The organism is Kitasatospora sp. NPDC058063, assembly GCF_042885395.1.
GTDB classification, from domain to species: domain Bacteria; phylum Actinomycetota; class Actinomycetes; order Streptomycetales; family Streptomycetaceae; genus Kitasatospora; species Kitasatospora lactacystinica.
In genome coordinates this window covers 1-114,291 of sequence record NZ_JBHVSD010000003.1, presented here as the reverse complement: position 1 = coordinate 114,291, position 114,291 = coordinate 1, and the positions used below count along the sequence as shown (strand labels likewise).

Annotated in this window: 98 protein-coding genes, 2 rRNA genes, 2 pseudogenes and 2 riboswitches (1 of these 104 only partly in view); of the genes and pseudogenes, 53 read left to right on the top strand and 49 right to left on the bottom strand. The window is 73.9% G+C overall.

Annotation, left to right across the window (positions count from 1 at the left end):
* The 11 genes and pseudogenes from ACFVUY_RS07110 to ACFVUY_RS07060 all read left to right on the top strand — a co-directional run.
* Positions 1–1,037, top strand: partial view of a hypothetical protein gene (locus ACFVUY_RS07110; protein ID WP_387727952.1) — the 3' portion only. The gene continues 277 nt to the left of window position 1, outside the view; only the last 1,037 of its 1,314 coding nucleotides appear in the window; its start codon lies beyond the left edge, outside the window; its stop codon occupies positions 1,035–1,037.
* 359 nt (positions 1,038–1,396) lie between these two features.
* Positions 1,397–2,449 (top strand): hypothetical protein, encoded by a 1,053-nt coding sequence (locus ACFVUY_RS07105; RefSeq protein ID WP_387727950.1) that lies wholly within the window; start codon positions 1,397–1,399, stop codon positions 2,447–2,449.
* 135 nt (positions 2,450–2,584) lie between these two features.
* A pseudogene (locus ACFVUY_RS07100) lies at positions 2,585–4,195 on the top strand (AMP-binding protein); the annotation flags it as partial.
* A gap of 33 nt (positions 4,196–4,228) precedes the next feature.
* A complete protein-coding gene (locus ACFVUY_RS07095) occupies positions 4,229–4,612 on the top strand; it encodes an acyl-CoA thioesterase (protein ID WP_387728216.1) in 384 nt (127 codons plus the stop codon).
* 88 nt (positions 4,613–4,700) lie between these two features.
* Positions 4,701–7,076 (top strand): FAD-dependent monooxygenase, encoded by a 2,376-nt coding sequence (locus ACFVUY_RS07090; RefSeq protein ID WP_387727948.1) that lies wholly within the window; start codon positions 4,701–4,703, stop codon positions 7,074–7,076.
* A 9-nt stretch (positions 7,077–7,085) separates the two neighbouring features.
* Complete coding sequence (locus ACFVUY_RS07085; RefSeq protein WP_387727946.1) at positions 7,086–8,057, top strand: carbon-nitrogen hydrolase family protein; 972 nt, start codon at positions 7,086–7,088, stop codon at positions 8,055–8,057.
* Positions 8,054–9,193 (top strand): cupin domain-containing protein, encoded by a 1,140-nt coding sequence (locus tag ACFVUY_RS07080; RefSeq protein WP_387727944.1) that lies wholly within the window; start codon positions 8,054–8,056, stop codon positions 9,191–9,193. The genes ACFVUY_RS07085 and ACFVUY_RS07080 overlap by 4 nt, the downstream gene beginning before the upstream one ends.
* A gap of 17 nt (positions 9,194–9,210) precedes the next feature.
* The gene (locus ACFVUY_RS07075; RefSeq protein ID WP_387727942.1) at positions 9,211–10,134 is read left to right on the top strand and encodes a fumarylacetoacetate hydrolase family protein; all 924 of its coding nucleotides are present in this window, start codon (positions 9,211–9,213) and stop codon (positions 10,132–10,134) included.
* A 32-nt stretch (positions 10,135–10,166) separates the two neighbouring features.
* Positions 10,167–10,919, top strand: coding sequence for an Asp/Glu racemase (locus ACFVUY_RS07070; protein WP_387727940.1), 753 nt, complete (start codon positions 10,167–10,169; stop codon positions 10,917–10,919).
* A gap of 92 nt (positions 10,920–11,011) precedes the next feature.
* Entirely contained in the window at positions 11,012–11,854 is an 843-nt protein-coding gene (locus ACFVUY_RS07065; protein ID WP_387727938.1) for a PaaX family transcriptional regulator C-terminal domain-containing protein, read from the top strand.
* Positions 11,851–13,527 carry an amidohydrolase gene (locus tag ACFVUY_RS07060; protein ID WP_387727936.1) on the top strand — a complete coding sequence of 559 codons (1,677 nt, stop codon included), beginning with the start codon at positions 11,851–11,853 and terminating at the stop codon, positions 13,525–13,527. Before ACFVUY_RS07065 ends, ACFVUY_RS07060 begins: the two co-directional genes overlap by 4 nt.
* 7 nt (positions 13,528–13,534) lie before the next feature.
* Here the strand turns inward: ACFVUY_RS07060 and ACFVUY_RS07055 are convergent, their stop codons facing one another.
* From ACFVUY_RS07055 to ACFVUY_RS07045, 3 genes are all read right to left on the bottom strand, one after another.
* Entirely contained in the window at positions 13,535–14,053 is a 519-nt protein-coding gene (locus tag ACFVUY_RS07055; RefSeq protein ID WP_387727934.1) for a universal stress protein, read from the bottom strand.
* A 94-nt stretch (positions 14,054–14,147) separates the two neighbouring features.
* Entirely contained in the window at positions 14,148–14,765 is a 618-nt protein-coding gene (locus ACFVUY_RS07050) for a hypothetical protein (protein WP_387727932.1), read from the bottom strand.
* A gap of 102 nt (positions 14,766–14,867) precedes the next feature.
* On the bottom strand, positions 14,868–15,305 hold the full coding sequence (locus tag ACFVUY_RS07045; RefSeq protein WP_387727930.1) for a hypothetical protein: 438 nt from the start codon (positions 15,303–15,305) through the stop codon (positions 14,868–14,870).
* A 708-nt stretch (positions 15,306–16,013) separates the two neighbouring features.
* On the opposite strand from ACFVUY_RS07045, the gene ACFVUY_RS07040 reads away from it, so the two are divergent.
* The 4 genes from ACFVUY_RS07040 (at position 16,014) to ACFVUY_RS07025 (ending at position 19,348) form a co-directional block, all read left to right on the top strand.
* Complete coding sequence (locus tag ACFVUY_RS07040; RefSeq protein WP_387727928.1) at positions 16,014–16,721, top strand: DUF1062 domain-containing protein; 708 nt, start codon at positions 16,014–16,016, stop codon at positions 16,719–16,721.
* Between the two features lie 328 nt (positions 16,722–17,049).
* Positions 17,050–17,691, top strand: a complete 642-nt coding sequence (locus ACFVUY_RS07035; RefSeq protein ID WP_387727926.1) for an alpha-ketoglutarate-dependent dioxygenase AlkB — start codon at positions 17,050–17,052, stop codon at positions 17,689–17,691.
* Positions 17,692–17,798: 107 nt separating this feature from the next.
* Positions 17,799–18,557, top strand: coding sequence for a VOC family protein (locus tag ACFVUY_RS07030; RefSeq protein WP_387727924.1), 759 nt, complete (start codon positions 17,799–17,801; stop codon positions 18,555–18,557).
* 179 nt (positions 18,558–18,736) lie between these two features.
* Positions 18,737–19,348 (top strand): hypothetical protein, encoded by a 612-nt coding sequence (locus ACFVUY_RS07025; protein WP_387727922.1) that lies wholly within the window; start codon positions 18,737–18,739, stop codon positions 19,346–19,348.
* A gap of 116 nt (positions 19,349–19,464) precedes the next feature.
* Here the strand turns inward: ACFVUY_RS07025 and ACFVUY_RS07020 are convergent, their stop codons facing one another.
* The 3 genes from ACFVUY_RS07020 to ACFVUY_RS07010 all read right to left on the bottom strand — a co-directional run bounded on the left by ACFVUY_RS07020 (position 19,465) and on the right by ACFVUY_RS07010 (position 22,831).
* Entirely contained in the window at positions 19,465–20,355 is an 891-nt protein-coding gene (locus ACFVUY_RS07020; protein WP_387728214.1) for a carbohydrate ABC transporter permease, read from the bottom strand.
* A 41-nt stretch (positions 20,356–20,396) separates the two neighbouring features.
* Positions 20,397–21,374 (bottom strand): sugar ABC transporter permease, encoded by a 978-nt coding sequence (locus tag ACFVUY_RS07015; protein ID WP_359907564.1) that lies wholly within the window; start codon positions 21,372–21,374, stop codon positions 20,397–20,399.
* 146 nt (positions 21,375–21,520) lie between these two features.
* On the bottom strand, positions 21,521–22,831 hold the full coding sequence (locus ACFVUY_RS07010; RefSeq protein ID WP_387688161.1) for an extracellular solute-binding protein: 1,311 nt from the start codon (positions 22,829–22,831) through the stop codon (positions 21,521–21,523).
* 326 nt (positions 22,832–23,157) lie between these two features.
* Between ACFVUY_RS07010 and ACFVUY_RS07005 the strand changes: the two genes are divergently transcribed.
* Together ACFVUY_RS07005 and ACFVUY_RS07000 are read left to right on the top strand one after the other, a co-directional pair.
* A complete protein-coding gene (locus tag ACFVUY_RS07005; RefSeq protein WP_359907558.1) occupies positions 23,158–23,964 on the top strand; it encodes an IclR family transcriptional regulator in 807 nt (268 codons plus the stop codon).
* 266 nt (positions 23,965–24,230) lie between these two features.
* Positions 24,231–24,953, top strand: coding sequence for an alpha/beta hydrolase family protein (locus ACFVUY_RS07000; protein WP_387727920.1), 723 nt, complete (start codon positions 24,231–24,233; stop codon positions 24,951–24,953).
* A 39-nt stretch (positions 24,954–24,992) separates the two neighbouring features.
* On the opposite strand, the gene ACFVUY_RS06995 is transcribed toward ACFVUY_RS07000, so the two are convergent.
* Together ACFVUY_RS06995 and ACFVUY_RS06990 are read right to left on the bottom strand one after the other, a co-directional pair.
* Positions 24,993–25,520, bottom strand: coding sequence for a universal stress protein (locus ACFVUY_RS06995; RefSeq protein ID WP_387727918.1), 528 nt, complete (start codon positions 25,518–25,520; stop codon positions 24,993–24,995).
* A gap of 249 nt (positions 25,521–25,769) precedes the next feature.
* Complete coding sequence (locus ACFVUY_RS06990; protein ID WP_387727916.1) at positions 25,770–26,507, bottom strand: TetR/AcrR family transcriptional regulator; 738 nt, start codon at positions 26,505–26,507, stop codon at positions 25,770–25,772.
* Between the two features lie 144 nt (positions 26,508–26,651).
* On the opposite strand from ACFVUY_RS06990, the gene ACFVUY_RS06985 reads away from it, so the two are divergent.
* The gene (locus tag ACFVUY_RS06985; protein WP_387727914.1) at positions 26,652–27,482 is read left to right on the top strand and encodes an MOSC domain-containing protein; all 831 of its coding nucleotides are present in this window, start codon (positions 26,652–26,654) and stop codon (positions 27,480–27,482) included.
* Between the two features lie 96 nt (positions 27,483–27,578).
* On the opposite strand, the gene ACFVUY_RS06980 is transcribed toward ACFVUY_RS06985, so the two are convergent.
* Positions 27,579–27,971, bottom strand: a complete 393-nt coding sequence (locus tag ACFVUY_RS06980; protein WP_380356563.1) for a ribonuclease — start codon at positions 27,969–27,971, stop codon at positions 27,579–27,581.
* 280 nt (positions 27,972–28,251) lie between these two features.
* On the opposite strand from ACFVUY_RS06980, the gene ACFVUY_RS06975 reads away from it, so the two are divergent.
* Entirely contained in the window at positions 28,252–29,814 is a 1,563-nt protein-coding gene (locus ACFVUY_RS06975) for a carboxyl transferase domain-containing protein (RefSeq protein WP_387727912.1), read from the top strand.
* Between the two features lie 566 nt (positions 29,815–30,380).
* Positions 30,381–30,755 (top strand): transglycosylase SLT domain-containing protein, encoded by a 375-nt coding sequence (locus ACFVUY_RS06970; protein WP_387688174.1) that lies wholly within the window; start codon positions 30,381–30,383, stop codon positions 30,753–30,755.
* A gap of 236 nt (positions 30,756–30,991) precedes the next feature.
* Here the strand turns inward: ACFVUY_RS06970 and ACFVUY_RS06965 are convergent, their stop codons facing one another.
* A complete protein-coding gene (locus ACFVUY_RS06965; protein ID WP_387727910.1) occupies positions 30,992–31,450 on the bottom strand; it encodes an HD domain-containing protein in 459 nt (152 codons plus the stop codon).
* Positions 31,451–31,736: 286 nt separating this feature from the next.
* Between ACFVUY_RS06965 and ACFVUY_RS06960 the strand changes: the two genes are divergently transcribed.
* Positions 31,737–32,663 (top strand): AEC family transporter, encoded by a 927-nt coding sequence (locus ACFVUY_RS06960; protein ID WP_359907535.1) that lies wholly within the window; start codon positions 31,737–31,739, stop codon positions 32,661–32,663.
* Positions 32,664–32,673: 10 nt separating this feature from the next.
* Here the strand turns inward: ACFVUY_RS06960 and ACFVUY_RS06955 are convergent, their stop codons facing one another.
* Positions 32,674–33,108 (bottom strand): MarR family winged helix-turn-helix transcriptional regulator, encoded by a 435-nt coding sequence (locus tag ACFVUY_RS06955; RefSeq protein ID WP_387728212.1) that lies wholly within the window; start codon positions 33,106–33,108, stop codon positions 32,674–32,676.
* Positions 33,109–33,293: 185 nt separating this feature from the next.
* Between ACFVUY_RS06955 and ACFVUY_RS06950 the strand changes: the two genes are divergently transcribed.
* From ACFVUY_RS06950 to ACFVUY_RS06940, 3 genes and pseudogenes are all read left to right on the top strand, one after another.
* Positions 33,294–34,163: an alpha/beta fold hydrolase gene (locus ACFVUY_RS06950; RefSeq protein ID WP_387727908.1), complete on the top strand. Its 870-nt coding sequence runs from the start codon at positions 33,294–33,296 to the stop codon at positions 34,161–34,163.
* A gap of 166 nt (positions 34,164–34,329) precedes the next feature.
* Positions 34,330–35,134, top strand: a pseudogene (locus ACFVUY_RS06945) (IS5 family transposase).
* A gap of 277 nt (positions 35,135–35,411) precedes the next feature.
* A complete protein-coding gene (locus ACFVUY_RS06940; protein WP_387727906.1) occupies positions 35,412–36,185 on the top strand; it encodes a hypothetical protein in 774 nt (257 codons plus the stop codon).
* A 350-nt stretch (positions 36,186–36,535) separates the two neighbouring features.
* On the opposite strand, the gene ACFVUY_RS06935 is transcribed toward ACFVUY_RS06940, so the two are convergent.
* Positions 36,536–36,799, bottom strand: coding sequence for a dsRBD fold-containing protein (locus ACFVUY_RS06935; protein WP_380546048.1), 264 nt, complete (start codon positions 36,797–36,799; stop codon positions 36,536–36,538).
* Positions 36,800–37,066: 267 nt separating this feature from the next.
* Between ACFVUY_RS06935 and ACFVUY_RS06930 the strand changes: the two genes are divergently transcribed.
* Complete coding sequence (locus ACFVUY_RS06930) at positions 37,067–38,086, top strand: DMT family transporter (protein ID WP_387727904.1); 1,020 nt, start codon at positions 37,067–37,069, stop codon at positions 38,084–38,086.
* Between the two features lie 6 nt (positions 38,087–38,092).
* On the top strand, positions 38,093–38,764 hold the full coding sequence (locus tag ACFVUY_RS06925) for a DUF6629 family protein (protein ID WP_387727902.1): 672 nt from the start codon (positions 38,093–38,095) through the stop codon (positions 38,762–38,764).
* Between the two features lie 182 nt (positions 38,765–38,946).
* Here ACFVUY_RS06925 and ACFVUY_RS06920 read toward each other — a convergent pair whose 3' ends face one another.
* Together ACFVUY_RS06920 and ACFVUY_RS06915 are read right to left on the bottom strand one after the other, a co-directional pair.
* Positions 38,947–40,314, bottom strand: coding sequence for an MFS transporter (locus tag ACFVUY_RS06920; protein WP_387727900.1), 1,368 nt, complete (start codon positions 40,312–40,314; stop codon positions 38,947–38,949).
* Positions 40,311–40,928 carry a helix-turn-helix domain-containing protein gene (locus ACFVUY_RS06915; protein WP_387688190.1) on the bottom strand — a complete coding sequence of 206 codons (618 nt, stop codon included), beginning with the start codon at positions 40,926–40,928 and terminating at the stop codon, positions 40,311–40,313. The genes ACFVUY_RS06920 and ACFVUY_RS06915 overlap by 4 nt, the downstream gene beginning before the upstream one ends.
* A gap of 279 nt (positions 40,929–41,207) precedes the next feature.
* Between ACFVUY_RS06915 and ACFVUY_RS06910 the strand changes: the two genes are divergently transcribed.
* Complete coding sequence (locus ACFVUY_RS06910; protein ID WP_387727898.1) at positions 41,208–41,933, top strand: sensor histidine kinase; 726 nt, start codon at positions 41,208–41,210, stop codon at positions 41,931–41,933.
* 76 nt (positions 41,934–42,009) lie between these two features.
* A complete protein-coding gene (gene polX / locus ACFVUY_RS06905) occupies positions 42,010–43,740 on the top strand; it encodes a DNA polymerase/3'-5' exonuclease PolX (protein WP_387727896.1) in 1,731 nt (576 codons plus the stop codon).
* Between the two features lie 9 nt (positions 43,741–43,749).
* On the opposite strand, the gene ACFVUY_RS06900 is transcribed toward polX, so the two are convergent.
* Together ACFVUY_RS06900 and ACFVUY_RS06895 are read right to left on the bottom strand one after the other, a co-directional pair.
* Positions 43,750–44,628: a carbohydrate kinase family protein gene (locus ACFVUY_RS06900; RefSeq protein WP_387688196.1), complete on the bottom strand. Its 879-nt coding sequence runs from the start codon at positions 44,626–44,628 to the stop codon at positions 43,750–43,752.
* A gap of 3 nt (positions 44,629–44,631) precedes the next feature.
* On the bottom strand, positions 44,632–45,693 hold the full coding sequence (locus ACFVUY_RS06895; protein ID WP_387727894.1) for a pseudouridine-5'-phosphate glycosidase: 1,062 nt from the start codon (positions 45,691–45,693) through the stop codon (positions 44,632–44,634).
* Between the two features lie 138 nt (positions 45,694–45,831).
* Here ACFVUY_RS06895 and ACFVUY_RS06890 point away from each other — a divergent pair, with 138 nt between their 5' ends.
* Together ACFVUY_RS06890 and ACFVUY_RS06885 are read left to right on the top strand one after the other, a co-directional pair.
* Complete coding sequence (locus tag ACFVUY_RS06890) at positions 45,832–46,734, top strand: LysR family transcriptional regulator (RefSeq protein ID WP_387727892.1); 903 nt, start codon at positions 45,832–45,834, stop codon at positions 46,732–46,734.
* A 157-nt stretch (positions 46,735–46,891) separates the two neighbouring features.
* A complete protein-coding gene (locus ACFVUY_RS06885) occupies positions 46,892–48,556 on the top strand; it encodes a peptide-N4-asparagine amidase (protein ID WP_387727890.1) in 1,665 nt (554 codons plus the stop codon).
* A 344-nt stretch (positions 48,557–48,900) separates the two neighbouring features.
* Here the strand turns inward: ACFVUY_RS06885 and ACFVUY_RS06880 are convergent, their stop codons facing one another.
* Complete coding sequence (locus ACFVUY_RS06880) at positions 48,901–49,590, bottom strand: response regulator (protein WP_387688203.1); 690 nt, start codon at positions 49,588–49,590, stop codon at positions 48,901–48,903.
* 88 nt (positions 49,591–49,678) lie between these two features.
* Here ACFVUY_RS06880 and ACFVUY_RS06875 point away from each other — a divergent pair, with 88 nt between their 5' ends.
* A complete protein-coding gene (locus ACFVUY_RS06875; RefSeq protein ID WP_387727888.1) occupies positions 49,679–51,262 on the top strand; it encodes a purple acid phosphatase family protein in 1,584 nt (527 codons plus the stop codon).
* A gap of 223 nt (positions 51,263–51,485) precedes the next feature.
* On the opposite strand, the gene ACFVUY_RS06870 is transcribed toward ACFVUY_RS06875, so the two are convergent.
* Positions 51,486–52,748 carry a sensor histidine kinase gene (locus tag ACFVUY_RS06870; RefSeq protein ID WP_387727886.1) on the bottom strand — a complete coding sequence of 421 codons (1,263 nt, stop codon included), beginning with the start codon at positions 52,746–52,748 and terminating at the stop codon, positions 51,486–51,488.
* A 279-nt stretch (positions 52,749–53,027) separates the two neighbouring features.
* Here ACFVUY_RS06870 and ACFVUY_RS06865 point away from each other — a divergent pair, with 279 nt between their 5' ends.
* Together ACFVUY_RS06865 and ACFVUY_RS06860 are read left to right on the top strand one after the other, a co-directional pair.
* Positions 53,028–53,609 (top strand): hypothetical protein, encoded by a 582-nt coding sequence (locus ACFVUY_RS06865; RefSeq protein ID WP_387727884.1) that lies wholly within the window; start codon positions 53,028–53,030, stop codon positions 53,607–53,609.
* 207 nt (positions 53,610–53,816) lie between these two features.
* Positions 53,817–54,539, top strand: a complete 723-nt coding sequence (locus tag ACFVUY_RS06860; protein ID WP_387727882.1) for a (2Fe-2S)-binding protein — start codon at positions 53,817–53,819, stop codon at positions 54,537–54,539.
* Positions 54,540–54,606: 67 nt separating this feature from the next.
* Here the strand turns inward: ACFVUY_RS06860 and ACFVUY_RS06855 are convergent, their stop codons facing one another.
* Together ACFVUY_RS06855 and ACFVUY_RS06850 are read right to left on the bottom strand one after the other, a co-directional pair.
* Positions 54,607–55,413: a hypothetical protein gene (locus ACFVUY_RS06855; RefSeq protein WP_387727880.1), complete on the bottom strand. Its 807-nt coding sequence runs from the start codon at positions 55,411–55,413 to the stop codon at positions 54,607–54,609.
* Between the two features lie 51 nt (positions 55,414–55,464).
* On the bottom strand, positions 55,465–56,217 hold the full coding sequence (locus ACFVUY_RS06850) for a FadR/GntR family transcriptional regulator (protein WP_387727878.1): 753 nt from the start codon (positions 56,215–56,217) through the stop codon (positions 55,465–55,467).
* Positions 56,218–56,460: 243 nt separating this feature from the next.
* Between ACFVUY_RS06850 and ACFVUY_RS06845 the strand changes: the two genes are divergently transcribed.
* Genes ACFVUY_RS06845 through ACFVUY_RS06835 form a run of 3 tightly spaced genes read left to right on the top strand, consistent with a single transcriptional unit; the run spans position 56,461 to position 60,433 of the window.
* Complete coding sequence (locus ACFVUY_RS06845; RefSeq protein ID WP_387688216.1) at positions 56,461–57,984, top strand: APC family permease; 1,524 nt, start codon at positions 56,461–56,463, stop codon at positions 57,982–57,984.
* Positions 57,981–59,246: a CoA transferase gene (locus ACFVUY_RS06840; RefSeq protein WP_387727876.1), complete on the top strand. Its 1,266-nt coding sequence runs from the start codon at positions 57,981–57,983 to the stop codon at positions 59,244–59,246. Before ACFVUY_RS06845 ends, ACFVUY_RS06840 begins: the two co-directional genes overlap by 4 nt.
* A 26-nt stretch (positions 59,247–59,272) precedes the next feature.
* Positions 59,273–60,433, top strand: coding sequence for an acyl-CoA dehydrogenase family protein (locus ACFVUY_RS06835; protein ID WP_387728210.1), 1,161 nt, complete (start codon positions 59,273–59,275; stop codon positions 60,431–60,433).
* Between the two features lie 124 nt (positions 60,434–60,557).
* Here ACFVUY_RS06835 and ACFVUY_RS06830 read toward each other — a convergent pair whose 3' ends face one another.
* From ACFVUY_RS06830 to ACFVUY_RS06810, 5 genes are all read right to left on the bottom strand, one after another.
* A complete protein-coding gene (locus ACFVUY_RS06830) occupies positions 60,558–61,628 on the bottom strand; it encodes a hypothetical protein (RefSeq protein ID WP_387727874.1) in 1,071 nt (356 codons plus the stop codon).
* 224 nt (positions 61,629–61,852) lie between these two features.
* A complete protein-coding gene (locus ACFVUY_RS06825; RefSeq protein WP_387727872.1) occupies positions 61,853–63,457 on the bottom strand; it encodes an alpha-amylase family glycosyl hydrolase in 1,605 nt (534 codons plus the stop codon).
* Positions 63,458–63,691: 234 nt separating this feature from the next.
* Positions 63,692–64,450, bottom strand: coding sequence for a bifunctional 4-hydroxy-2-oxoglutarate aldolase/2-dehydro-3-deoxy-phosphogluconate aldolase (locus ACFVUY_RS06820; protein WP_387727870.1), 759 nt, complete (start codon positions 64,448–64,450; stop codon positions 63,692–63,694).
* Complete coding sequence (locus tag ACFVUY_RS06815; RefSeq protein ID WP_387688228.1) at positions 64,447–66,093, bottom strand: amidohydrolase family protein; 1,647 nt, start codon at positions 66,091–66,093, stop codon at positions 64,447–64,449. The genes ACFVUY_RS06820 and ACFVUY_RS06815 overlap by 4 nt, the downstream gene beginning before the upstream one ends.
* The gene (locus ACFVUY_RS06810) at positions 66,093–67,394 is read right to left on the bottom strand and encodes an amino acid deaminase (protein ID WP_387727868.1); all 1,302 of its coding nucleotides are present in this window, start codon (positions 67,392–67,394) and stop codon (positions 66,093–66,095) included. Before ACFVUY_RS06810 ends, ACFVUY_RS06815 begins: the two co-directional genes overlap by 1 nt.
* Before the next feature lie 230 nt (positions 67,395–67,624).
* On the opposite strand from ACFVUY_RS06810, the gene ACFVUY_RS06805 reads away from it, so the two are divergent.
* The 4 genes from ACFVUY_RS06805 to ACFVUY_RS06790 all read left to right on the top strand — a co-directional run bounded on the left by ACFVUY_RS06805 (position 67,625) and on the right by ACFVUY_RS06790 (position 70,864).
* Positions 67,625–68,764 carry a sugar kinase gene (locus ACFVUY_RS06805; RefSeq protein WP_387727866.1) on the top strand — a complete coding sequence of 380 codons (1,140 nt, stop codon included), beginning with the start codon at positions 67,625–67,627 and terminating at the stop codon, positions 68,762–68,764.
* A 31-nt stretch (positions 68,765–68,795) separates the two neighbouring features.
* Entirely contained in the window at positions 68,796–69,545 is a 750-nt protein-coding gene (locus tag ACFVUY_RS06800) for an IclR family transcriptional regulator (RefSeq protein ID WP_359907796.1), read from the top strand.
* A 34-nt stretch (positions 69,546–69,579) separates the two neighbouring features.
* Positions 69,580–70,008 (top strand): RidA family protein, encoded by a 429-nt coding sequence (locus tag ACFVUY_RS06795; protein ID WP_387727864.1) that lies wholly within the window; start codon positions 69,580–69,582, stop codon positions 70,006–70,008.
* A 136-nt stretch (positions 70,009–70,144) separates the two neighbouring features.
* The gene (locus tag ACFVUY_RS06790) at positions 70,145–70,864 is read left to right on the top strand and encodes a DUF2470 domain-containing protein (RefSeq protein WP_387688236.1); all 720 of its coding nucleotides are present in this window, start codon (positions 70,145–70,147) and stop codon (positions 70,862–70,864) included.
* A gap of 64 nt (positions 70,865–70,928) precedes the next feature.
* Here ACFVUY_RS06790 and ACFVUY_RS06785 read toward each other — a convergent pair whose 3' ends face one another.
* Together ACFVUY_RS06785 and ACFVUY_RS06780 are read right to left on the bottom strand one after the other, a co-directional pair.
* Positions 70,929–72,257 carry an APC family permease gene (locus ACFVUY_RS06785; protein ID WP_387727862.1) on the bottom strand — a complete coding sequence of 443 codons (1,329 nt, stop codon included), beginning with the start codon at positions 72,255–72,257 and terminating at the stop codon, positions 70,929–70,931.
* Between the two features lie 394 nt (positions 72,258–72,651).
* On the bottom strand, positions 72,652–73,644 hold the full coding sequence (locus ACFVUY_RS06780) for a peptidoglycan DD-metalloendopeptidase family protein (protein ID WP_387727860.1): 993 nt from the start codon (positions 73,642–73,644) through the stop codon (positions 72,652–72,654).
* Positions 73,645–73,646: 2 nt separating this feature from the next.
* Positions 73,647–73,847, bottom strand: a riboswitch (cyclic di-AMP (ydaO/yuaA leader).
* A gap of 290 nt (positions 73,848–74,137) precedes the next feature.
* Here ACFVUY_RS06780 and ACFVUY_RS06775 point away from each other — a divergent pair.
* On the top strand, positions 74,138–75,679 hold the full coding sequence (locus ACFVUY_RS06775) for an MFS transporter (protein WP_387727858.1): 1,542 nt from the start codon (positions 74,138–74,140) through the stop codon (positions 75,677–75,679).
* Positions 75,680–75,686: 7 nt separating this feature from the next.
* Here the strand turns inward: ACFVUY_RS06775 and purB are convergent, their stop codons facing one another.
* The gene (gene purB / locus ACFVUY_RS06770) at positions 75,687–77,126 is read right to left on the bottom strand and encodes an adenylosuccinate lyase (protein WP_359907812.1); all 1,440 of its coding nucleotides are present in this window, start codon (positions 77,124–77,126) and stop codon (positions 75,687–75,689) included.
* Between the two features lie 109 nt (positions 77,127–77,235).
* Here purB and ACFVUY_RS06765 point away from each other — a divergent pair, with 109 nt between their 5' ends.
* On the top strand, positions 77,236–79,377 hold the full coding sequence (locus tag ACFVUY_RS06765; RefSeq protein ID WP_387727856.1) for a HelD family protein: 2,142 nt from the start codon (positions 77,236–77,238) through the stop codon (positions 79,375–79,377).
* A 67-nt stretch (positions 79,378–79,444) separates the two neighbouring features.
* Here the strand turns inward: ACFVUY_RS06765 and ACFVUY_RS06760 are convergent, their stop codons facing one another.
* The 3 genes from ACFVUY_RS06760 to ACFVUY_RS06750 all read right to left on the bottom strand — a co-directional run bounded on the left by ACFVUY_RS06760 (position 79,445) and on the right by ACFVUY_RS06750 (position 81,150).
* Positions 79,445–79,900, bottom strand: a complete 456-nt coding sequence (locus ACFVUY_RS06760; RefSeq protein ID WP_359907818.1) for a MarR family transcriptional regulator — start codon at positions 79,898–79,900, stop codon at positions 79,445–79,447.
* 81 nt (positions 79,901–79,981) lie between these two features.
* The gene (locus ACFVUY_RS06755) at positions 79,982–80,398 is read right to left on the bottom strand and encodes a DUF3037 domain-containing protein (RefSeq protein WP_359907821.1); all 417 of its coding nucleotides are present in this window, start codon (positions 80,396–80,398) and stop codon (positions 79,982–79,984) included.
* On the bottom strand, positions 80,395–81,150 hold the full coding sequence (locus ACFVUY_RS06750) for a HipA family kinase (RefSeq protein WP_387688247.1): 756 nt from the start codon (positions 81,148–81,150) through the stop codon (positions 80,395–80,397). Before ACFVUY_RS06750 ends, ACFVUY_RS06755 begins: the two co-directional genes overlap by 4 nt.
* A gap of 180 nt (positions 81,151–81,330) precedes the next feature.
* On the opposite strand from ACFVUY_RS06750, the gene ACFVUY_RS06745 reads away from it, so the two are divergent.
* On the top strand, positions 81,331–82,689 hold the full coding sequence (locus tag ACFVUY_RS06745; protein WP_387688249.1) for an NAD(P)/FAD-dependent oxidoreductase: 1,359 nt from the start codon (positions 81,331–81,333) through the stop codon (positions 82,687–82,689).
* Between the two features lie 79 nt (positions 82,690–82,768).
* On the opposite strand, the gene ACFVUY_RS06740 is transcribed toward ACFVUY_RS06745, so the two are convergent.
* Together ACFVUY_RS06740 and ACFVUY_RS06735 are read right to left on the bottom strand one after the other, a co-directional pair.
* Positions 82,769–83,959 (bottom strand): GDSL-type esterase/lipase family protein, encoded by a 1,191-nt coding sequence (locus ACFVUY_RS06740; protein WP_387727854.1) that lies wholly within the window; start codon positions 83,957–83,959, stop codon positions 82,769–82,771.
* Positions 83,960–84,322: 363 nt separating this feature from the next.
* Entirely contained in the window at positions 84,323–85,660 is a 1,338-nt protein-coding gene (locus ACFVUY_RS06735) for an aminotransferase class I/II-fold pyridoxal phosphate-dependent enzyme (RefSeq protein ID WP_387727852.1), read from the bottom strand.
* A gap of 34 nt (positions 85,661–85,694) precedes the next feature.
* Here ACFVUY_RS06735 and ACFVUY_RS06730 point away from each other — a divergent pair, with 34 nt between their 5' ends.
* The 6 genes from ACFVUY_RS06730 (at position 85,695) to ACFVUY_RS06705 (ending at position 91,456) form a co-directional block, all read left to right on the top strand.
* Entirely contained in the window at positions 85,695–86,366 is a 672-nt protein-coding gene (locus ACFVUY_RS06730) for a pyridoxamine 5'-phosphate oxidase family protein (RefSeq protein ID WP_387688255.1), read from the top strand.
* Between the two features lie 14 nt (positions 86,367–86,380).
* Positions 86,381–87,130, top strand: a complete 750-nt coding sequence (locus ACFVUY_RS06725) for an FMN-binding negative transcriptional regulator (RefSeq protein WP_387727850.1) — start codon at positions 86,381–86,383, stop codon at positions 87,128–87,130.
* A 117-nt stretch (positions 87,131–87,247) separates the two neighbouring features.
* The gene (locus tag ACFVUY_RS06720; RefSeq protein WP_387688259.1) at positions 87,248–88,660 is read left to right on the top strand and encodes a sugar porter family MFS transporter; all 1,413 of its coding nucleotides are present in this window, start codon (positions 87,248–87,250) and stop codon (positions 88,658–88,660) included.
* Between the two features lie 57 nt (positions 88,661–88,717).
* Complete coding sequence (locus tag ACFVUY_RS06715) at positions 88,718–89,419, top strand: dienelactone hydrolase family protein (RefSeq protein ID WP_387688261.1); 702 nt, start codon at positions 88,718–88,720, stop codon at positions 89,417–89,419.
* Positions 89,420–89,559: 140 nt separating this feature from the next.
* A complete protein-coding gene (locus ACFVUY_RS06710; protein WP_387688263.1) occupies positions 89,560–90,828 on the top strand; it encodes an MFS transporter in 1,269 nt (422 codons plus the stop codon).
* 100 nt (positions 90,829–90,928) lie between these two features.
* A complete protein-coding gene (locus tag ACFVUY_RS06705; protein WP_387688265.1) occupies positions 90,929–91,456 on the top strand; it encodes an HAD domain-containing protein in 528 nt (175 codons plus the stop codon).
* Here the strand turns inward: ACFVUY_RS06705 and ACFVUY_RS06700 are convergent.
* Together ACFVUY_RS06700 and ACFVUY_RS06695 are read right to left on the bottom strand one after the other, a co-directional pair.
* A complete protein-coding gene (locus tag ACFVUY_RS06700; protein WP_387727848.1) occupies positions 91,434–92,222 on the bottom strand; it encodes a CPBP family intramembrane glutamic endopeptidase in 789 nt (262 codons plus the stop codon). The genes ACFVUY_RS06705 and ACFVUY_RS06700 overlap by 23 nt on opposite strands.
* 107 nt (positions 92,223–92,329) lie before the next feature.
* Positions 92,330–93,835, bottom strand: a complete 1,506-nt coding sequence (locus ACFVUY_RS06695) for a glutamate--cysteine ligase (protein ID WP_359907854.1) — start codon at positions 93,833–93,835, stop codon at positions 92,330–92,332.
* A 379-nt stretch (positions 93,836–94,214) separates the two neighbouring features.
* Between ACFVUY_RS06695 and ACFVUY_RS06690 the strand changes: the two genes are divergently transcribed.
* Complete coding sequence (locus ACFVUY_RS06690) at positions 94,215–94,787, top strand: hypothetical protein (protein ID WP_387727846.1); 573 nt, start codon at positions 94,215–94,217, stop codon at positions 94,785–94,787.
* A gap of 456 nt (positions 94,788–95,243) precedes the next feature.
* Positions 95,244–95,435, top strand: a complete 192-nt coding sequence (locus ACFVUY_RS06685; protein WP_188300053.1) for a DUF5999 family protein — start codon at positions 95,244–95,246, stop codon at positions 95,433–95,435.
* A gap of 120 nt (positions 95,436–95,555) precedes the next feature.
* Here ACFVUY_RS06685 and gcvP read toward each other — a convergent pair whose 3' ends face one another.
* Positions 95,556–98,456 (bottom strand): aminomethyl-transferring glycine dehydrogenase, encoded by a 2,901-nt coding sequence (gene gcvP / locus ACFVUY_RS06680; RefSeq protein ID WP_387688271.1) that lies wholly within the window; start codon positions 98,454–98,456, stop codon positions 95,556–95,558.
* A 237-nt stretch (positions 98,457–98,693) separates the two neighbouring features.
* Positions 98,694–98,797: riboswitch (glycine riboswitch) on the bottom strand.
* A gap of 226 nt (positions 98,798–99,023) precedes the next feature.
* Here gcvP and ACFVUY_RS06675 point away from each other — a divergent pair.
* Positions 99,024–100,274 (top strand): PRC and DUF2382 domain-containing protein, encoded by a 1,251-nt coding sequence (locus ACFVUY_RS06675; protein ID WP_387727844.1) that lies wholly within the window; start codon positions 99,024–99,026, stop codon positions 100,272–100,274.
* A 190-nt stretch (positions 100,275–100,464) separates the two neighbouring features.
* Entirely contained in the window at positions 100,465–101,961 is a 1,497-nt protein-coding gene (locus ACFVUY_RS06670) for an MFS transporter (protein WP_387727842.1), read from the top strand.
* Between the two features lie 141 nt (positions 101,962–102,102).
* Here the strand turns inward: ACFVUY_RS06670 and ACFVUY_RS06665 are convergent, their stop codons facing one another.
* From ACFVUY_RS06665 to ACFVUY_RS06605, 13 genes are all read right to left on the bottom strand, one after another.
* Positions 102,103–103,518: a DNA polymerase IV gene (locus ACFVUY_RS06665; RefSeq protein ID WP_380548855.1), complete on the bottom strand. Its 1,416-nt coding sequence runs from the start codon at positions 103,516–103,518 to the stop codon at positions 102,103–102,105.
* 66 nt (positions 103,519–103,584) lie between these two features.
* The gene (locus ACFVUY_RS06660) at positions 103,585–104,307 is read right to left on the bottom strand and encodes a vancomycin high temperature exclusion protein (protein ID WP_387727839.1); all 723 of its coding nucleotides are present in this window, start codon (positions 104,305–104,307) and stop codon (positions 103,585–103,587) included.
* 94 nt (positions 104,308–104,401) lie between these two features.
* Positions 104,402–105,046: a MerR family transcriptional regulator gene (locus ACFVUY_RS06655; protein ID WP_359915012.1), complete on the bottom strand. Its 645-nt coding sequence runs from the start codon at positions 105,044–105,046 to the stop codon at positions 104,402–104,404.
* A 223-nt stretch (positions 105,047–105,269) separates the two neighbouring features.
* Positions 105,270–105,746 (bottom strand): bifunctional nuclease family protein, encoded by a 477-nt coding sequence (locus ACFVUY_RS06650; protein ID WP_224276619.1) that lies wholly within the window; start codon positions 105,744–105,746, stop codon positions 105,270–105,272.
* Positions 105,747–105,843: 97 nt separating this feature from the next.
* Positions 105,844–106,539, bottom strand: coding sequence for a MerR family transcriptional regulator (locus ACFVUY_RS06645; RefSeq protein WP_359915026.1), 696 nt, complete (start codon positions 106,537–106,539; stop codon positions 105,844–105,846).
* A gap of 179 nt (positions 106,540–106,718) precedes the next feature.
* Positions 106,719–107,600, bottom strand: coding sequence for an FHA domain-containing protein (locus ACFVUY_RS06640; RefSeq protein WP_359915009.1), 882 nt, complete (start codon positions 107,598–107,600; stop codon positions 106,719–106,721).
* A 229-nt stretch (positions 107,601–107,829) separates the two neighbouring features.
* On the bottom strand, positions 107,830–108,723 hold the full coding sequence (locus ACFVUY_RS06635; RefSeq protein WP_387728208.1) for a DUF881 domain-containing protein: 894 nt from the start codon (positions 108,721–108,723) through the stop codon (positions 107,830–107,832).
* A gap of 328 nt (positions 108,724–109,051) precedes the next feature.
* A complete protein-coding gene (locus ACFVUY_RS06630; RefSeq protein WP_030062488.1) occupies positions 109,052–109,384 on the bottom strand; it encodes a small basic family protein in 333 nt (110 codons plus the stop codon).
* Complete coding sequence (locus ACFVUY_RS06625) at positions 109,381–110,469, bottom strand: DUF881 domain-containing protein (RefSeq protein WP_387727837.1); 1,089 nt, start codon at positions 110,467–110,469, stop codon at positions 109,381–109,383. Before ACFVUY_RS06625 ends, ACFVUY_RS06630 begins: the two co-directional genes overlap by 4 nt.
* A 191-nt stretch (positions 110,470–110,660) precedes the next feature.
* Positions 110,661–113,156 (bottom strand): sugar phosphate nucleotidyltransferase, encoded by a 2,496-nt coding sequence (locus tag ACFVUY_RS06620; RefSeq protein ID WP_387688284.1) that lies wholly within the window; start codon positions 113,154–113,156, stop codon positions 110,661–110,663.
* Positions 113,157–113,280: 124 nt separating this feature from the next.
* The gene (locus ACFVUY_RS06615) at positions 113,281–113,901 is read right to left on the bottom strand and encodes a CDP-alcohol phosphatidyltransferase family protein (RefSeq protein WP_359915003.1); all 621 of its coding nucleotides are present in this window, start codon (positions 113,899–113,901) and stop codon (positions 113,281–113,283) included.
* A gap of 99 nt (positions 113,902–114,000) precedes the next feature.
* Positions 114,001–114,117: ribosomal RNA gene (rrf, locus tag ACFVUY_RS06610) — 5S ribosomal RNA — on the bottom strand.
* An 81-nt stretch (positions 114,118–114,198) separates the two neighbouring features.
* Positions 114,199–114,291 (bottom strand): 23S ribosomal RNA (locus ACFVUY_RS06605); the annotation flags it as partial.

The following is a 114,291-nucleotide window of genomic DNA, read 5'->3' as shown; positions in this document are numbered from 1 at the left end:
CGTGGGCCCGGCAACTGGCCCGGGACCCGGACCCGTACGTCCGGATGCGGCTCTGCTCCTGCCCCGGGCTGCCGGACGAGGCCGCCGAGCTCCTCGCGACGGACGAGGACACCGCCGTGCTGGCCGAACTCGGCCTCCACACCCGCCGGTCGGACCTGTTGGCCCGGCTCGCCGCCCACCCCGAGGCCGAGGTCCGGCGATGGGTCGCGGCGAACGAGGCCGCTCCACCCCGGCTGCTGACGGCGCTCCTGGCCGACGAGGACGTCCGGACCCGCGGCCAGGCGGCGGGCAACCCCACGACCCCGGGTGCGGCGGCCGCCCGGCGTATCGACGACCACCCGCTGGTCCGGCAGCGGCTCTCCGAACACCCCGCGCTGCCCGTGGAGAGCTACCACCGGCTCGCCGAGGACCCGGCCCTGCGGGTCCGGGGCAGCCTCGCCGAGAACCCCGGGATCGATCTGCCGCTGATGCACCGGCTCCTCGACGACGAGGACCCCGACGTCCGACGCCGGCTCGCCCGCCACCCGCACCTCCCGCTCGACCTCCTCCAACGGCTCGCCGTCGCCGTCCGGATCGGCGCCGCCCTGCTCCCCCGGATCGCCCGCGCCGCCCCGGACGAACTCACCGCGCTCGCGGGCTCCTCGGAACCCCGGGTGCGGATGCTCGTCGCAGAGCACCGCGACCTGCCCGCCGCCGTACGGGACCGGCTCGCCGCCGACCCGGACGCCGCCGTCGCGAAGGCGGTCGCCCCGCACCCCGGCCTCACGTCCGCGCAACTCACCGCCGTGCTCGACCGGTTCGGCACCAAGGTGGCCACCGCCCTGGCCGCCAACCCAGACGCCCCGGCCGCCCTGCTCGACCGGATCGCCGCCACCGAGCCCGTCCCCATCAAGGCCCTGCGGGCCATCGCCGCCCACCGCCACGCCACCCCCGGCGCCCTCGCCCACTGCCTCGCCTCCCCCGACCCCCGCACGGCCGAGGCCGCGGCGGCCAACCCGGCCCTGCCCCCGGACGTGCTGAGGGCGCTGGTCGGCTGACGCGCGCCGTTCGGACCTGTCCGGATCAGGCCGCGACACCGGTGTGCGCGCAGCACGAGGCGCAGGTGGCCCCCTACCGACCCGGGACCGGGGCAGGGCCACCGCGGCCGGGGCCCGCGCGGCCGCCGGGCCGGGAGCCGGAGGCGGGCGACGGCGGGCGACGGCGGGTGAAGGCAGGCGAAGGCAGGTGAAGGCAACGCCCGGGCACGCTCCCGGCAGTCACCACCGGCCACGCCACGGCGCCCCGGTTCGTCCGGGTGGCGTTGCAGTTGCGTCTCCGTTCCGTTCGGCGTGGGTACGAAGTGGCCGGCGGTCCGGGATCGTGGGGGGCAACCACTCGTGCGGCAGGGGGAGTTGCCATGGGGGACGGCCGGGGGCCGGCACCGGATGCGGTGGCGGCGGCACTGCTGGGCGACGGGCCGCACCAGGCGGTGGCCGATGTCGTGCGGGCGCGGCTGCGGATGGTGCCGGAGGGCGCCGGGGCGCTCGCGGCGGCGCAGGCGAGCCCGGGGGACGCGCAGGCGCGGGCGCTGCTGGCCGCCGCCGTCGCGCACCTGCTGGCCACGGACCCGGCGTTCGCGCAGTACCTGGCCACCACCGCGCTCGGGAAGCCGGGCGATCCACCGACCGTCCAACTGCGGAGCGAGCCCGGCACCGTGCAGTTGCGGGTCGGCCCGCCGTCCGCACCGCCGCCGAAGGGCCCGAGTACCGTTCAGCTGCGGACCGGCCCCGCGGCCGCCCGTGCCCGGGCGCTCGCCGCCCGGCGGAGCAGTGCCGGGATCGTGGCGGCGCTCGTCCTGGTGCTGATCGCCGCGCTGGTCGCGCTCGGCGTCCACCTGGGCTCGCGCCCGCTGCTGAAGCCGGGCGGGCCCGGGCTGGCGCACGCCGCGCAGCCGCTGGGCGACCCGGTGCTGGTCCGGGGCGTGCTGCCCGACGAGGGGGCGATGCCGCGCGGGTGGCGGGTGCAGCGGGGGCCGGAGTCGGGGACGGGCCCGACCGACGCGGTGCCGTGCCTGCTGCCGGACGCCTGCGACCGGCAACTCGCCTCGGCCAGCGTGACGTTCGGCGCCGCTTCGGTGCAGACCGTGGAGTTCGACGTGGTCGCCTTCGCCTCCCCCGAGGCGGCCGCCAAGGCCTTCGACAGCGCACTCGAACGCACCGGCGGCGTGGAGTCGACGGCGGTGGCGATCCTGCGGATCGGCGACCGGAGCGCCACCCGGACCGTCGGTTCCTCGTCGGCGGTGGCGCTGGTCCAGGTCGGCGGCGTGCTGCTCCTGGTGCGGGACGACGGGCCGGGCGCCGCCCTGACCGCGCCCGGGCTGACGGTGTTCGCCCGGCTGCTCGCCGACCGCGCCCAGCAGGCCCAGGAGGGCCGCACTCCCGACGCCTCCGCCCGGGGGGCGACGAGCTGACGGTCGGCGCCCCCCGGCGCCCGGAGCGGGCGGGGAGCCGGGTCGTCGCCCGAATGCATGTATCGCTCCCTTGACTGGCGTCACGGACGCGCCATACTGGCCTCACTCCCCGCTCGCACAACGAGGTGCCCGCCCATGGAGCTCTCACCCTCCGCGCACGTGGACACGTTCTGCCGAGACCACCTCCCGCCCTTCGAGCAATGGCCCGAACTCCTATTCGAAATCCCGGAGTTGGCCTATCCCGATCGCCTGAACTGCGCAGCCGCCCTGCTCGACGACACCATCGAGCGCCTCGGCCCCGACCGGCCCTGCCTGCTCACCCCCACCGAACGGTGGTCCTACGGCGAACTGCGCGACCACGCCGACCGGATCGCCCGCCTGCTGACCGAGGACCTCGGCCTCGTCACCGGCAACCGGGTCCTGCTCCGCGGACCCAACACCCCCTGGCTGGCGGCCTGTTGGCTCGGCGTGCTGAAGGCCGGCGGGGTCGCCGTCACCACCATGCCGCTGCTGCGCGCCGCCGAACTGACCGAACTGCACGGCATCGCCCGGCCCGTCCTCGCCCTGTGCGACCACCGCTTCCTCGACGAGCTGCACCGGGCACGGACCCCCGGACTGCGCGTCCTCGGCTACGGCGGCCCCGGCCCCGAGGACCTCACCGCCCGCTGCGCCGCCAAGGCCGCCCGTTTCCCGGCCGTCCCGACCGCCGCCGACGACGTCGCGCTGATCGCCTTCACCTCCGGCACCACCGGCCACCCCAAGGCCACCCTGCACTTCCACCGCGACGTGCTCGCCATCGCCGACACCTTCTCCCGCCACCTGCTCCGCCCCACCCCCGAGGACCTCTTCGCCGGAACCCCGCCGCTCGGCTTCACCTTCGGCCTCGGCGGCCTGCTGGTCTTCCCACTGCGGGCGGGCGCCGCCGGCCTGCTGCTGGAGCACGCCACCCCGGAGCAGCTCGCCGAGCAGGTGCGCCGGCACCGGGTGAGCGTGCTGTTCACCGCGCCGACCGCCTACCGGGCCATCCTGGCCGCCGGGCTGGCGGACCGGCTCTCCGGGGTGCGGCACTGCGTCTCGGCGGGCGAGCCGCTGCCCGCCGCCGTCTGGCGGGCCTTCCACGAGGCCACCGGACAGCGGTTGATCGACGGCATCGGCGCCACCGAAATGCTGCACGTGTTCGTCTCGGCCGCCGGCGGGGACATCCGGCCCGGTTCCACCGGCCGGCCCGTCCCCGGCTTCCGGGCCGCGGTCCTGGACGGGCAGGGCCGTCCGGTGCCGGACGGCGAACCCGGGATGCTGGCGGTCAAGGGCCCGACCGGCTGCCGCTACCTGGACGACGAGCGCCAGCTGGACTACGTCCGCGGCGGCTGGAACCTCACCGGCGACACCTACGTCCGGGACGGCGACGGCTACTTCTGGTTCCGGGCCCGCAACGACGACATGATCGTCTCGGCCGGCTACAACATCGCCGGGCCCGAGGTCGAGCAGGCGCTCGCCACCCACCCCGACGTGGCCGACTGCGCGGTGGTCGGCGCGCCGGACGAGCGGCGCGGCACGGTGGTCAAGGCGTACGTGGTGCTGCGCCCGGGCGTCCCGGAGGGGCCGGAGACGGCGCGCGGGCTCCAGGAGCACGTCAAGCGCACCATCGCACCGTACAAGTACCCGCGGGCGGTCGAGTTCGTACCCGGGCTGCCGCGCACCGCGACCGGCAAGCTGCACCGCGCCGAGCTGCGTCGACGGGCCGCACCGACCCCGGCCAGCGTCACCGTCGAGCGCCGGGTGGAGTGGTTCGACACCGACGCCGCCGGGCACTACCACTTCTCCGCCGTGCAGCGCTGGGCCGAGGCGGCGGAGGCGGCCCTGCTGCGCAGGCTCGGACTGGCCGACCTGTTCGGGCGGATCCCCCGGGTGCACTTCGAGGCCGACTACCGCGAACGGCTCTGGTTCGGCGACCTGGTCCGCACCGAGCTGCGGGTGGTCCGGGTCGGCGGCTCCTCGCTGCACTACGCCTTCGAGGTGCACGGCCCGCACGGGCTGGCCGCGAAGGGGCGGATGTCGGTGGTGCACTCCGGACCGCACGACGGGGGCGCCGAGCCGTGGCCCTCACAGGTCCGCCGCACGCTGGCGGAGGCCGGGCCGCAGCGCCCGGAGGTGGCCGCATGAGCCCCGGGACGGCCGCCGGCGCCGGGGCGGCCGTCGACCCCGGACCGTCCGTCGGTCCCGGGGCGATCACCGCCCCCGAGGCGGCCGCATGAGCACCGCACGGGACCGTACCCGGATCGCCGTGATCGGCGGCGGCCCCGGCGGGCTCTACTTCGCCGCCCTGGCCAAGCAGCTGGCGCCCGACCGGGAGCTCACCGTCTTCGAACGGAACGGCCGGGACGACGAGTTCGGCTTCGGCGTGGTCTTCTCCGACGAGACCCTGGACGGCATCGCGAACGCCGACCCGCACGTCTTCGCCGCGATCAGCGCCGAGTTCGCCCGCTGGAGCGACATCGACATCCGCTTCGCGGGCGAGGTGCGCACCAGCGGCGGCCACGGCTTCGCCGCCCTGGACCGCAACCGGCTGCGCGCCGTCCTGCAACGGCGCTGCGCCGAGCTGGCGGTGGACGTGCGCTACCGGACCCCCGCCCCGCCCGTGGACCGGCTGGCCGCCGAGTACGACCTGGTGGTGGCCGCCGACGGCATCCGCTCCGGCACCCGGGCCGCCTTCCCGGAGAGCTTCCGTCCCGATCTGGACGAGCGCCACTGCCGCTACATGTGGCTCGCCACGGACAAGGTCTTCGAGGCCTTCACCTTCATCGTCGAGCGGTTCGACTTCGGCGTCCTCCAGGTGCACGCCTACCCGTACAGCGCCACCCGCTCGACCTTCATCGTCGAGGCGGCCGCGGACGCCTGGCGCCGCGCGGGCTTCGAGGCCCTCGCCGCACGGGAACCGGCGCGCGGCGAGAGCGATCTGGCGAGCGTGCGTCGCTGCGCGGAGCTGCTAGCCGGGCACCTGGACGGCCACCGGCTGATCCCCAACGCCTCCCGCTGGATCCGCTTCACCACGGTGCGCAACGCGAGCTGGCGCCACCGCAACGTGGTCCTGCTCGGCGACGCCGCGCACTCCGCGCACTTCTCGATCGGCTCGGGCACCAAGCTCGCCCTGGAGGACGCCCTCGCCCTGGCCGCCGCGCTGAGCGAACAGCCCACCCTGGACGAGGCGTTGGCCGGTTACGAGGCCGAGCGGCGCCCGGTGGTGGAGTCCACCCAGCGTGCCGCGCAGGCGAGTCTGGAGTGGTTCGAGACCATCGGGCGGCGGACCGGGCAGGACGCCGACCGGTTCGCCTTCAACCTGCTCACCCGCAGCCGGCGGGTCACTTACGGCAATCTGCGGGCCCGCGACCCCGCCTTCGTGGACGCCGTGGACACCGCCTTCGGCGGCTCTCCCGGGGTGCCGCCGATGTTCCGGCCGCTGAAGCTGGGCGCACTTGAGCTGCGCAACCGTGTCGTGGTGCCGCCGCTCGCCACCTTCACCTCCCCCGACGCGCTGCCCAGCGGCTTCGACCGGGCCCAGCTGACCGGGCACGCGCTCGGCGGCGCGGGGCTGGTGCTCGCCGGGATGACCGCGGTCGGCCCCGAGGGCCGGGCCACCGACCGCTGCCCGGGCCTGTGGACCGATCACCAGGAGGCCGCCTGGCACCGACTCGTCGGCGCTGTCAGAGCGGTGAGCGACACCCCGCTCGGCATCCAGCTGACCCACGCCGGCCGCCGGGGCGCGACCACCGCCCCCGGGCCGGACGGCATCGGCCGCCCGCTCACCGAAGGCTGGCCGCTGATCGCCCCCTCGGCCCTTCCCTGGGACGCCGACAGCCCCGTTCCGCACGAGGCGAACGACATCCAACTGGACGCCGTCACCGCGGACTTCGCAGCCTCCGCCGAGCGGGCCGCCCGGGCCGGCTTCGACGTGCTGGAGCTCCAGTTCGGCCACGGCCACCTGCTCTCCTCCTTCCTCTCCCCGCTCACCAACCGCCGCACCGACCGCTACGGCGGCCCGCTGGCCCACCGGCTGCGGCTGCCCCTGGAGGTACTGACGGCGGTACGGGCCGTCTGGCCGGCCGGCCGCCCGCTGCTGGTGCGGATCTCGGCGAGCGACTGGGCGCCCGGCGGCACCACCGAGGAGGAGGCGGTGGCGATCTGCCGCGCGCTCGCCGGGGCCGGGGCGGACGCGCTGGACGTCTCCACCGGCGAGGTGGTGGCGCACCAGCGGCCGCCGTACGGGCGCGGCTACCAGACGCCCTTCGCCGAGCTGGTCCGCGCCGCCACCGGCCTGCCGACCATCGCGGTCGGCGCGATCTCCGGGTTCGACGACGCCGACTCCGTGCTGCTGGCCGGGCGGGCCGACCTGGTCGCGGTCGGCCGCGCCCAGCTGTACGACCCGCTCTGGACCCTGCACGCCGCCGCCGAGCGGGGCCACACCGGGCCGGGCGCCCGCTGGCCCCGGCCGTGGGCGGCGGGCAGCCGCAGGCCGCCGGGCCCGAACGCCGACCGGGTCGCCCCGCGCCTGCACCTACTGCGCGAGCCGCCCGCACCCGTCCACCGCCGCTGGTCACCGCCCCTTCCTTCCGACACCGCCGAGGAGTGACGAGGAGCCATGCCCCACCTGCCCCGCTTCACCGCCGCCGCCGTCCAGGCCGCCCCGGTCTACCTGGACCCGGCCGCCACCGTCGACAAGGCCGTCGCGCTGATCCACGAGGCGGCCGGGCACGGCGCCGAACTGGTGGTCTTCCCCGAGGTCTTCGTGCCCGGCTACCCGTACTGGAACTGGACGATGAATCCGGTGCAGGGCTCGCCCTGGTTCGAGCGCCTGTACCGGGCCGCCGTCGACGTCCCCGGCCCGTACGTCGACACCCTGCGGGCCGCCGCCCGGCAGGCCGGCGTGGTGCTGGTGATCGGGATCAACGAACGCGGCGGGCCCGGCCTCGGACTGTTGTACAACACCCTGCTGATCATCGACGCGGACGGCGAACTCCTTAGCGTCCACCGCAAGTTGATGCCGACCTGGGCCGAAAAACTGACCTGGGGCCAGGGCGACGGGAGCACCCTCACGGTGCACCCCACCGCCGTCGGCCCGCTCGGCGCGCTGGCCTGCGGCGAGAACACCAATCCGCTGGCCCGCTTCACCCTGCTGGCCCAGGGCGAACTGGTCCACGCCGCCTGCTACATCGCGCTGCCGGTGGGCCCGGAGGACTACGACATGGCGGACTCGATCGCGCTGCGCACCGCCGCGCACTGCTTCGAGGGCAAGGTGTTCTCCGTCGTCTCCTGTTCCACCCTCTCGCCCGGGATGGTGGACCTGATCGCCGGCGACGACCCGCAGGTCCGCAAGCAGCTCGCCCGCCCGCACAGCGCCCTGTCCGGGATCTTCGGCCCGGACGGCCGCCCCGTCACCGAACCGCTGGTGGACGAGGAGGGCATCGTCTACGCCGAGATCGACCTCGGCCGCTGCATCCAGCCCAAGCAGATGCACGACATCGTCGGGCACTACAACCGCTTCGACGTCTTCCGGCTGCACGTGGACAACCGCCCGCTGCGGCCGCTGACGCTCCCCGAGGAGGAGGCATGACCAGCCCCGAGACCACCCCCGGCCACCACGCTCACGACGACGACCGGATCGGCCGGGCCCGGGTCACCGACAGCCCCGAACTGCTGACCTACTACAAGGAGTTGGCCGAGCACGAGGCGGGCGCCCTGTGGACGGTCGCGAACGAGATCGAACCCTGGTACCCGCAGCCGAGGTCCGTCCCGGTGCTCTGGCGCTACGCCGACCTCCGCCCGCTGGTGCGCAAGGCGCTGCCGCTGGTGAAGGCCGACGACGCCGGCCGCCGGGTGGTGATGCTGGTGAACCCCGGCCGCCGCGAACTGAGCGCCGCCGTCGGCCTGTTGTACACCGGCCTGCAGATCATGGGGCCCGGCGAGGCGATGACGGCGCACCGCCACCAGGCCTCCGCGCTGCGCTTCGTCCACGAGGGCACCGGCGCCTGGACCGTCGTGGACGGACAGAAGCTGAAGGTCGGCCCGCGCGACTTCGCGATCACCCCGAACAACACCTGGCACGAGCACGGCAACGAGGCCGACGACGCCCCGGTGATCTGGCAGGACGGCCTGGACATCCCGCTGGTCAACACCCTCGACGCCAACTTCTACGAGGTCCACCCGGAGCTGCACCAGCGACCGGGGCCGGTCACCGGCTCCTCGCTGCTCAGCTACGGCGGCAACCTGCTGCCGTACGGCGCCGAGAAGTGGACCCGGCCGTACTCCCCGCTGCTCGGCTGGCCCTGGGAGCCCAGCTACCACGCGCTGCGCCGGCTCGCCCGCGCCACCGAGGGATCGCCCTACGACGGCGTGATCATGGAGTACACCAACCCGGTCACCGGCGGCCCGGTGATGCCGACCATGTCCGCCCACCTGCAACTGCTGCGCCCGGGCCAGGCCACCCGCGCCCACCGGCACACCGGCTCGGTGGTGTACACCGCGGCCAAGGGACGCGGCGCCTCGGTGATCGCCGGACAGCGCTTCGCATGGCAGCAGGGCGACATCTTCGTCGTCCCGTCCTGGGCGTGGCACGAGCACGAGAACCTCGACCGGAGCGAGGACGCCTGCCTGTTCTCCTTCAACGACTTCCCGGTGATGCACGCGCTCGGCCTCCACCGCGAGGAGGCCCACCCGGACGGGCAGCAGCCCACCGTCACCACCGCCTGACCAGGAGCCCCACCACCATGCACCTGCTGACCTTCCACACCCACGACGACGCCGGCCGCGCCGGGGACGACGGCCATGACGACACCCCGCGCCTCGGCGCCCGGATCGACGGCGACCGGGTCGTCGACCTGACCGCCCTCGCCACCGCCGCCGGGGTCCGACTGCCCCCCGACCTCCTCGGGTTGATCCGCGCCGGAGAACCGGCCCTGGCCACCGTCCGCGACCTGCTGGCCGGGGCCCCGGCCGGCCGGCCGCTCGCCGAGGTCTCGCTGTGCGCGCCGCTGCGCCCCGGCAAGATCGTCGGCGTCGGCCTCAACTACGTGGAGCACGTGGCCGAGTCGCACCGCACCCTGGACACCGACCGCGAACTGCCCGACCGGCCGGTGCTGTTCGGCAAGCCCTCGACCGCCGTCACCGGCCCGGGCGGCCCGATCCTGCACAACGCCGACCTCACCAAGCAGCTCGACTGGGAGTGCGAACTCGCCGTGGTGATCGGCGCACCGGCCTTCCGGGTGGCCGAGGCGGACGCGCTGCGGCACGTGTTCGGCTACAGCATCGTCAACGACATCAGTGCCCGGGACCAGCGCCGCTCCGGCCAGTGGTTCTTCTCCAAGGGCCAGGACAGCTACGCGCCGTTCGGCCCGGTCGTGGTGACCGCCGACGAGATCCCCGACCCGCAGCGGCTCGACCTCTCGCTCAAGGTCAACGGCGAGCTGCGGCAGGACTCCAACACCCGCCACATGCTGTTCGGCGTCGCCCGGCTGATCGCCGACATCTCCTCCGGCGTCACCCTGGAACCGGGCGACGTGATCTCCACCGGTTCCCCCTCCGGCGTCGGCGCCGGGATGGTGCCGCCGCAGTTCCTCCAGCCCGGCGACCTGGTCGAGGCCACCATCGAGCGGATCGGCACGCTCGCCAACCCGGTGATCGACGCCCGCTGACCCGCCCCGGACCGGAAAGGACCGTCCACCCGATGACCACCCACCGGATCGGCCAGATCGTCCCGAGCTCCAACGTCACCATGGAGACCGAGGTCCCCGCCCTGCTGCGGGCCCGCGAGGCCGTCGCCCCCGAGCGGTTCACCTTCCACTCCAGCCGGATGCGGATGACCAGGGTCACCCCCGAACAACTGCGCGCCATGGACGCCGAGTCCGACCGCTGCGCCGCCGAGCTGTCGGACGCCCGGGTGGACGTGATCGGCTACGCCTGCCTGGTCGCCGTGATGGCGACCGGCCCCGGCTACCACCGGCAGGCCGAACGGCGGCTGCACCTGCGCACCGTCCAGAACGGCGCCCCCGCGCCCGTGGTCACCAGCGCCGGCGCGCTCGTCGCCGGGCTGCACGAACTCGGGGCCGCGAAGGTCGCCATGGTCACCCCGTACCTGCGACCGCTGGCCCGGACGGTGGTCGAGTACCTCGCCGCCGAGGGCATCGAGGTGCTCGACCACGCCGCCCTGGAGATCGCCGACAACCTCGACGTCGCCGCCCACGACCCGGCCCTGCTGCCCGCCATCGCCCGCGGTCTCGCCCACGCCGAGGCGGACGCGGTGGTGCTCTCGGCCTGCGTGCAAATGCCCTCGCTGTCCGCGGTCGAGGAGGCCGAGCAGCAGTTGGGCAAGCCGGTGGTCTCGGCTGCCGTCTGCACCACCCACCAGCTCCTGCGGGCCCTCGGCCTGCCCGCCTTCGCGCCCGGCGCCGGACACCTGCTCTCCGGTGCCTACGCGTAGCCTCCCGGGCGCCTTGGGAACGCAGGATTGCACGCCCTCGGACCGGCACTCTCGTTATGATCGCCACCACCACCGGGGAGGAGGGCCCGCGCATGTCCGAGAACACGTCCCGGCCGAGCTCCCTGATCCACACCGTCTACGGCGAGTTCGTCCGCCGCCTCGGCGGCTGGATATCCATCGCCGACCTGATCGCGCTGCTGGCCGAGCTGGACGTCGACGGCCCGGCCGTCCGCTCGGCGATCTCGCGGTTGAAGAAGGCCGGCACCCTGCTCCAGGAGCGGCGCGCCGGCACGGGGTACCGGCTCGCGCTCGCGATGGAGCCGGTCTTCGAGGAGGGCGACCGGCGGATCTTCCACAGCCTGGAGCCGGCCGAACTCGCCGACGGCTGGGTGGTGGCGGTCTTCTCGGTACCCGAGTCCGCCCGCGCCCACCGCCACCAGCTGCGCTCCCGGCTGAGCTGGCTGGGCTTCGGCAACGCCGCCCCCGGGGTCTGGCTGGCACCGGCCCGGCTGCTGCCGGACGCCCGTCGGCTGCTGGACCGGCTCGGGCTGAGCGCCTACGTCCATCTGTTCCTCTCCGCCGAGTACGCCGGCTTCGCCGATCTCCCTACGGCAGTGGCGAGTTGGTGGGACCTCCCGGCGATCGAGGCGCAGTACGGGGCCTTCTCCGAGGCCTGGCACCCGGCCGCCGAGGAGCTGCGCGGACGGTCTCCGGTCGACCCGGCCGACGCCTTCCGCGACTACGTGCCGATGCTCACCCGGTGGCGCCGGCTGCCGTACCTGGATCCGGGGCTGCCCGCGCCGCTGCTGCCCGCCGACTGGAACGCGGTACCGGCGCGCGCGGTGTTCACCGAGTTGCACGGACTGCTCGCCGAGCCCAGCCTCCGGTACGTCGAGAAGGTCACCGGACTGTCCCGCCCCCAGGAGCCGCAATGACCGACCCCACCGATCCGGCGGTCCGACCCGCCTCCGCCGTTCCGGCGGGCCGCCCCACCCCCGCTGACCTGCTGATCCGCGCCGCCGCCGTGCACACCCTGGTGCCCGGCGAGCCGCCCCGGCGGGCGGTCGCCGTCACCGGTGGCCGGATCACCGCGCTCTCCGCCGCGCCCGACGGACTGGATGCCCTGATCGGCCCGGGCACCGAGGTGGTGGACGCCCCGGGCTCGACCGTGCTGCCCGCCTTCGACGACACCCACACCCACCTGGTCCTGGCCGGACACAGCGTCCACGGTGTGCCCGTCCACCGGGCCCGCGACCTCGCCGGATTCCTCGGCCTGATCCGCGAACGCGCCGCCCGCACCCCCGCCGGGGAGTGGATCCGCACCACGGTCAACTGGCAGGAGATCCTGCTGGCCGAGCAACGGATGCCCACCACCGGGGAGTTGGACAAAGCCACCGCCGAACACCCGGTGCTGGTGCGCCGCGGCGCGTACAACATGGTGCTCAACTCGGCCGCGCTGCGGCTGGCCGGGATCACCGACGCCATCGAGGCGCCGCCGGGCGGCGTGATCGAGCGCGACGAGCACGGGCGGCTCACCGGCCGGCTGATCGACCGGGCGGTCGAGCTGGTCGAGCGGGTGCTGCCGCGCCCGACCCTCACGGAGCGGATCGAGGGACTGCGCGCCGCCTCCGCCGACTTCGCCGCCACCGGGATCGGCACCGTCCGCGACTGCCTGGTCCCGGCCGAGGACCTCGACGTCCTGGACGCCGCCCGGGCCGAGGGCGCCCTGGCCGTCCGGGTCCGCGCACTGGTCTCCGGTTTCGCCGCCCGCACGCCGGCCCAGGTGGACGCGCTGCTGGACCGGATGGACGACTGGCGGGCGGCCGGCCGGGACGACGACCGACTGCGGCTCTGGGGCGTCAAGTTCGGGATCGACGGCGGCTTCGAGGCGGGCGCGGTGGAGGAGCCGTACCAGGGGCAGCCCTGCTACCACGGCCGGCTGCTCTGGGAGCCGGACGAGCTGCTCGCGGCGGTGGAGCGGGTGGTCGGGCGGGGCCGGCGGGTCGGTGTGCACGCCTGGGGCGACCGCGGGCTGCGGGTCCTGCTGGACGTCTTCGAGCAGGTGGTCGAGCGCCACCCCGGCCTGTCGCCGGGCACCCTGGTGGTCGAGCACGGCGGCCTGGCCCGCCCCGAGCAGCGGGCGCGGGCGATCGCGCTGGGCATCCCGGTGACGGTCCAGCACCCGCTGCTGCACGACGGCGCGCTCACCCAGCAGCGGGCCTGGGGCGAGGAGCGCACCGCCGCGCTCTTCCCGCTGCGCGAGTGGCTGGACGAGGGCGCGCTGATCACCGGCGGCTCGGACTTCCCGGTCGGCCCGTACGGCGCGATGCTGTCGGTGTGGGGCATGACCACCCGGGGCACCACGGCCGGGGTGGTCGGCCCGGAGCACGCGATCGGCCGGTCCGAGGCGGTCGCGCTGCACACCGTGAACGCGGCCCGGCTGACCGGCGAGAGCGCGGTGCGCGGCAGCCTGCGGCCGGGGGCGTTCGCCGACCTCACGGTGTGGCCGGTCGATCCGCTGGATCCGTCGGCCTGCCCGGTGGACGCGCTGCGCGAGCTGCGCCCCACCCGTACGGTGGTCGACGGCCTTACCGTGCACCGCGCCTGACGAATCGTCAGGCCGCGGCGAGCTCCCGCAGGTCGATGCCGCGGTGCAGCGCGCGCAGATCCTCGTGCAGCGTGGACGGCGGAACGGCGAGCACCCCGCAGCGGGCCCGGTTCACACAGCGCCGGGCGATCGAGCGGCGCGTCAGCCCGCGCAGCCTGACCCGCAGGCCGCCCTGCTCGCCGGTGCTGACCACCAGCAGGTCTCCCGGGCGGTCGGCCAGCCCGGTCAGCACCGTCGCGACCTCGCCGCGCACGACCAGCGGCTGCACCGGCACCCCGATCGGCAGTCCGCCGAAGGCCTGCTCCAGCGCGCTCTCCATCCGCGCCTCGGCGAGTTCCTGCCAGGCGCGCAGCAGTGGCGGGCAGGGCCGGGCGTGGTAGTTGCGCTCACCGCCGACCGGCGTCCAGGCGAGCACCGGCACCAGGACGGCCCCCCGAGCCCGGGCCTCCTCGGCCGCCCGGTGCAGGGCGGTCAGGCTGTGCAGTGAACCGCTGACTCCGACGATGACGCGGGCGCCGTCCGACATGATCCTTCACTTTCCGATGCCAAAACTCTTCAATGTCTGCGATTAGATTGCCACATCCTCTTTTGGCCTGCAAATCGAAGGCATTCACTGAATATCACCTTGCATCGCCCGGCATATCCATGCCCTGGCCACCACTCGGACGGACCTCCTGGAGCAACCCCCAGGTGAAGTCGGCCTCCCACGGGCACAGCCGTCCATCGGCATCCGGGATCGCGAAGTCCAGCCGGAACCTGGTCGGCGCACTGCCCTCGCGCGGCACCGCGGACGGGAACGCGGCCCCGACGTCACCCACCACGCAGCTCCACGGCACGAGATCGGCCGGCGTGCGCAGCACGGGCACCGGGGAGCCCGCCGCCCGCACCAGCCACTCGTTCAGCAGCGGCCCACCGATCTCCGCCGGGCCGAGCAGGATCTCGAAGCGCAACTCGGGCCAGAGCGGCAGCACCCACTGGCGCGCCACGCAGTCGAGATCCCCGATCCGACGCGGCACACTCGCCCCGGCCGGCCCGAGCACGGCCGCGTACCGGGCCGCACCGCGCGGGAAGCCGGGCGCGCGGACCATCGCCTGCCAGCGCTTGTTGGCCTCCCGCATCGAGGCCCGGGTGGCGCCGAGCCGCCGCACCGCCCCCTCCACCAGCCCGGGCTGGAAATCGGCCATCCGGCGCAGCAGCACCAGCTGGAACTCGGTGACCCCGAAGCCGTTGATCGCCATGTCGGAAGCCTAGACGGGAGCGGGCAACCGGCCGCTCGACCGGCCGGCGGCCGCCCCGGTACCGTCGCCGGCGCCCGGGGCGGCGGTGCGCCCCGCGCCCGGTCAGGAGATCTGGACGGTGACCTTCCAGTTGATGACCCACGGCGGGCAGATCGAGCCGCGGTCCGGCACGCAGCGGCCGATCGCGGTGATGGCGCCCGTCCCGGCGGCTGTCACCGAGAAGGTCCCGCGGGAGTCGCCGTTGGCCTCGGCACTGCCCGCCGTCTGCGAGAGCAGGGCGGGCGTCGAGGTACCCAGGGCGTACCAGTACCAGGTCACCGGGTAGTCGCGCGCCACGAGGATCTCCACCTGCACGGTGTCCCCCACGTGCGCCTGGACGGTCGACCCGCCGTCCGCACCGGAGATGGTGACGGTGGCGGGCGCGGGGTCGGGGGCCGCGGCGGGCACGGACGCGGCGGGTGCGGCGGGTGCGACGGTCGCGGCGCTCAGCGTCAGGGCGAGGGCGGCGGCGGGCACGGCAAGCAGTCTCAGGGCGTTCACGGCACTCCCGGTACTCGGAGGATCGGCGCTCGGAGCCTCCCGTCTACCGGTCGCCCGTACCGCCTGACAACGGTCTCCGGCCACCGCCGGACGAAGCTGCGTCGATCGGACGCCCCCACCGACCGTCGATCGCCGTAGCGGCCCTCCTCCGCCGCCCGGGGACACGCCCTGGCCCCGCGGGCCCGGCACATGTGACCGGTCGAGGCGGTCGTCACCCAGGGCGCCCTGCGACCTGCGCGGAGCTCGGCGTCGGCTCGCACGGGGAGCCGGCGGCGCCGGCCCGACGGCGTTGGTCCGAAAAAAATCGATTGCGGGGGAGCGCGGCCCGGATCACGATGTGCGGCATGTACCTGTGCTGACGACTGCCACGTAGCAACTCACCCTCACGCGATCGACCTCTGCGCCGGGCCACCGGCCGCGCGCCGAGTCGATGACACGCGCGCTCACGCGATCGACCGCCCTTGGCGCTCGGCCATGCCGCCATGCGGCCATGCGGCCATGTCCCGAGGCGATGACACGCGCTGTCGCGAGTTGCCACGGAGAGACACGACCTGTCGCGCGATCGACCTCGGGATGCCCGCCATGCGGCCATCCGCCCCGAGGCGATGACACGCGCCCTCATGAGCACTCGTCAGATCCCAGGAGCCCCCGGCCGATCCAGCCGATCCGGCCTGCGCGCGTTCCTGCTGAACCAGGAAACAGACCACCATGCATACCGAACGCAAGGCCCGCTGGGCCGTGCGCCAGTCCGCGCTGCCCACCGTCGTCCGCAGCTGCCCGGACTGCTCCAGCACGCGGCACCGGCCCTCGGGCAAGATCCGTATCAACGCCAACGGCAAGCTCCTCGACGTCTGGCTGCTGCTCAGCTGCGCGGGCTGCGACCGGACCTCGAAGGTGCCCGTCCACGAGCGCGTCCACACGTCGTCGCTGGAACCCGCCCGCAGGGAGGCGTACGAGAACAACGACCTCGCCGTGGTGCGGGAACTGACGATGAGTGCGTCGCTCGCCGCCAAGAACGGCTACAGCCTCGACTGGAGCGGCACCTGGGAGCTGGAGGCACGCACGCCGCTCCACGCGATCGACGATCCGACCCCGCTGACGGTGCTGGTGAGCTTCGAGCTGCCGGTCCCGGTCCGGGTCGAACGCCTGCTCATGTCCGGCCTCGGCCTCAGCCGCAGCCGGGTCCGCCGGATGGTCGCGGACGGCCGCATCCACCTGCCGCTCGCCCCGGACGCCAAGACGCGCCGCGACTTCGAGCTGACGGTCCACACTCCGGCGGCGACCCTGGCTCGGCTCGCGGCTCCGGTCGCGGCGTCGCGGCGGGAGGCGGTGCGGCGGGAGGCGGTGCGCGAACTCGGCGCCGCCGACGCCGTCGAGGCGCCGCTGCGCCTGTCGCACGCGGTGTCCGGGGCGTAGGACGACGGCTCGGTACGGGGCGGTACCCGCGCGCGGCTCACGGACTCGCCGTTCGTGAGCCGCGCGGCGGGCTCCCGCGTGATGGGTCCAGCCTCCTCCGACGACGCAGTCCGGGGTGTCGCAACGGTGGCTGCCGGCCACCGATCCCGACGGCCGCACCGTGATCGCCTCCGGCGCCGCCACGGCCTACGATCCGCCGACCCTGTTGGACCTGGACCTCGACCCGCACGGGCGGGTCCGGTTCGACCTGACCGACGAGGGCGGCGGCACGGTCCGAAGCCCTCCAGTTATTCGAGCACATGTTCGAATCAAGGCGTACGCTGGCCCCATGCACGGCACCGTCCACCTCCAGCCCTCGCTGTTCGACGACGCGGACCGCGGCGGCCTCCGCCTCGGCCCGCTCACCGGCCTGCGGCGGCAGCCGCTCGGCGACGGCGCCTGGCTGGACCTGCTCCCGGGCTGGCTGCACGGAGCCGACGAGCTGTTCGAACAACTGGCCGCCGACGTGCCGTGGCGGGCCGAGCGCCGCGAGATGTACGAACGGACGGTCGACGTCCCGCGCCTGCTGGCCTCCTACCCGGCGCAGGCCGAACCGCCGCACCCGGTGCTCGGCCTGGCCCGGACGGCGCTGAGCCGGCACTACGCCCAGGAGCTGGGCGAGCCGTTCCGCACCCTCGGCCTGTGCTACTACCGGGACGGCCGGGACAGCGTGGCCTGGCACGGCGACCGGATCGGGCGCGCCGCCCGCGAGGACACCATGGTGGCGATCCTCTCCGTCGGCGAGCCGCGCACCCTGGCGCTGCGGCCCCGGTCCGGCGGCGGGCCCGTCGTCCGCCACCCGCTCGGGCACGGGGACCTGGTCGTGATGGGCGGCTCCTGCCAGCGCACCTGGGAGCACGCGATCCCCAAGACTGCCCGCCCGGTGGGCCCGCGGATCAGCATCCAGTTCCGGCCGCACGGAGTGTCCTGATCCCCCGCTTGCCGCGCACCCGCCGGGCGCGGAGGCTGGCGGGTGGGGCCGGTGGCGACGAACGCCGAACGGCGAAGGCCGGACACCGGGCCCGCCAGGAGGGTCGCATGCCGAAACCGGGCAACTACCGTGCCGGGGTGCCGTGCTGGGTCGTTCTCGCCACGCCGGACACCGCACGGGCCGAGGCCTTCTACGGCGCGCTGTTCGACTGGGAGTTCGTTCCGACCGGCCCCGCCGAGGCGGTGGCCACCCGGTACGGCGCCCAGGTCGCGGCCGTCGAACGGGCCCGGCCGACCGACCCGCCCGCCACCTGGACCACCTTCCTCGCCTGCCCCGATCCGTCGCGCACCCTCGCCACGGTCCGGGGCGCCGGCGGCCGCCTCGCCCGTGAGCCGTACGAGGTGCCCGAGCAGGGCCGCGCCGCGCTCGCCGTCGACCCGCTCGGCGCCCGCTTCGGACTCTGGCAGGCCGGCACCATCGACGGCGCCGGCCTGGTCGACGAGCCGGGCGCGCTCGCCTGGAACGAGCACCTCTCCCCCGACCCCGACGCCGCCCGGGCCTTCTACCACCGGGTCCTCGGCTACGGCTACGACCGGCCGCGGGAGGGATACACCCTCGCCCGGGTGGCCGGCCTGCCCGCCTGCAGCATCGGCCCCGCCGGCCCGGGCGCGGAGGCGCGCTGGCTGGTCCACTTCGCGACCGGGGACACCGACCGCACGGCCGACCGGCTGCGCGCCCTCGGCGGCACGGTCGTCACCGGTCCGGCGCCGGCACCGTTCGGCCGCACCGCACTGGTCCGGGACGACGCCGGCGCGGAGTTCGTGCTGGTCGCCGTCCCGACCCGGGACTCCGCGGCGGCGGCCTGAGCCCGCCCCGGCCGAACCGGCCACCGATCCACCCGTCCGCGCACCCGAACACGGGCCCGGAGCGCCGCCTCCCGTTCGTCAAGTTGCCTTCCTGGCAAGACCGTTCGGCGCACCCACCGGTGTCCGAGGACGACCGACCCGCCGAACCCGCTGTCCGTTGCGACCGCTACCGTGCTGCCATGAGTTCCTTCCTGCGCGCGTACCTGGTCGACCCCGCGGAGCTCCGTGTCCGCGTCGGCAGCGGCAACGACGGGGCGCTCGACGAGGCCCTCGCATACTTCGGCCCGTCCCTGGACAGGTCCGACGAGCACTTCGCCGGCGAGATCGCGCTGGGCGCGCCGACCGCCCTGGAGGCGCTGCGCGCCGTGGTGCACGGCGGCCCCTTCTCCGCGGACGCGGACCATGCCTTCCAGTACGGCTACGCGTACCGGCGGCTGTGCTGGCTCGTCGGGCAGCCGCTGGAGGTCGACTCCTTCGGACCGTTCCGGGGCAACTGGCTGGAGGTGGTCGACGACGGCCTGAGGGCGTACGGGATCACGGCCGTCTCGCTCGCGGACTTCCAGTACGGCGGCGGCCTTCCGGCCGAACTGCCCTCCTGCGACGTGCCGTCCTGCAGCACCTGGCCGGCCGAGGACTGCCGCAGGGCACTGGAGCAGTTCGAACGGGCCGAGCGCGAGGGCCGCACCCCGGCGCCGGAGCGCGAGGTGGCCGAGGCCGTCGCGGAGGTCGTCGGCTGGCTCCGGCTCGCGCAGCGCCGGAAGGGTGCCGACGTCGTCGGCTTCGTCTCCTGAACTGCCGGACCTCCTCGGCCGCTCGGCCTTCTGCCCCTCCCCTCCCCTCCCGGGCCCGGACGGCCGAGGGAGTCCCGCCGACGACGGGACTCCCGGGTGCGCGGCCTCGGCGGACGTCAGTCCTTCACCGCGCCGGCCAGTCCGGAGACCAGCTTGCGCTGCACCGCGATGAAGAAGATCAGCACCGGCACGGTCATCAGCGTGGACGCCGCCATGATGCCGCCCCAGTCGTTCTCGTCCGGCTTGAAGAAGACCAGCAGCGCCGAGGGCAGCGTCTGGTTCTGGGTGGCGCTGATGATGAAGGTCTTGGCGAAGACGAAGTCGTTCCACGCCGCGATGAAGGAGAACACACTGGTCGCGGCGAGTCCCGGCGCCACCAGCGGCAGCAGGATCCGCCACAGGATGCGGGTCCGGCCGGCCCCGTCGATCTGCGCCGCCTCCTCGATCGAGACCGGGACGGCCGCGACGAAGCCGCGCATCATCCAGATCCCGAACGGCAGCGAGAACGCCAGTTGCACCAGGACCAGCGAGGCCAGGGTGTTCAGCCCCACGCCCGGGGCGAACCGCCCGGCGTCGCGGAACATGAAGAACAGCGGGATGGTCAGCGCCTCGACCGGGATCATCTGGGCGATCAGGAACATCACCATGATGGTGGTGCGGAACTTGAAGCGGAACCTGGTCACGGCCACCGCCGCCAGGAAGACCACGATCGCCGACAGCACCACCACCGACAGCGCGACCACCAGGCTGTTCACGAAGTAGCGGCCGAATCCGTCGACGCTGAGCACCTGCCGGAAGCTCTCCAGCGTGGGGTGGGCGGTCCACGGCCTGGGGTCGAGGGACTGGATCTCGCCCTTGGGCTTGAAGGCCGAGAGCACCATCCAGAAGATCGGGAACGCGGTGACCACGGCCAGCACGATCGCACCGGTGTTGGCGACCAGCCGCCAGCGGCCGCGGGCGTTCCGACCGCGGGGGTTCCGGCCGCGGGCGTTGCCGACCGGCTTCACGGCGGCCGGCTTCACAGCGGCCGGGGAGGAGTTCGCCGGGCTCACAGTTCGTTCCCCGTCCGTCGCAGCGTGCGGATGTACAGGACCGTCGGGATCACCAGGATCAGCAGCATGATCACGCCGATCGCCGCGCCCAGCCCGTACTGCGAGGAGGCGAACGCCTTCTGGTACGCGTACACGTTGAGCACCAGGTTCTGGCCGGCGATGCCGCCGCCCTCGGTCATCACGTAGATCTGGGTGAATACCTTGAAGTCCCAGATCACCGACTGGATGACCACGATGGTCAGGATCGGCCGCAGCATCGGCGCGGTGATCCGGCGGAAGGTCGTCCAGGTGTTGGCGCCGTCCAGGGCGGCCGCCTCCATGATCTCCTCCGGGATCGCCCGGATGCCCGCGTAGAGGGTGACCATCACGAACGGGTAGGAGTGCCACACCACCACGGCGCCGACGATCAGGAACGCTGTCCACTTGTCGTAGAACCAGTTGAACTCGTGGAAGCCGGAGAGCCCGAGCCCCTCCAGGGTGTGGTTGACCAGACCGAGGTTGGTGTCGAACAGGAAGCTCCACACCGTCGAACCGGTCATCGCGGGCGCCGCCCAGGCGGCCATCGCGGCGGTGGTCAGCACCAGCCGCGGCCACCGGCCGACCTTGGTGAGCAGCACCGCGAGAGTGGCACCGACGGCCAGGGTGGCGACCACGCAGAACGCGGCGAAGCCGATGGTCTGGAACAGCACCGTCCAGAACTGCTCGTCCTCCAGGATCTTCGTGTAGTTGCCGAAGCCGACGAAGGAGGTCGGGACGCCGCCGGAGGCCTGGGCCTGCCCGAAGTCGAGGACGGACAGCAGGCCCAGCTGGTAGATCGGGTAGGCGACCAGCGGGATCAGGATGACCGCGGCCGGCAGGAGCAGCAGCAGCGGGGGCCGCCGGCGCCGGCCGCCCGGGGGTGCGGCCGGCGCCTTTCCCCCACGGCGCCTCTGCGGGGAAGGCGGCGCCGGGGCGGTCGAGGTGGATACGGACACGTGCGGGACCTGCTCTCTGAGACGAACCGGGAGGGGGGCCGTCCGTGCGCGGCCGGTGGCCGACGGTGCGGTGCCGGCGGTGCGGTGCCGGCGGCTCGGGGCCGGCGGCTCGGGGCCGGCGACGGTGCGCCGCCGGCGGCCGGCCGTCAGTGCGCGGCGAAGGCCGAGGAGATCTGCGCGGCGGCGTCGGCCGAGGCCTTGGCCACGTCGGCCTTGCCGGTGACGACCTGCTGGAGCATCGTCGGGATCACCGACTGGGCGTCGATCTGCGCCCACGCCTGGTCGAGCGGGACGAACCTGGTGCCGGCCGCGATGGTGTCGGTGAAGGGCTTCAGGAACGCGTCCTTCGCCGCCACCTTGCCGCTGACGGACTTGAGCGTCGGCAGGTTGCCCATCGCGTCGTACATCTGCTCCTGGTACGCGGGGCTCGCCAGCAGCTCGGCGAACTCGACGGCCAGCGTGCGGTGCTTGGCCGCCTTCATCACGCCCAGGTTGTTGCCGCCGGCGAAGGCCGGGGCGATCGAGCCGGGCTTCTCGCCGGGCAGCGGCACCACGCCGTACTTGCCCTTGACCGCGCCCGCGTCCACCTTGCTGCGGTTGGAGTTGAGCAGCACCGCCATCGCCGACTTGCCGGCCGCGAACAGGTCCACGGTCTTGCCACCGGTCAGGTCCGCACACTGCTGGGCGGGGCAGCCGTCCGCGCCGAACAGGTCGGTGTAGCGCTTGATCCCGGCCTGCGAGGCGGGCGAGGCGATCGCCGCCTTGAACGCGGCGCCGTCCTTGGCGGCGATATCGCCGCCCGCGTCCCAGACGAAGGGCAGCGCGGCGAAGGTGTACTTGCCGCCGACGGCGATGCCGAAGGTGTCCGGGTGGGCGGCGTGGATCTTCTGGTTGGCCGCGACCAGCTCGGCGTACGAGGTCGGCGGGGTGAGGCCGGCCTCGGTGAACAGGTCGGTGCGGTAGTACAGCGCGCGCACGCCGACCCACCAGGGCAGGCCGTAGGTCTTGCCGTCCACCACGGCGGTCTTGGCGATCGCCGGGTCGAGGTCGCCCTTGTCCTGCCACTTGTCCAGGTCGGCGGTGATGTCGGCGAGGCCGCCGGCGGCGACGTAGCCGGGCAGGTCGGTGTTGCCGAACTCGACCAGGTCGGGGGCGCTGTTCGGGTCGTTGAAGGCGCCCTTCATCTTGGCGGCGCGGGCCGAGGCGTCGGTGTCGATGTAGCTGACGTTGACGGTGGCGCCCTGGTGGGAGGCCTGGAACTCGGCCACGGCCTTGGAGATCACGGCCTCCTTGGCCGCGTTGCCTGCCTCGTTGTACAGCCAGACCTGCACGGTGCCGGTCCGGTCGTCGGCGGCCTTGTCGCTCGCCGGCGCGGCGGTGCCGGGGGCACAGGCGGTGGCGGCCAGGCAGCCGGCGGCGAGCACGGCGGCTGCGGCGGTCCGTCCGATGAGTCGCATGGTGGAGACCTCCCCTCCCGACAGCTGCCGCTGAGACGTCCGCCGCCGGGGACGGGCACGTCGAAGCAGGCCCTGACCGGGGCCGATGGTGGGTGAAGTGGTGGGGGTACGGCAGGGCGCAGCGCTCGGGTGGGGCGTCGTCGCCTGCTCGATGGCAGGGACGTTAGGCGGGGCCGATCGGCGCCAACAAGAGGGAGTTGGTGAAAGTTTTGCACTGCACAACGTTGTATCGAAGATGCGGCGATCGGGTCGCGAACGGGTACGTTCTGACAACCGCCGCCGACCTGCGGGGGAACACCGGCAGAACGACACCAGGGAACGGACCCATGACGGAGACGGCGCCCAAGAAACCCGCGACCGAACGCAACCAGTCCTCCTCGCTGCGCCGCGCCCTCGCCGTCCTCGGCTACGTCCGCGACCACGGCGACCGGCGCGGCGTCCCGCTCGCCCAGCTCGCCGACGGCCTCGGCCTCAACAAGAGCACCGTGCTGCGACTGGCCGGCCCCCTGCTGGACGAGCACCTCCTCGACCGGGACCGCGAGACCGGCTGGTTCCGGCTCGGCCACGGCTCGCTGCGGCTCGGTCAGGCCTACCTGACCACCCTCGACCTGCGCAGCGTCGCCGCCGAGCACCTGCGCCGGCTCCAGCGCGAGGCCGGCGAGACCGTCCACCTGACCGTCTGGCAGGCCCCCGGGATCGTCTACCTGGACAAGGTCGAGGACGAGACCAACGTCCGGATGGCCTCCCGGGTCGGCAGCCGGGCTCCCGCCTACTGCACAGCCACCGGAAAGGCGATCCTGGCCTGGCTGCCCGAGGAGGCCGTCGCCGAGGTGGTCGCGGCCGGGCTGCGCCCGGTCACCGCCTGGACCATCGCCGACGAGCCCCGGCTCCGCGCCGACCTCGCCCGCATCCGCGCCCGCGGCTACTCGATCGACGACCGCGAGAACGAGCCCGAGGTCCGCTGCGTCGCCGCCCCGATCTTCGACCACACCGGCGAGGTCACCGCGGCCCTCTCCGTCTCCGGCCTCACCTCACGGATGACCGCCGCCCGGGTCCGCGCCCTCGGCCCGGTCGTCGCCCAGGTCGGGCTGCGGATCTCCCGCGAACTCGGCTCCGACCGCCAGCCGTCCTGAACGCCGGACCGCGGCCGGCCCTAGCCGGCCCTCGCCCGGCCGGGGTCCTGCCCCCCCCGGAAACGCGGACAGGGCCCGGCGCCGTTTGCACGGCACCGGACCCTGTCCGATTTCGGAGCGCCAGGCCCGGGTCGCACGGACTCTTCCTACTGAAAGTAGGACGTGCTCTGGTAGCACCACTGACGCCTGAGGAGGAATCGCTCCCTCGCAACGAGAAGTACAGTACCAGCTCCGTGATCATTCAACGAATCGGAGGGAAATCCCGGATGACGAACGCTCGGCTCCGGACGGTTCCGTACACCGCCGGACGACTGACGGACATCCACCTTCCGGACTCCGGCGCCACCGGGCCGGCCCCCGTCGTGCTGCTCTGGCACGGCAACGGCCCGAACGAGCGCGATGTGCTGCGGCCGCTGGCCCAGGAGGCCGCCGGGCTGGGGCTGCTGGTGCTCGTCCCGGACTGGGACGCCACGCAGCCGGACGGCGGCAGTGCCGAACTGCTCGCCTCGCTGGCCCGGGCCCGCCCGATCGCCACCGAGTACGGCGGGGACCCGACGCGCCTCGTCCTGGCCGGCTGGTCGATGGGCGGCCGCGAGGCGATCGCGGTGGCCACCCACCCCGACACCCCCGCCGAACTGCGCCCCGCCGCCGCGGTCGGTATCGCCTCCCACTACTCGACCAGGGCCGTCACCACCGGCGAGGCCCCGCTCGACCACCTGGCGGCCACCCCCTCCCCCGTCCCGCTCCGGCTGGTCCACGGCACGGCGGACGAGATCGTGGACGTCGAGCACACCCGGCAGTTGAGCGCTGCTCTTACACAGCAGATGTCGGCGGTACGGACCCTCGAACTCCCCACCGACCACGCCGGCGTGGTGATGACCGCCTACCGTCCCGAGGCCCGCCGCTGCCTCCCGGCCACCGATGCCGCCACCCTGGCCGCCGGCCGACGGACCGCCGCCGTCCTCGCCGAGGCGGCCGGGCTGTCGTAGGCCCGCCTCGGGCTCCCGCCCGCCGGGCCACGCGGGCCGCTAGCCGTTCCCCGCCGCCGGCTCCCGCAGCCCATGGCCGCGTTCCAGCGCCTCCAGGTCGCGCTGCAGCGGTGGGCGCGGGACGGCCAGGACCGGGCAGGTGGCGTGCCGCACGCAGTAGGCGGTGACCGAGGGGTGCACCAGCCGGGCGAGGCGGCCGCGCTCCCGGCCGGCACCGAGGACGAGCAGGTCCCCGGGCCGGTCGGCGCACCGCACCAGCGTGTGGCCGGTGTCGCCGCGAACGGTCTGGCAGCGCAGGCGGACGCCCGCGTAGCGTCCGGCGAAGGCCTCGTCGAGGGCCTGCCGCAGCCGGGCCACGGCGGCATCGCGGCCGGCCTCGATCACCGGCGGGCACGGGGTCCGGCGGTAGCCGAGTTCGTCGCCGGGCGGGGTCCAGCAGAGCACCGCGAGCACCTCGACGTCCGTGCGGCGGGCCTCGGCCACCGCGTGGTGCAGCGCGGCGAGGCTGCCGAGCGAGCCGCTGATGCCGACCACGATCCGGCCCTCGCCGGTACCACTGTCCGCCATGGCTCCGCCCCTGCCTCTCCGTCCGGCCGCGCGCGGAAGCCCTGGTGCCAAGGTGCCCGGGTGCCCGGGTGCCCGGGTGCCCGGGTGCCCGCGCACTGGACCGGGCCGCCTGGCCCGTGCCGCACCGGACCGCGCCGATTCCACCCCAGCAAAGCGGTCCACGCCCGTACGGCACCGCCCGTTGACGCGGCTCTGACGTGGAGCCCGCCGTTCCGTACGCGTCCCTGATGCCGCGCGGGCGAGGCGCGCTCAGCGCTCCGGCGACTCCGGCCGCTCCGATTGCTCCTGCCGCCCCGGTTGCTTCTGCGACACCGGCTGCTCCGGCGCCCCCGCCTCCCAGAGGTCCGCGAACATCCGGTCCAGGTGCTCCTCCCCGATCGGCGGGACCGGCAGCGGGTGGGCGGCCCGGGCGCGGAAGCCGTCGAGCAGGAGGGCGAGGTAGCGGCGCCAGAGGTCGGGGCGCAGCTCGGTGGCGGCGGGCAGGGCACGGCAGAGCGGGCCGAGGAGGAAGAGCAGGTCCATGGTGACCACGTCTCGGCGCATGGTGCCCTGCTCCTGGGCGCGGGCGATCAGGGCGCCGACGGTGGAGGCGTGCCGGCGGCTGATCTCGATCATTCCGGGGATGGCCGGGATGGCCTGGGTGACCAGGTCGTTGATGCCCCGGTCGGCGGCGACCAGCTCGAAGATCCGCCCGAAGTACCGTTCGAGGCCGCTCCAGGCGTCCTCGGCGGCGAGCGCCTCCTCACCTGCGGCGGCCAGGCCGCCCCCGGCGTCCTCGAACACCTCGGCGATCAGCGCCTCGCGGGTCGGGAAGTGCCGGTAGAGGGTGGCGTTGCCGACGCCGGCCTCCTTGGCGATCTGGTCCAGCGGCACGTCGAGGCCGTGCCGGGAGAACATGTCGCGGGCGGCGGCGAGCAGCTGGTCACGGTTGCGCTGCGCGTCCCGCCGGAGCCGCCCCGGGGGGTTCGCGCTGCTCGGTGGTGCCATGCCCCGACCCTAGCAAGCGCCGGGCTCGCCCACCGGGCACCGCCCACCAGCCCCGCCGAGCCGCTCAACTACCCTGTGGGGTCGATGAGATGGATGGTACGCAGGTGCAGAACGGTGCGCCTGCACGAAGGGGGCGACCAAGCGATGGCCACGGTGACGGAGCTGCGGTACTACCCGGTCAAGGGCTGCGCCGGGGTGACGGCCGCGCAGGCGGAGCTCACCCGGGCCGGGCTGGCCCATGACCGGGAGTTCATGGTGGTGGACGAGGAGGGCGTGTTCCGCTCCCAGCGCCGGGACCCGGTCCTGGCCACCGTCCGCCCGGCGGTGACGCGGGACGGCCGCTCACTGACGCTGACCGCCTCCGGGATGGAGCCGCTGTCGGTGACGGTGGACACCGAGGGCCCGCGCCGCGAGGTGCGGCTGTTCCACCTGCCGTTCCTCGGCATCGATCAGGGCAAGGAGGCCGCCGACTGGCTGTCCGAGGTGCTGGGCTCGCGCGGCCGGCTGGTCCGGGTGCCGCCGGAGCACGACCGGGTGACCACCGGGCTGACCCCGGGGACCTCGGCCTACGCGGACAGTTGCGCCGTGCTCCTGGTGTCGCACTCCTCGCTGGAGCACTTCAACGGGCTGTCCGGCGAGCTCTCCGACACTCGGCCGGTGCCCATGGACCGGTTCCGCGCGAACCTGGTGGTGGACGGCTGGACCGAACCGCACACCGAGGACCTGGCCCGCAGGATCGAGGTGGGCGGGGCCGAACTGGGCTACGCCAAGCTGGCGATCCGCTGCGCCGTGACGACGCTGGACCAGTCCAGCGGCACCAAGACGGGGCCGGAGCCGCTGCGCACCCTGGCCCGGTACCGTCGGGCGACTGCGGGCGGGGTGGCGTTCGGCAGCAAGTTCGCGGTGCTGCGGCCCGGCACGCTGCGGGTGGGGGACGAGCTGACGGTGGGCGCCTGGGGGCCGTTCGAGCTCTGAGCCCGGCGCGACCCGCACGGCGGTGACCTCGGCGGGGAAGCGGGCCGGGGCCACCGTCGCGCCGGAAGCGTTCCGGGACGGTCGGTCAGTGGAGGTTCAGCAGGTCTGGTCGATCAGCGAGAACGTGGCGTAGTGGTCGCCGGTGTAGTAGTCCTCCTGGTAGGACCGGCCGGTCACGATCCGGCGGGCGCCGCGGGTCGGGGAGCCCGGGGTGATGACGGTGTACTCGTGGTAGTAGCCGTAGGACTCACCGGGCAGGACGCCCTCCCGGTTCTGGAAGACCACACCGTCCTGGGAGTAGGGGAAGGGGCCACCGGAGGCGATCAGGTCGAGGGTGTCGGCGGCCTGCGACGGGAGGGCGGAGAGGCAGACCGTTCCGCTCACGTCGGCGTGCGCGTCGGTGGCGACGGCGACCGGGGCGAGGGTCATCAGGGCGACGGCGGTGACGGCGGCGGCGCGGGACTTCCACGCGCGTAGAGTGCGAGTCATGCCCCTCAGTGTGGCGGGACACCGTCAACTCTGGAAGCCTTCGGGAAAACTATTAACCAGTGAGTAACCCCCCTTTACCTGCGGAGACTTGAGCCGTACGCCGACCACCGCACCCCGCCCCCGGGGCCACCCGCACGATGCCCACGAACCGCCCGGCCGACACAAGGGTCGACCGTCATCGAACTCAAGTCGGAGCTGTCCCGCCCGGACCGGGCCGCATAGAGTGCCCCGTAGCGTGGCGGATCACGGCAGGGCCGGAACGATCTCTGACGGGGTGGGCATGGGTACGGGCTCGGGCACGGCACTGACGGCCCACCAGCTGATCGGACTGCTGGTCGACCCCGACGGCTTCCGCAGCTGGGACGAGCCGCCGGCCGACGACCGGGCCGACCCCGGCTACCGCGCCTCGCTCGACCGCGCCCGTGAGCGCACCGGCCTGGACGAGGCCGTCCTCACCGGCCGCGGCCTGATCGGCGGCCGGCCGGTCGCCCTCATCGCCTCCGAGTTCGGCTTCCTCGGCGGCTCGATCGGCGTCGCCACCGCCGAGCGGATCACCCGCGCCGTCGAACGCGCCACCGCCGAGCGGCTGCCGCTGCTCGCCCTGCCGGTCTCCGGCGGGACGCGGATGCAGGAAGGGTCGGCGGCCTTCCTCTGCATGCTGCGGATCACCGCCGCCGTCCAGGCGCACCGCGCCGCCGGCCTCCCCTATGTCACCTATCTGCGCAACCCCACCATGGGCGGGGTCTTCGCCTCCTGGGGCACGCTCGGGCAGCTGGTCCTCGCCGAGCCGGGCGCCCGGCTCGGCTTCCTCGGCCCGCGGGTGTACGAGGAACTGCGCGGCGTGGAGCTGCCGCCGGACGTCCAGCGGGCCGAGACGCTCGCCGGCCAGGGGCTGGTGGACGCCGTCGTGCCGCCGCAGGAACTGCGCGAACTGCTCCGCCGCGCGCTGACCGTGCTCGCCGCCGCACCGCCGGCCCCTTCCACCGGCCCCGGGTCCGCGCCCGCTCCCACGCCCGCTCCCACTCCCGAGCCCGAGGCCGTGCCCGAGGCCGAGGCCGACCCGGACGCCCCCGGACACCCGGACGCCTGGGACTCCGTCCGCCGCACCCGTCGCCCCGACCGCCCGGGCGCCCGCGAACTGCTGCGGCACACCACCGAGGAACTAGTGCTGCTGGACGCCCCCGGCGGGCGCGGCGGCGCGCTCGTCCGGGCACTGGCCGTGCTCGGCGGGCGGCCCGTGCTGGTCGTCGGCCAGCAGCGGCAGACCCCCGAGCACGAGCGCCCCTTCACCGCCGCCGACCTGCGGGCCGTACGGCGCACCGCGCGCCTGGCCGAACAACTCGGGCTGCCACTGGTCACCGTGGTGGACACGGCCGGCGCCGAACTGTCGGCGCGGGCCGAGCTGGACGGCATCGCGGTGGAGATCGCCCACTGCCTCACCACCCTGCTCGCGCTGCGCACACCCGTCCTGGCCGTACTGCTCGGCCAGGGCTCGGGCGGCGGGGCGCTCGCGCTGCTCCCGGCGGACCGGGTGATCGCCGCCGAGCACGCCTGGCTGGCACCGCTGCCGCCGGAGGGCGCCTCGGCGATCGTCCACCGGGACGGCTCGCACGCCGCCGAGCTGGCCCGCTCCCAGGGGATCGGGGCGCGTCACCTGGCCGAGGTCGGGCTGGTCGACGAGGTGGTTCCGGAGCTGCCGGACGCCTCCGAGGAGCCGGAGGCCTTCTGCGCCCGGCTCGGGCAGGCGGTCGGCGCGGCGCTCGGCGCCCTGGCTGCCACCACCGAAACGGACCGGCTCGCGGCCCGGGCCGCCAGGCACCGGCGACTGGGCGACCTGCGCTAGCCGTCCACCACGGCGGCTCGGCTCCGGTCCCGCCGCGACCGCGTGACGCCGGCATCGGCACGGCCAGGGCAATGTGGCCCCGGTCTCATCACCACGGTGTGGCCCCGGTCTCAAGGCAGCGTTGATCATCTGCACCCACCGTGCGGCCGCCGGACCGGCGAGTGACGCCCCCCGAGCCCCGAACGGTGAGTGCGCTCACACGCGATCAACGACTACGACGGACGGTAGTGGACACCCCGGCGGCACCCGCGCCACCCCGGCACTCCCCGCGTTCCCGCAGCTCAGCACCGGTCGGCAGGCTTCGCGCGACCGGCCCTTCGAATCCACGGCGTCCCGTTCCGTACGACCGCGGGTCGTACCGAGCGGGTCTTGGCGACGGCCGATCCGGTCTGGCAACAATGGCTTCCATCGCCAGCCGCACCGGCTCCTGTCCCGCCGGTGGACGGCTTCCTGATCGCGTCGCACCCCGCAACCGTTCGGCCCCTGTCGGGCCGTGGTCCTGGGCGGGGAGCGACCGGCCCAACCCGATTGAGGTCCTCTTCTTCATGCCCGCTTTCAAGCTCCGCATGCGCACTTCCGCCGCGATTCTCGCCGGCGCCGCCGGTCTGACCGCCCTGGGCGCGGGTGTCCTGCCCGCCACCGCGAACGCCGCCACCGCCTCCCCGCAGGCCATCGCCGCCCAGATCGTCCCGGCCAACCAGCTGGCGTCCTTCAACCAGATCATCGCCCACGAGTCCAGCTGGAACGTGACCGCGACCAACCCGAGCTCGGGCGCGTACGGCCTGGCCCAGGCACTGCCGGGCTCCAAGATGGCCACGCACGGCGCGGACTGGAAGACCAACCCGACCACCCAGATCAAGTGGGCGCTGGACTACATGAACACCCGCTACGGCAGCCCGAACGCCGCCTGGAACTTCTGGCAGACCCACCACTGGTACTAAGCCGACCCCGTCGGCCCACCGACCACCGCCGTCACCTGACCACTCCCCCTCACCCCGGGGGTCGGACAGGGACCACCGGGGTGCCCGAGAGGGCCCGGACCCGCGCGACCCGCGTGGTCCGGGCCCTCTCCTGGTTCTCCGGCGGCGGCCCGACCCGTGGACCTCCGTGCGCGGGCTACGCGCTCGCGGGCTTACGGCGTGCGGGCTTCGCGCTCGCGGGGCATGCCGGCGTACGGCTACAGCTCGCCGGTGAGTCCGAGCAGCTCGCGCATTCGCGCGTACTTGGCGGCCAGCCGCTCGGCGGTCGCCGGGTCCAGGGTGGCGAGGCGCGCCGGATCGGAGTTGTGCGCCAGGTCCGCGCGCTTGACCAGCAGCGCGCCCGGCGTGGCCAGGATGCGCGCGGTGTACTCCTCGACCGGCTCGTCCGGGCGCCGGGTGAGCGCGTCCACGATCGCCTTGGTCTCCTCCGGCAGCGCGGCCCCGGCCAGCCACTCCCGGCTCAGCCGGTCGTCCTCGACGGTGTCGTGCAGCCAGCCCGCCGCGATCTGCGCCGCACTGCCGCCGCGCGCCGCCGCCCCCCGGGCGACCGCCGCGATGTGCTCGCCGTACGGGTGGCCGTTCTTGTCCACCTGCCCCTGGTGGGCCCGGCGCGCGATCGCCTCCACCTCGGACAGGCTCAGGTACTGGTCCTCCATCGGGCCATCGTAGGCCCGGGCGATCGGCCCGGCTCCGGGCAATCGGCGCCCGGGCGATCGACCGGGCGCCGGTCCCTCGGCCCCGCCCCCTGCCGGCCGGCACCGTCCCGGACGGCCTGACTTGCTGGCGTGCTCGCGACAGACCCACTGATCGCCGCGCCCGCGGCCACTGGTTTACTGCCCCGGGGGTTCATGGGCTTCGGGGGGTCACCGCGCTCGGAAGTCGGCGCCCCCGACGGGACACCCCCGTCGCACCGGCAGACCCGTCCGAGCGATCCGAGGAACCATGCCAGCCCTGCATCCCCTGCTGTCCGCCTTCGCGCCGATCTGGGCGCTCACCGGCGTCGGCTACGTCGTCGGCCGCGCCGGGCTGCTCGGGCCGCACGCCGAGACGGTGCTCAACCGGTTCGTGTTCCACGTGGCGATGCCGGCCGCGCTGTTCCTGATGATCGCCCGCACCCCGCTGGACCGCTTCGCCAACGCCTCGATGCTCGCCTTCACCGCGGGCACCGCGGTCGCGATCGGCCTCGGGCTGCTCGCCGGGCGGCTGCTGTTCCACCGCAAGCCCGGCGAACTGGCCATCGGCGCGATGGCCTCCGGCTACGTCAACTCGGCCAACCTCGGCATCCCGGTGACCATGCAGGTCCTCGGCGACGCCTCTTTCGTGGCGCCCGTGGTGCTGTTCCAGATCCTGGTGGTCACCCCCGCCGTCCTGGCCGTCCTGGACGGTGGCGCGGCCGGCCGCCGGGCGCTGCTCACCCTGCCCGTCCGCAATCCGATCCTGCTGGCCACCGCGCTGGGCGCGGTCGTCTCGGCGACCGGCGTGCACCTGCCTGCCGAGCTGAATCGTTCCTGCGAACTGCTCGGCGGCGCCGGCGTCCCCACCGCGCTGATCACCCTCGGCCTCTCGTTGCACAACCGCCCACCGGCGGACGGCCGTCCGCGCCGCACCGAGGTCGGGCTGATCGTCGTGCTCAAGACCCTGGTCCAACCGCTGGTCGCACTCGCCGTGGCCGGCCCGCTGCTCCACCTGCCCGCCCACCAGCTCCTCACCGTGGTGCTGTTCTCGGCGCTGCCCACCGCGCAGAACGTGTACACCTACGCCCGCGAGTACCAGCGGGGCACCGCCCTCGCCCGGGACGCGGTGCTCTGGTCGACGCTCCTGTCGATGGCGACGCTGTCGGTGATCAGCTGGACCCTCGGCCCCGCGTAGTTCCGGCCATTCACCTCTCCCTGGCGGCCGACACCACCTCGGTCACGGCCGCCAGAAAGCGCCGGGCCGCGTCCAGCTCCCCCGGCTCGAACCGCCGCATCGCCGCGACCAGATCGCCGATCAGCCCGCCGAAGAAGCCCTCCCCCAGCTCCATCGCCCGCTCCTCCACCAGCAGCCGCACCCGGCGCCGGTCCTGCGGGTCGCGCTCGCGCCGGATCAGCCCGAGCCGCTCCAGCCGGTCCACCAGGCCGGTGGTGCCCGCCGAGTTCAGCCCCAGCGCCCCGCCGAGCCGGCCCGGGGTGACGACCTCCCCGGCCCTGGCCGCGTCCAGCAGGTGGATCAGCGCCCGCAGATCGGTCGGGTGCAGACCGTTGCGGGCCGCGAACTCGGCTCCGAACAGGTCGAGTTCGACCGTCAGGCCACGCAGCAGATGGACCAGCCGCATCGGCTCGGCAACCTCGGACACCCTGTCGTCCTTCCTCGGGGAGGGCATGTGCGACTATTCTCTCGCTCAGCGAGATAATTGCTCAGCGAGATAATTGCTCAACGCTGTACGTGTTCAGCGCGATTCGTGTTCGGCGAGTGATTCAGCCGACCCGGCCGCCATCACACCACACCAGCGGAGGCCCCATGTCCGCCCGCACCGCCCCCTTCCTCGCCGCCTACGACGCCCTGCTCGCCCGCTGGCCCGTCCCGGTCGAGGCACTCACCGTCCGCACCGCCCACGGCACCACCCGGATCAACGCCTGCGGCCCCGCCGACGGCCACCCGCTCGTCCTCCTCCACGGCGGCGGCGCCACCTCCACCATGTGGTTCGCCAACGCCGGCGCCTGGGCCGAGGCCGGACACCGCGTCCTCGCCGTCGACCTCATCGGCGACCCCGGCCGCAGCATCCACGACGGCGCCGCCCTCGACGGCGTCCCCGGCCTGCTCGGCTGGCTGGACGCCGTCCTCGACGGACTCGACGTCCCGCGGGCCGACCTCTGCGGCCACTCGTACGGCGGCTGGATCGCCCTGGAGTACGCCCTGCACGCCCCCACCCGGGTCGGCAGGCTCGCCCTGCTCGACCCCACCCAGTGCTTCGCCGGCTTCCGCCCCGGCTACCTGCTGCGCGCCCTCCCCCTCTTCCTGCCCCACCGCACCCCGGCCCGCGCCCGCTCCTACCTCGACTGGGAGACCGGCGACACCCCGCCCCTCGACCCCGCCTGGCGCGAGCTCTACGCCCTCGGCTACGCCGACTTCCCCGCCTCCCCCGTCGTGACCGGCCCCCGCCCCTCCCCCGAACGCCTCCGCACCCTCACCACCCCCGTCCTCACCCTCCTCGCCGCCCACAGCCGCACCCACGACCCCCACCGCCTCGCCCGGACCGCCCGCCGCACCCTCCCCGGAGCAGAGGTCGCCATCCTCCCGGGCGCCTCCCACCACAACCTCCCCATGGCCGCCGCCCAGGACCTCAACCCCCGCCTCACCGCCTTCCTCAGCCCCACCCACCAGACCTGACCACCCCCACCCACCCGCACGAGAAGTCGGTCCACCCGACTTCTCGTGCTGCAGGGTTCGGGCACGTAAGGGACTTCGCGCAAGAGGAGCTGACAGAACTGCGTGGTGCCCATGTCTGTTCGCCTGGCGGCTCGTTGAGTGGGCCCTCGGGAAGAGAGCGCCGTGGTTGGTGTCGGATGACCTGTGGGGCCGGATCGAGCCGCTGCTGCCCGTGCGGCAGCAGCGGCTTCGCAAGACCGGCCGTCCGCCGTTGGAAAACCGGGGCTGTCTGCAGGGGATCCTGTTCGTGCTGCACACGGGCATCCAGTGGGAGTGGCTGCCGCAGGAGCTCGGCTTCGGCTCGGGCATGACCTACTGGCGCCGACTACGGGACTGGCACGAGGCGGGGGTGTGGGACCGTCTCGACCAGGTGCTGCTGGCCGAACTGCACCGCGCCGGCGGGTTGGACCGGTCGCGGGCGGTGATCGACGGCTCGCACCGCCAGGCCCGTCGCGGCGGCCCAAACCGCGCCCGGGCCCGGTCGGCCGCGCCCGACCGGGCCCGAAGCACCACGTGATCACGGACGGTCGGGGCACGCCACTGGCCATCGCACCGACCGGCGGCGACCGCCACGACGTCACCCGGCTCCTGCCGCTGCTGAACGCGATCCGCCACATCCGTGGCAGGACCGATCGTCCGTGCCACCTGCCCCGGCAGCTGTTCGCCGACCGCGGCCACGACTTCGACAAGTCCCGTCGCCTGCTGTGGAAGCAGGGCATCAAGCCGGTGATCGCCCACCGGGGTGTGCCGCACGGCTCCGGTCTCGGAGCCGTGCGATGGGTCGTCGAGCGGCCCAACCGCGTGGATCCACGGCTTCCTGCACCTGCGGATCCGCTGGGACATCCGCGACGATCCATGAGGCCTTCCTCAAGCTGGCCTGCTGCGTGATCACATACCGACGCGTGTCAGCTCCTCCTGCACGAACTTTCTGACACGCTCCAGGGTTCGACGGCGCCGGAAGTCGGCCAGGTCGACTTCCGGTGGGCGGGGACGACCTGGTGGCTGGGGTCGGGGGCGTTCCGGCGGGAGTGGTTGCTCGGGCGGCGGGGCCGCGAGGAGCACCGGCGGCGGGCGGGCTTTCTCGACGAGCACGGGTCCGGCGCGCGAGGGTCGCCGGCCGTCGCCGGGGGCGCGGGAGGGTTGGGCCACGAGGTGCACCGGTGGGTGTCGGACGGCCGGGGGTACGGGCGGCGTGCTCAGCGTTGCCGGATGATCGAAACCACGCGGGCCGGCGGCGGGCGGCAGGTGAGTGCGGCTCATGTGATGGCGCCCGCAGTGGTGTTCGCCATTCCGGTGTTGAAGCTCGCGTGGACGCTCGGGGGCGGGGACGCGGCGCGGGACGCGCTGCTGGCGATGGGGCCGGCGAACTGGGTGGACGTCGTCATCGGGATGTTCTTCGCCGAGCCGGTGCTGGCGGTCGTGCTGGCGGCGGTGCTCTCCTACATCAGCTATGCCTATCGGGCCGCTCACGGCGGGGCCGCCCGGCACCAGGGGCGGGCGCTGGTGGAGACGGCGGCCCGGGCGGCGATCCTGCCGGGGGCGCTCGGGGTGGTGGTCGGCGCGTTCAACGGGCTGTGGTGGGGTGTGGCGGCGGGCGCCCTGGGCTATCTGCTGCGCCTCGGTGTGGTGGCCGAGTACCGGACCGGCGCGCGTTCGGCCGTCACCGGCCACCGCACCGGGCGGCCGGCCACGGCCCTCGGGGCCCGGGCCGTCGAGGCGGTCCGGGTCGCGGCGCTGCTGCTCTCCCTGGTGGTGCTTCCGGCGTTCTCGGTCGTCGCCGCTCTCGACGGCCGCTCCTGGACGAGCGTGTTGATGTGCGACGTCGACACCGGCACCGGCCCGCAGCGCGCCCGGCTGGTCGAGCTGGACCGGCAGGCCGCGGGCGTCGTCGGCTGGGACGTCCCGGCGCACGAGGTGGTCAGCGGCACCAACTGTGCCGTCGACCCGGACGACGTCCTGCGCGCTCCCTGGTGGCGCCGGTAGGAGCGCCGACCGGATCCGCCAGTGCGGCGGCCGTCCCGAGCGCCGCGGAGGGCCGGGGCCGTGACACCGCGGGGGACGGCGGACGTGGTGTGGCGGCGCCTCCCTCGGGCCGGACCGAGGCGGAGCGCGCCTGCGTGGACGCCGTCGGCCGCGAACACCCTGTCGAGCGCATGGTCGCCGAGTTGCTCGAAGCCTTCGCGCCCGGGAGGAGCGGCTCCGCTCGGCGGCGCGAATCCAGCGGCGCGACGATCCGGCGGCACGACGATCCGGCGGCACGATGGCACGCCGTTCCCGGTCCGGTAGCCGTGCACGGGCCGCCGCGGCCTACGGGGGTTCGGCTGCCGGTGGGCTCAGTAGATCAGGTACCCCGGGCGGTGCCCTTCGTCGTCGATCTCCCCGGTGGCCTGGGCCCGCAGCTTGCGGGACAGGTCCTCCAGGGCCCGGGCGGCCGCGACCTCCTCGCCGATCCTGGCGAGCGGACGGTCGTCCGCGCTTTTCACGGATTCGCCGTGCGCGCTCAGGCCTGGCGCCCTGGCGCCGGTCAGCCTGGCCTCGCACGCCGTGTGCACGCCGTCTTCCTCGAAGCTGAGCTCCACGTCCCACTGGTTGTGCATGCCACACCTCCTGGCGCCGGCCCCCGTCGCGCCTGTCCGGACCGGCACGGACGGTGACCCGTGGCGGCCGCTCACACCAGCGTGCGCCTGCCCCGCCGGTGGCGGCAAGCGCTGCCGGACGGCCCGGTGCCCGCCGCGCCGCGCGCGCGTCGTGCGCCCGGCCCGGGCACCGGCCCGGCGGTAGGCTGACGGGAGCGGCCGCGACCTCCGACCCACCTCTCGGAGCCGTCGGCGCGGCGCGGGCAGCGACAACCTGGTGGTCCCTCCGTGGCGGTCTTCCTCCTCGCTCTCAGTGCGGCCTGCTGTCTGGGGCTCGGCTTCGTCCTCCAGCAGCACGCGGCGCAGCAAGCCCCGCGCTCCGATCTGCTGCGCTGGCGGCTGCTGCTGGACCTGATGCGGATGCCGCAGTGGCTGCTCGGCACCGGGTTCATGGTCAGCGGGCTGATCCTCTCGGCGTTCGCCCTCAACCAGGGCGAGGTGTCGCTGGTCGAACCGCTGCTGGCCACCAATCTGATCTTCGCCATGGCACTGGCCCGGGTGTTGACCCGTCAGACCCTGGGCCGTTCCGGCTGGGCCGGGGTGCTGCTGCTGGCCCTCGGGGTGACGGCCTTCATCGTGGCCGGGCAACCGACCGGCGGCGGGGCGCCCGCCGGGGAGCTGCGGCACTGGCTGGTGGTCGGCACCGTGGTCGGGCTGGTCGTGCTGCTGGTCTCGCTGGCCCGGCGGCTGCCGCTGTTCGAGGAGGCGACCCTGCTGGCGCTCGCCGCCGGGCTGCTCTACGGCCTCCAGGACGCGCTGACCCGGACCACCACCCTGCGCCTCGACCACGAGGGCCTGTCCGCGGTGCTGCGCAGTTGGCAACCGTACGCGGTGGTGGTGGCGGGCGTGGTCGGGCTGCTGCTGGTGCAGAGCGCCTTCGAGGCGGCGCCGCTGCGGATGTCCTTGCCTGCTCTGACCGCCGCCCAGCCGGTGGCCGGGATCGCCTGCGCGGTCGGGTTCCTCGGCGACCGGCTGCGGGTGACCCCGGCGGCGCTGGCCTGGCAGGCCGCCGGGCTGGTCGCGATCGTGATCGGGGTGATCGTGATCGGCCGCCATCCGGCGATGCCCGGGACCGTCCGCGACACCCTGGAGAGCATCGGGGCACCGCCGGAGGACGGAGCGGAGCCGCGGGAGGGCGGGGCGGAGCAGAAGTCCGGCGGCGGGCCGAAGGGCAGTCCGGACGACTATCCGAAGGACGAACCGACGGGCGGGTCCGCGGAGCACGACCGCCCCGGGAGCACCGGTTAGGCCCCGATGTGCTGGAGTGCGCAGGCGGACGCCGTGGCCGGTGGGCTGGTCGCGGTCGCGGGGGTGGCGTGCCTGGTCCGCGCCCACCGGGCCGGCCGGCCCGAGCGCTTGCCGCTCGCCGCGCTCCCCCTGGTCCTGGGCGTGCACCAGCTGATCGAGGCGCTGGTCTGGCTCGGCACCGACGGCGGGCTGCCGGACGGCCTCGCCGGAGCGGCCCGCACCGCCTGGGCGGTGGTCGCCCTGCCGCTGCTGCCCGTCCTGGTCCCCGCCGCCGTGTGGTGCGCGACCGACGGCCCGCGCCGACGGCTGCTCGCCGCGCTCACCCTGCTCGGTGCGGCGGTCGCCGCTCCGCTGGCCGTGGCCATCGGCTCCCACCCGGTGGGGGCGACCGTGCACGGCCACACCCTCGGCTATGCGGTGGGCATCCCGTACCCGGCTCTCCTGCTGGCCGGCTACCTCCTCGTCACCGTCGGCTCCCTGCTGGTGAGCGGCGACCGGCTGCTCGGCCGTCTCGGTCTCCTCACCGGCGCGGGCGCTGCCGCCTGCGCCCTGCTCTGGCACCTCGCCTTCGTCTCCACGTGGTGTGCCCTCGCCGCGCTGACCAGCCTGCTGCTGCTCCAGTGGGCGGGCCACCGACCGCCGGGCCGACCAGCCCCTGCCGAAGACCGGGCCCGGTAGGGCGTGTCCTGGGGGCCACCTAGGCCCTCTCTTTCGGATCACGTCGGACCGGTGGGCGTCGTTGGAGTGCGTGCATCGGCGGTGCGGAGGAGGGAGTCCATGCGGAGCATCGGCGACCGACGACAAGCCGGCGAGGTGCGTGCTCCGGCGGCGACCGCCTGGCGTGATCCGAAAGAGAGGGCCTAGGCGCAGTGCGCCGGTTCCGAGTCGTCGGCCGCGTCGGCCGCGCCGCCCGCTTGGACCGCGCTGCCCGCGTGCCCTCGGAAGCGGTCCATCTCGCGCCACTCGGGGCGCAGCCCGGCCAGGGTCGTGGTCGCGAAGTAGAGGGCTCCGCCGGCGATCAGGCCGGGTATCAGCCCGACCGTCGCGACCGCCGCACCGGCGACCAGTCCACCGAGCGGGATGCCGGCCCAGGAGAGGGAGTCGCCGAGGGCGTGGACGCGGCCCAGCAGGTGGCGGGGCACCCGTTCGAAGAGGACCGCGCCGAGGATCGGGTTGAGGAAGCCGGCGCCGAAGCCGCCGATCGCGAAGACCGTGAGCACCAGCCACATCGGCGCGTCGAGGGCCAGCACCAGGAAGCGCGGCGCGCCGCACAGCAGGAAGCCGACGAAGAACACCGTCCGGCGGGGCAGTCGGGAGGCGACGGCCGCCGCTATCAGGCTGCCGACGACCGCGGTGGCGCCCATGACGGCCGTGGCCAGGCCGATCGCGGCCGGACCGTTACCGGACTCGCGCGCCCAGACCGGGACGAGGACAGTGGTGAACCCGGCGTCGATCAGGTTGGTGATGCCGATCATCACGATCACGGTGAGCAGCAGCGGCTCCGAGCGCAGGAAGGTGAAGCCCTCGCGGAACATCCGCCAGTAGCCCGCGGGCTGCTCCTCCGCCGAGGGTTCGGCTGCCACGGCGGGCACCGCCGGGCGCCCCATGCCGCGCGGGAGCGCGACCGCGATGATCAGCGACCCGAGCGCGAAGGTGGCCGCGTTGACCGCCAGCCCGGCCAGCGGCCCGATCAGGGCGACCAGCCCGCCGCCGACCGCCGGACCGATGGTGGAGGCCAGCCGCTCGGTGACCCCCGACAGTCCGGTGGCGCGCTCCATCGGCACCCGGGCGCGGTCGGCCGCCTCCGGGACCATGACGGACTTGGCCAGGTCCCCCGGGCCGCGCATCGCCCCGATCACCGCGACCATCACCAGCAGCGCCCAGAACGGGAGCAGCCCCCGGGCGTGCAGCAGCGGAACCAACCCGGCCGTGACGGCGCTGACCGCGTCCGTCGTCCAGGACACCACGCGCGGCCCGAGCCGGTCCACCAACGGCCCGGTCAGTGCCTTGACCGCCACGTACGGCGCCATTTCGGCGAAGGCGACCAGGCCCGTCATGGTGGCGCTGCCGGTGGTGGCCAGGACGAACCAGGGCAGGGCGATGGCCGAGACGCGCGTGCCGGTCACGGAGACGACCGTGGCGGCCAGCACCCCGGCCAGCGGGCGGAAGCTGCGCCCGGGCGCGTCGACGGCGGCGGCACCGGTGCCGGTGGTGGTGGTGGTGGTCATGCGGTTTCCCCCTCGGTCGTGGTGGTGCTCGTGTCCGGCAGGACGTGGACGATCACGGAGACCTGCTCGGTGCCCTCCGGGACCGGCTCGCCGTGGTCGATCTGCCGGTAGCGCCGGACCACCTCGAACAGCTCGCCGGAGAGCCGCTCCGCCTCGGCGGGGGTGAGCTGGAGGACCCGGTCGCTGAGGTCCGTCACCCGGCGCCACTCGCGCGGCATGGTCTCGAAGGCGTCCAGCGCGCGCTGGGCGGTCAGGGTGTGCGCGGCCAGGACGGACCGCAGGAAGCCGGCGGCCGTGTCGAGGTCGTCGTCCGCCATGTCGTCCACCGTCCAGACGGTCAGCGGGTGGGCCGAACGCCACCAGCGCTCGCGGGCGTTGCCGCGCTCCTCGTCCTCCTCGACGAAGCCCGCGGCGGCGAGCTGGCGCAGGTGGTAGCTGGTGGCTCCGGAGTTCAGCCCCAGCTGTGCGGCGAGCCTCGTCGCCGTCGACGGGCCGTGCTTGCGCAGGAGTCCGACCAACTGCATGCGCACGGGGTGCGCCATCGCCCGCATGTTCTTGGCGGTGATGGCGATGTGCGGGTCGTCGCTGTGCTTCCAGCCGCGCTCTTCGGTCATGGCAGGAGACTAGAACCGCAAAGACTTCTTTGCAAAGGGTTTTTTGCGAAGAAGTCTTCGCGATTGCTCGACGCGCAGCAGGCCGCGCCTCCGGGACCCCGCCGGTCGGCGGGTGCCCGACCGGCCGCTCGGCGGGGGCCTCGGGGCGGACCGCGGCCCGGAGCGGGATTGTCACCCGGCCGGGCGAGGCGCAGGCTGGCAGGAAGGGCCCGGTAGTCGGCCCGTCCCGGTCGGCCGCGGATTCGATGTCGGCCGCCGGGGAGCACGAGGGGCAGGGCGATGGCACGCGGGAGGCTCTGGAGCTACGTCGCGTCGGGGGCCCGGGCGCTCGGCGCGTTCGGCGGCGCCGTGGGCGCGTTCGGCGGCGCGGGCGGCACCGGCCACCGGAGCGGGTCCGGGCGCGCGGGCGCGCCGGCGACCACCGAGGCCGAGGAGGGCCTCGGCCCGTACTCACCGGGCGTGATGGCCGCGCCCAGGCCGCTCTCCCGCACCGAGCTGGAGCGGCTGCGCTGGACCGGCCGGCAGGACGGCTGCGAGCCGACGGCCCGGCACGTCCAGGTGGCCGACCTGGTCCGCCGGGTGGTGCGCGGCGGTGGCCGGGCGGCGGCCGTCACGGTCCGGGTGGCGCCGGGGCTGCCGGTGGTGGCCGGGGACGCCCGCCGGCTGGAGACCGCCGTCGCCGGGCTGGTCGACCAGGCGATCCGGCGCAGCCCGCCGGGCGGCCGGGTGCTGGTCCGGGCCGACGTGGCGGGTGGCACGTCCGCACCGCGGGCGTCCGGACGGGCGGCGGCGACCCGCGGCCGGGTGGAGATCCGGGTCTGCGACCGGGGCTCCTCCGAGCCGAGCGGGGCGCGCGAACGGCTGACCGCCGGTGTCCGGACGGACGGCGTGGTGGGGCCCGCCCTGCACAGCCTGGTCGACGCCGCCGGTGGCCGGCTCGCGGTGGAGCCCACCCCCGGCGGCGGGCTGACCGTCGTCCTGCTGCTGACCGTCGCGTACGACTGACGGAGTACCGCGGCGTCCGGGGCCGGACCGGGGCGCGCACCCGGCGGATTCGGCCCACGAAACCTAGACTTGCCCCATGCCCCGGCTCAACGACCAGGTCAGGGAGCTGCTCCAGGAGTACGCCGACCTGATCAACATCACCGGCGGGGACGCCTTCCGGGCCCGCGCCTACGAGAAGGCCGCCCGGGCGGTCGGCGGCCACCCCGGGGACCTGGCCGGACTGGACGTCAAGGGTCTGCAGCAGATCCCCGGCGTCGGGAAGTCCACGGCCGAGAAGATCGCCGAGTACCTCGCCACCGGGACCGTCCCCGCGCTGGAGGCGCTGCGCGCCGAGATCCCGTCCGGCGTACGGGAGATGATGGCCGTCCCCAGTGTCGGGCCCAAGCGCGCCCTGGCCCTCTACCGCGACCTCGGGATCTCCTCGGTGGACGAACTCGCCGCGGCCGCCCGCGCGGAGCGGCTCGCCGACCTGCCCGGCTTCGGCGAGCGCAGCGGCGAGAAGATCCTGCACGGCATCGAGCTGATGCGGCAGTCCGGCGGCCGCACGCTGCTGGACACCGCCACCGAGCTGGCCGAGCAGCTCGTCGCCGTGCTCTCCGCCGTCCCCGGCTGCACCCGCTGCGCGTACGCGGGCTCGCTGCGCCGGATGCGCGAGACGGTGGGCGACATCGACGTGCTCGCGACCGCCGAGGACTCCGCCCCGCTGATGGCCGCGCTCACCGGCCTCCCCTCCGTCGCCGAAGTGATCGGCAGCGGGAGCACCAAGACCTCGATCCGTACCACCCAGGGCGTACAGGTGGATCTGCGGGTCCTCCCGGAGGAGGACTGGGGAGCGGCACTGGTCTACTTCACCGGCTCGAAGGCGCACAACATCAAGCTGCGCACGATGGCCGTCCGGGCCGGGCTGAAGCTCTCCGAGTACGGGCTGTTCGAGGTGGACGGCGGCGCCAAGGTGGTCTCGGAGACCGAGGACGAGGTGTACGCGGCCCTCAGACTGCCGTGGATCCCGCCGCCGCTGCGCGAGGACCGGGGCGAGATCGAGGCCGCGCTGGACGGCGGACTCCCGGACCTCGTCCAGGAGTCCGACCTGCGCGGCGACCTGCACACCCACACCGACCTGACCGACGGGCTGGCCACCCTGGAGGAGATGATCGACACCGCGGCCGCCCGCGGCTACTCCTACTTCGCCGTCACCGACCACGCCCCGGACCTGGTGATGCAGCGGATGACGGACGAGAAGATGCTCGCCCAGCGCGAGCAGCTGCGCCGACTCGCCGGCCGGCACAGGAAGTTGCGCCTGCTGCACGGCACCGAGCTGAACATCGGCCCGGACGGCGGGGTGGACTGGCCGCCCGCGTTCCTGGCCGGCTTCGACGTCTGCGTGGCCTCCGTGCACTCGCACTTCACCCTGGACCGGGCCGCCCAGACCCGCCGGCTGATCCGCGCCTGCGAAAACCCGTACGTGCACGTCATCGGGCATCTCACCACCCGCCGGATCGGCCGGCGCGGGCCGATCGACGTCGACCTGGACGCGGTGTTCGAGGCCGCCGCGCGCACCGGCACCGCGATCGAGATCAACAGCTCCCCGCAGCGGCTCGACCTGCGCGACGAGGACGTCCTGCGGGCCCGGCGGCACGGCGTGCGCTTCGCGATCGACAGCGACGCCCACGCCACCGGCCAGCTCGGCTACCCGCGCTACGGCATCGGCACGGCGCAGCGCGGCTGGCTCACCGCCGAGGACGTGGTCAACACCTGGACCTGGCAGAAGCTGAAGCACTTCCTCCGCAAGGACGCGGTGCCCGGGTAGCCCCGAACGTCACTCCCCGCCGCAGGAGGCCCCGGGCGAGGCCAGCACCCGGGCCGCGCTGCGGTGCCCGAGCCCGGCCGCGCGCCCGAGGTCCCCGGTGTCCAGGAAGCCGGCCAGGAACCCCGCCGCGAAGGCGTCCCCGGCCCCGGTGAGGTCGCGCACCTCGGCCACCGGCGGCACCGGCACCATGACCAGCGGCTCACCGGGCACGTCGACGGCGGTCGCCTCGGCACCCGCCTTGGTGACCACCGTGGTGGCCGCCAGCCGGGCGCGCTCCGGCCCGGGCAGACCGCCGACCAGCAGCCCGAGGAACTCCGACTCGGAGCGGTTGGCGAACACGAAGGTCGGCGCCGACTCGGCCAGCAGACAGAGGAAGCGCTCCCGTCCGAACCGCTCCAGCATGCCGGTCGAGGAGGCGTCCACCGAGGTGGTGCCGCCCGCCCTCCGGACCCGGGCGAGCGCGTCCACCGCCGTGCTGCCGACCGGCTCTCCGTCGAAGGAGTAGGCCGGCACGTGCAGGTGGGTCAGTCCGGTCAGCCACTCGTCCGGGACCCGCTCCAGCAGGGTGGCGGCGCCCCGGTCGGGCAGCATGGTCCGCTCGCCGTCCTGGTCGATCAGCACCACGACGCTGCCCGTCCGGCCGCGCCGGGAGACCCGCACGTCGACGCCGTGTCCGGCCAGTTCGGCGACCACGCCGTCCCCGACCGCGTCCTCGCCGACGCAGCCGAGGAAGCGGGCGGGGTGCTGCCCGGCGGCGAAGCGGGCGACGTTGGCCGCGCTGCCGCCGCGCCGCCGGAAGATCCGGGCGCCGGAGTCGGTGCCGTGCCGCAGCGGGCCGTCGGCCCAGACCACGATGTCCTCGACGAGGTCGCCGAGCACCCCCAGCACGGCTCAGGCCCCGGTGTCGGCGACGGCGGCCGAAGCGGCGTCACCGGCTGGGGCTACACCAGCTGCGGCGTCACCGGCTGCGGTTTCAACAGCCGCTCCCACACCCGCGCCCGCACCGTCCGCAGCGGCGTCACCCGCCCCCGCGGCCAGCGCGGTCGCGATCTCCCCGCCGAGCCGGACGTTGCCCCGGTACACCTCGACGTTGACCTCCAGGCTGCGCCCGCCGGTGTCCCGCTGGATGAAGTCGAGGAGGAACGGCGTGGAGGCGTTGCCGGTGACGCCCCGGCGCTCGGCCTCCGCCCAGGCGCGGGCGAGGATGCCGTCCAGCTCCTCGGGCGGCAGCTGCTTGGCCGGGTCGACCGGGTTGGCGATCAGGACGGCCTGCGGCAGTTCGAGCCGGTCCCGGGACTCGATGATCCGGGCGGCCTGCTCGGGCGACTCCACGCTGAAGTTGATCTCGTGGCCGGAGTCGGTGACGTAGAAGCCGGGGTACTTGCGGGTGCGGTAGCCGATGACCGGGATGTTGTAGGTCTCGAAGCGCTCCAGGGTGGCCCTGATGTCGAGGATGGACTTCACGCCGGCGCTGATCACGGTGACCGGGGTGGCGGCCAGGGTGGTCATGTCGGCCGACTCGTCGAAGCTCTCCGAGGCGCCGAAGTGCACGCCGCCGAGGCCGCCGGTGGAGAAGACCCGGATGCCCGCGCGGTGGGCGAGGAAGGCGGTGGCGGCGACGGTGGTGCCGCCGTGCCGGCCGAGCGCGGCGACCACCGGGAGGTCGCGCAGGCTCACCTTGTCCAGGCCGTCGACGGCGGACAGTTCGGTGATCTGCCCGGTGCTCAGCCCGACCGTGGGCACCCCGGCGTGCACCCCGATCGTGGCCGGGACGACGCCCGCCGCCCGCAGCTGTCGCTCGGCCTCCAGCGCGACGGCCAGGTTGCGCGGCCGCGGCAGTCCGTGGGTGAAGATGGTCGACTCCAGGGCGACCACCGGCCGGCCTTCGGCGAGGGCCCGGGCGACCTCCTCGGAGACCTGGACGGCGGGGGCGGTGGGGCGAAGTCCGGTCATGATGCGAACTCTCTGTGAGGCTGCCACTGCGGTGGGGCAACGTGCTGCCCAGCGTATGGACGGCTCGCATCGGAATCCAGAATGAGTCCTGAGGTTTCCGATAGTCCCGCGCCTATTGGTTCGTCTACCCTGACAACCATGGGTCTCACCTTGCGTCAGCTCCAGGTCTTCCTGACCGTCGCCGAGACGCTGCACTTCGGGCGGGCCGCCGAGCGGCTGCACATCTCGCAGCCGACGGTGAGCCAGGAGGTCGCCCGGCTGGAGCGGACCGTCGGCGTCGAGCTGTTCGACCGCAGCCGCCGCTCGGTGGCGCTCACGGAGGCCGGCGAGGTGATGGCCACCGAGAGCGCCCGACTGCTGCGGCAGGCCGAGACGCTGCTGACCCGGGTACGGCTGCACGAGGAGTCCCGGCTGGGCACCGCCCGGATCGTCGCCTCGCCGAGCGTGGTGAACCGGCTGCTGCCCGCCGTGGTCAGCCAGGCCGAGCAGGAGCTTCCGGCGCTCGACACCACCGAACTCGCCGTGGACACCGGGCAGGTCTCCGCCACCCTGGCCGCCGAGCTGGCCGACATCGGGCTCGGACGCTTCCTCGACGAGGTGACCGGCTACCGGCTGGAGCGGATCGCCGACGAGCCGGTCCTGGTGGCGCTCGGCCGGGACCATCCGCTGGCCCGCCGGAGCAGCCTTGGCCTGGCCGAACTGCGCGACCTGCCACTGCTGTTGTGGCCGCGCGAGCAGCACCCCCGCTACTACGACCACGTGCTCGGCCTCTGCGCGGACCACGGCGTGGACCCGCCGGTGCTGGTCAGCCCGCCGCGGATCGTCGGCTCCCGGCTCTACCTGCTCGCCCGCAACCGCGCCTTCTCGCTGGTGCCCGGCTCGATGACCGGCCACCTCACCGAGGACGTGGCCACCGTACGGCTGGAGGGGCGGGCCACCCTACCGCTGGAGATGCAGTGGCGGACGGACGACCGGCGGCCCCGGCTGGCCTCGCTGCGGGACCTGATCCGGCAGGAGGCCGCGGAGCTGGAGGACGCCTGACCCGCCCCGTCGCGCGGCCCGGGTCCGGGTCCGGGTCCGGGTCCGGGTCCAACCGACGGAATCCTTGACGCTGGCATGCCACCACCGGAAGGATTCCCGGATCATCCGACCGGCCCGCGGCACCCGCCCGCGGGCCGCCGAACCCCGGGAACCCGCCTTGCCCCTGCGCCCGTTGCTCCGCCGCGCCGCCGGTCTGATCGGCGCCGCCGTCCTCACCCTGGCCGGCACCCTCACCGCCGCCGGTCCGGCCCACGCCGACTTCGGCACCGACTATCACGACCCGGTCACCGCCACCAAGCCGCTCACCCGCCCCGACACCCGCTCCTGCACCGTCGAGGCGATGCACGAACGCGAGTTCCGCAACGGGTACGGCAACCCGCCGGACACCCCGTACACCACCACCCTCACCCCGCCCGCCGACTGCGCCGGCCCCTGGTCCGCGGTGGTCCTGGACCTCCACGGACAGGTCGCCGGACGGCAGTTCGACCGGATCTTCAGCGTCCGCGTCGGCGGCGTCCAGGTGCTGCTCTCCTCCACCCCCGAGCCGTCCAAGGACGGCATCGCCTGGAACGTCGAGCACGACGTCACCCGCTACGCCCCGCTCTTCACCGGCGGCCCGCAGGAGTTCTCCTTCGACCTCGCCAACGTCACCGACGCCACCTACACCGGCGTCTTCACGATCAGCGCCAGCCTGACCTTCTACACCGCCGACGCCCACTGGCCGGCCGCCCGCGCCGCCGACCGGCTGCTCACCACCGGACCGTTCGGGCTCACCAGCACCTCCCCCGCCGCCGGCCGCGACCTCACCTTCCCGCAGAACCTCGAACGCCTCACCGCCGAGGTCTACGCCCGGGGCGGCGGCGCCTGCGAGGAGTTCGCGTACGCCTCCGCCCCGGACGCCTTCGCCGCCGCCAACCCGGGCACCGGCATCTGCGGCAAGGGCCCGTTCCGCGAGCTGCGGCTGACCGTGGACGGCCGGGTGGCCGGCGCGGTCTGGCCCTACCCGGTGATCTACACCGGCGGCTGGGACCCACTGCTCTGGCGGCCCGTGCCCGGCATCTTCGCCTTCGACCTGCCCGCCTACCGGCTCGACCTCACCCCGTACGTCGGGCTGCTGCTGGACGGCCGGCCGCACGCCGTGGGCGTCACCCTGAACACCGCCGAGGCGCAGAGCAACGACATCTGGACCGGCCAGGTCAACCTCTTCGCCGAGACCGACCACGGCGCCGCCCGCACCACCGGACAGCTCACCGACCACCGGGTCGCCCCGGAGGCCACCGTCGCGACCGACCTCGCCGACCACGGCGGCGGCAGCGGCGACTGGACGGTCACCGCCGCCCGGAACGACCTCGCCCGGGGCTGGGTGCAGACCTCGCACGGCCGGATCACCACCGAGGTCCGCGACGAACTCGCCTTCCGCTCCACCCAGCGACTGCGCGACGCCGGCAACGACGTGACGCTGCACAACGGCACCGACCTCACCCGCACCACCGCCACCTGGGGCGGCGGCCCGCACCGCACCACCACCGTCCACGAGGGCGAACCGCTGGACGTCAGCTACCGGGTGAGCCGCGACGCGGCCGGCAACACCGACCAGACCACCGCCATGGACCTCGGCTACCACCGCGACACCACCGCGGCGACCGGCGGCCACGTCACCGAGCGCTCCACCGTCGACCACACCCTGCGCCCCACCGCCACGCGGCACGACGGGGACCGCACCGTCCGGACCGGCAGCAGCGCCGAGGAGTACCGGAGCACCGGGCCCGAGGGGCCGTACCGTCGGACGCTGAGCTTCGTGGACGGCTGGCCGCGGCCCTGACGGCCGGCCTTCGCCGGCACGTCGACGCCCGAGTTGCGAAATTGGTCGGATTCATACCGTTCACCCCTGGTGCACGGCCCGTAGGAGGCGCATGATGGGAGGTGGACCTGCGAGGTAGCTGAAGGAAGTTCGACCGCAGGAGGCAGTGGCGACGGATCGAGACGGATCAGGGTCTGCCGCTGGGACTACCTCGGTCGACGATCGAACTACCGGCCGGAGGACGTGACGTCCGGAGGCCACCCCCACCTCGTAGGTTCCGCGCGTCCACGGAGCATCCCCTCGGCCCGTGGACGCGCACCTTTTCCCGCGCGCCGCGCCTCCCGCGTCCTCTCCCCGCGCCGCGGCTACCGCTCGCCCGCCCAGCCCATCTCCCAGGCGTGCACCGCGATCCCGACCCGGTTCGCCACCCCGAGCTTGCGCTGGATGCTGGCGACGTGGGTCTTCACCGTTCCCGGCGAGATGAACAGTTCCCCGGCGATGTCCGCGTTGGTGCGGCCCGCGGCGACGTGCCCGGCGATCTCCACCTCCCGCTCGGTCAGCGGCACCACCGGCGCCGCCCGCCGGCGCTCCGGGCGGCGCGGCTGCGTCACGTGCCGCAGCAGCCGGACCGTGACCGACGGGCTGATCAGGCTCTCCCCGTCCGCCGCCGCCCGTACCGCCTCGGCCAGCAGGGACGGGCCGGAGCGCTTCAGCAGGAAGCCGGACGCCCCGTGCTGCAGGGCCGGGTACACGTACTCGTCCAGGTCGAAGGTGGTCAGCACCACCACCCGCACCGGCTCCGCCACGTCCGGCCCGGCCAGCCGCCGGGTCAGCTCCAGTCCGTCCATCCGTGGCATCCGGATGTCCACCAGCGCGACGTCCGGCCGCAGTTCGGCCGCCAGCTCCAGCGCGGACAGCCCGTCCGCCGCCTCGCCCACCACCTCGATGTCCGGCTGGGCCGTCAGGATCCGCCGGACACTGCGCCGGACGGCCTCCTGGTCGTCGGCGATCAGGGTGCGGATCACCCGCCGGCCCCCACCGTTCGCACTCGTCACGCCCAGCAGTGTGGCGCACGGGTGGCGGACGGGAAAGTTCACGCGGTGGAACCGGCCCGGTTCACCTTCGTCCGGTGAGCTGGCCGCCATGAACGATTCCAGTGGACGTCCCTCCGTCAGCAGGCGCGGGCTCCTGGCCGGCGCTACCGGCGTCGGCCTCGGCGGTGCCGTGTCCCTCGCCGGCGTCCAGGCCACCCCCGCCGCCGCCTCCCCGGTGCTCTGGCAGCGCCCGGACCGCTCCGGCGCGCCCCGCGTGGCCGGCCTGCACCTCCAGTTCGGCTCGGACGCCTCGCGCGAGGTGGTGGTCTCCTGGCACACCACCAGGTCCGTCGGCAACCCGCGTGTGATGTACGGGACTTCTAACAACGGCTTCGGCCGGACGGTCCAGGCCTCGACCCGCACCTACCGGGACGCCGCCTCCGGCACCGAGGTCCAGGTGCACCACGCCCGGCTGACCGGCCTGCACGCCGACACGGACTACGTCTACGCCGCCCTCCACGACGGCACCACCCCCGAGCTCGGCACCGTCCGCACCGCCCCGCGCGGCCGGTCCGCCTTCACCTTCACCAGCTTCGGCGACCAGGGCACCCCCACCCTCGGCAGGAAGACCGCCAACGGCTACGTGAACGACAACCTCGGCAGCCCCGCCGCCGGCGACACCACCGCCGGGGTCGAGCGGATCGCCCCGCTGTTCCACCTGCTCAACGGCGACCTGTGCTACGCGAACATCGCCACCGACCGGGTCCGCACCTGGTCCGACTGGTTCGAGAACAACAGCCGCTCGGCCCGCCACCGCCCCTGGATGCCCGCGGCCGGCAACCACGAGAACGAGAAGGGCAACGGCCCGATCGGCTACGGCGCCTACCAGGCGTACTTCGAGCTGCCGGACGCCCGCTCCGACGCGGAGACCCACGGCCTGTGGTACTCGTTCACGGCCGGCTCGGTACGCGTGATCAGCCTCAACAACGACGACGTGGCCTACCAGGACGGTGGCAACAGCTACGTCCACGGCTACTCCGGCGGCGCCCAGCAGCGCTGGCTGGAACGGGAGTTGATCGCGGCCAACGCGGACCCGGGGATCGACTGGATCGTGGTCTGCATGCACCAGGTGGTGATCTCCACCGCCGACCGGTTCAACGGCGCCGACCTCGGCGTCCGCGAGGCCTGGGTGCCGCTGTTCGACAAGTACGGCGTGGACCTGGTGGTCTGCGGCCACGAGCACCACTACGAGCGCTCGCACCCGATCCGCGGCCAGCAGCCGACCGACACCCGCACGCCGATCCCGGTCTCCACCGGCACCGAGACCATCGACACCACCAAGGGCACCGTCCACATGGTCATCGGCGGCGGCGGCACCTCCGCCCCGTCCAACCAGCTCTTCTTCAGCCCCGCCAAGGCGCGGGTGATCACCGGCGTCGGCGCCGTCGACCCGGCCACCGGCAAGCGCCCGCCGGTGTACGTGATCGAGGACGCCCCCTGGTCCGCCTTCCGGGACGCCGACAACCCGTACGGCTTCGCCTCCTTCGACGTCGACCCGGGCGGCCGCAACGGGCAGACCACCATCGGCGTCACCTACTACTCCGTCAGCGGCCCGTACGGGGACCTCATCCCGGTCGACCGCTTCACCCTGACCCGCCCGCGCGGCACCCGCGGCGGCGGCCGGGGTCACTAGGTCAGGGTCACAAGGTCGGGGTCACTGGGGCGGGGCCACCGGGCGTACTCGGCGGCAGGCCGTCGGGCCGGCGGAGCCGTCCACGCCCGTACGCCCCACCCGGTAGCCCCTCCGCCGCTCAGCCCCTCAGCCCCTCAGCCCCTCAGCCCCTCAGCCGCGCACGCACGCACACGGCGCACGGACACGGCGCCGACTCGATCGGGTCGGCGCCGCTGGGCGCGCCTCAGCGCCCCGGCAGGGAGCAGCCGACCCGCCAGCCCGCGGGCGTGCTCGGGCCGGCGGTCAGCGAGCCCCCATGGGCGGCGGCCCGGGCGGTGAGTCCGGCCAGGCCGGTGCCACCGGCGCCCGGGCGGCGGCGCAGCAGCGGCTTGCGGGCGGGGCCACCGTCGTCGGTGACGGCCAGCTCGACGGCGCCGCGCTCACCGGGGGCCACCCGGACGGTGACCTCGGTGGCCTGCGGGGCGTGCCGGCGGATATTGGTCAGCGCCTCCAGGACCACGGCGTACGCGGTCGCCTCGGCCTCGGCGGAGAGCCGGCGCTCGGTGCCGGGCGCCAGCTCGACGGTGGCGCGCAGGGCGCCGGTGGTGCCGAAGCGGGCGACCAGCTCGGGGAGGTCGGCCAGGCCCAGCCGACGCGTGGTCGCTCCGCCCGCCCGGTCCTCCCGGTCCGACCTGTCGGAGCTGTCGCTCTTGCCGTCCCGGGCCTCCCGGCCGCTCGGCTCGCGCAGGGCGCCGACCATCTCGTCCATCGAGTCCAGTGCCCGCAGCCCGGCCTCCTCCAGGCGGCGCAGCAGCGCGGTCGTCTCCTCCGGTTCCTGGCCCGGGAGTTGGCCGGCCTGGGCCTCCAGCACGATGCCGGTGATCTCGTGGGCGACGAAGTCGTGCAGTCCCCGGGCCACCTCCAGCCGCTGTTCGCGCCGCGCCCGGGCCACCGCCCGCTCCCGGCGGGCGTCCAGGACGCGCAGGTAGAGGGCCGCCCCCGCGACACCGAGCAGTGGCAGCAGCGAGAGCAGCACCCCGACCACCGGCCCGGCCGCACCGCCCTGCGGCGTCCGCAGGGCGAACCGCAGCGGCAGCAGCACCGCCGCCAGCCCCACCAGCCCGCCGACCGGACCGGCCGACCGGTCGGGCAGTCGCCGGACGGCCCGGAAGAGCAGTCCGAGCAGGGCGAGCCACTCGAACGGCAGCCAGAGCGCGGGCAGCCGGTACGGCCCCGGGTAGACCGCGTCGACCAGCAGCGAGGCCCCGGCCACCGCGCCGGCGGCCGCACCGAGCGTGATCCGACCGGCGGGCCAGGGCAGCAGCGCCGCCACCGCGGCGAGCACCGCCGTCAGGGCGAGCAGCGCGGCCGCTCCCCGGGCGTCCGGCTGCGCCAGCAGGACGGGCGCCAGCAGGACGAACGCGGAGACGGCGGCGAGCGGCCGACGGATCCGGGCCGGTCGCGGCCGTGCAGGATCGGGGTGAACGAAGGGAGAGTCGGTGGGCACCCGGCCGAGCCTACGGGCAGCTCTCCCGGGGGAGGCGCGGTCCTCCTCGGGAGGGAGCGGTCCGCCGTCAACTCCCCTCCGCAGCGGGAGTTCTGCGCGACCGGGCGGGAGCATGATCGGTGGCATCGGAACACCCGCAGAGGACGCCCGCACCGAACGCCCGCACCGAACGCCCGCACCGGACGCCCGCAAGAGACACCCGAACCGGACGCTCGTGCCGGACACCCGCACGGGAACAGCCACCCGGGAACACCCGCGCCGAAGGAGACCCGAACCGCCATGAACCGCCGCCTCGCCACCGCCGCGCTCTCGCTCCTCCTGCTGACCGCGACCGCCGCCACCGCCGCACCGGCCGCCGTCGCGGAACCGACCCCCACCGCACCGGTCACCGCCCCGGAACCGGCCGCCCCGGCAGGCGACTTCGGGCCGGTCGGCGTACGCGGCACCGGCAACACCGTCCTCACCGCCGGGTTCCAGGGCTTCGAGGGCGACCCGGTGCGGATCTCGGTGGACGCCCGCGCCACCACCAACACCGATCCGCGCGGCACCACGGGCCACTTCCACGTCCGTCACGTGCACACCGACGGCCGGCTGGTCGCCGACTTCGAGGGCGACATCACCTGTCTGGCCGTCGGCGGCCGGGAGGCGATCGCCACCGGGGTGGTCACCAAGGGCGAGGCGCCGTGGTTCCCGGGCCTGGAGCTGATCGGCCAGAAGGTCTCGCTCTCGGTGGAGGACGACGGGCGGCGCGGGGACCGGATGGGCTGGGTCTGGGGCGCGCTCGGCCAGCCGGTGTCGGACTGCCAGGGCACGGTACCGTTCATCCGCACGACCGGTGGTGACTTCTCCGTGCGCAGCTGACACCCGGCCGACCGGGCCGACAGGACCGGTCGGGGCCTCCCAGGCCTTTCAGGATCGGTCGGAGCCTCCCGGGCCGACCGGGCGACGACCGGGGCTGCGCACCGCCACCCGAGCACCCGCAGACCTGGAGGCCCCGTTGTCCCTCGACCGCCCGACCGCTCCGCCACCGGCCGGCGCGGTGTTCAACGACCTGACAGGGGAGGGCCGTTGAACACCGCGCCCGACCGGCATTCGCCCGACTACACCCGGCTCGCCGCCGTCGGGCCGTACTTCGCACTGGACACCTCGCCGGCCGGCCGGCCGCCGGAGGGCTTCCGGCCGCTGACCGAGCTGTACGGCACCGGACCGGACGCGCCGTTGGCGGCGCGGCTGCGGGTGGTGGCGCAGCGGCTCGGCACCGGGGAGCCCCGGGTCGCCGCCTCGATCCTGCACCTGGGGCTGGCCGCCCGTTTCTGGTCGGTGGGGCTGGGTTCGGCGGTCCTGCTGGGGACGGTCCCGACCTTGGAACACGCCTGGGTGCGGATCCCGGACCAGGGCCCGCTCGACCTGTGGGCACCACCGGAGCCCGCCCGTCCGGACGCCGGATCGCTCGCCGACCAGCTCCAAGAGGCGGTCCTGCTGGGACAGTTGACGCCACTGGCGGAGGCCGTCCGGGCCGCCGCCCCGCTCTCCCGCCGTCTGCTGCTCGGCAACGCCGCCTCCGCACTGGCCGGGACGCTGCGGGTGCTGGACGCCCACGCGCCGGACGCCGCACGGGCGTTGGCCGCGGAGCTGCTGGACCGTCCGCCGCTGGCCGGGTCGGGCATCCTGCGCGCCGGGCCGGGTGGCACGGCGTTCCGGCGGAACAGCTGCTGCCTCTACTACCGGGTGGGTCCGGGTGCCGGGCTCTGCGGGGACTGCTGCTTCAGCACGCCGCCCGGCCGCGGGTAGCCCGGCCGCAGGGAGCGGAACGAGTAATACCTTCACAAATGAAGGTCATACAGATCTCCGGCCGCCGTCAGCCGCGCACCACCGCCCAGTCCACCGCCGCGGACGGCACCCCGGCCCGCCCGGCCGCCGGATCCGCGAGCAGTCCGCGCGCCAGCGAACCCACCGGCAGGGCCGGGGTGGTGGCGGCCAGCACCCTGCCCTCGCCGTCGAGCAGCGCCGCGTCGCCGGACAGCGCCCGCAGCGGAGGCACCAGCAGCCGCTCCAGCGCGGCCAGCGGGACGTCCCCGGCCACCACCCCGACGAACCCCGCGCCCGGGACGACCACCGGCCGGGCGCAGCACAGCACGTACCGGTCGGCACAGAGCAGGTCGACCTGCGGCCCGGCCACCGCGGCCCGCCCCTCGTCCCGGGGCCGGGCGAACCAGGGCAGCACCCGGTAGTCGTAGAACTCGGCGTCCGCCGGGTCGAGCGCGAGCCGCAACCGCCGCTCCCCCGCCCCGCGCGCACCGCGGTACCACCACTCCACGTGCAGGTCGGCGTCGGCGAGCACGCCGGGTGCCACGACCGTGCCGCAGCCGAACCAGCGCGAGCCGGGCCGCGCCAGCAGCTCGCTCACCACCCCGTGCACCACGGCGAGTTCGGCCGCGGCGGGCCGGCGCCCCTCGGCGGCCGCCCGGGCCCAGCAGCCCGCCGCGGCCGCCCGCAGGCCGTCCAGTTCGGCGAGCACCGCGTCGACGGCGGCGGCGATCTGCCGGGCGCACCGCTCGACGGCGGCGGAGTCACCGGCGGCAGAGTCACCGGCGGCGGAGTCACCGGCAACCGGCGCACCGGCGGATCGGGCCACGGGCAGGGTGGTGCTGAACGCGCTGGTCATGACGGCTCCGGCGGCGAGGGAGGGATCCGGGAACGGTGGCGCGGCCCCGGCTCAGCCGTCGTCCGCCAACTCCAGGTGCCGCCGGACCAGATGGTGCACGCAGGCCACGGCGTGCGTCTCGGCGGCGGCCCGGGCGCCGGCCGCGTCGCCGGCCAGCACGGCGACCAGGATCTCCCGGTGCTGCTCGGCGAAGCGCTCCTGGTCCGGCCCGTGCGGGGCGGGCAGCCAGAGCAGCGGGCCCAGTTCGGCCTGGAGCCGGACGGCGAGCTGGGTGAGCCGCACCGACTGGGCGGCGACGGCGAGTTCGATGTGGAAGCGGGCGTCGGCGCGGCGCTGCTCGGCGGGCCCGGCGGCGTCGCGCAGGTCGTGCACCAGTCGGGTGAGCCGGGGGCCGAGGTCGGCCGGGGCGCGCTCGGCGGCGAGCCGGGCGGCGGTGCCGAAGACGGCCAGCTCCTCGTCGCCGAGGTCGCGCAGGTCGACGGTGGCGAGGTCGCGCAGCCGGGCGAGCTGGAGGTGTTCGGAGCCCTCGGCGGGGGTGCGGACGAAGCTGCCGCCGTTGCGGCCGCGCCGGGTCTCGATCAGTCCGGCCTCGCGGAGCAGGGCGAGGGCCTCGCGGACGGTGCCGTTGGCGACGCCGAGCTGGTCGGCCAGGTCGATCTCGCTGGGCAGCTGGTCCCCGTCGGCGACCAGTCCGAGGGCGATCGCCTCGGTGATCCGGCGGGCCACCGCGTCGGCGCGGCCGAGGTCGGCGAGCGGCGCGAGGACGGCACTGAGCAGCGGGGTCGCACTGCCGATGGTCGTCACTCCGTTCCCCTCCCTGATCGCCGTCGCCGGATCCTCGCCGGATCGCCGCCCGACCACTGCCCGATCACTGCCCGATCACTGCCCGATCACTGCCCGACCGGATGTTTCCCGCAGGGTACCTCCAGGTCCGACGCGCACTCTTGCCCGTAGAAACTCAATCTCGTATGTTTTCCCGCAACCTCGGCCCGAGCCGCACCCCGCAGTGCTCCCCCACGCATCACGACACGTTCCCAGGAGCAGGTCATGACCGATGCCAGTGCACGTGCCACCGTCCACTCCCCCGACCCGGACGCCGAACGGCTGGCCGCCCTCGGCTACACCTCCGAGTTCAAGCGGGACATGAGCCTCTGGGCGAACTTCTCGCTCGGCTTCACCTATCTCTCCCCAGTCGTTGGCGTGTACACACTCTTCGCCACCTCACTTCAGACCGCCGGGCCGCCGATGGTCTGGAGCTTCCTGATCGCGGGCGTCGGCCAGCTGCTGGTGGCCCTGGTGTTCAGCGAGGTGGTCGCCCAGTTCCCGGTGGCCGGCGGGGTGTACCCGTGGGCGCGCCGACTCTGGGGCCGCACCTGGGGCTGGCTGACCGGCTGGACCTACCTGCTGGCACTGATGTCCACCATCGCGGCCGTCTCCTACGGCGCCGGCCCGTACGTGGCCGCCCTGCTGGGCGTCGAGCCGAGCACCGCGACGACCGTCTGGTGCGCACTGGGCCTGCTGGCGCTCGCCACCGTGATCAACCTCGGCGGCACCCGGGTGCTGTCGGCGGCGGCCGTGTTCGGCTTCGCCGCCGAGTTGCTCGGCGCCCTGGCGGTCGGCGCCTGGCTGCTGCTGACGCACCGCTACCACGGCCTCGGCGTGGTCCTCGACCGCTTCGGCGCGGGCGGCGACGGCGACTACGCCGACGCCTTCCTGGCCGCCGGGCTGATCGCGGTCTTCCTGTTCTTCGGCTTCGAGGCCTGCGGCGACGTCGCCGAGGAGGTACCGGACCCGGGTCGACAGATCCCCAAGTCGATGCGGCGCACCATCTATGTGGGCGGCGCTGCGGCGATCGGGGTCAGCCTGGCCCTGGTGATGTCGATCCAGGACATCGGCGCGGTGGTCTCCGGCGACGACAAGGATCCGGTCGCCAAGGTGCTGCACGACGCCTTCGGCGCGGTAGGCGCCCGGGTGGTGATCGGCGTGGTCCTGATCTCCTTCCTGTCCTGCGTGCTCAGCCTCCAGGCGGCGGCGAGCCGGCTCGCCTACTCCTTCGCCCGGGACCGGATGATCGTGGGCAGCCGGCTGCTGGCCACCGTCTCGGACCGGCTGCGGGTGCCGCCGTACGCGCTGCTGCTCGCCGCGGCGCTGCCCGGTGTGATCATCGTGGGTGCCTCGGCGCTCTCCGAGGGTGCCCTCACGAAGATCATCTCCTTCTCCAGCATCGGCATCTACCTGGCCTTCCAGATGGTGGTGCTGGCCGCCCTGCGGGCCCGGCTGCGCGGCTGGCGCCCGAGCGGGGACTTCCGGCTCGGCCGCTGGGGTCTGGCGGTGAACATCGGCGCGCTGGTCTACGGCCTCGCCGCGATCGTCAACATCTGCTGGGGCCGCACCCCGGACGCCGCCTGGTACGACAACTACCTCGTGCTGCTCTCGGCGGTGGTCGTGCTCGCGGCCGGCGGGCTCTACCTCCTGCTCGCCCGCCCGCACCTGCGCGGCGACGCCCCCTCGGGCGACGCGACGGCCGCGCCCGGGGCCACCTCCGCCGAACCGGCCCGGGGGCGGGCATGACCGGGCTCCCGCTGGACGGCGTCCTGGTCGCCGACTTCGGCCGGGTGCTCGCCGCGCCCTACCTGACCATGCTGCTGGCCGACCTCGGCGCCGACGTGATCAAGGTCGAGCAGCCCGGCACCGGTGACGACACCCGTGCCTGGGGCCCGCCGCACGCCCAGGGCGAGGCCACCTACTTCCTCTCCGTCAACCGCAACAAGCGCTCCCTCACCCTCGACCTGCGCGAACCGGCCGACCATGCCCGCGCCGTCGAACTCGTCCGCCGCGCCGACGTGCTGGTGGAGAACTTCCGCCCCGGCACGATGGCCCGCCACGGCCTCGGCCCGGACCGCGCCCAGGCCCTCAACCCGCGGCTCGTCTACTGCTCGATCACCGGCTTCGGCCCCGGCAAGGGCGCCGAACTGCCCGGCTACGACCTGCTGGTGCAGGCCGTCGGCGGTCTGATGTCGGTGACCGGCCCGGCCCCCGGCGAACCGGTGAAGACCGGCGTCGCGCTGGTGGACGTGCTGACCGGGCTGCACGCGGCGGTCGGCGTGCTGGCCGCACTGCGCGAGCGCGAGACCACCGGCCGGGGCCAGCTGGTGGAGCTGAACCTGCTCTCCACGCTGCTCTCCGGCCTGGTCAACCAGTCCGCCGGCTACACCCTGGCCGGCGCGGTGCCGGGCATCCTCGGCAACCGCCACCCGTCCATCGCCCCCTACGAGGTGTTCACCGCCGCCGACCGCCCGCTGGTCGTCGCGGTCGGCAACGACCGGCAGTTCGCCGCGCTCTGCCGGGGCGTGGGCGCCCCCGAGCTGGCCGCCGACCCCCGCTTCGCCACCAACTCCGACCGGGTCGCGCACGTCACCGTGCTGGCCCGCGAGCTCACCGCCCGGCTCGAACGCCGCACCGCCGCCGAGTGGTTCGCGGTGCTCACCCCGCTGGGCGTGCCCTGCGGCCCGGTCAACGACCTGGCCGAGGCCTTCGACCTCGCCGACTCGCTCGGCCTGCGGCCCCGGGCGCCGCTGCCCGGCCCGGACGGCCGCCCGCTGGACCTGGTCGCCAACCCGATCGGCCTCTCCCGCACCCCGCCCCGCTACCAGCTGCCCCCGCCCCGGCTCGGCGAGCACACCGCCGAACTCACCGCCTGGCTGGACACCCCGCACGACCGGCCGCCGCACGGCGGGTCTCCCTACGAGCAGCCTCCGAACGAGCAGTCTCCGCACGACCGGCCGCCGCACAACCCTCCCCCGAACGACCAGGACTTCGAGGACCGCCCATGAGCACCGCGCACGGCACCGGCACCGCCATGTCCGACCCGCTCGACCTGATCGACTTCGCCACCCTCCTCACCGAGGAGGAGCGCGAGATCCAGGCCACCGTCGCCCGGTTCCTCGCCGACCGGGTCCGCCCGCACCTGCCGGAGTGGTTCGACAACGCCCACTTCGCCCGCGAACTCGCCCCCGAACTCGGCGCGTTGGGCCTGCTCGGCATGCACCTGGAGGGCTACGGCTGCGCCGGCACCAACGCCGTCTCCTACGGCCTGGCCTGCCTCGAACTGGAGGCGGCCGACTCCGGCCTGCGCAGCTTCGTCTCGGTCCAGGGCTCGCTCTCGATGTACTCGATCCACCGGTGGGGCTCGGAGGAGCAGAAGCAGGAGTGGCTGCCCGGGCTCGCCGCCGGCACCGCGATCGGCTGCTTCGGCCTCACCGAGCCGGACTTCGGCAGTAACCCGGCCGGAATGCGCACCCGCGCGGTGCGCGACGGCTCGGACTGGATCCTCGACGGCACCAAGACGTGGATCACCAACGGCGGCATCGCGGACGTCGCCACCGTCTGGGCGAACACCGAGGACGGCGTGCGCGGCTTCCTGGTGCCGCGCGGCACGCCCGGCTTCATCACCCGCGACATCGGGCGGAAGCTGTCGCTGCGCGCCTCGGTCACCTCCGAACTGCACCTGGACGGCGTCCGACTGCCCAACGAAGCCCGACTGCCGGGCGCGAAGGGGCTGCGCGGCCCGCTGTCCTGCCTGAACGAGGCGCGGTTCGGCATCCTGTTCGGCGCGGTCGGCGCGGGCCGGGACTCGCTCCAGGCGGCGCTGCGGTACGCGGACTCGCGGGTCCAGTTCGACCGGCCGATCAGCGGTTTCCAGCTGACCCAGCGCAAGTTCGCCGACATGGCGCTCGCGCTCGGCAACTCCGCGCTGCTGGCCGTCCACCTCGGCCGGCTCAAGGACGGCGGGCGGCTGCGTCCCGAGCAGGTCAGCGCCGGCAAGCTCAACAACGTGCGGGAGGCGCTGGCGATCGCCCGCGAGTGCCGCACGGTCCTCGGGGCCAACGGCATCTCGCTGGAGTACTCGCCGATCCGGCACGCCAACAACCTGGAGTCGGTGCTGACCTACGAGGGCACCAGCGAGATCCACACGCTGGTGGTCGGCCGGGCGCTCACCGGGCAGGCGGCCTACCACTAGCGTTCCCCGCCCCGGGACGCGCCGAGGCCCGCGTCCGGCTTGTCCAGAGCCGGGCGCGGGCCGCCCCGTTCCCACCCGGTGCCGATGCCCGTGGCGCCGGGTGGAGTCCCTCCGGGGAGTCCGGTCAGACCGCGACCGTCTCCTCCATCTCCTCCTCGGCCTCCTCGGCTTCCTCGGCCTCCTGCGGCGCCTCCACCGGACGGCGCCCTCGCCCCTCGTACATGGCCGCGGCCACCAGGGCGGCCCCGCCGAGCAGCAGCCAGACGAGCAGGGTCACGACGTGCCCGCCGAGGCCCGCGCCGCCGTCGAAGTACATGATGCTGCGCGCTCCCTCCAGGAAGCCCGCGCCCGTCCAGAAGCCGTGCAGGCCACCGAAGAACCCGTTCTGCAGTTCGGGCCGGTAGATGCCGCCGGAGGAGGTGAAGTTCAGCATCACGAACAGCACCATCAGGGCCAGCGTGGTCCACTTCTTCAGGAAGCTGTGCAGGCCGATGCCGATCAGCACGATGCCCGCCGAGTAGAGCCAGCCGAGCGCCCAGATCGCCGCGTAATCGTGGTCGACCACGTGGAAGACCGGCCCGGCGGTGACGATCCCGATCACGCTGACCACCAGCGAGACGGCCACTCCGACCAGCGCCCGGATCTTCACGCTCAGCCCCGCGCCGGCCGCGCCGATCGCCGCGACGCTGGCGTAGGAGCCGATGCTCAGCGCGACCAGCAGGAAGAACAGGCCCTGTCCGGTCGGGTCGCCCTTGGCCGGGGTGGTCAGGTCGGTCACGTGCAGCGGCACGCCCTGCCTGTCGGTGACGTTGGTGAACACCGCGGTGGCGGCCACCACGGAGGTGTCCGAGTTGCCCTTGGCGACGATCAGTTCGGGGCTCTTGGCGTCCGGGACGAAGGCGCCCACCAGGTCCCGGTCGCGCAGCTGCTGCTCGGCGGCGGCCCGGTCGTCCACGGTGCGGACGTCGAGCGCGTCCCCGGCCTTGCCCTGGATCGCCTGCGCCAGGCCCTGCACCTGCGGCGTGGTGCCGACCACGGCCACCTTGAGGTGGTGCGGCTCGGGCTGGTGGAAGGCGCCCTGGTAGGCGAGCGCCATGCCCAGGCACATCAGCAGCGGGGTGATCAGGTGGGTGGCCAGGTGCTTGAGCGAGTGCCCCAGGGTGGGCGCTGCGGCGGGGTTCCGGGGTGTGCTCATGGCGTTCGTACCGTCCTCCGGTGGTGTCTCTCGGTGACGAGAAGGTGGGAAATGCAACCAATGCAGGTGGTAAATGCAACCATCTATCGATGTAGCTTACAACTATCCGACATCATTCGGAAGCCTGACCGCCGACCGGCCGCCGACCGCGGACCGACCGACCGGCGACCGACCGGCGACGGGCCACCGACCGACCGGCGGCCAGGCCCTGCCCGGGGCGACCGTCAGCCCAGCTCGAACACCCCGTACGAGAACCCGTCCGCCCGCAGCTCCCCGTCCACCAGCCGCACGCCCTGCACCTCCAGCGGCCGGACGCCCCGCGCCCACCGGTCACCCTCCGGCAGGCCCGGCAGCCGTACCGACGCCGGCTCCCGGCCCGGGTTGACCGCCACCAGGTACCGCCCGGCCCGGGTGTACACCAGCGGGTAGCCGGCGTGGCGGACCTCCAGCCCGCCGGCCGCGCCCAGCCCCGGGTGCGCCCGGCGCAGTGCGATCAGCCGCCGCACGGTGTGCAGCAGCGAGGTCGGGTCGGCGCGCTGGGAGAGCACGTCCGGGCGGTGCGGGTCCGGGTCCACCGGCAGGTACAGCCGCTCGGGCGGGGCACTGGAGAAGCCCGCAGTCGGGCCGGGCGTCCACTGCATCGGGGTCCGCGAGCCGGCCCGGTTGAACCGCGGGCCGAGCACGCTGCCCTCGGTGTCGGGCAGGCCCGGCAGGTAGCGCATACCGATCTCGTCGCCGTAGTAGACGGCCGGGAGGGTGGGCCAGGTGAGCAGGAAGGCGAAGGCCGGGGCGAGTTGCTCCGCGCCGCGCGGGCCTGTGGCCAGGCGGGAGAAGTCGTGGTTGGCGGTGGGCAGCACGATGTGCCCGCCGCCCTCGGTGAGTTCGGCCGCCGAGCGCCAGGCGTCCAGGAAGGGCTGCGGGGTGCCGCGGCCCTCGGCCTCGAAGTAGCAGGCCTCCTGGTGCCAGAACCCCTCGACCGTCCCGCCGTTGTTGTTCCAGAGCGAGCGCAGCGGCAGCCCGTGGTCCTCCCCGCCGAAGTGCAGGAAGAAGTCCGCGTGGAAGCCCGCCGCGACGGCGGCGGCCGGGTCGCCCCACTCGGCGAGCAGAGCGGCCTCGGGGTGGCCGCGGTCCAGCCAGTCGCGCAGCTCGGTCCAGAGCTTGGCGGTCTCCGCCTTGCCCGGGTCGTCCTTGACCAGCGAGTACGCCATGTCCACCCGGAAGCCGGACACCCCGAGGCCGAGCCAGTGCGTCATGATCGCGCGCAGCGCCGCCCGGTTGGCGCGCGGGCCGTCCGCGTCCACCGCCTGCCGCCAGGGCTCCTCCGAACTGCTGCGCGCGTAGCCGAAGTTGAGCGCCGGCTGACAGTCGAAGAAGTTCGGCCGGTACCAGCCGGGGCGGCTGCCGGGCGAGGCCACGAAGCCGTCCACCGGGCGGTCGGACCAGATGTAGCGGTGGTCGGACGGGTCCTCGGCGGAGGCCAGGAACCAGGGGTGGCGGTCGGAGGTGTGCCCGGCCACCAGGTCCAGCAGGACCCGGATCCCCCTGCGGCGGGCGGCCTCGACCAGGGCCACCAGGTCATCGGTGCCGCCGTAGCGCGGGGCGGGGGCGAGGTAGTCGGTGACGTCGTACCCGGCGTCGCGGAACGGCGAGGCGAAGCAGGGGTTGAGCCAGACGGTGTCGATGCCGAGCCAGGCGAGGTGGTCCAGGTGCCCGGCGATGCCGGCGAAGTCGCCGATGCCGTCGCCGTCGGAGTCGGCGAAGCTCTGCGGGTAGATCTGGTACAGCACGGCGTCGGCGAGCCAGTCGGGGCCGGGGCGGGTCGAGGTCATGGGTGGTTCCTCCTGCCGGGGTCCGGGGGCCCGGGGCTGGCCGGGCGGGGCTGAGCCGGGGCGGGCTCGGCCGGGGCCGAGCCGGGTGCCCCCGATTCTCGTCCAATCCCGGCCGTCCCGACAGCCCGCCTCGCCCCGTCACCGCCTTCGCCACGGGGCCCGCACCCGCGCTGCCTTCTTCACGGGGCCCGCACCCGCACTGCGTTCTTCACGGGACCCGCGGCGACGGCGCCCCTACGAGGCCGCCGCCGCGCAGGCCGCCGTGAACGCCCGGGCCCGCCGGGTGATCTCCGCCCAGTCCCCCGCCGCGACCACATCCGGCGGCACCACGTCCGTCCCCGCGCAGACCGCGAGCGCGCCGTGCGCCAGAAACTCGGCGGCGTTGCCCGCGTTCACCCCGCCGGAGGCCACCAGCGGCACGTCGGGGTAGGGGCCGCGCAGGTCCTTGAAGTAGCCGGGGCCGAACGCCCGGGCCGGGAAGATCTTGACGGCGGCGGCGCCGAGGTCCACCGCGTGCGCGACCTCGGTCGGGGTGAGCGCCCCGAGCACCACCGGCACTCCGGCGGCGGCCGCCGCCTCGGCGACCTCGGGCCGGCAGCCGGGGGTGACCAGGAAGGCCGCCCCCGCCTCGACCCCGCGCCGGGCCTGCTCCGCGGTCAGCACCGTCCCGAGGCCGACCCGCCAGCCGGCCTTCGAGGCCTTCAGCAGAAGGTCCGTCACATTCGGTGTGGTGCAGGTGAATTCGGTGAGGTTGATGCCTCCCTCGGCGAGGGCGGCGCAGAGCGCGGCGGCGTCCGGGATCCAGGGTGCGCGGACCACCGCGATCACCGGGTCGTCGCGCAGGAAGGAGCAGCCGGTAGCGGCGGCGGAACCGGTCGCGGAAAGATCGGCGGTCGCGCACGGATCGGTCGCAAACGGACCGGTCGCAAACGGACCCGTCGCGGACGGACCGGCCGGAGCCGGGAGATCGGTCGGGGCGGAGAGCTCGGTCATATGGCCAGGGTTCCTCGATCGGTGCGGCGCAGGGCGCGCCCGGGCCGGGCGCCGGTGGTGCGACCCTGCCGGACGACGGCGGTGCCGTTGACGTACACGTACTCGATGCCCTCGGCGGGCAGCCGGGGGCGCTCGAAGGTGGCGGCGTCCCGGACCTTCCCGGGGTCGAGGAGCACCAGGTCGGCGTGGTGGCCGGGGGCGATCCGGCCGCGCCGGTCCAGCCCCAGCCGGGCGGCCGGGCGGCCGGTCATCCGGGCGATCGTCTCCTCCAGCGTCAGCACACCCAACTCCCGGCTGTAGTGGCCGAGGTAACGGGGGAAGGTGCCCCAGGCCCGCGGGTGCGGCCGGGCCCCGACCAGCAGTCCGTCGCTGCCGACGGTGTGCGCGGGGTGGCGCATGATGGCCCGGACGTTCTCCTCGTGCCCGACGTGCTGGAGGATCGTGGTGGACAGTTCGTCCCGGCGCAGCAGGTCCAGGAACACCTCGGTGCCGGTCCGTTCCTCCTCCTCGGCCAGTTCGGCGACGGTGCGGCCGACCGCGCCGTCGAGCGCGGCCGAGCGGACGCCGGAGATCTGGATCGTCGTCCAGTCGGTGACCACGCCGTGGCAGCCGTCGCTGCCCTTCTCCTCCACCTCGTACCGGATCCTCGCGCACTGCGCGGGGTCGGCGAGCCGCGCCAGCGTCGCGGCCGGGCCGCCCTCGGTGGCCCAACTCGGCAGCAGCGCGGCCAGGGTGGTGGATCCGGGCAGGTAGGGGTAGCTGTCCAGGGTGAGGTCGACGCCGTCGGCGAGCGCCCGGTCGAGAAGCTCCAGCAGCTCGCCGGCCCGGCCCCGGTTGACCCCGAAGTTCATCGTGGCGTGGGTCAGGTGCAGCGCGCAGCCGCTCCGCCGGGCGATCTCCACCATCTCCGCGTAGCCCTCCAACGCCCCGGCGCCGTACGAGCGTTGGTGCGGGGCGTGGAAGCCGCCGTAGGCCGCGACGACGGTGCACAGCTCGATCAGCTCGGCGGTGTCGGCGTACATCCCGGGGGTGTAGCTGAGGCCGCTGGACATGCCGACCGCGCCGTCCAGCAGGCTCTTCGCCAGCACCTGCCGCATCCGGTCGAGTTCGCCCGGGGTGGGCGGACGGTCGGCCCAGCCCATGGCGAGCATCCGCAGCGTTCCGTGCGGGACGAGGTAGCAGGCGTTGACGGCCGTACCGGTGCGGTCGATCCGGTCCAGGTAGCCGGCGACGTCCCGCCAGTCCCATTCGAAGCCGTCCGGATCGCCGTTCCAGCCAGCTATCTGGCGGCGCAGCGCGGGCAGCGTGACGTCGTCCACCGGGGCGTAGGACAGGCCGTCCTGGCCGAGGACCTCGCAGGTGACGCCCTGGGTGACCTTGGCCGGGTGCTCGGGTTCGAGCAGCAGGGCGAGGTCGGAGTGGGCGTGCATGTCGATGAAGCCGGGGGCCAGCACCAGGCCGTCGGCGTCCACCCGGTCGGGCGCGTCGAGGCCCTCGCCGATCTCGGTGATCAGACCGTCGGCGATCCGGACGTCGGCCCGGTAGCGCTCCGCGCCGGTGCCGTCCACCACGGTGGCGCCCCGGAAGACCGTCGCGCCGCCGCCGTCCCGCCCACGCCCGGAGGCCGTTCTCTCCCCGGGCATCAGAAGAACGTCCTGACCAGGCCGGTGACCTTCGGCTCGGCCGCGTCCGCGGAGTCCAGCACCGGGATCGCCGTCCACTTGTCGAAGGCCGTGCACGGGTGCGAGACGCCCAGCCGCAGCACCGCGCCGATCGGCGCGAGGTCGCCCGCGTCGCGCAGGAAGGCGTGCTGGTCGTTGAGCGCGGTGATCCGCGCCGCCGTTCCGGTCAACTCCGCACCGCCGCGCACTCGTTGCGGCTCGGGCAGGCCCTCGTCGAAGGGCAGGTCGCGCTTGCCGGCGTCCAGCAGCGCGAGCTGCGGCTCGGGCCGGGACACCACCCGGGCCCAGCCGTGCAGCGCGCCGCGGAACGGCGTCCGCCCACCGTCCCGGGCGAGCGGCGAGATGCCGCGGTAGAAGCCGTCGTCGTGGGCGATGTACGCGCCCGAGCGCAGCACCGTGAACGCCTCCGGCAGGTCCGCCAGCTCCTCGACCACCAGGTCGAAGTAGGCGCTGCCGCCGGCCGAGACCACCGGCCGGGTGCCGTCCGGGTAGGCGCTCGCCAACCGGCCGTGCAGGTCGCCCAGCTCCCGCAGGTAGCGGCGGACGGCGGCCAGCCCCTCCGCCGAGGCGTCGTGCGCGATCGCGCCCTCGTACCCGCCGACGCCCGCCAGGCGCAGGGTGGGGGCGCGCAGCACGGCGGCGGCGACCTCGACGGCGGCGTCCACGCCGCGGGCGCCGGTCCGTCCGCCGGGGCCGCCGAGCTCGACCAGCACCTCGACCGGCCGCTCGGCGCCGGCGGCGCGCAGCGCCTCGTCCATCAGCCGGACGCTCTCGGTGGAGTCGACCCAGGCCAGGAAGGCGAAGTCCGGGTCGGCGGTGAGTTCGTCGGCGAGCCAGGCGAGGCCGGCCGGGTCGAGCAGGGTGTTGGCGAGCAGGATGCGCTGCACCCCGAAGGCCCGGGCGACCCGCACCTGGGGCAGGTTGGCGAGGGTGATGCCGTGGCTGCCGGCGTCGAGCTGCGCCTGCCAGAGGGCGGGCGCCATGGTGGTCTTGCCGTGCGGGGCGAGCGCGACGCCCGCCTTGGAGCACCAGTCGGCCATGGTGCGGACGTTGTGGTCGACGGCGGCGCCGTCGAGGGTGAGCATCGGGGTGCCGAGCGAGGAGAGGGTGGGGCCGGTGGCGAGCCATTCCCGGGTGCTGCGGCCCCACGACTGCGGTGGAGCGGCTTTGAACCGCCAGTCGAGCGGTTCGTCGGCCAGGGCGGCCACCGCGCCACGGGCGATGCCCGGTCCGGTGACACTGCTTGCGAAGGTCTGCTCCACCGTGTTCCTCCATCCGCACAGGTTGCAACATGTGCAACGAGGGTTGCATATGCTGGCAACACGGTTCTAGCATCGGCGCCGGATCAAGGTCAACGGACCCGACTCCCGGTCAACGGGGTCGGCTCGCGTGAGCGCTCTCGGACGAGGCGGCACTCACACGCTCACACGCAGCGGAGTCGACCCGGTGGGCCCGCTCTCGACGGAACGGCCGCAGACGAGGAGCCCCGCACATGCCGCGACAGGACACCCAGGGCCCGACCCGCCCCGGCCCTCCCCCGACGGCCGTGTGCGTGGGCGAGTCGATGGCCGTCCTGCTGCCGGACCGCCCGGGCCCGCTGGAGTCGGTGGAGAGCTTCCGGCTCTCGGTCGGCGGAGCGGAGTCCAACGTGGCGGGCGCGCTGGCCGCCCACGGCGTGCCGACCGCCTGGATCAGCCGGGTCGGCGACGACGGCTTCGGCCGCCGGCTGCTCGCCGAGGTGGCCGCCCGCGGCGTGGACGTCTCGGCGGTCGCGGTCGACCCGCACCGCCCGACCGGCCTCTACCTCAAGGAGGTCGGCGGAAGCACCGGCGACCACCACGACCTCGGGCCCGGCCGCAGCCGGCTGCACTACCACCGGCGCGGCTCCGCGGCCGCCGCGCTCTCCCCCGACCTGCTCGCCGACCCGGCCGCCGCCGCCCTGCTGGCCGGCGCCCGGCTGCTCCACCTGTCCGGGATCACCGCCGCGCTCTCCGACGACTGCCTCGCCCTGCTGCGCGCCCTGCTCGCCGACCGCCGCCCGCGCCGCCTGGTCAGCTTCGACCTCAACTGGCGCCCCTCGCTCTGGCGCGAGCGCGACCCGGCCGTGCTGCCGCCGCTGCTGGACGCCGCCGACCTGCTGCTGCTCGGCGCCGACGAGGCCGAGGCCGCCTTCGGCACCGGCGACCCGGCCGCCCTGCGCCGCCGCTTCCCCGCCCCGGCCACCCTCGTGGTCAAGGACGCCGCCCGCCAGGTGACCGCCCTGGAACGGGACGGCACGGCGGTCACCGAGCCGGCCCTCGCGGTCGAGGTGGTCGAGGCGACCGGCGCGGGCGACGCCTTCGCGGCCGGCTACCTGGCCGGCACCGTCCGGGGCCTGGACCAGCGGCGCCGGCTGCGGCTCGGCCACCTGAGCGCCGCCTGCGCGCTGACCGCCCACGGCGACCAGGCCGAGCTGCCGGACGCCGCCGTGGTGGCCGCGCTGCTCGACGCCTCGCCTGCCCAGTGGGCCGCCACCCGGGTCACCGCGGAGGGCATCACCGGCCCGACCCTGCCCGCCGACGGCGCGCGTCCCGCGGACCGCACACCGTCCGCCGGACCGCCACCGTCCGCCGACCGGGCCCGGGCACAATGAGCGGGAACCCCGGCCCTCGAAGCGGAGCACGATGAGTCAGACCGTCACCCGCGCCCTGCGCATCCTCGCCGAGCTCGGCGAGGGCGAGCGTTCCCTCGACCAGCTCGCCGAGGTGCTCGGCGTCCACAAGACGACCGTCCTCCGACTGCTCCAGAGTCTCGAAGAGGAACGATTCGTCTATCGCGACGCGAGCTACCGCTACCACCTGGGCGCCGGCCTCTTCGCACTCTCCGGCCTGGCCCTGGAGCAGCGCGGCGTGCGCCGGATCGCCGCCCCGCACCTGGCCGAGCTGAACGCCGCCACCGGCCAGACCGTGCACCTGGCCGCCTACGAGGGCGGCGAAGTGGTCTACATCGACAAGTTCGACTCCCGCCACCCGGTGCGGATGTACTCCCGGATCGGCCTGCGCGCCGCCCTGCACAGCGCCGCCGTCTCCAAGGTGCTGCTCGCCGACCTGCCGCTGCCCGAGCGGCGCCGGGTGGTGGCCGGGATCGACTTCACCCCGCACACCGCGCGCACCCTGACCACCCCCGAGGCGCTGCTCGCCGAGCTGGAGAAGGTCGCCGCCCAGGGCTGGGCGCAGGACCACGCCGAGCACGAGGCCTTCATCAACTGCGTGGCCGCGCCCGTCCGGGACGCCAGCGGCCGGGTGGTGGCCGCCGCCTCGATCTCCGTCCCGGACGTCGTCCTGCCGTACGAGCAGGTGCTGGACCTGCTCCCGCAGCTGCTCGCCACCACCCGCGCCGTCTCGGCCGACTGCGGCCGCCCCGACCACAACTGACGAACCGTCGACACAGTTAAGGAATCCGAATCCCATGACCTCCGAGCACCTCCGGAACGGCGAGAAGACCGAGATCCGCACCGACGGCGCCCCCGCTCCCGCCTGGATGTTCTCCCAGGGCGTCCGCAAGGGTCCGATCCTCCAGGTCTCCGGCCAGGGCCCGCAGGACCCCGCCACCGGCGAGTACCTGCACCACGGCGACGTGAAGGCGCAGACCCGCCGCACCCTGGAGAACGTCAAGGCCATCGTCGAGGCCGGCGGCGCCACCGTCGAGGATGTGGTGATGTTCCGCGTCTACCTGACCAAGCGCGCCGACTTCCCGCTGATGAACGAGGTCTACGCCGAGTTCATCGACGAGAACGTCAAGCCCGGCGGCGTGAAGCCGTGCCGCACCACCATCTTCGTCGAGCTGCCGCAGGAGCCGATGCTGGTCGAGATCGACGCCCAGGCCGTCATCGGCTGACGCACCGCCGCACCGCCGCACCGAGGGGCCCGGACGCCGCAGTCGCGTCCGGGCCCCTCGCCCGTCCGGCGGCCTGCTTGCCACACCCCCACCCGCACATTAGGTTAGGCTCACCTAACTAACTGGAGGTCCGTCCATGAGCCTGCCCACCGGCGACACCGAGGTCCCCGAGCCCACCACCGCCGAACGGATCCACAGCCTGCTCGGCACGACCTCCTCGCTCACCGTCCGCGCCCTCGGCGAGCACCACCACCTGAACACCCCGGTCTCCGTGCACGGCTCCCGACTGCGCCTGCGCACCGCCCTGGACGACCCGCTCACCACCGCCGCCATCGGCGCCGCCGACGGTCTCGCCGTCGTCCTCGACGTCACCGACATCGCCCCCGTCGCCGTCCGCGACCGGGTCCGCGCCCGCCTCACCCTGGCCGGCCGGCTCCACCTGGCCCACCTCGCCGACGACGGCCTCGGCGTGCACCTGCGGGTGGACGTCGCCCACGCCGTCCTCGCCACCCCGTACGGCACCGGCGCGATCACCGCCGCCGACCTCGCGCTCGCCGGCCCCGACCCGCTGGCCCGGCACGAGGCCGCGCTGCTCACCCACTTCGCCGACGACCACGCCGAGGCGCTCGACGTCCTCACCCGGCTGCTCGACCCGGCCGTGCTCACCCACGACCCCGAGGTCCGCCCGCTCGCCCTGGACCGCTACGGCCTCGTACTGCGCCTGGACCACCCGCACGGCCACCGCGACGTCCGCCTGGTCTTCCCCGAACCGGCCCGGGACACCGAGGACTTCGGCCACCGGATGCACGCGCTGCTGGCCGCCGCCCAGTACGGCCTGCCGGTCCACCGGCGCTGAACCCGGCGCACCGCGAGCGCCGGCCGGTCACCGCTCGACCGCACCCCCAGCACCACCCGCCCGGTCACCGCTCGACCGCGTCCTCCAGCACCACCCGCCCGATCCGCGCGTACAGCTCGGGCCGCCAACGGCGCACCGCCAGCGCCAGCCCGACCCCGCCCGCGAACACCCCGATCACCAGGTACGGGATCAGCCGAAACAGCAGCGTGTGCGCCGCCGCCCCGGCCGCGGCGTCCTTGTTGAGCACCAGCAGCACCACCACCCCGGCCATCGCCACCCCGCCCACCAGCGGTGCGACCAGCGTCCGGAACCAGTGCGCGGTCTCCGGGTGCCGCCCCCGCACGTGGAAGTACCCGACCACGGCGAAGGAGCAGAGCGTCTGCACGACCAGGATCGCCATCGTCCCGAGCAGCGCCAGCAGCGTGTACAGGTGCGCGTACGGGTCCATCCCGGCCGCCAGGAACCCCGCCACCAGTCCCACCGCGATCACCGACTGCACCACCGAGGCGACGTGCGGCGAACCGTGCCGCGCATGGGTGCGGCCGAGCGCCGGGTGCAGCAGCCCCTCCCGGCCGATCGCGTACAGGTACCGGGCCGCGCACTGGTGGAAGGCCATCGCGCAGGCGAACGAACCGGTGACGACCAACCATTGGAACACCTTCACCGCCCAGGCCCCCAGGTGCGCGCCGAGCGGGTCGAAGAACAGGCCGAGCCCGGCCGCCGCCGCGCCCGAACTCCCCACCCCCCTCAGCGCGTTCAGCGGGTTCACGGCCTCGACCACGATCCCGTCCGGCCCGCCGCCGGAGAACAGCACCGCGAACGAGACCGCCCCCAGCACCCCGATCTCCAGCACCAGCGCGACTCCGAGCACCTTGGCCGTCAGGTGCAGGTCGAACCAGGCCGTCACCCCGATCACCGTCGCCCCGAACAGCGCGTGCCAGCCCCAGCCCAGGTCCACCCCCAGCTGCGAACGGACCAGTCCTCGCAGCGAGTACGCGAAGAAGCCGAGGGCCGAGGCCTCGGTGACGACGTACGCCAGCACCGCGAGCAGCCCCGAGGCCATCCCGACCACCCGGCCCAGCCCGTGCGAGACGTAGCCGTAGAACGCGCCGGCCGCGGTGATGTGCCGGGCCATCGCCACGTAGCCGACCGAGAACACCGTCAGCACCACGGTCGCCACGATGTACGCGGCGGGCGCGCCGGCGCCGTTGCCCTGCCCGACGATGATCGGCAGGTTGCCCGTCATCGCGGTGATCGGGGCCGCGGTGGCGAGTGCCATGAACACCACGCCGACCAGGCCGACCGAGTCCGCCTTCAGCCGGTCGACGCCGCCCGTCCCCGGCCGCTCCCGCCCGGCCCTCTCCCCCGCCACGTCCCCGCTCCGGACCGCCATCCGGCCTCCTCGCCTCCCGGACCCGCCCGACCGCCGGACCGGCCGGACGCTGACCGTCCGACAGCATGGCGCGCCGGAGCGGCCCCGCGAGCGGGCCGACGGCCCGCCGGAGCGGTCGGGTTGACGCCGCGTTCGACCGGTCGAACGGCGCCCCGGAACCGCCGGACGGGCGGGGCACGACCGGGCACGACCGGGCGGGTCCGGAACGGCAGCGGCCGGCCCGGCCGTACGAGGAGGTCCTCGTGCGGCCGGGCCGGCCTGGGCGTGTCCCGCGCCCATGTCCGCCGTGCGGCGATCACCCGGTCGAGCGGTCACCCGACATGACCATCCCGGAGGATCGATTCGCCCCGCAGCAGCGGTGGTTCAGAAACCCTCGGGGCTCAGCGGCCCCGGGTCAGAGCGCGACGCCGTGCGCGCGCAGGTAGGCGACCGGGTTGATGTCCGAGCCGTACTCCGAGCCGTTGCGGATCTCGAAGTGCAGGTGCGGGCCGGTCACGTTGCCGGTGGCGCCGGAGAGGCCGATCTGCTGGCCGACGGTGACGGTCTGACCGATCCTCACGCCGATCGAGGAGAGGTGCGCGTACTCGGCGTAGTGGCCGTCGGCGAGCTTGATCTCGACCTCGTTGCCGTAGGCGCCGCCGTTGCCGGCCTTGACCACGACGCCGTTGGCGACGGCGCGCAGCGGGGTGCCGGTGGAGGCGACGAAGTCCTGGCCGGTGTGGTGGCCGGAGGCCCACATCGAGCCGGCCACGCCGTAGGCGGTGCCGAGCTTCGCGTTGGCCAGCGGGGCGACGAAGCCGGAGGTGGCGGCGGCGACCGGAGTGGCGGTCACGACCGGGGCCGGAGCGGCGACCTGCAGCTGGGTCTGGAGCTGGGCGGAGGGCTTGGCGGCCTCGGTCTTCACCTGGACCTGGGCCTGCGGCTTGGCGGCCTGGGTCGCCGGAGCGGCCGGCTGGGCGGGCTTCGCCGGGGCGGCCGGCTTGGCCGGGGCGGCGTCGGCGGCCGGGGCGGCGGCGTGGCCCGACAGCGCGAGCTGCTGGCCCGGGAAGATCAGGTTCGGGTTGGCGCCGACGACCGAGCGGTTCTGCTCGTACAGCGCGTGCCAGCCGCCCTCGACGTTCTTGGCGTCGGCGATCTTGGACAGGGTGTCGCCGCTGACGACGCGGTAGCTCTCCTGCGCGGCCGGGGCGGCCGGGGCAGCGGCCGGCGCGGCCGACTTGGTGTCCGTGGAGGCGGGGGCCTGCGCGGCCGGGGCGGCCGGAACGGCGTGGGCCTGGGCGCTCACCGCGGTGACGAGCGGGAGGGCGAAGGAGACACCGGTGACGGCGGTCGCGATGCCGATACGGGCGGCGCGGGGCAGGGCGATACGACGAGCCTGAGCAGGCATGGAATTTTCCTCTCCGACGCCTGCGAGGTGAGCTGTCGGGTTCGGGCTGGAGTTGCCCGGCCGCATGCGCGGCTTCACCCCTAGCCGGTCCTGGACGCCCGCGCCCTGAGGCGCGAACTCCGGTCCGGCGACTTACCTGTGGGTCCCCCGCTCCTGCCGTACAGAGTTCGTTTCGAACCACCGGGCAGCGGCAGGACTCGGCGTTCCACCCGGGGGATCCGTCCGGACTGGCCGGGCGGTCGCTGAACTAAAACCCATCCGTTCGGGTGAAGCAATGTCGATCTTTGAAAGGGCAACCATCTCCCCCGTTCCGGTGACCCTCCGCAGACCGGACCCCACGGTGCGTACACAACCCATTCACCCCCCGCCACTGATCCACGACCCTGCGCCGAGATCGGCGACGGACCGCAGCCATCCGTTCACGCACCGCCGACCGTCAACACACCCACCGGTGACCCTTGTCACGTGCGCCCCGGCAGCGCAGGATTCGCCCGTGGCCACCTCCGAGGCCGGCACCCTGCGCCTGGGCACCGCGCAGGGTCGCTGGGTACTACTGGCGACCGTGCTCGGCTCCAGCATGGCGATGCTCGACGGCACCGTGGTGAACGTCGCCCTGCCCCGGATCGGCGCCGACCTCGGCGCCTCCCTGGCGTCCCTGCAATGGACCCTGAACGCCTATCTGCTCACCCTGGCGGGCCTGATCCTGCTCGGCGGCGCGCTCGGCGACCGGTACGGGCGGCGCAAGGTCTTCCTGATCGGCGTGGTCTGGTTCGCCATCGCCTCCGCGGCCTGCGCCGCGGCGCCGAACATCCACGTGCTGATCGCCGCCCGCGCCGTCCAGGGCATCGGCGGGGCGCTGCTCACCCCCGGCTCGCTCGCCATGCTCCAGGCCGTCTTCCACCCCGACGACCGCTCGGCCGCGGTCGGGCTCTGGTCCGGCCTCGGCGGGGTGTCCGCCGCGATCGGCCCCTTCCTCGGCGGCTGGCTGGTGGACGGCCCCGGCTGGCGCTGGATCTTCCTGTTGAACCTGCCGCTCGCCGCCGCCGTGATCGCGGTGACCACCCGGTCGGTGCCGGAGACCCGGGACGAGGCCGCCACCGGCCGCTTCGACGTGCTCGGCGCCGTGCTCGCCGCCCTCGCGCTCGGCGCGATCACCTACGCGCTGACCGCGGCCGGCGAGGGCCTGTCCCCGGCGGTCTGGGTCAGCGGGGTGATCGGGGTGGTGCTCGGCGTCGCCTTCGTGGCCGTCGAACGCCGCGCGCCCGAACCGATGCTGCCGCTCGGGCTGTTCTCCTCACGGCTGTTCACCGCGGTGAACCTGGTCACCCTGTGCGTGTACGCGGCGTTCAGCGGCGTCTTCTTCCTGCTGGTGGTGCAGCTCCAGATCGTGTCCGGGTTCTCGCCGCTGGTCTCGGGCTTCGCCCTGGTGCCGATCACCGTGCTGATGCTGGCGCTGTCCGCGCGCGCCGGGCGCCTCGGCAAACGGATCGGCCCGCGCGTCCCGCTGACCGTCGGCCCCCTGCTGTGCGCCGCCGGGGTGCTGCTGATGCTGCGCATCGGCCCCGACGCCTCGTACTGGGTGGACGTGCTGCCCGCCGTCACGGTGATGGGCTGCGGGATGACGCTGCTGGTCGCGCCGCTGACGGCGACCGTGCTGGCCGCCGTCGAGGTCCGGCACGCCGGCATCGCCAGCGGGGTCAACAACGCCGCCGCCCGCGCGGCCGGCCTGCTCGCGGTGGCCGCCCTGCCGGCGCTGGCCGGGCTGAGCGGCGACGCCTACCGGGTGCCCTCCGCGGTCGACTCCGCCTTCCACACCGCGATGCTGATCTGCGCGGGCCTCCTGGTGGCCGGCGGGCTGATCGCCGCCGCGACCGTACGCGGCAATGTGCTCGCCCCCGAGGAGCAGCCGGTGGCCGAGCCGAACTGCGACTGGCCGTGCGGACCGACCGCCCCGCCGCTCGACCCCGGCCACGTCCCCACGACGCGCGAGGGCCCCGCCACCGGTCCGGCGGCAGGGCCCTCGACTCTGAACTGACCGAACGTCAGAGGATGTCGGCCGGCGCGTACTTGGCGGCCTCCGGGTAGGCGGCCGCGACGGCCTCCACCTGGCGGACGACCTCGGCGACCTGGGCACCGGCCGCGCCGGTGAAGGACAGCCGGTCGGCCAGCAGCGCGTCCAGCGCGGCCCGGTCCAGCGGGATCCGCTCGTCGGCGGCCAGCCGGTCCAGCAGCTCGTTCTCCCGGGCGCCCGCGCGCATCGCCAGCGCGGAGGCGACGGCGTGCTCCTTGATGACCTCGTGCCCGGTCTCCCGGCCGACGCCCGCGCGCACCGCGCCCATCAGCACCTTCGTGGTGGCGAGGAACGGCAGGTAGCGGTCCAGCTCGGCCTCGATCACGGCGGGGAAGGCGCCGAACTCGTCGAGGACGGTCAGGAAGGTCTCCAGCAGGCCGTCGAAGGCGAAGAACGCGTCCGGCAGCGCGACCCGGCGCACCACCGAGCAGGAGACGTCGCCCTCGTTCCACTGGTCGCCGGCCAGCTCGCCGGTCATCGAGGCGTAGCCGCGCAGGATGACGGCCAGGCCGTTGACGCGCTCGCAGGAGCGGGTGTTCATCTTGTGCGGCATCGCGGAGGAGCCGACCTGGCCCTCCTTGAAGCCCTCCGTGACCAGCTCGTGGCCGGCCATCAGGCGGATGGTCTTGGCCAGGCTGGACGGCGCGGCGGCCAGCTGGACGAGGGCGGTGAGCACCTCGAAGTCCAGCGAGCGCGGGTAGACCTGGCCGACGCTGGTCAGCACGTTCTCGAAGCCGAGGTGCCCGGCGACCCGGCGCTCCAGCTCGGCCAGCTTGTCGGTGTCGCCGCCGAGCAGGTCCAGCATGTCCTGGGCAGTGCCGACCGGGCCCTTGATCCCGCGCAGCGGGTAGCGGGCGATCAGCTCCTCCAGGCGACGGAAGGCGACCAGCAGCTCGTCGGTGATCGACGCGAACCGCTTGCCCAGGGTGGTGGCCTGCGCGGCCACGTTGTGCGAGCGGCCGGCCATGACCAGCTCGGAGTGCTGGGCGGACAGCTTGGCCAGACGCACCAGGACGGCCACCGTGCGGTCGCGCACGTGCTCCAGGGACTGGCGGATCTGGAGCTGCTCGACGTTCTCGGTCAGGTCCCGGGAAGTCATTCCCTTGTGGATCTGCTCGTGCCCGGCGAGGTCGCTGAACTCCTCGATCCGGGCCTTGACGTCGTGGCGGGTGACCCGCTCACGGGCGGCGATCGAGCCGAGGTCGACCTGGTCGATCACCCGCTCGTAGTCGGCGACGGCGGTGGCCGGCACCTCGACGCCGAGGTCCTGCTGGGCCTTCAGGACGGCGAGCCACAGGTGGCGCTCGAGGACCACCTTGTGCTCGGGGGACCACAGCTGGGCCAGGGTCGCCGAGGCGTACCGGGAGGCCAGGACATTGGGGATCTGGGGCTTCGCGCTCACGCTTCGCAAGAGTAACAGCCGAGGTCACGCCGAACGTCGGCGGCTGGGGTAGGCTGGGTCAATTGAGCGCCTTTCAGATGGCGCACCAAAACCTTCTCACCGCAAGGATACCACACCGATGAGCGAACATCCAGCGGTCGCGGGAAACCCCGGCGACGCCCTCGCCACGGCCCTGCGCACCGAGCAGGCCCGCCTCACCCGGCTCTACTCCCGGCTCGACACGGTGCGCGAACGGGCCCGCCGCACCGCCGACGGCGCCCACGACGGAGCCGCCCCCGGCGGCACCCACCAGGCCCGGCTGGAGCGCGAGGTGCGCGCCCGCGAGGCCGCCCGCCAGGCGGCCCGGCTGGACGCGGTCGAACGCGGCCTGTGCTTCGGCCGCCTCGACGAGCGCGACGGCACCGTCCACTACATCGGCCGCACCGGCCTGACCGACGACGCGTACGAACCGCTGCTGCTCGACTGGCGCACCCCGGCCGCCCGACACTTCTACACCGCGACCCCCGCCCGTCCGGGCCCGGTCGTGCGCCGCCGCCACCTGCACACCCGGGGCCGCACCCTCACCGGGCTGGACGACGAGGCGCTCGACCTCGCCCGGCTGGACGAGTCCGGCCGGCGCGGCCTGGTCGGCGAGGCCGCACTGCTCGCCGCCCTCGGCCGCGAGCGCACCGGCCGGATGGGCACCGCCGTCGCCACCATCCAGGCCGAGCAGGACCGGGTGATCCGCTCCCCGCTGCCCGGCGCCCTGGTGGTCCAGGGCGGCCCGGGCACCGGCAAGACGCTGGCCGCCCTGCACCGCGCCGCCTACCTGCTGTTCACCCACCGCGCCGCACTGGAGCGCCGGGGCGTGCTGGTGATCGGCCCCAACCCCGGCTTCCTGCGGTACATCGACCAGGTGCTGCCCGCCCTCGGCGAGACCGAGGTGGTGCTGCGCACCGTCGGCGAGCTCCTCCCCGGCGTCACCGCCACCCGCACCGACGCGCCCGCCGCCGCCCTGGCCAAGGGCGGCCCCTGGATGGCCGGGGTACTCCGCCGCGCCCTGGCCGCCCACCAGACGGCCCCCGCCGACGGCCTGGACCTCGGCGACGGGCTGCGGGTCTCCGCCCGGGCCTGCGCCGAGGCCCGGGACGCCGCCCGCGGCCTGCGGCTGCCGCACAACCGGGCCCGCGGCTTCTACCTGAGCACCCTGCTCGACGCCCTCGCCATCGCCCAGGCACTCGCCCTCGGCCGCCCGTACGACGACGAGGAGGCCCACTACGCCCCGCGCGAGCTGTGGGAACGGCCGGACGTCCGCGCCGCGCTCGACCCGCTCTGGCCCCGGCTCACCGCCCGGCAACTGATCGAACGGCTGCTCACCGACCGGGAGTTGCTCACCGAAACGGCCCCCGACCAGGTATCCGCCCTGCTCCGCCCGCCCGGGTCGGACTGGACGGTCGAGGACGTCCCGCTGCTCGACGAGGCAGCCGAACTCCTCGGCACGACAAGGGAATCCGCCCCGACCGACACCCCGACCGACGACACCTCGGACGAACTCGCCTTCGCCCAGGGCGTGCTGACCATCACCGGGCAGACCGACGACGCCCTGCTGGACTCCGCCGCCCTCGCCGAGCGCTTCCGTGACAACGGCCCGTACCGCTCCACCGCCGAACGCGCCGCCGCCGACCGCACCTGGGCGTACGGCCACGTCGTCGTGGACGAGGCGCAGGAGCTGTCCGCGATGGCCTGGCGCGCCGTCCTGCGGCGCGTCCCGACCAGCTCGCTCACCATCGTGGGAGACCTCGCCCAGACCGGATCGCCCGCCGGCGCCCGCAGTTGGGCCGACATGCTCGACCCGCACCTGCCCGGCCGCTGGCGCGAGGAACGGCTGACCGTCAACTACCGCACGCCGGAGCCCGTGATGGCCCTCGCCACCGCCGTGCTGCGCACCGCCCTGCCCGACCACCGGCCGCCCGAGTCCATCCGCCCGGGCACCGAGCGGCCCCGCGCCGTCCCCGTCCCGGACGGCGACTTCGCCGCGGCGCTCACCCGGCTGCCCGGCGGCCCGGGCACCCTGGGCGTGATCGCTCCGGACACCCTGGCGGCGGAGCTGGACGCGCTCACCGTCGCGGACGCCAAGGGGCTGGAGTTCGACGCGGTGGTCGTCGTCGAGCCGGCCGGACTCGCCCCGCGCGACCTCTACGTCGCCCTGACCCGGACCACCCGCTCACTCACCCTGCTCCACCACCGGCCGCTGCCACCGGAACTCGTCGGGCTGCTCTGACCGGGACGGCGCGCGGGCGGCGCGGGCGGCGCGGGCGGCGCGGGCGGCGCGTTCTCTTCTGCGCGCGCTACTGCGCGCCGCCCGTACGGCCGGCCAGTACCGGCAGCACCTGCGCGCAGATGGAGTGCAGCGCGATCCGCTGCTCGTCGTCCATCGCCTCGAAGGCCTGGTGGGTCCGGGCCATCTCGCCGCGGATGCGGTTGAGGATCTCCCGGCCCTCGGCCGTGATCACCACGATCTTCACCCGGCGGTCACCGGCCGCCGCCTCGCGGTTGGCCAGACCCAGTGACTCCAGCCGGTCCACGATCCCGGTGACGTTCGACGCGTCACAGCCCAGCCGGCCGGCCAGCGCCCGCATCGGCACCGGCTCCTGCACCGCGCCCAGCGCCTTGGCCTGGGAGGAGGAGAGCCCGTGCCGGGCGGCGGCCGCCGCGAAGTCCTGGAAGTACGCGGCACCGACGGCGGCCAACGCCTCCATCAACTCGGCGTTGGTCGGTACGGTCGTCGTCGCTGTCGAACCCATGGGGCCAGCGTACGGCCAGGTGCTTCAGTATCTCAAGCTTTGACCAGGGCAACCGTCGACGAACCGCCCCGGCCCCCGGTGTCAGAGCACCAACTGGTCGAACAACCGCCGCAGCTCCGCCTCCGGATCCGCGGTCAGCCCGGTGTGCACGGGCCCCGGCTGGACGATCGCACTGCGCGGCGCGGTCAGCCAGCGGAACCGCTGCCCGGGGCTGTCCCCCGCCGCCGGACCGGCCTGCGGCCCGCCGTGGCAGACCGCCTCGATCCCGTGCAGCGCCCGCCGCACGCCCTGGACGTCCGCCACCGGGTCCAGCGCCAGCAGCCGGGCCTGGTCCAGATGGGTACGGGCCGCCAGGTGCGAGCTCTGCCGGCAGTACAGCAGCACCCCGACGTTGACGCACTCGCCGCGCTCGACCCTCGGCACCGCGCGGATCACGGCGTACTCGTAGTCGTGCAGTTCGACGGTGGCCGGCAGCGCGGACAGCGCGGGCTCGGTCATGCGGGCACCTCCGGCAGCCAGTCGCGCGGACCGGCCAGTCGCTCGGTCAGCTGGGCACGGTACGCGGCGCGCACCTCGTCGGGCGAGTCGAAGCCGAACTCGTCCACCAGCCAGACCTCGGGGATCTGCGCCACCGCGCCCTCGATCGCCGCCTCGGCGAGCGGCGCGAGCGCCTTGTCGGCCGCCGCCAGGTCCGGTCGGGCCCCCAGCAGCGCGTGGTCGGAGGCGTCGTACGGACGGCGGACCCAGGAGGCGGCGCCCGGCCAGTTGTGGTGGAAGATCAGGCTCGCGCCGTGGTCGATCAGCCGCAGCCCACCGGTGGCCACCAGCAGGTTGGGGTTGCGCCAGGAGCGGTCGACGTTGCCGATCAGCGCGTCGAACCAGAGCACCTGCCCGGCGAGCTCCGGCTCCACCTCGAAGCAGAGCGGGTCGAAGTTGAGCGCGCCGCTGACGAAGGCCATCCCGAGGTTGGTCCCGCCGCTGGCCCGCATCTGGTCCTGGACCTGGTGGTCCGGCTCGCTGCGCGCGAGCACCGGGTCCAGGTCGATCGTCACCAGCTCCGGCACCGGCAGCCCGAGCCGCCGACCGAGTTCCCCGGCCAGCACCTCCGCGACCAACGCCTTGCGGCCCTGCGCCGCGCCGACCCATTTCAGCGCGTACAGCCGCCGATCGTCGGCCTCGACCAGGCCCGGCATCGAGCCGCCTTCTCGCAGTGGCGTCACGTACCGGATCGCCGTCACCTCGGGTAGCACGGCCGACAGCCTATCGGTGTCGCCGCCCCGCCCGCTCCGCCCCCACCGCCGCGCCGCCGCTCTCCCCCACCCGCCGCGGCGCTTCCCCACCCCCACGGCCCCACCCCGGTGGCAGCCCCCGCTGCTCCGTGCGAGTGTGGCGGACAGTAATTGGGGACCTTCACGGCAAAGGGATGAGCGATGGAACGACCTCGGATCCTGATCGTGGGCGGTGGCTTCGCCGGCCTGGAGTGCGCCCGCCGACTCGAACACAAGCTGTCACCGTCGGAGGCCGAGATCTCGCTGGTCACGCCGTTCAGCTACCAGCTCTACCTCCCCCTCCTCCCCCATGTCGCGGCCGGCGTCCTGACCCCGCAGTCCGTGGCCGTCTCCCTGCGCCGCTCGCTGCGCCGCACCCACATCGTCCCCGGCGGGGCCATCGGCGTGGACCCGGCCTCCAAGGTGTGCGTCGTCCGCAAGATCACCGACGAGGTGGTCGCGCAGAAGTACGACTACCTGGTGCTCTCCCCCGGCAGCGTCACCCGCACCTTCGACATCCCCGGCCTCACCGACTACGCCCGCGGCATGAAGACGCTCGCCGAGGCGGCCTACGTCCGCGACCACGTGATCGCCCAGCTCGACCTCGCCTCCGCCACCCTGGACCAGAGGGAGCGCGAGTCCCGGCTCCAGTTCGTGGTCGTCGGCGGCGGCTACGCGGGCACCGAGACGGCCGCCTGCCTCCAGCGCCTGACCACCGCCGCCGCCCACCGCTACCCGCGCCTGGACGCCCGGCAGATCAAGTGGCACCTGATCGACATCGCCCCGAAGCTGATGCCGGAGCTGGGCGACCCGCTCGGCGAGGCCGCCCTGGAGGTGCTGCGCGAGCGCGGCATCGAGGTGTCGCTGGGCGTCTCGGTGGCCGAGGTCGGCGCCGAGACCGTCAAGTTCACCGACGGCCGGGTGCTCCCCTGCCGCACCCTGATCTGGACCGCCGGCGTGGCCGCGAGCCCGCTGATCGGCACCCTGGACGCCGAGACGGTCCGCGGCCGGCTCGCCGTGACGGCGGAGATGCGGGTGCCGCAGTTCGAGGGCGTGTTCGCGGTCGGCGACGCCGCCGCCGTCCCCGACCTCGCCAAGGGCGACGGCGCGGTCTGCCCGCCGACCGCCCAGCACTCCGCCCGCCAGGGCCGCGCGGTCGCGAACAACGTGATCGCCTCGCTCCACGGCCGCCCCCTGGAGCCTTACTACCACAAGGACTTGGGCCTGGTCGTCGACCTCGGCGGCAAGGACGCGGTCTCCAAGCCGCTCGGCGTGGAGCTGCGCGGGGTGCCCGCCCAGCTGGTGGCGCGCGGCTACCACCTGATGGCGATGCGGACCAACGCGGCCAAGTTCCGGGTGGGCGCCAACTGGCTGCTCAACGCGACCGCCGGCGACGACTTCGTCCGCACCGGCTTCCTCGCCCGCCAGCCCGCCCGCCTGCAGGACTTCGAGTACACCGACGCGTACTTGACGAAGGATCAGGTCCGCGCGCACGCCCAGTCGCTGCTCGCCAAGGGCTGAGCGGCGGCCGTACGGCGCCCCCGCGGCCGAGGCTGCGGGGGCGCCGTGTCACGCGGTCGGCGCGCCGTCGGGCGCGCGGTCACCGAGCGGTGAGGTACATCCCGCCCGCGTCCTGCCCGGCCGTGTTGCGGCACGCGTAGTCACCGCTCGGACGCGCCCACAGCAGCGTCAGGCAGCGCCCGACCGCCTGCTGGCCGTAGTAGTTGGGGTGCATCGACTCCTGCAGCACGCCCTGCGTGGAGTTGAGCCCACCGTCCAGGAACCGCGCCCACTCGCTGGTGGTCGCGGACGGGCCGGTGCTCGCGGTCGGCTGCCTGGTGGCCGTCGAGCAGACCTCGCGGCCCTGCAGCATGTCCGACAGGTCGAGGAACTGCGCGCCCTTGGCAGCGGCGACGCCCGCCAGCGCCCGGGAGATCTGCGGCACCATGGAGTCGCGGGCCCAGTCGGCGTCCCCGTCCCAGAACGGGCAGCCGCCAGTGTTGGAGCGGGTCCAGCCGCTCTCCGGGTAGCGCATCTCGGCGCTGCGCGGGATCGGCGACGGGTAGGACTGCAGCACCAGGCGGTAGTCCGACTGCGCGTAGCCGGCGTCGGCCATCACCGCGCGGACCTCGTCGACCGCCTTGCCGACCCCGGCCATCGCGGCGGGCATCCTGTCGTCGATCTGGGACTGCGCGGAGTAGTGGCAGTAGGAGTACCAGATCAGGTAGTCCTTCACGCAGGTGGAGATGACGTCCGAGAAGCCCAGGTCGTTGCCGCCGATCGACAGGGTGATCAGCTTGACGTTGTTCTGCCGTGCCACGGTGGCGAGTTGGTCGGCCTGCGGGGCCTCGCCCTTGAGCGACTGGCCGCCGTTGGAGGCGCGGAAGACGTTCGCGCTGACGGCTCCGGAGCAGGCCAGGTCGATCTCGTTCTGGGCCCCGGTCGAGGCGCTGAGCACCTCGGAGACGTCCGAGCGGTCGCATCCGCTCGCGGCGGTGGCGCCGTAGACCCGCGAGGCGTCGTACGCGCTGCCGGTCCAGGCCCGGTCGGTGCCGTTGCGGCTGCCGCTGGTGCCGGCCGAGTTGCCCTTCCAGCGGCCGGCCTCGCCGGAGATGTAGCTGTCGCCGAGCGTGACGCTGGCGGTGGGCCCGGACGGCACGGCGGCCGGTGCGGCCGGTGCGGCGGAGGCCGGCGAGGCGACGGCCAGGCCCGCGACGACGAGCGGGAGGGCGAGGGCTGCGGCCAGCAGCCGACGGCCGGGACGGCGGGTGCTGCGGGTGTTGCGGGTCATGCTCGAACAGTTCTCGGGCACTGCGGAACTCCTGCGGCTCGATCCTCCCGAGGAATGGGGAACGGGAGGATGCCTGGGTGAGGGTGGGCCGCCGGCCGGTGGCGCGATGAAAGATGACATGCCCGCGCTCGCCACCGCTAGGCATCTGCGGGAGGTTTCCGCTTTTGTTACCGCCGGGTTCAGACCAGGCGGGCGGGCGACGACCGGATGCCGCCCGCGGTTCACACCCGCCACACCTGCCCCACCCGGCCCGCGGCGCACCGGCTCACGGCATACCGGCCCGCGGCGCACCGGCTCACGGCATACCGGCCCGCGGCGCACCGGCTCACGGCATACCGGCCCGCGGCGCACCGGCTCACGGGCTCACACCAGCCGCGACCCGCCCCCGCCCGCCCCCAGCACCGCCGCCAGGTCCTCCGCCAGCTCCCGCGCCTGCGCCGCCTCCAGCCGCGCCGTGGTGAACCGCAGCCCGGGCGGCGACTGGATCCGGTACCGCGCGCCGGGCGCCGCGACCCAGCCGCGCTGCACCAGGGCCGCCAGCACCGAGGTCTCGTCCGGCACGGGCACCCAGACGTTCAGCCCGCTCCGCCCGTGCGCCGCGATCCCACGGGCCGCCAGTTCGCCCAGCAGCGCGTCGCGCCGGGCCCGGTACGCGGCGGCCACCCGGTCCGCCGGCGCGGCGTCGCCGCGCCACAGCTCCGCGACCGTGCGCTGCAGCAGGTGGCTGACCCAGCCGGCGCCCAGCCGCAGCCGGCCGGCCACCCGCCCGATCGTCTCCGCGTCGCCGACCGCCACCGAGACCCGCAGGTCCGGCCCGTACGCCTTGGCCGCCGAGCGCACCACCGCCCAGTTCCGGGTGCCGGGGCCGACCAGCGGGTGGTAGGGCTGGTCGACCATGCCGTGCCCGTGGTCGTCCTCGATCAAAAGCACTCCGGGGTGCTCGGCCAGTACGGCCTTCAGCGCCTCGGCCCGCCGCGCGGTGAGCGCCGCCCCGGTCGGGTTCTGCGCCCGGCTGGTGACCACCACGGCCCGGACGCCCTCGGCCAGCGCGGCGGCCAGCGCCTCCGGCAGCGGGCCCTCGTCGTCCAGCCGGACGGGCACCTGCTTCAGGCCCAGCGCGGGCAGCAGGTCGAGCAGGCTGCCCCAGCCCGGGTCCTCGACGGCCACCGCGTCGCCGGGGCGCAGCCGGGCATCGAGGATCCGTTCGATGGTGTCCAGCGAGCCGGAGGCGACGGCGATCGGGCCGCCGGGCAGGCCGTCGGCCTCGAAGGAGGCGCGGGCGAGCGCGAGCAGCTGCGGGTCGACGTCGGCGTGCCCGTACAGCACCGGGTCGGTGCGCGCGGCCTCGGCGGCGGCCGCGAGGGCCGGGGCGAGGTCGGGCAGCAGGGCCGGGTCGGGGTTTCCGGTGGACAGGTCGCGGGCGTGCGGCGGGACGGGGACGCGGATCTGGTCGCGCGGGGTGAGCGCGGGCCTGGGCAGGATGCGGCTGCCCTTGCGGCCGGCGGTCTCGATCACGCCGCGGTCGCGCAGCAGCCGGTAGGCGGCGGCGACGGTGTTGGGGTTGACGCCCAGTTCGGCGGCGAGGTCGCGCAGCGGGGGCAGGGCGGTTCCGGGGGCGAGTCGCCCACTGCTCACGCCCTGCTCGATGTGGGCCGCGATTTCGCTGGCGCGCCGGCCCTTCAGCGGATAGTCTCCTAGCACAAAGCAAATTATGCACTAGTACATAGAGGATGTCATGCCAGCCACCCCGGAAGGGTCGCCCAGCTACTCCCGCACCGCCAGGACCACCCCCACCCGCTACCGGGACCGGGCCACCTGGGAGCAGGAGGCGATCCACGCCATCCTCGACAGTGCCTACATCTGCCACCTCGGCTTCGTCGTCGACGGCGCCCCCGTGGTGCTGCCGACGATCTTCGCCCGGGTCGGCGGCCGGCTCTACGTCCACGGCTCCACCGGCAGCCGCCCGATGCGCAACGCCTCCGGCGGGCAGGGCATGCCGGTCTGCGTCACCGTCACCCAGGTCGACGCGCTGGTGCTGACCAAGTCCGCGTTCAACCACTCGGTGAACTTCCGCTCGGTGGTCGCCCACGGCACCGCGCACCAGGTCACCGACCCCGAGGAGCTGGACGTCGCGCTCGCCGCCCTGGTCGACCACGCGATACCGGGGCGCTCCGCCGAGGTCCGTCCGGCCAACGCCAAGGAGCTCGCCGCCACCGCCGTCCTCCGGCTGGAGCTGGACGAGGTCTCGGCCAAGACTCGCGAGGACGGCGCCGACGACGACCCGGAGGACGCCGACCTGCCGTACTGGTCCGGCCTGATCCCGGTCACCGCGGTGCACGGCACCCCCGAGCCGCACCCCGGCACCACCGTCCCGCTCCCCGCGCACCTGCGCGGCTACCCCCGCTGACGGGAGGCGCACCCGTGCTGATCAGATCCTGGGACCGCGGCGACGAGGCCGAGTGGCGGGCCTGGCTCGCCGAGGGCCGCGACTTCGGCCTGCTCGCCGCCAACGGCGGCCCCGGCGAGGGCCCGGTGCTGGTCCCGACCCACTTCCTGCTGGACGTCGAACACGGCGAGATCCTGCTCCACCTCGCCGCGCCCAACCCGCTGCTGGCCGCCGTCCGGGCCGATCCGAAGGTCACCCTCGCGGTCACCGACGGCTACGCCTTCGCGCCGGGCCACTGGCGCGGCGCACCGGGCACACCGACCAGCTACTACGCCTCGGTCCACTTCCACTGCACCGCCGAGGTGGTGGAGTCCGCGGCCGGCAAGGCGGAGATCCTCAACCGCCAGCTGGCGCACTTCCAGCCGGAGACGCCGGAGGTCCGGGTGGTGCCCGGCGAGGGCGAGTTGGCCCGGCAGCTGCCCGGGCTGCGCGCGCTCCGGCTGACCGTCGACGAGGTGCGGGCCAAGTTCAAGTACGACGACAAGAAGCCGGCCGAGGCACAGTACGCGATCGCCGACCGGCTCGCCGAGCGTGCCGACGGCCCGGGGCGCGGCCGGGACCAGTACGCCGCCGCCCGCGCCCAGTTGCTCCGCCGTCACCGGCGGCGCACCGACGGGCCGCGCACCGCACCGCAGGGCCCCGCCGGCCCCCTGGGCAACGCCCCGCGCTCCGACCTCCCGCGCACCACCGGACGGCGCACCGACGGGCCGCACGCCACCGGCTGACCCCGGATCACTCGGTCGGCCGCCAACTCGGGCAGGTCGGCCGCCGCGCTGCTCGAATGTGAGACGAGCCCTGCCCACTCGGCGTCGGAGCGGGCCCGTCGACCCCCGGGAGCGCGCGTGTCCTCAGTCAACAGCCAACGGGCGGCCGGCGAGGCCCACCTCGGCCACGTGGTGTTCATCTCGGCGGCCGCCGCCATGGGCGGCTTCCTGTTCGGCTACGACAGCGCGGTGATCAACGGGGCCGTGACGGGCATCCAGAAGCACTTCGCGGTGGGCCACGGCACCACCGCCTTCGTGGTGGCCATCGCCCTGCTCGGCTCGGCCCTGGGGGCGGTGCTCGCCGGCCGGCTCGCCGACCACCTCGGCCGGGTCCGCACGATGCTGCTGGCCGCCGCGCTGTTCGCGGCCAGCGGTATCGGCTCGATGTTCCCGCCGAACATCGAGACGCTCGCCGCCTGGCGCGTGGTCGGCGGCATCGCGATCGGCATCGCCTCGGTGATCGCCCCCACCTACATCGCCGAGGTCGCCCCGACCGCCTACCGCGGCCGGCTCGCCTCCTTCCAGCAGATGGCGATCGTGCTCGGCATCACCGTCTCCCAGCTCGCCAACTGGGCGCTCAACCAGGCCGCCGGCGGCGAGTCCACCAACCACCTCGGCGGCATCCAGGCCTGGCAGTGGATGCTCGGTGTCGAGGCCATCCCGGCCCTGGTGTACGGGCTGATGGCGCTCGCCATCCCGGAGTCGCCGCGCTTCCTGATCGCCGACCACCGCGAGGAGCAGGCCCGCAAGGTGCTGGCGGAGGTCGAGGGCGAGGGCGTGGACCTGGACGCCCGGGTGGCGGAGATCCGCTCGGTGCTGGAGTCCGCCCACAAGCCCCGGCTCAAGGACCTGCTCGGCGGCCGCTTCGGCCTGCTGCCGATCGTCTGGGTCGGCATCGGCGCCTCGGTGTTCCAGCAGTTCGTCGGCATCAACGTGATCTTCTACTACTCGTCCTTCCTGTGGCAGTCGGTCGGCATCAACGAGTCCAACTCGCTGCTGATCAGCCTCTCCACCTCGATCATCAACGTGATCGGCACGGTGATCGCGATGGCCCTGGTGGACCGGATCGGCCGCAAGCCGCTCGCCCTGGCCGGCTCGATCGGCATGGCGGCCGCACTGGGCACCGCCGCCTGGGCGTTCTCCTACCGGGAGGGCACCGGCACCACCGCCACCCTGGACAACACCCACGCCACCGTCGCCCTGATCGCGGCGCACGTCTTCGTGCTCTGCTTCGCCTTCTCCTGGGGCGTGGTGGTCTGGGTCCTGCTCGGCGAGATGTTCCCCAACCGGATCCGCGCGCTGGCGCTGTCCGTCGCCGCCTCGGCGCAGTGGATCGCCAACTGGGCGATCACCGTCAGCTTCCCGGACCTCGCCGACTGGAACCTCTCGGCGACGTACGTCATCTACGCGGCCTTCGCCCTGCTCTCCATCCCGTTCGTGGTCTTCTGCATCAAGGAGACCAAGGGCCGTGCCCTGGAGGAGATGGGCTGACCCGGCCCACCCCGCCGAACACCCGCCGCACGCGGCCCGACCCACCGAGAGGAAGCCATGCCTGACGAGGGCGGCTCCCGGCAGAACGTGACCTTCCCGAGCAACGGCCGCACCGCGCACGGCTACCTGGCCCGCCCGCCGCAGGGGGTCGGGCCGGGCCTGGTGGTGGTGCAGGAGTGGTGGGGGCTCACCTCGCACATCGCCGACGTGGCCGACCGCTTCGCCGCCGAGGGGTTCACCGTCCTGGCCCCCGACCTGTTCGGCGGCGCCACCACCCACGACGGTGCCGAGGCCGCCCGGTTCAAGCGCGAGCTCCCGGTCGACCGGGCGGTGGAGGACCTGGCCGGGGCCGTCGACCACCTGCTCGCCCTGGACGGCGTGGTCGGCGACGCGGTCGGCGTGGTCGGCTTCTGCATGGGCGGCGGCTTCGCCCTGCTGCTGGCCGCCCGGGCCGGCGACAAGGTGGCCGCCGTGGTCCCGTTCTACGGCCTGCCGCCCGATCCGGACTTCGACTACCGCGGATTGACCGCCCATGTGCTCGGCCACTTCGGCGAGTTGGACGGCTCGATCCCGATGGCCGCGGTGGACGAGGCGGCGATCCGGATCGGCGAGGCCACCGACGTCCGCCCGGAGATCCACTTCTACCCGGCCGGGCACGCCTTCATGAACGACGAGAACCTGATCGGCACCCACGACCCGCTCCAGGCCCGGATCGCCTGGCGCCGGACCCTCACCTTCCTCTGGGGCCACCTCGGCTGAGGGGGCCACCTCGGCCGATGGGACCCCCCGGCTGATGGGACCCTCTCGGCCGATCGGGCCTCGGCCGAAACCCCGTGCTCCGGGCGTCCGGGCGGGTAAACCGGATGGACACCCGTACGGCCCCACGGCATAGTCTCCGGGTGCCGACCCCACTCCCGTCCCCGCGCCGCTTCGCCTGGGCGAGCCGCAACTTCCGCGTCCAGACCGCCGCCACCGTGATCAGCGGCCTCGGCAACGCCGGCGCCCCCATCGCCACCGCCTTCGCCGTGCTCGGCACCGGCGGCACCACCACCGAGGTCGGCTACGTCACCGCCGCCCGGCTGGTGCCCACCGTGCTGCTCATGGTGGTCGGCGGCACCCTCGCCGACCGGCTGCCGCGCCACCTGATCATGGTCGCCGCCAATGTGTTCAGCGGGGTCTCCCAGGCCGTGCTGGCCGCCCTGGTGCTGACCGGGGAGGTCCGGCTCTGGCAGATGCTGGCGCTCTCCGCGGCCGGCGGGGCCGGCTACGCCCTCTACTCCCCCGCCTCCGGCGGCATGATCATGCAGGCCGTCCCGCAGGAGCACGCCGCCCGCGCCTTCGCGGTCTTCCGGATGGGCCTCAACGCCTCCCAGATCGGCGGTGCCGCCCTCGGCGGCGCCCTCACCGCCGCCGTCGGCCCCGGCTGGGTGCTCGCCCTGGACGCGCTGTGCTTCCTGGCCGCCGCCGTCCTCCGCTTCTTCCTGGAGCCGGAGCAGGTCCCCGCGTCGACCGGCAGCAGCATGCTGCGCGATCTGCGCGAGGGCTGGCGGGAGTTCGCCTCCCGCCGCTGGCTCTGGGTGATCGTGCTCCAGTTCTCCGTGCTGGTCGCCTGCGTCAACGCGGTGGAGTCGGTGTACGGGCCGACCGCCGCCAAGGAGCGGCTCGGCGGCGCGGGCGCCTGGGGCCTGGCGATGTCCGCCTACGGCGTCGGCCTGGTGGCCGCCGGCGTGTTGATGACCCGCTGGCGGCCCCGCCGGATCCTGCTGGTCGGCAACTGGGGGGTCTTCCTGTTCGGCGTGCCCGCCGTGGCCCTCGCCGCCGAGGTGCCGCTGCCGTTGCTGGTCGTCGCGATGTTCCTGTCCGGCGTCGGCGTCACCGTCTTCAGCGTCAACTGGATGGTCGCGCTCCAGCAGGAGATACCCGAGGAGATGTTCTCCCGGGTGTCCGCTTACGACGAACTCGGCTCCTACTCGCTGGCCCCGGTCGGCACGGCGCTGGCCGGCCCCGCGGCCGTGGCGCTCGGCCTGTCCGGCGCGCTCTGGGCGTGCGCCGTCGCCTGTCTGGTGCTCAGCGCGGTCGTCCTGCTGGACCCGCAGGTCCGCCGGCTGAGCCGTCGGAGCACGTCGGACGCACCGGTGCCCGTCGGCGAGCCCGCGCCCACCCCGTGAGCGCCCCGTGCGCCCCGCGTGCGCCCGCCCGCGGGCAACCGGAGGTGTGCGAGGGTCGTCCGAACAGGCAGGAAACACCACCGCATCCGAGGGGCCACCGGTGCCGAAGCCACTGCTGTTCCTGGACGTCGACGGCGTCCTGAACCCGGTCTGCCCGCACCCGGACGCCGGGTTCGACGCCCACACCCTGTTCGGCTACACCGTCCTGCTGTCCGCCCGGCACGGCACCTGGCTGCGCGAGCTCGCCGGAACGTACGACCTGGTCTGGGCCACCACCTGGGAGGAGCACGCCAACACCCACATCGCCCCCGCGATCGGCCTGGACCCGCTCCCCGTGGTCACCTTCACCGGCTACGTCCCGCAGCCCGGCGACCCGCGCGTCCCGCTGATGGAGCTGTTCTCCGCCGCCAAGTGGGCCCCGCTGCTGCGCTACGCCGACGGCCGGCCGTTCGCCTGGGTGGACGACGTCATCCCGCCGCGGCTGGTCCGCCGTTCCCAGTGGCGCCGGGACCGCCTGCTGCTGCCCGTCGACCCCGGCCAGGGCCTGGAACGCCGGCACGTCGACCGGCTGCTCGCCCGTCCGCCGCGCGGCCAGGCGCTCTCGCTCAAGGGGTCGGAAGCCAGCTGACGTGCCCGGCCAGCAGGGCGTACCCGACGAAGGCCACGGTGTCGATCAGCGCGTGCGCCACCACCAGCGGCATCACCCGCCCCCAGCGCCGGTACAGCAGGCAGAACACCACGCCCATCACCATGTTGCCGATCAGCCCGCCGACCCCCTGGTACAGGTGGTACGAGCCGCGCAGCACCGAACTCGCCGCCACCGCGGCGGGCCACGACCACCCCAACTGCCGCACCCGGCGCAGCAGGTAGCCGAGGACGACGACCTCCTCCAGGACGGCGTTCTGCCAGGCCGACAGCAGCAGCACCGGTACCCGCCACCACACGTCCGGCAGCCCGGACGGCGCCACCGTGAGGTTGTACCCGGCCGCCTGCGAGGCCAGGTAGAGCGCCAGCCCCGACCCGCCGATCGCGGCCGCGACGGCGGCGCCCCGCCCCAGGTCGCGCAGCTTCTGCCCGAGGTCGAAGCCCAGCACCCGCAGCGTGACGCCCTCGCGCACCAGCAGGTAGCCGACCAGCACCACCGGCATCAGCCCGCGCCCGATGTAGTACAGCTGCCAGACGAGGTCCAGCCAGGGCCGCCCGGGCGCCCGCGAGCCGTTCAGCGTGGCGACCTGCTGGCCGAGCTCGAGCGGTTCGGTGAGCGAGCCGGTGAAGCTGATCAGCGCGCTGATCCCGCTGGCCCCGAGGGAGAGGCCGAGGACGATCAGCAGTTCCGCGCCGAACAGCCGACGGGTGGGCTTCGCGGTCTCCGGCGCGGTCGGGACGGTGGTCACGGGGGCTCCAGCGGAGGGGCGGTCGCTCCGGCCGTCGGCCGACCGCCGGAGCGATCATCCTGACACAACCGCCGGGACGCCCCGGCGGGGAGGCGGGTTCCGGGGGATCAGCCCACCGGCCAGGTGTGCACCGGCTCCCCGCCGCGCATGTGTTCGGCGTAGCGCCTGGTCATCGCCGCGAGCGCGGCCGGACGGTCCATCCCGTACTGCTCGCGCAGCCGGTGGAAGGTCGCGACCTGCCAGGACGCGCCGTTGGCGCGGCGCAGGCAGCGCTGCTCGATGATGCCCAGGTATCGGTCCCGGTCGGCGGGCTCCACGCCCCACTCGTCGAGGCCCTGGTGGGCCATCGGCAGCAGCTCGTTCAGCACCAGGTCGACGGCGGACACGGTCTGCAGCCCGCCGCCGCGCCCGGCCCGCCCGGAGCGCGGCCACTGGAACACCGCGTCGATGCCGTACCGGGCGCCCTGCTGGAAGTTCTCGTCCGCCCGTTCGAACGGGAGCCGGGTCCAGATCGGCCGGGGCTGCTCGGCGAGCACCCGCACCAGCCCGTAGTAGAAGGCGGCGTTGGCCAGTGTGTCGGCCACCGTGGGCCCGGCCGGCAGGGCCCGGTTCTCCACCCGCAGGTGCGCCACCCCGCCCGCGATGTCGTACACCGGGCGGTTCCAGCGGTAGATGGTGCCGTTGTGCAGCCGCATCTCGGCGAGCCTGGGCGCGCCGCCGGAGGCCAGCACCTTCAGCGGGTCCTCGTCGTCGCAGATCGGCAGCAGCGCGGGGAAGTACCGCAGGTTCTCCTCGAACAGGTCGTACGCCGAGTCCACCCAGCGCTCGCCGAACCAGGTGATGGGGCGCACGCCCTGGGCCTTGAGCTCCGCCGTACGGGTGTCGCAGGCCTGCTGGAAGAGCACCGGTCGGGTCTCCCGCCACAGCTCCCGCCCGAACAGGAACGGCGAGTTGGCGCCGAGCGCGAGCTGCGGCCCGCAGATCGCCTGGGCCGCGTTCCACACCGAGGAGAACCGCTCCGGGGTCACCTGGAGGTGCAGCTGGAGCGAGGTGGCGGCGGCCTCGGCCACCATGGTGATCGACTCCAGCTGGAGGCGCTCGACCCCCTCGATGTCCAGGGCGATGTCCTCGCCCCGGGCGGCCAGGATCTGGTCGCTGAGCAGGCTGTACCGCTGGTTGTGGCTCATCGCGTCGAGCCCGGTGTGGGCGTGTTCCAGGGTCGGCAGGATGCCCACCATGACGATCCGGGCGCCCGCCTCGGCCGCCCGCCGGTCGGCGTAGCGCAGCCCGGTGTCGATCTCCTCGCGCAGTTCCTCGAAGACGTGCCCGCAGAGCCGGTGCGGCGTGATGTTGACCTCGATGTTGAAGCGGCCCAGTTCGGTCTGGAAGTCGCTGGAGCCGATCGCGCTCAGCACCTGCGCGTTGTTCATGGCCGGCAGGCCCTGCTCGTCGGCCAGGTTGAGCTCGATCTCCAGGCCCATCACCGCCCGCGGCCGGTCGAAGCGGTCCTCGCGGAGCATCCGTCCGAGCGCTTCGAGACACGCGTGGAGCTTGCGCCGGTACAGCTGTCGGTCCGCCAGTTCCGCGCGAGTCGCCACGACCTTCTCGCCCACGGTCCCCTCCTCCAGAGCCACCCCGTCGAGCACCCGGTCGACCGACCGTGCAAGCATCATGCCCACCTCGAAGATCGATACCCGAATGCGCGTACTGGCTTGCATTGCAAGGCATCTGACGGAAAATCAGAAGAACTGTAGACTTGCCCGGCGCCACAGCCTGTGATAAACAGATCACCCTGTGCATCTGTTCGAATTGGTACAGCGCTCCGGCCGGTCCGCCTCGCCCCGAAGGCCCTCGTCGACGGCGGCGACCGCGCCGGCACCGCGATCCTGCACAACCGGACACGGCCGGGCCCCCGTCACCGAAGACGCGTCGCCCGCCACGCCGGTATGCCGCACTCGCACGCCGATCTCGCTTGGAGAGGCGGACCCCGCCATGACTCTGCAACCCCCCCAGCCCCCGCCGAGCGCACTGCGCGCCGTCCTGGGCGCGCTCGACTCGGAGACCGCGCTGCGCCAGCCCGCCGCCGCAGCACTGCGTCATCCGACCGGCCCGCTGCTCCCCGCCCACCCCCTCGCGGTGCACGTCCTGACCGGCGGGCGCCCGGAGCTCCCGGCCGCCCGCCGCACCGGCTGGCGCTTCCTGATCAAGGACGGCGCCGAGGTGGCCGCCGCCGCCGAGGTGGTGCAGAGCACCGAGGGCCACACCTTCTCCCACTTCACCGCGGGCCCGTACCTCGACTCGACGGTCCGGGCGCTGCGCGAGGCCTGGCAGCTCGCCCAGACCTCCCGGACCCGCCGACAGCCCCGGCTGCTGACCTTCCCCGGCCAGTACGCCACGGCGCTGTGGCTGCACAGCCCCGACGGCGACCCGGCCGCCGACCTGCTGATCCCGCTGGCCCCGGCCCCGCTCGGCGTCACCGCGCACCGCGCCCGCCCGGCCGCCGAACTGCTGCCGCTGCTCGCCCGCGCCCCGCTCGCCAGGCCGCTGCTGCTCGGCTCCTCCTGACCCGCCGGCGCCCCCTCGGGCCGCCGGGCCCACCCGCCCGGCGGCCCGAGGCCGTACCCGCGCGCCCGCACGGCGCCCCGCAGTCCCCGGCCCCGCCGGCACACCCGCCCCCGCGGCTCCTCACCCGAACGGCGACCACCCGTCCGGGCCATCCGGCATGGCCTCATCGGGCCATGCCCCGGCTGACCCACTGGTGCGCCTTTTCCCGCCGGCCCCACCTGAACGGGTGATCTCTACCCGGGAGTTGTGGCGCATGTCACGAAATCCCTGCGCGCGGGTCCCGGGATGCCGACACTGGGAACCAGCGTGGAAGGACCCCCTGTCCTACCCACTTGAACGCCGGTCCACACTAGGCCGGCGTGCGGACAGGATCCGACCACCGCGGCGGTTCCGGACGGCACGGCCTCCGGCGACCGCACCACGGGGAGGATCGCAGAGCGAAGCGAGGGTACGCGTATGTGCCAGCACCGTCCTGAGTGCCCATCGGCCGAGTCCGAGGACCGCGAGGCGGCCGCGTCGGTGGCCCGCCATCCGGAGCAGGGCTGGAGCCTGCTCTGCAACGGCGTCGTCCTGTTCGAGGACACCGGAGAGCTGCTGCCCGACGGCCGGGTGATCGCCCCGCGCCGCCCCGTCGCCCACGCGGCCTGACCACCCGTCCGGCCGTACGGCGGGGGCAGCCGCCGACTCGACAGCAAGACGGGCAGGGCCCCGGCGGAAACTCCGCCGGGGCTCTGTCGTGCGGGTCGGACCTCCTAGGGCCCGGTCCGGTCAGACGCCGTACTCGTCCAGCGGCGGGCAGGAGCAGACCAGGTTGCGGTCGCCGTACGCGCCGTCGATCCGGCTCACCGGCGGCCAGTACTTGTCCGCCGGGTTCACGCCGGCCGGGAAGACCGCCTCCTGCCGCGAGTAGCCGTGCGCCCAGTCGCCGGCCAGCGTGGCGGCGGTGTGCGGGGCGTTGCGCAGCGGGTTGTCGTCGGCCGCCCACTCGCCCGAGCCGACCTTGTCGATCTCGGCCCGGATGGTGATCATCGCGTCGCAGAACCGGTCGATCTCGTACAGGTCCTCGGACTCGGTCGGCTCGATCATCAGCGTGCCGGCCACCGGGAAGGACATCGTCGGCGCGTGGAAGCCGTAGTCGATCAGGCGCTTGGCGATGTCGTCCACCGTCACGCCCGTCTCCTTGGTCAGCGGGCGCAGGTCGATGATGCACTCGTGCGCGACCAGCCCGCCCGGGCCGGTGTAGAGCACCGGGAAGTGCGGCGCCAGGCGCTTGGCGATGTAGTTGGCGTTCAGCACCGCGACCTGGGTCGCGCGCTTGAGGCCCTCGCCGCCCATCAGCCGGACGTACGCCCAGGAGATCGGCAGGATGGCCGCCGAGCCCCACGGCGCGGCCGAGATCGGGCCCACGCCGGTGGCCGGGCCGGCCTCCGCCTGCAGCGGGTGGTTCGGCAGGTACGGCGCCAGGTGGGCGCGCACCGCGACCGGGCCGACGCCCGGGCCGCCGCCGCCGTGCGGGATGCAGAAGGTCTTGTGCAGGTTCAGGTGGGAGACGTCCGCGCCGAACTTGCCCGGCTTGGCGAGGCCGACCAGGGCGTTCAGGTTGGCGCCGTCCACGTACACCTGGCCGCCGGCCTCGTGCACCAGGGCGCAGATGTCGGTGATCTGGGTCTCGTACACGCCGTGGGTCGACGGGTAGGTGACCATCAGCACCGACAGGTTGTCGCGGTGCTGCTCGATCTTGGCCTTCAGGTCCTCGACGTCCACGTCGCCGTCGACCAGGGTCTTCACCACGACCACCCGCATGCCGGCCATCACGGCGGAGGCCGCGTTGGTGCCGTGCGCGGAGGACGGGATCAGGCAGACGTCACGCTGGGTGTCACCGTTGGCGTGGTGGTAGGCGCGGACGGCCAGCAGGCCGGCCAGCTCGCCCTGCGAGCCGGCGTTCGGCTGGATCGAGACGGCGTCGTAGCCGGTCACCTCGACCAGCTGCTGCTCCAGCTGGCGGATCAGGGTGAGGTAGCCCTGGGCCTGGTCGATCGGCGCGAAGGGGTGCAGCTGGCCGAACTCCGGCCAGGTCACCGCCTCCATCTCGGTGGTCGCGTTGAGCTTCATGGTGCAGGAGCCCAGCGGGATCATGCCGCGGTCCAGCGCGTAGTCCCGGTCCGACAGGCGGCGCAGGTAGCGCAGCATGGCGGTCTCCGAGCGGTGGCTGTGGAAGACCGGGTGGGTCAGGTACTCGTCCTCGCGCAGCAGCGCGGCGGGCAGCGCGTCGGCGGCCTCGGGGACCTCGACCGGCTCGACGCCGAACGCGGCCCAGACGCCGGCCAGGTGCTCGCGGGTGGTGGTCTCGTCGGTGGAGACGGAGATCCGGTCCGCGCCGTCCTGGAACACGTTGATGCCGTTGGCACGGGCGGCAGCGGCGATCTCGGCGGCGCGGCCCGGGACGACGGCGGTGACGGTGTCGAAGAACTCGCCGTGCAGCAGCTCGACGCCGCCGGCCCGCAGGCCCTCGGCGAGGGCGGCGGCGTAGCGGTGGGTGCGCCGGGCGATGTCGGCCAGGCCGTCGGGGCCGTGGTAGACGGCGTACATCGAGGCCATCACGGCGAGCAGCACCTGGGCGGTGCAGATGTTGCTGGTGGCCTTCTCGCGGCGGATGTGCTGCTCGCGGGTCTGCAGCGCCAGGCGGTAGGCGCGGTTGCCGTCGACGTCGACGGAGACGCCGACCAGGCGGCCGGGCAGCGAGCGGGCGTACTCGGCGCGCACCGACAGGTAGCCGGCGTGCGGGCCGCCGAAGCCCATCGGTACGCCGAAGCGCTGCGAGGTGCCGCAGGCGATGTCGGCGCCCAGCGAGCCCGGGGACTTGAGCAGGGTCAGCGCGAGCAGGTCGGCGGCGACGGCGACGATCGCGCCCAGGCCGTGCGCCTGCTCGATCACCGGGGTGAGGTCGCGGACCACGCCGGTGGCACCCGGGTACTGGAGCAGCACGCCGAAGACGCCGCGCTCGGCGATCTCGGCCGGGATGCCCTCGGACAGGTCGGCGACGACGACCTCGACGCCGGTCGGCACGGCGCGGGTGTTGATCACCGCGACGGTCTGCGGCAGGGTCTCGGCGTCGACCAGGAAGACGCCGCCCTTGACCTTGGTGACGCGGCGGGCCAGCGCCATCGCCTCGGCGGCCGCGGTGCCCTCGTCCAGCAGGGAGGAGCCGGAGGTCGGCAGGCCGGTCAGGTCGGAGACCAGGGTCTGGAAGTTCAGCAGCGCCTCCAGGCGCCCCTGCGAGATCTCCGGCTGGTACGGGGTGTAGGCGGTGTACCAGGCCGGGTTCTCCATGACGTTGCGCAGGATCACCGGCGGGGTGAAGGTGCCGTAGTAGCCCAGGCCGATCATCGGCTGGAGCACCTGGTTGCGGCCGGCCAGCTCGCGCAGTTCGGCGAGGACCTGGGCCTCGGACCGGCCCGCGGGCAGGTCCAGGGCGGTGATGGAGCGGATCGCCTCGGGCACCGCGGTCCCGGCGAGCTCGTCCAGCGAGCCGTAGCCGACGGACGCCAGCATCTTCTCCTGCGCGGCGGCGTCGGGGCCGATGTGGCGGTTCTCGAAGGGGCTGGCCAGCTCAAGCTCGGTGAGGGTCGAGGCGCCGGTGGGGCGTCCCGCGTTCGGCTGGGCGTTCATGGTGGTCGAGGCCTCCTGGTCACGGACCGGCGGGGGTACGCACGCCGGCCGGCCCCACCGCTGCGGGCAGCGGACGAGCCTGGGCGCGCGGACCCAACAGGCCTCCCCCTCTGTCATCGGGACCTGAGAGCTTCACCCGCACGGAGCGCTGTGGGCGCTCCGCCGGCTTGCACCGTCGGTGAGGGTGGTGATCGCCGGCTTCCGTGCCGACGCTCCTGCCCTGCTTTCCAGAGTGACCTACCCCACACGGTACGGATGCCTGAGAGATTCCGGGGAGGAGTTGCTCCTTCGGCGCTCCGACCAGCGGTTTTCGTGATCGGAGACTCTCCCGAGCGGGCTCTGCGGTCGCCGCCCAGGGTACCAGCGGGAGGCCCCCCGATCACGGGTGTGTCTGGTCACTGGAGGTCTACGCGCGTCCCCCGGACGGTCCAGTGCCAACCCCGTACGGCGCACCCGGGGTCGCGCTCGTCCGATTCATGGCTTTTGGTGTGAAGTGGCGGACGGAATCGGGTGCTCCGGCCGCCTTCCTGCGGGAGTTCCGCAGGTTCAGCGCGCGGGAGGAAAGAAGTGCAGACGGACATCGACCCCCGGGACCTCATCGGCCACAAGGCCGTCGACCGCAACGGAGACAAGATCGGCACGGTCGACGAGGTCTACCTGGACGACGCCACCGGCCGGCCCGAGTGGGCCGCGGTCCGGACCGGCATCTTCGGCCGGGACGCCTTCGTCCCGCTGACCACGAGCGAGTTCGCCGGCGACGAGCTCCGGGTGCCGTACGACAAGTCGCTGGTGAAGGAGTCGCCGGACTTCGGCGTCGGCCAGCACCTGTCCCCCGCCCAGGAGCTCCAGCTCTACCGCTACTACGGGCTCGACACCCCGATGGACAGCCGCCCGAACGGCGAGAACGGGAGCCGGCCCAGGCAGCCCGACCTCGACTTCGGCACCACGGCGGCGGCCGCCGCCACGACGACCGCGGCGGCCCCGGCCAAGTCGCTCACCTTCCACACCCCCGAGCGGTCACCCGAGCGGTCGCCCGAGCACTCCCCCGAGCCCGCACCGGCCAGGACCCCCGCTGCCGCCGCCCCCGCTGCCGCCGACACCACCAGGACCGCCCCGGAGCCCGACATGCGGACCCTCAGCACCCCCGCGGCCCCCATGGCCCCCCCGCCGGCCGAGCCCGGCTTCGCCGCGCCCGCCGCCACCACCGCCTCCGCCGCCCCCGTCGTGGAGCCGAAGCCGCAGCCGCAGCCCGCCGCCACGCCCGCCCCGATGGCCACCACCACCGCGACCGTCACCGCGACCGCCGACGCCTCCTCGTCCGCCCCCAGCAGCCCGGTCGAGATCACCTGCCGGGAGGAGCGGCTGGAGATCACCACCGAGTGGCACACCCTCGGCACCGCGAAGCTGCGCAAGTACGTGACGACCGAACAGGTGGAGCGCCGCATCCCGGTGGTCCGCGAGCGCGTCCGGGTCGAGCGGACGCCGATCAGCGACGCCGAACGCGCCACGCTCACCGAGAAGGAGATCTCCGAGGCCGTCGAGGAGGTGACCCTCCGCGAGGAACGCGCGGTGGTGCGCAAGTACCTCGCCCCCGTCGAGCGGGTCCGCCTGATCGTCGAGCGGTACACGACCGAGGAGGTGGTCCGGGAGGAACTCCGCCGCGAGAACGTCGAGGTCCACGACGCCACCGCCGCCCGGCCCACCGCCTCGGCCACCCCCTCCCCTTCCTCCGCCCCGCCCTCCAGCGCGTCCCCTGACGCGGCCCGTGACACGACCCACGAGGCGCCCCGCCCGGCCGGCCTGCGGCCGCTCGTCTGACCGCGGGGGCAACGCCCCGCGACGAGGGCCCCGGACACCGTCCGGGGCCCTGGTCGCGCGCCCGAACGGCCCTTGTCGCGTACCCGACCGTTCGTCTTTGCCAAAGCTTAACCGCTCGATATTTGACACTCTGAAGTATCTCCCTGCATGGTTACTTCAGTTCATTCACTATGTACGGGAGGAAGCAACCGTGAGTGAGGCACCACAGCCCACCACCGCGGCCGAGAAGCAGAGCAGCGCCCGGGTCCTGCCGGCCCTCATCCTGGCGATGCTGTCGTTCAGCGTGGTGCAGACCGCGGTCGTCCCGATCCTGCCCTCGCTGGCCAAGGAACTGAGCGTCTCCGCCTCCAGCATCACCTGGCTGATGACCGCCAACCTGCTCTCCGCAGCCGTGCTGACTCCCCTCCTGGGCCGCTTCGGCGACCTCCGGGGCCGCAAGCCGATGCTGCTGATCTCGCTGGCCGGCCTGGTCGCCGGTTCGGCGCTGGCGGTCAGCACCCACTCCTTCACCTGGCTGGTCGTCGCCCGCGTCCTCCAGGGCGCCGGCGGTGGCGTCCTGCCGCTGGCGATCAGCATCGTCCGGGACGAGCTGCCCAAGCGGAAGGTGACCGGCGGCGTCGCCGCCATCAGCGCCTCGATGGGCGTCGGCTCCGGCCTCGGCCTGGTCGCCACCGGCCTCCTGCTGGAGCACTGGGACTACAAGTCGATCTTCTGGATGGGCCTGGTCTTCGGCCTGATCGCGATCGCCCTGGTCGCCTTCCGCGTCCCGACCGACCCGGTCACCGACAAGGAGGGCGGCGCCGACCCGCTCGGCGCCCTCACCCTGGCCGGCTGGCTCTCCGCGCTGCTGGTCGCGGTCAGCCAGGGCAACCACTGGGGCTGGACCTCCAACAAGACGCTCGGCCTGTTCGCCGTCGCCGCCGTGGTCGCCCTGGTCTGGGGGATCATCGAGACCAAGGTCGCGCACCCGCTCGTGGACATGAAGATGATGGCCCGTCCGGCCGTCGCCTTCACCAACGTGGCCGGCCTGCTCATCGGCTTCGGCATGTACGGCTCCTTCATGGTCATCAGCAACTTCGCCCAGACCCCGGAGAAGCTGACCCACTACGGCTTCACCGCCAGCGTGCTGCACGCCGGCCTGCTGCTGCTGCCGTCCGCGATCGGCTCGATGGTCGCCGCCCCGGTCGGTGCCCTGCTGATCGCCCGTCGCGGCCCGCGTCTGCCGCTGGTCCTCGGTGGCGTCCTCGGCGCCGTCGCGATGGCCTACCTGGCCGTGCGCCACGGGCACGAGGGCGACATCTACACCGCCTCGGCGATCTTCGGTCTCGGCGTCGGCCTCGCCTTCGCCGCGATGCCGGCCTACATCAACGGCGCCGTCCCGGTCGAGCAGAGCGGCATCGCCAACGGCATGAACTCCGTGCTGCGCACGGTCGGTGGCGCGATCGGCACCGCCGTCATGGCCGCCATCCTGACCGGCGACACCATGAAGCTGCCGCCGCAGATCCCGCTCTCCCTGCCCACCCTGGACGCCTACAAGCACGCGTTCTGGACGGCGGCCGTCATCTGCGCCGTCGCCGGCATCGTCCCGTTCCTGATCCGCGGCGGCACCGCGGCCGCCACCGCGACGGTCGCCGGCAGCGCGGCCCAGCAGGACTCCAGCCCCGAGCTGGTCAAGACCGACGCCTGACAGGGCGTCCGGCCCCCGCGCTCAGGGACAGGGCACGGGGCCCGGCCTCCGTACGTCGCGAGGGCATCACGAACGTACGGGGTCCGGCACGGTGATCGGCCCCACCCGGTACTCCCCCACCGGGTGGGGCCGCTTCGCGTTTCAGGCGCCCTCCGCCGGACCGCCGCCCTCGTCCGGCGCCCCGTCCGCCCCCTCGTCCCGGCGCAGCGGCAGCGGCCGGGAGGGTTCGAGCGCCGGGTCGTCCACCGCGAAGGTCCGCACCCGCCCGCGCTCGCTCCACGGCGTCTCGAACCGTACGGTGACCCTCCCGACGCCGCTGCCCTGCACCCAGCCCGGTCCGTACTCCGCGTGCCGGACGTCCTGCCCGGGCATCCAGCGCCGCACCACGACGGCCTCCGGCTCCTCCGCGGCCTCCTCGGTCTCGGCCGCCGCCTCCGCGTGCTCCGCGGCCTCCTCCCGCAGCGCCTGGGCGAACAGGTCCTCCTGGGTGTAGTCGGCGAGTTGGGCGACACCCACGCCGAGCAGCCGGACCCCGCCGGTGATGTCGACCTGCTCGGCCAGCCGGCGCGCGGTCGCGGTGATCACCGTCTCGTCGTCGGTGGGCCCGCCCAGCGTCTCCGAGCGGGTCAGCGTCGAGAAGTCGAACCGCCGGACCTTGAGCACCACCGTCCGCCCGGAGCGCCCGGCCGCCCGCAGCCGCCGCACGCACCGCCCGGCCAGCGCCTCCACCTCGCGCAGCACCCGCTCCCGGTCGGCCAGGTCCACCTCGTAGGTGTCCTCCACCGACACGGACTTGGCGTCCTGGTCGGCGATCACCGGCCGTTCGTCCAGCCCCGTGGACATCTGGAAGATCCCCGCGCCGTGCGCCCGCCCGACCAGCTGCACCAGCTCCGCCTCCCCCGCCTCCGCGAGGTCGGCCACCGTGTTCAGCCCGGCCCGGCGCAGCACCTGCTCGGTGGCCGGCCCGATCCCGGGCAGCGCCCGCACCGGCATCGGGCCGAGCACGGCCCGCTCCTGCCCGGGCTCGACCATCACCAGCCCGTCCGGTTTGGCCTGCTCGGAGGCGATCTTGGCCATCAGCTTGGACCCGGCCGCCCCGACCGATCCGGTCAGCCCGGTCAGCCGCTGGATGTCCGCCCGCAGGTCCTCCGCCAGCGCCAGCACCAGCCGCTCGCCGGTCTCGTGGTCCGCCTCCAGCAGCGCCGGTCCGTACGGACCGGCCTCCAGGTCCACGAAGGCCTCGTCCAGGCTGAGCGGCTGCACCAGTGGGGAGAGCTGCCGCAGCAGCCCCATCACGATCTCGCTGTTCTGCCGGTAGGCCTCGAACCGCCCCGACAGGAAGGCGGCGTTGGGGCAGAGCCGGCGCGCCTGCGCCATCGGCATCGCCGAATGCACCCCGAACCTGCGTGCCTCGTACGAGGCCGTGGAGACCACCCCGCGTCCGCCGAGCCCGCCGACGACCACCGGCTTGCCGCGCAGGCTCGGCTTGGCCGCCTGCTCCACCGCCGCGAAGAAGGCGTCCATGTCGAGGTGGATGATGCTCGGCAGAGATCGCACCCGCCGATCATCGCGTACGGGTCCGACAGTGCGTGCGAACCCGGCCGGACGGCCCGCGCCCGGGGGCTACCGCTTCGCCGCCTCCGCCAGCGCCTTCGGGATGCCGTCCTCCTGGGGCCCCAGGAACAGCGGGTCCGGCCGCAGCCAGGCGTTGGCCGCGGCCTTGCCCGCCCCGGCGACCTCCCGCAGCCCGCCGTACAGCCAGGTCGCGTCGTGCAGTTCCGGCACGCCGACGGCGTAGGAGCGGATGCCCGCCGCCTCGCACAGGGCCAGCGCCCGGCGGACGTGGAAGTCCTGGCTGACCAGCACCGCGTGGTCCACCCCGAAGATCCGGCGCGCCCGGGTGCAGGAGTCCCAGGTGTCGAAGCCCGCGTAGTCGCGGACCACCCGGTCCTCGGGCACCCCGTGCTCGGTCAGGTAGGTGTACATCGCGTCGGGCTCGTCGTACTCGATCCGCCCGTTGTCCCCGGTCACCAGGATCGCCTGCACCTTCCCCTCCCGGTACAGGTCCACCGCCGCGACCAGCCGGTGCTCCAGGTACGCGGAGGGCTTGCCCTGGTACAGCCCGGCGCCGAAGACCACGGCGACCGGCGCGGAAGGTGCGCTCTCCACCGTGCCCACCCGGTCCCCGGCGGCGAACCACACCCAGGCGCTCGGCGCCAGCGCGAGCGAGCAGAGCACCGTTCCGACCTGGAACACCCTGCGCTGCGTCCGCCGCTGCCGCAGCCGCGTCCTCAGCAGCCCGGCCCTGCGCCGCAGCAGCCCCGATATCCCGGTGCCGACCTCCACGTGCCCTCCCTCGATCCCGTCAACCAGGCAACACGACGAGGCCGCGGGTCCGAACGGTTCCCCGTCCGGGCCCGCGGCCCCGTCGAACGCCTGCTCAGACCGCCCGGTTGCGCCGCTGGGCCAGCTCGTCGGCCGGGTCGTGCCCGACCAGGGTCTCGCCGGTGTCGGTGCGCTCGGCGTGCAGCCGGCCGAGGGTGAGCTCCAGCTCCCGCCAGACCGCTCCCACCGCGATGCCGAAGACTCCTTGACCGCCCTTCAGCAGGTCCACCACCTGCTGCGGCGTGGTGCACTCGTACACCGTCGCGCCGTCGCACATCAGCGTCAGCCCGGCCAGGTCGGCCTGGTCGGCGGCCTGGAGGTGGGCGACCGCCACCCGGATGTTCTGCAGCGAGACACCCGCGTCGAGCAGCCGCTTCACGATCTTCAGCAGCAGGATGTCGCGGAAGCTGTAGAGCCGCTGGCTGGTCGACGGGTACGCGGTGCGGACGCTGGGCTCCAGCAGTCCGGTGCGGGCCCAGTAGTCCAGCTGGCGGTAGGTGATGCCGGCCGCCGCGCAGGCCGTCGGGCCGCGGAAGCCGAGCAGGTCGGACGTCGGGGCCAGCCGCTCGATGGCCGGCTGGCCCGGTTGTACGGCCGGGAACCTGCCCATCCGGGGGAGATCCGTGACGGTGCGAGCGGTGCGCGGCATGTGCACGGCGCACCGGCCTCCCACGGCCGCGTCATCGCCGGTGCTGCTCATGCCTGCCTCCGTCCACTTGTGCTGCGGGCAACCCGACTGCGGGCATCGGCCACCCGGACAGCCACTCCTGACGGTAGGCAGTCCCCTATGACCCGTCAACGATCGCCACGCCGGGTCAGACAAACCACATCACTCAGGAGAGTGGTTTTTCGTGCCCCTAGTGTGGGTAGATGGACGGTTTTTGGCAAAACGGTCGGCCACATGGCCGCACGGCCGGTCCCCGCTACTGCGGACCGCTGCCCCCGAAGTCCTCGGGCGACACCTGGTCGAGGAACTCGCGGAACTTCTCGACCTCGTCCTCCTGCTCGTCCGGGATCGCGATGCCCGCCTCGGCGAGCACCTCCTCGCTCCCGTAGATCGGCGTGCCGGTGCGCAGCGCCAGCGCTATGGCGTCGGACGGCCGGGCGCTCACCTCGACCCCGCCGGAGAAGACCAGCTCGGCGTAGAACACGCCCTCCCGCAGGTCGGTGATCCGGACCTCGGTGAGCTGCTGGCCGAGCGCCTCCAGGACGTCCTTGAAGAGGTCGTGCGTCAACGGGCGCACCGGCGTCATGCCCTGCTGGGCGAAGGCGATCGCGGTCGCCTCGCCGGGGCCGATCCAGATCGGCAGGTAGCGATCGCCCCCGACCTCCCGCAGCAGCACGATCGGCTGGTTGGAAGGCATCTCCACTCGGACACCCACGACGTCGAGCTCATTCACACACGCAACCCTATGGCTCCGCTCCCGGATATGAAAGCGCAGAGCCGACGCCGCTGGTCAGCGCGGTGCAGCCGGTGCCGCCGGAATACCACGGCCGCTATCCGCGGGACCGCAGACCGGCCTGGACCATCGCCGCGTGCAGCCGCACCGACAGGGTCGCGAGTTCCCGGGCGGTGGCCTCCGCGTGCGCCCTGGTCTGCGGGTTCCGGTGCCGGCGCAGCGGCGCCACCACCTGCTCCACCAGCGCGATCTCGCGGTCCGCCGCGGCCTTCATGGCGCGCAGGTGCCGGGGCTCCAGGCCGTACCGGCCGAGCTCCGCGACCAGTCGGGCCACCTGGAGCGCCTCGCCGTCGTAGCCTCCGTCCGGGCCCGCGGCGACCAGCCCGTAGGACTCCCACTCGGCCAGCTCGGGTTCCCCAGCCTCGGCCGCCGCGAGCAGTTCGGCACGCCCCAGCCGGACGCCGGAGGGCACCTCGCCGGCGGCCACCAGCTCCCGGTCCGCCTCCTCCAGCGGCCCGGGCCGGGTGTCGGCGGCGGAGGGCAGCGCGGGAGGGTTCTCGCCGCGCTCGATCGCGTCCAGGTGCTCCCGGATCACCCGCAGCGGCAGGTAGTGGTCCCGCTGCATGCGCAGGACGTAGGCCAGCCGCTCGACGTCGGCCGGGCTGAACTTGCGGTACCCCGAGGGCGTGCGCTGCGGCTCGACCAGCCCCTCCGCCTCCAGGAAGCGGATCTTGGAGATGGTGACCTCGGGGAAGTCGTCGCGCAGGAAGGCCAGCACCGCGCCGATGCTCAGCAGTTCGTCACCACCGCGCCGCCGCCCGGCGGGCCGCTCGCTCCGGAGCGGCTGCCGCGGGCCCGCGACCACCCCGCGCCCGCCGCGGTCCGCCTGCGGACCGGACGGGATGGGGGTGGCCGCCCCGAGAGAAGAGGAAGGGGTATTCGTATTCACTCGGGCTCCTGCCGACGTCGCTTTCAGTACCCCCGGTTGTGGCCGGCGAAGAACACCAGCCGGTACTTCCCGATCTGCACCTCGTCGCCGTTGTTCAACGACACCTCGTCGATCCGCTCCCGGTTCACGTAGGTGCCGTTGAGGCTGCCCACGTCCGCGACGCTGAAGCCGGCCGGGGTGCGGCGGAACTCCACGTGGCGGCGCGAGACCGTGACGTCGTCCAGGAAGATGTCACCCTGCGGGTGACGACCCGCCGTGGTGATGTCCGAGTCCAGCAGGAAGCGGCTGCCGGAGTTCGGACCGCGCTGCACGATCAGCAGGGCCGAGCCCGGCGGCAGCGCGTCGATCGCCGACAGCACCTCGGCCGACAGGGCCGGCGTGGCACCGGTGCCGGTCGTGGTGGTGGGGTCGTACGACTCCAGGCCGGAGATGGAGATGGTCGACGTGGTCTCCGCCGCCCCCTCCGGGAGCAGGCCGCCGCGCAGCGCCGTGCCGCAGTTGGAACAGAACCGGGCCGAGGCCGGGTTCTGGTTGCCGCACCTGGGGCACGGAGTGGGGCCAGCCATGTTCACAGCCTCCTGGCGCGGCACACCCGACGGGTTGTGCCCGGCGTACGGATCCGGGGCAAACCCTCCACCAGAGGTTGAGGGTCCTGACGGGAAACCTATGCGCGGCTCGCCGGAGGGGTCAACCGACGCGCCGTAGCCCGCCGGATTCCCCGCGTACTGGGCGGCGCCGCCGTCCCGGTACAGCTGCTGACCTGCGTACGGCGCGGCCTCGGGGGCCGGACGCATGCCCGGCACTGCGGGCTCGTCCTCCGGTCGGCGGTGACGCGCGGTGGGCGCCTCGACGGCGGCCGCGTCACGGCCCTTGTTGCGACCGAACAACTTCGAGAAGAAACTCACGGGCGAATCCCCTTGCGTGTGACAGACCCGCCCGCGGGGCAGGGTGAGAACCTCGGACATGCTGCGAGCCCGGTCGTTGCGGCTCGGGATCGCCGGAGCGGTACCCCGGCGGTCGGTACTGCGGTTGTTGCTCCGGAGCGTACTGGTGCGAACCAGTCTCGCCCATGTGACGGCGGCGTCCCCCGGCGGGTGCCGCCCGCCCTTGACGGGCCGTTCGTCGAGCGCCCCGTCACTTCGGAGCCGGCTTGGCGTACTGCGGCGACTTCGCGTCCACGAGGGCGTCGACGACCACCTTCTGCTGCTGGGCGATCGTCGCCCGCGCCTGGTTGCTCTCCAGCGTGCGGACGACACCTCCCGGGATGTTCAGCGCGGGTGTCAGATCCTGCGGGTTCCCCACGACCGTGAAGCGGTAGGGCTGCGAGACCTTCTTCCCGTCGATCTGCACTCCACCGCCCGACACATCGGTGAAGTAGGTGTTGACCACCACGCGCACGTCGTTGATCTGAATCGCCTCCGCCCCCGCCGCTCGAAGTTCTTGCAGGGTGTCCAGCAGCATATCTGCCTTCACCTGCCCTTGGGGATCATCGACCGTGAGTACGATGCCCGGACCAGTGGCTTTGACGGTACCGGCGAGCACACCGAGCTCCGTCACCTTCTTCCTGGTCTGCTCCTGGGCCTCCTTGGCCTGGTTGGAGCTGTTCTCCAACTTCGCCAGGGACTGCTCCAGCTCCGCCTTCTCCTGCTGGAGACGCTGCTGACGGCTGTCCAGTTCGTCGAGGATCCGCACCAGGTCCTCCTGACGGGCCCCGCGCAGCTGGCTGTGGTGGTCGTTGGTCGACCGCACCTGGATCGCCAGCCCCAGGCCGAGCGAGAACAGCAGCAGCGCCACCACCAGCTGCCCGCGCGACAGCCGCGGCGGCCAGAGCGCCGCCTTCAGCCGCCGCCGGCCGGTGTCCCGGTCCGAAGCGGGCTCGGGCTCGGGCGCCGCTTCCGGCTCGACCTCGGGCTCGGACTCGACCTCGGACTTGGGCTCGGCGCCAGGTGCGGGTACCGGCTCGGACTTCGCCTCGGCGACGGGCCCGGCCTTCGCCTCCGGCTTCGTCCCGGCTTTCGTCCCGGCCACGGGTGCCGGCCCGACGACCTTCGTGAGCCGCAGCGTCGGCGCGGGCGCCGGATCGGCCTCAAGCTCAGCCTTAGCGTCAGACTTCTCCTCCGGGGCCTCCTCGGCGGCGGTCCCCCCGGCCGCCCCGGCGGCCACGGCCGGGTCCTCCGAGCCTTCCGGACCGGACTCCCCCTCCGCCTCCGGCCCGGGGGCGCCCACGGCCTTCTCCGCGGGCTTCACAGCCGCCTTGACACCGACGGCCTCCCGAGGTTCCCCGCCCGGCTTCCCGGCGGCCGGACCGACCGCCGCGGCCTCCGGCTCCTGCGCCACCGCCTCCTCGCGGCGCGGCTCAGGCACGGAAGACATGGCGCCGGATCGCGGCCGCGTTGGAGAAGATGCGGATGCCGAGGACGACGACCACACCGGTGGACAGCTGCGAGCCGACCCCCAGCTGGTCACCGAGGAAGACGATCAGCGCCGCGACCACCACGTTCGACAGGAACGAGACGATGAACACCTTGTCGTTGAAGATCCCGTCGAGCATCGCCCGGACACCGCCGAACACGGCGTCCAGCGCCGCCACCACCGCGATCGGCAGGTAGGGCACGACGGCGTCCGGCACCTCGGGTTGGACGAAGAGGCCGACGACCACCCCGATCACAAGACCCAGTACGGCAATCACGGTCTGGCTGCTCCTGTCCCTGTCGTGGTCTTGGTGGGTCCGGTCGACGGACGCCGCTTGGTGGTGGGAGTGCCGCCGGGCCCGGCCGAGGAGGCCGATGCGGAGGACGGGGCCGATGGTGAGACGGACGCGGCGGGGCTCTCCTGGGTTCCGGCTCCGGTCGGCGGCGTACCGCCCGGAGTCGTCGGGGAGGCCGCGGGCGAGGTCTCGGGCGTCACCGGCTGCGCGGTCCGCAGCGTCACCCCCACCGCCGCCGGCAGTGTCAGGTTCTTCTGCACGGAGAGCGTCGACTTGATGCCGTACTGCTCCTGGAGCAGCCGCAGGTACTGCCCGGCCATGTCCTTCTCGAAGGCGGTGAGGAGCTTCGGGCCGTCCCCGACCGCCTGGATGCTGTACGGCGGCACCAGCGGCCGGTTGTCCACCAGCACCGCCTCGCCGGCGGCCCGGATCGCGGACAGCGCGGTCAGCCGCTGGCCGTTGATCGCGATCGCCTCGGCCCCGGATCCCCAGAGGCCGTTCACCACCAGCTGCAGGTCACGGTCCCGCAGCCGTCCGCTGTTGGAGAAGCCCTGCCCGGCCCGCGGGTCGACGTTGCCGCCGGCGCCCGTGCCCGTGGCGTCCTCCAGGACCAGCTTCAGGCCCGGCCCGGCGACCGGGCCGAGGCCCACGGCCCCGCTCAGCCCGCCGGGATCGCCGTCCCCCGAGGCGAGCGCCTGCTGCTGGGTGCTGTCGACCTTGAGCCGCAGCTCCTGCACCTGCTTCTGCAACTGGTCGGCCGAGGTGTTGCTGTCGTTGATCCGGTGGATCAGCGCGTCCCGCTCCTTGGCCAGCGACGGCTCGGCCTTGTGGGCGTTCACCGCGCCCACCGTCACCACCCCGCCGACCAGCGCCAGCCCGGCGCCGAGCGTGAGCAGCCCCTGCCAGGTGCCGGGTATCCGGCTGTCGCGGGCTCCGCCGCGCGCGGCGGCCGCCTCCGCATAGCCCTCGTCGAGGCTGTGGTCCATCACATTGGTCAGCAAGGACATCGAGGCGTCCGGACGGTTGTACCGTCCGTTCGGGGCACTCGGTGTCGGCGTCGCTGGCATGGAGACCATCGTCCCACGCCGCCGACGGGCCCCGTGCACGGCCCCTGAGCTGCACACACGCTGCACACATGACGGAAAGTGACGGATTGTTCCGAATAGTGTGAAAACGGACAGCGGGGCGCACGGATCACACCGCGCGCCCCGCCGTTCGAGGCAGTTCCGAGCCTCAGGCAGTGCTCAACCCCGGACGCTCACCGCCCCGCTCCGTCGACCACGGCCGCCCACTCGTCCAGCAGCGCCTCGGTGGCCTCGTCGTCCGGGCCCTCCGCCCACAGGTGGGTGACCGCCTCGGCCGGGTCCGGCAGCACCAGCGTCCACCGCCCGTCGGCCTCGACCACCCGGACGCCGTCGGTGGTGTCCAGCCGACGGCTGCCGGCCGCCTCCACCACCGAGCGCATGACCATGCCCTTGGCCGCCCACGGCGTCGCGATGTCCCGGCGCCGGATGTGCGCCTGCGGAATCCGCGCGTCGATCTGGCTCAGCGTGAGCTGGGTCCGCGCCACCAGGCCGACCAGCCGGACGAACGCCGCGGCGCCGTCCAGCACCCCGCTGAACTCGGGCACCACGAAACCGCCGCGCCCGTCCCCGCCGAACACCGTGCCCTCGGCGGAGGCCGCCTTCGCGAGGTCGTCCGGCGTCGTCGTGGTCCAGATGACCTGGGTGCCGTGGTACGCCGCGACCTGCTCGGCGATCCGGGTCGTGGTCACCGGCAGTGCCACCTGCCCGCTCCGCCGCTCGGCCGCGACCAGGTCCAACAACACCAGCAGCGCCCGGTCGTCGTCGATCACCCGGCCGAGCTCGTCCACGAACGCGACGCGCTCGCCCACCGGATCGAACCGGACGCCGAAGGCCGCCCGCGAGGAGGCGACCAGCTCGCCCAGCCTGGCCAGCCCGGCCCTGCGCTCCTCCGCGTCCTCCGTCGGCCTGGCCTCGTCCAGCCCGGTGGAGACGGTCAGCGCCTCCACCCCGAGCCGGCCGAGGATGCTCGGCAGAACCAGGCCCGCGCTGCCGTGCGCGGTGTCCACCACCACCTTCAGCCCGGCCTCCCGGACCCCGGTGGTGTCCACCGTCCGCAGTAGGTTGCCCGCGTAGGAGTCGAAGACGCTGGACGGGAAGGTCAGGTCCCCGATCTCCCCCGGGAACGCCCGCCGGTACTCCTGACGTGCGTAGACCCGGTCCAGCTTGCGCTGGCCCGCCTGCGAGAGGTCCGCCCCGCGCTCGTCGAAGAAGAGGATGTCCAGCGAGTCCGGCACACCCGGCGTGGTCCGCAGGAAGATCCCGCCGGCGCTCCCCCGGGCCGTGTGCTGCCGGGCCACCGGCATGGGCACGTTCTCCAGGTCGCGGACGTCGATCGCGGAGGTCTGGAGCCCCGAGATCATCGCCCGTTTGAGCGCACGCGCACCACGCGAGTGGTCACGCGCGATGGTGACGGTGGCGCCCTTCTTCAGCGTCGTCGCGTACGCCCCCGCCAGCCGCACGGCCAGCTCCGGGGTGATCTCGACGTTCAGGATGCCCGAGACGCCGCGCACCCCGAACAGGTGCTCCTGGCCGCGCGACTCCCAGATCACCGAGGTGTTGACGACGGCGCCGGCCTCGATGGTCTTGAACGGGTAGACCCGGACGTTCGCCCCGATGATCGACTCCTCGCCGACCAGGCACTCGTCCCCGATCACCGCGCCGTCCTCGATCCGCGCGGCCCGCATCACATCGGTGTTCTTGCCGACCACGCAGCCCCGCAGGTTGCTCTGCGGCCCGACGTAGACGTTGTCGTGCACCACCGCCTTGTGCAGGAACGCGCCGCGCTTGACGACCACGTTGCTGCCCAGCACGGTGTGCTCGCGGATCTCCACCCCGGCCTCGACCTTGGCGTAGTCCCCGATGTACAGCGGCCCGCGCAGCACCGCCTCCGGATCCACCTCGGCACCCTCGGCGACCCAGACGCCCGGGGAGATCTCGAATCCGTCCAGCTCGACGTCGACCTTGCCCTCCAGGACGTCGGCCTGGGCCTTGCCGTAGCTCTCGTGGGTGCCCACGTCCTCCCAGTAGCCCTCGGCGACGTAGCCGTAGACCCGCTTGCCCTCCTTCAACAGCTGCGGGAAGACGTCACTCGACCAGTCGACGGACTCACCCGCCGCCACGTAGTCGAAGACCTCGGGCTCCATCACGTAGATACCGGTGTTCACCGTGTCGGAGAAGACCTGCCCCCAGGTCGGCTTCTCCAGGAACCGCTCGACCCTCCCCTCGTCGTCCGTGATCGTGATGCCGAACTCCAGTGGATTCGGCACTCTCGTGAGACAGACGGTGACCAGCGCGTTCTTGCTGCGGTGAAAGTCGATCAATTCCGAGAGATCGAAGTCGGTCAGCGCGTCACCGGAGATCACCAGAAAGGAATCGTCCTTGAGCGCGTCCTCGGCGTTCTTGACACTCCCCGCAGTGCCCAGTGGCGTCTCCTCGTGGGCATAGGTCAGATGCATGCCCAGCTCTTCGCCGTCACCGAAATAGTTCTTGACCAGCGACGCCAGGAACTGCACGGTGACGACGGTGTCGGAGAGGCCGTGCCGCTTCAGCAGCCGAAGCACGTGCTCCATGATCGGCCTATTGGCGACCGGAAGCAGCGGCTTCGGCATGCTGGAGGTCATCGGGCGGAGTCGGGTGCCCTCGCCCCCTGCCATTACAACGGCTTTCATTACGGGTGCGTCCTCCTTCGCGGTGGTGGACCAACAGGTCCATCAAAGCGTTCCAGAAGGTTCTCTACCCGGAAGGTATCGTCCGACGCACCGATGAGGCGTGGGGCTTCTCTCAGATCACGTCTCAGACTGTGGACGCGGAGCCCGCGGTGCTCGCCCGGACGATCCGCCGAGCCTGAACCGCGTAAAGAATCGCGGCCCACCAGTACAGTGTCGTCCCCCACCAGATGAACGCCCAGCTCACCACCTCGGCCGGCCGGGCGATCCAGCTGTCCACACTGCCGAGCAGCAGAAGCGGAAAGGCGTACATCAGATTGAAGGTCGCCGCCTTGCCCAGGAAACTCACCTGGAGCGGTCCGTAGCCGTGCCGGTTCAGAATCGGCAGCAGCGCGGCGATGAATACCTCACGGGCCAACAGGATCGCGGTGAGCCACCACGGCAGAATCTCACGCCAGGTCAATCCGACCAGCGTGGACAGCACATAGAGCCGGTCGGCCAGCGGATCGAGCAGCTGCCCCACCCGGCTGATCTGCCCCCACCGCCGGGCGAGCTTCCCGTCCAGGTAGTCGCTGATCCCGCTCAGCATCAGGATCAACAGCGCCCAACCGTCATTGTTGGGCCCGTCGAACACCGGCCACAGGATGAGCCAGAGAAAGAGCGGAACACCGACCAGCCGGCCCATGCTCAGCATGTTGGGGATGGTGAGGACGCGATCGGTCTGGACCCGCGTCTCCTGGACCTCCACCCGGGGGCCTCCTGTCCCGTATGACGACAATTGCATGTTGACCCTACAACAGAGAAGCCCCCGACCGGTTCACCCGGCGGGGGCTTCTCTAGAATAATTGTTCGGCGGCGTCCTACTCTCCCACAGGGTCCCCCCTGCAGTACCATCGGCGCTGTAAGGCTTAGCTTCCGGGTTCGGAATGTAACCGGGCGTTTCCCTCACGCTATGACCACCGAAACACTATGAAACTGTCACCGCACACCCGACAAAATTCGGGCGGGTCGTTGTTTCAGAACAACACAGTGGACGCGAGCAACTGAGGACAAGCCCTCGGCCTATTAGTACCGGTCAACTCCACCCCTCACAGGGCTTCCATATCCGGCCTATCAACCCAGTCGTCTACTGGGAGCC

Bases quoted from the DNA above. Each gene is read 5' to 3' on its own strand.
- ACFVUY_RS06855 (WP_387727880.1), bottom strand. From the start codon at position 55,413: ATGACCAGCGCGTTCAGCACCACCCTGCCCGTGGCCCGATCCGCCGGT.
- ACFVUY_RS06620 (WP_387688284.1), bottom strand. From the start codon at position 113,156: ATGAAAGCCGTTGTAATGGCAGGGGGCGAGGGCACCCGACTCCGCCCG.
- ACFVUY_RS06925 (WP_387727902.1), top strand. From the start codon at position 38,093: ATGTGCTGGAGTGCGCAGGCGGACGCCGTGGCCGGTGGGCTGGTCGCG.
- ACFVUY_RS06740 (WP_387727854.1), bottom strand. From the start codon at position 83,959: ATGACCCGCAACACCCGCAGCACCCGCCGTCCCGGCCGTCGGCTGCTG.
- ACFVUY_RS06865 (WP_387727884.1), top strand. From the start codon at position 53,028: ATGAACCGCCGCCTCGCCACCGCCGCGCTCTCGCTCCTCCTGCTGACC.
- ACFVUY_RS07075 (WP_387727942.1), top strand. From the start codon at position 9,211: ATGCACCTGCTGACCTTCCACACCCACGACGACGCCGGCCGCGCCGGG.
- ACFVUY_RS06965 (WP_387727910.1), bottom strand. From the start codon at position 31,450: ATGGAGGACCAGTACCTGAGCCTGTCCGAGGTGGAGGCGATCGCGCGC.
- ACFVUY_RS06745 (WP_387688249.1), top strand. From the start codon at position 81,331: ATGGAACGACCTCGGATCCTGATCGTGGGCGGTGGCTTCGCCGGCCTG.
- ACFVUY_RS06790 (WP_387688236.1), top strand. From the start codon at position 70,145: ATGAGCCTGCCCACCGGCGACACCGAGGTCCCCGAGCCCACCACCGCC.
- ACFVUY_RS07030 (WP_387727924.1), top strand. From the start codon at position 17,799: ATGCCGAAACCGGGCAACTACCGTGCCGGGGTGCCGTGCTGGGTCGTT.
- ACFVUY_RS06840 (WP_387727876.1), top strand. From the start codon at position 57,981: ATGACCGGGCTCCCGCTGGACGGCGTCCTGGTCGCCGACTTCGGCCGG.
- ACFVUY_RS06800 (WP_359907796.1), top strand. From the start codon at position 68,796: ATGAGTCAGACCGTCACCCGCGCCCTGCGCATCCTCGCCGAGCTCGGC.
- ACFVUY_RS06715 (WP_387688261.1), top strand. From the start codon at position 88,718: ATGCCTGACGAGGGCGGCTCCCGGCAGAACGTGACCTTCCCGAGCAAC.
- ACFVUY_RS07060 (WP_387727936.1), top strand. From the start codon at position 11,851: ATGACCGACCCCACCGATCCGGCGGTCCGACCCGCCTCCGCCGTTCCG.
- ACFVUY_RS06980 (WP_380356563.1), bottom strand. From the start codon at position 27,971: ATGACTCGCACTCTACGCGCGTGGAAGTCCCGCGCCGCCGCCGTCACC.
- ACFVUY_RS06805 (WP_387727866.1), top strand. From the start codon at position 67,625: ATGCCGCGACAGGACACCCAGGGCCCGACCCGCCCCGGCCCTCCCCCG.
- ACFVUY_RS06985 (WP_387727914.1), top strand. From the start codon at position 26,652: ATGGCCACGGTGACGGAGCTGCGGTACTACCCGGTCAAGGGCTGCGCC.
- ACFVUY_RS07085 (WP_387727946.1), top strand. From the start codon at position 7,086: ATGCCCCACCTGCCCCGCTTCACCGCCGCCGCCGTCCAGGCCGCCCCG.
- ACFVUY_RS06785 (WP_387727862.1), bottom strand. From the start codon at position 72,257: ATGGCGGTCCGGAGCGGGGACGTGGCGGGGGAGAGGGCCGGGCGGGAG.
- ACFVUY_RS06830 (WP_387727874.1), bottom strand. From the start codon at position 61,628: ATGAGCACACCCCGGAACCCCGCCGCAGCGCCCACCCTGGGGCACTCG.
- ACFVUY_RS06690 (WP_387727846.1), top strand. From the start codon at position 94,215: ATGACTCTGCAACCCCCCCAGCCCCCGCCGAGCGCACTGCGCGCCGTC.
- ACFVUY_RS07080 (WP_387727944.1), top strand. From the start codon at position 8,054: ATGACCAGCCCCGAGACCACCCCCGGCCACCACGCTCACGACGACGAC.
- ACFVUY_RS07000 (WP_387727920.1), top strand. From the start codon at position 24,231: ATGACGAACGCTCGGCTCCGGACGGTTCCGTACACCGCCGGACGACTG.
- ACFVUY_RS06765 (WP_387727856.1), top strand. From the start codon at position 77,236: ATGAGCGAACATCCAGCGGTCGCGGGAAACCCCGGCGACGCCCTCGCC.
- ACFVUY_RS06890 (WP_387727892.1), top strand. From the start codon at position 45,832: ATGGGTCTCACCTTGCGTCAGCTCCAGGTCTTCCTGACCGTCGCCGAG.
- polX (WP_387727896.1), top strand. From the start codon at position 42,010: ATGCCCCGGCTCAACGACCAGGTCAGGGAGCTGCTCCAGGAGTACGCC.
- ACFVUY_RS07055 (WP_387727934.1), bottom strand. From the start codon at position 14,053: ATGTCGGACGGCGCCCGCGTCATCGTCGGAGTCAGCGGTTCACTGCAC.
- ACFVUY_RS06975 (WP_387727912.1), top strand. From the start codon at position 28,252: ATGGGTACGGGCTCGGGCACGGCACTGACGGCCCACCAGCTGATCGGA.
- ACFVUY_RS06970 (WP_387688174.1), top strand. From the start codon at position 30,381: ATGCGCACTTCCGCCGCGATTCTCGCCGGCGCCGCCGGTCTGACCGCC.
- ACFVUY_RS06835 (WP_387728210.1), top strand. From the start codon at position 59,273: ATGTCCGACCCGCTCGACCTGATCGACTTCGCCACCCTCCTCACCGAG.
- ACFVUY_RS06685 (WP_188300053.1), top strand. From the start codon at position 95,244: ATGTGCCAGCACCGTCCTGAGTGCCCATCGGCCGAGTCCGAGGACCGC.
- ACFVUY_RS06995 (WP_387727918.1), bottom strand. From the start codon at position 25,520: ATGGCGGACAGTGGTACCGGCGAGGGCCGGATCGTGGTCGGCATCAGC.
- ACFVUY_RS07005 (WP_359907558.1), top strand. From the start codon at position 23,158: ATGACGGAGACGGCGCCCAAGAAACCCGCGACCGAACGCAACCAGTCC.
- ACFVUY_RS07065 (WP_387727938.1), top strand. From the start codon at position 11,012: ATGTCCGAGAACACGTCCCGGCCGAGCTCCCTGATCCACACCGTCTAC.
- ACFVUY_RS06960 (WP_359907535.1), top strand. From the start codon at position 31,737: ATGCCAGCCCTGCATCCCCTGCTGTCCGCCTTCGCGCCGATCTGGGCG.
- ACFVUY_RS06755 (WP_359907821.1), bottom strand. From the start codon at position 80,398: ATGACCGAGCCCGCGCTGTCCGCGCTGCCGGCCACCGTCGAACTGCAC.
- ACFVUY_RS07025 (WP_387727922.1), top strand. From the start codon at position 18,737: ATGAGTTCCTTCCTGCGCGCGTACCTGGTCGACCCCGCGGAGCTCCGT.
- ACFVUY_RS06655 (WP_359915012.1), bottom strand. From the start codon at position 105,046: ATGAGCAGCACCGGCGATGACGCGGCCGTGGGAGGCCGGTGCGCCGTG.
- ACFVUY_RS06940 (WP_387727906.1), top strand. From the start codon at position 35,412: ATGATCGAAACCACGCGGGCCGGCGGCGGGCGGCAGGTGAGTGCGGCT.
- ACFVUY_RS07050 (WP_387727932.1), bottom strand. From the start codon at position 14,765: ATGGCGATCAACGGCTTCGGGGTCACCGAGTTCCAGCTGGTGCTGCTG.
- ACFVUY_RS06760 (WP_359907818.1), bottom strand. From the start codon at position 79,900: ATGGGTTCGACAGCGACGACGACCGTACCGACCAACGCCGAGTTGATG.
- gcvP (WP_387688271.1), bottom strand. From the start codon at position 98,456: ATGAACGCCCAGCCGAACGCGGGACGCCCCACCGGCGCCTCGACCCTC.
- ACFVUY_RS06875 (WP_387727888.1), top strand. From the start codon at position 49,679: ATGAACGATTCCAGTGGACGTCCCTCCGTCAGCAGGCGCGGGCTCCTG.
- ACFVUY_RS07035 (WP_387727926.1), top strand. From the start codon at position 17,050: ATGCACGGCACCGTCCACCTCCAGCCCTCGCTGTTCGACGACGCGGAC.
- ACFVUY_RS06895 (WP_387727894.1), bottom strand. From the start codon at position 45,693: ATGACCGGACTTCGCCCCACCGCCCCCGCCGTCCAGGTCTCCGAGGAG.
- ACFVUY_RS07010 (WP_387688161.1), bottom strand. From the start codon at position 22,831: ATGCGACTCATCGGACGGACCGCCGCAGCCGCCGTGCTCGCCGCCGGC.
- ACFVUY_RS07105 (WP_387727950.1), top strand. From the start codon at position 1,397: ATGGGGGACGGCCGGGGGCCGGCACCGGATGCGGTGGCGGCGGCACTG.
- ACFVUY_RS06815 (WP_387688228.1), bottom strand. From the start codon at position 66,093: ATGCCCGGGGAGAGAACGGCCTCCGGGCGTGGGCGGGACGGCGGCGGC.
- ACFVUY_RS06795 (WP_387727864.1), top strand. From the start codon at position 69,580: ATGACCTCCGAGCACCTCCGGAACGGCGAGAAGACCGAGATCCGCACC.
- ACFVUY_RS06935 (WP_380546048.1), bottom strand. From the start codon at position 36,799: ATGCACAACCAGTGGGACGTGGAGCTCAGCTTCGAGGAAGACGGCGTG.
- ACFVUY_RS06780 (WP_387727860.1), bottom strand. From the start codon at position 73,644: ATGCCTGCTCAGGCTCGTCGTATCGCCCTGCCCCGCGCCGCCCGTATC.
- ACFVUY_RS06625 (WP_387727837.1), bottom strand. From the start codon at position 110,469: ATGCCAGCGACGCCGACACCGAGTGCCCCGAACGGACGGTACAACCGT.
- ACFVUY_RS06910 (WP_387727898.1), top strand. From the start codon at position 41,208: ATGGCACGCGGGAGGCTCTGGAGCTACGTCGCGTCGGGGGCCCGGGCG.
- ACFVUY_RS06915 (WP_387688190.1), bottom strand. From the start codon at position 40,928: ATGACCGAAGAGCGCGGCTGGAAGCACAGCGACGACCCGCACATCGCC.
- ACFVUY_RS06730 (WP_387688255.1), top strand. From the start codon at position 85,695: ATGCCAGCCACCCCGGAAGGGTCGCCCAGCTACTCCCGCACCGCCAGG.
- ACFVUY_RS07090 (WP_387727948.1), top strand. From the start codon at position 4,701: ATGAGCACCGCACGGGACCGTACCCGGATCGCCGTGATCGGCGGCGGC.
- ACFVUY_RS06845 (WP_387688216.1), top strand. From the start codon at position 56,461: ATGACCGATGCCAGTGCACGTGCCACCGTCCACTCCCCCGACCCGGAC.
- ACFVUY_RS07070 (WP_387727940.1), top strand. From the start codon at position 10,167: ATGACCACCCACCGGATCGGCCAGATCGTCCCGAGCTCCAACGTCACC.
- ACFVUY_RS06955 (WP_387728212.1), bottom strand. From the start codon at position 33,108: ATGCGGCTGGTCCATCTGCTGCGTGGCCTGACGGTCGAACTCGACCTG.
- ACFVUY_RS06825 (WP_387727872.1), bottom strand. From the start codon at position 63,457: ATGACCTCGACCCGCCCCGGCCCCGACTGGCTCGCCGACGCCGTGCTG.
- ACFVUY_RS06950 (WP_387727908.1), top strand. From the start codon at position 33,294: ATGTCCGCCCGCACCGCCCCCTTCCTCGCCGCCTACGACGCCCTGCTC.
- ACFVUY_RS07040 (WP_387727928.1), top strand. From the start codon at position 16,014: ATGCATACCGAACGCAAGGCCCGCTGGGCCGTGCGCCAGTCCGCGCTG.
- ACFVUY_RS06990 (WP_387727916.1), bottom strand. From the start codon at position 26,507: ATGGCACCACCGAGCAGCGCGAACCCCCCGGGGCGGCTCCGGCGGGAC.
- ACFVUY_RS06920 (WP_387727900.1), bottom strand. From the start codon at position 40,314: ATGACCACCACCACCACCACCGGCACCGGTGCCGCCGCCGTCGACGCG.
- ACFVUY_RS06820 (WP_387727870.1), bottom strand. From the start codon at position 64,450: ATGACCGAGCTCTCCGCCCCGACCGATCTCCCGGCTCCGGCCGGTCCG.